This window comes from Acinetobacter sp. 24-47-64, assembly GCF_057737055.1.
On record NZ_CM173215.1, the window covers coordinates 2,824,937 to 2,940,279 of the forward strand.

Annotated in this window: 100 protein-coding genes, 2 tRNA genes, 3 rRNA genes, 2 pseudogenes and 1 riboswitch (2 of these 108 running past the window's edge); of the genes and pseudogenes, 47 read left to right on the forward strand and 60 right to left on the reverse strand. The window is 39.8% G+C overall.

The features are described 5' to 3' along the window. Positions 1-299, forward strand: the 3' portion of a protein-coding gene (locus AC1M85_RS13420) for a hypothetical protein (protein WP_092767300.1). It extends 19 nt beyond the left edge of the window; only the last 299 of its 318 coding nucleotides appear in the window; its start codon lies beyond the left edge, outside the window; it ends in the stop codon at positions 297-299. Between the two features lie 58 nt (positions 300-357). Here the strand turns inward: AC1M85_RS13420 and AC1M85_RS13425 are convergent, their stop codons facing one another. Both AC1M85_RS13425 and AC1M85_RS13430 read right to left on the reverse strand, forming a co-directional pair. Continuing rightward, positions 358-2,553 (reverse strand): bifunctional SulP family inorganic anion transporter/carbonic anhydrase, encoded by a 2,196-nt coding sequence (locus AC1M85_RS13425; protein ID WP_488213230.1) that lies wholly within the window; start codon positions 2,551-2,553, stop codon positions 358-360. Positions 2,554-2,748: 195 nt separating this feature from the next. After that, on the reverse strand, positions 2,749-5,115 hold the full coding sequence (locus tag AC1M85_RS13430; protein WP_481597459.1) for a Tex family protein: 2,367 nt from the start codon (positions 5,113-5,115) through the stop codon (positions 2,749-2,751). A 482-nt stretch (positions 5,116-5,597) separates the two neighbouring features. On the opposite strand from AC1M85_RS13430, the gene ompR reads away from it, so the two are divergent. The 3 genes from ompR (at position 5,598) to scpC (ending at position 9,656) form a co-directional block, all read left to right on the forward strand. Next, positions 5,598-6,362 carry an osmolarity response regulator transcription factor OmpR gene (ompR, locus tag AC1M85_RS13435; RefSeq protein WP_035263934.1) on the forward strand — a complete coding sequence of 255 codons (765 nt, stop codon included), beginning with the start codon at positions 5,598-5,600 and terminating at the stop codon, positions 6,360-6,362. A 107-nt stretch (positions 6,363-6,469) separates the two neighbouring features. Next, positions 6,470-7,930: an ATP-binding protein gene (locus tag AC1M85_RS13440; protein WP_092767308.1), complete on the forward strand. Its 1,461-nt coding sequence runs from the start codon at positions 6,470-6,472 to the stop codon at positions 7,928-7,930. A 208-nt stretch (positions 7,931-8,138) separates the two neighbouring features. Continuing rightward, the gene (scpC, locus tag AC1M85_RS13445; protein ID WP_092767310.1) at positions 8,139-9,656 is read left to right on the forward strand and encodes a succinyl-CoA:acetate CoA-transferase ScpC; all 1,518 of its coding nucleotides are present in this window, start codon (positions 8,139-8,141) and stop codon (positions 9,654-9,656) included. A 398-nt stretch (positions 9,657-10,054) separates the two neighbouring features. On the opposite strand, the gene phoU is transcribed toward scpC, so the two are convergent. Together phoU and abuO are read right to left on the reverse strand one after the other, a co-directional pair. Further along, positions 10,055-10,780, reverse strand: a complete 726-nt coding sequence (gene phoU / locus AC1M85_RS13450; protein ID WP_035263928.1) for a phosphate signaling complex protein PhoU — start codon at positions 10,778-10,780, stop codon at positions 10,055-10,057. A 96-nt stretch (positions 10,781-10,876) separates the two neighbouring features. Then, complete coding sequence (gene abuO / locus AC1M85_RS13455; RefSeq protein ID WP_481593239.1) at positions 10,877-12,217, reverse strand: multidrug efflux outer membrane protein AbuO; 1,341 nt, start codon at positions 12,215-12,217, stop codon at positions 10,877-10,879. 279 nt (positions 12,218-12,496) lie between these two features. Between abuO and AC1M85_RS13460 the strand changes: the two genes are divergently transcribed. From AC1M85_RS13460 to AC1M85_RS13490, 7 genes are all read left to right on the forward strand, one after another. Then, positions 12,497-13,549, forward strand: coding sequence for a hypothetical protein (locus AC1M85_RS13460; RefSeq protein WP_488213231.1), 1,053 nt, complete (start codon positions 12,497-12,499; stop codon positions 13,547-13,549). Positions 13,550-13,589: 40 nt separating this feature from the next. After that, positions 13,590-13,709, forward strand: a riboswitch (TPP riboswitch). Between the two features lie 87 nt (positions 13,710-13,796). Next, positions 13,797-15,692 (forward strand): phosphomethylpyrimidine synthase ThiC, encoded by a 1,896-nt coding sequence (gene thiC, locus AC1M85_RS13465; protein ID WP_481593237.1) that lies wholly within the window; start codon positions 13,797-13,799, stop codon positions 15,690-15,692. A gap of 73 nt (positions 15,693-15,765) precedes the next feature. Further along, positions 15,766-16,392: an NUDIX domain-containing protein gene (locus AC1M85_RS13470; protein WP_481589168.1), complete on the forward strand. Its 627-nt coding sequence runs from the start codon at positions 15,766-15,768 to the stop codon at positions 16,390-16,392. A 3-nt stretch (positions 16,393-16,395) separates the two neighbouring features. Beyond that, complete coding sequence (cpdA, locus tag AC1M85_RS13475) at positions 16,396-17,202, forward strand: 3',5'-cyclic-AMP phosphodiesterase (RefSeq protein WP_488213232.1); 807 nt, start codon at positions 16,396-16,398, stop codon at positions 17,200-17,202. 206 nt (positions 17,203-17,408) lie between these two features. Then, the gene (gene dksA, locus AC1M85_RS13480; RefSeq protein ID WP_035263919.1) at positions 17,409-17,930 is read left to right on the forward strand and encodes an RNA polymerase-binding protein DksA; all 522 of its coding nucleotides are present in this window, start codon (positions 17,409-17,411) and stop codon (positions 17,928-17,930) included. Between the two features lie 59 nt (positions 17,931-17,989). After that, positions 17,990-18,853: a tRNA glutamyl-Q(34) synthetase GluQRS gene (gene gluQRS, locus AC1M85_RS13485; protein WP_265734071.1), complete on the forward strand. Its 864-nt coding sequence runs from the start codon at positions 17,990-17,992 to the stop codon at positions 18,851-18,853. A 79-nt stretch (positions 18,854-18,932) separates the two neighbouring features. Beyond that, positions 18,933-19,187, forward strand: coding sequence for a zinc-ribbon domain-containing protein (locus AC1M85_RS13490; RefSeq protein WP_035263916.1), 255 nt, complete (start codon positions 18,933-18,935; stop codon positions 19,185-19,187). 16 nt (positions 19,188-19,203) lie between these two features. Here AC1M85_RS13490 and ftsW read toward each other — a convergent pair whose 3' ends face one another. The 5 genes from ftsW to AC1M85_RS13515 form a co-directional block, all read right to left on the reverse strand. Beyond that, positions 19,204-20,400 carry a putative lipid II flippase FtsW gene (ftsW, locus tag AC1M85_RS13495; RefSeq protein WP_488213233.1) on the reverse strand — a complete coding sequence of 399 codons (1,197 nt, stop codon included), beginning with the start codon at positions 20,398-20,400 and terminating at the stop codon, positions 19,204-19,206. 10 nt (positions 20,401-20,410) lie between these two features. Beyond that, positions 20,411-21,766 (reverse strand): UDP-N-acetylmuramoyl-L-alanine--D-glutamate ligase, encoded by a 1,356-nt coding sequence (gene murD / locus AC1M85_RS13500; RefSeq protein ID WP_488213234.1) that lies wholly within the window; start codon positions 21,764-21,766, stop codon positions 20,411-20,413. Between the two features lie 150 nt (positions 21,767-21,916). Next, positions 21,917-22,165: a DUF6587 family protein gene (locus AC1M85_RS13505; RefSeq protein WP_488213235.1), complete on the reverse strand. Its 249-nt coding sequence runs from the start codon at positions 22,163-22,165 to the stop codon at positions 21,917-21,919. A gap of 24 nt (positions 22,166-22,189) precedes the next feature. Beyond that, complete coding sequence (gene feoB, locus AC1M85_RS13510) at positions 22,190-24,046, reverse strand: ferrous iron transport protein B (RefSeq protein ID WP_092767324.1); 1,857 nt, start codon at positions 24,044-24,046, stop codon at positions 22,190-22,192. Beyond that, positions 24,043-24,294, reverse strand: a complete 252-nt coding sequence (locus tag AC1M85_RS13515; RefSeq protein ID WP_092767423.1) for a FeoA family protein — start codon at positions 24,292-24,294, stop codon at positions 24,043-24,045. The genes feoB and AC1M85_RS13515 overlap by 4 nt, the downstream gene beginning before the upstream one ends. 170 nt (positions 24,295-24,464) lie before the next feature. On the opposite strand from AC1M85_RS13515, the gene xerD reads away from it, so the two are divergent. From xerD to thrC, 4 genes are all read left to right on the forward strand, one after another. Then, positions 24,465-25,382 (forward strand): site-specific tyrosine recombinase XerD, encoded by a 918-nt coding sequence (gene xerD, locus AC1M85_RS13520; RefSeq protein ID WP_092767326.1) that lies wholly within the window; start codon positions 24,465-24,467, stop codon positions 25,380-25,382. Positions 25,383-25,491: 109 nt separating this feature from the next. Continuing rightward, positions 25,492-26,307, forward strand: a complete 816-nt coding sequence (locus AC1M85_RS13525; RefSeq protein ID WP_179998886.1) for a DsbC family protein — start codon at positions 25,492-25,494, stop codon at positions 26,305-26,307. A 124-nt stretch (positions 26,308-26,431) separates the two neighbouring features. Beyond that, positions 26,432-27,736: a homoserine dehydrogenase gene (locus AC1M85_RS13530; RefSeq protein ID WP_092767329.1), complete on the forward strand. Its 1,305-nt coding sequence runs from the start codon at positions 26,432-26,434 to the stop codon at positions 27,734-27,736. 60 nt (positions 27,737-27,796) lie between these two features. Further along, on the forward strand, positions 27,797-28,936 hold the full coding sequence (thrC, locus tag AC1M85_RS13535; protein ID WP_092767330.1) for a threonine synthase: 1,140 nt from the start codon (positions 27,797-27,799) through the stop codon (positions 28,934-28,936). A 48-nt stretch (positions 28,937-28,984) separates the two neighbouring features. Here the strand turns inward: thrC and AC1M85_RS13540 are convergent, their stop codons facing one another. Continuing rightward, complete coding sequence (locus AC1M85_RS13540; protein ID WP_179998887.1) at positions 28,985-30,046, reverse strand: serine hydrolase; 1,062 nt, start codon at positions 30,044-30,046, stop codon at positions 28,985-28,987. A 217-nt stretch (positions 30,047-30,263) separates the two neighbouring features. On the opposite strand from AC1M85_RS13540, the gene gacA reads away from it, so the two are divergent. The 4 genes and pseudogenes from gacA to AC1M85_RS13560 all read left to right on the forward strand — a co-directional run. Next, positions 30,264-30,899 carry a response regulator transcription factor GacA gene (gacA, locus tag AC1M85_RS13545; protein WP_035263902.1) on the forward strand — a complete coding sequence of 212 codons (636 nt, stop codon included), beginning with the start codon at positions 30,264-30,266 and terminating at the stop codon, positions 30,897-30,899. Positions 30,900-30,917: 18 nt separating this feature from the next. Beyond that, the gene (locus AC1M85_RS13550; protein ID WP_481611907.1) at positions 30,918-32,489 is read left to right on the forward strand and encodes a sensor histidine kinase; all 1,572 of its coding nucleotides are present in this window, start codon (positions 30,918-30,920) and stop codon (positions 32,487-32,489) included. A gap of 17 nt (positions 32,490-32,506) precedes the next feature. Beyond that, a pseudogene (locus AC1M85_RS13555) lies at positions 32,507-33,635 on the forward strand (sigma-54-dependent transcriptional regulator); the annotation flags it as partial. Between the two features lie 107 nt (positions 33,636-33,742). After that, positions 33,743-33,922: pseudogene (locus tag AC1M85_RS13560) on the forward strand (helix-turn-helix domain-containing protein); the annotation flags it as partial. Positions 33,923-33,950: 28 nt separating this feature from the next. Here the strand turns inward: AC1M85_RS13560 and AC1M85_RS13565 are convergent. The 4 genes from AC1M85_RS13565 to lptF all read right to left on the reverse strand — a co-directional run bounded on the left by AC1M85_RS13565 (position 33,951) and on the right by lptF (position 38,984). Then, on the reverse strand, positions 33,951-35,126 hold the full coding sequence (locus AC1M85_RS13565) for a S41 family peptidase (protein ID WP_228143113.1): 1,176 nt from the start codon (positions 35,124-35,126) through the stop codon (positions 33,951-33,953). Between the two features lie 19 nt (positions 35,127-35,145). Next, on the reverse strand, positions 35,146-36,690 hold the full coding sequence (gene gpmI, locus AC1M85_RS13570; RefSeq protein WP_092767340.1) for a 2,3-bisphosphoglycerate-independent phosphoglycerate mutase: 1,545 nt from the start codon (positions 36,688-36,690) through the stop codon (positions 35,146-35,148). A 123-nt stretch (positions 36,691-36,813) separates the two neighbouring features. Then, positions 36,814-37,884 carry an LPS export ABC transporter permease LptG gene (lptG, locus tag AC1M85_RS13575; RefSeq protein WP_035263894.1) on the reverse strand — a complete coding sequence of 357 codons (1,071 nt, stop codon included), beginning with the start codon at positions 37,882-37,884 and terminating at the stop codon, positions 36,814-36,816. After that, a complete protein-coding gene (gene lptF / locus AC1M85_RS13580) occupies positions 37,884-38,984 on the reverse strand; it encodes an LPS export ABC transporter permease LptF (protein ID WP_035263893.1) in 1,101 nt (366 codons plus the stop codon). The genes lptG and lptF overlap by 1 nt, the downstream gene beginning before the upstream one ends. A 143-nt stretch (positions 38,985-39,127) precedes the next feature. On the opposite strand from lptF, the gene AC1M85_RS13585 reads away from it, so the two are divergent. From AC1M85_RS13585 to AC1M85_RS13600, 4 genes are all read left to right on the forward strand, one after another. Next, positions 39,128-40,567, forward strand: a complete 1,440-nt coding sequence (locus AC1M85_RS13585) for a leucyl aminopeptidase (RefSeq protein WP_481589178.1) — start codon at positions 39,128-39,130, stop codon at positions 40,565-40,567. After that, positions 40,567-40,974: a DNA polymerase III subunit chi gene (locus tag AC1M85_RS13590; RefSeq protein ID WP_092767347.1), complete on the forward strand. Its 408-nt coding sequence runs from the start codon at positions 40,567-40,569 to the stop codon at positions 40,972-40,974. Before AC1M85_RS13585 ends, AC1M85_RS13590 begins: the two co-directional genes overlap by 1 nt. 30 nt (positions 40,975-41,004) lie before the next feature. Then, complete coding sequence (gene blhA, locus AC1M85_RS13595) at positions 41,005-41,613, forward strand: cell division protein BlhA (RefSeq protein ID WP_092767349.1); 609 nt, start codon at positions 41,005-41,007, stop codon at positions 41,611-41,613. Between the two features lie 109 nt (positions 41,614-41,722). After that, the gene (locus tag AC1M85_RS13600) at positions 41,723-41,941 is read left to right on the forward strand and encodes a hypothetical protein (RefSeq protein ID WP_035263886.1); all 219 of its coding nucleotides are present in this window, start codon (positions 41,723-41,725) and stop codon (positions 41,939-41,941) included. 44 nt (positions 41,942-41,985) lie between these two features. Here AC1M85_RS13600 and AC1M85_RS13605 read toward each other — a convergent pair whose 3' ends face one another. From AC1M85_RS13605 to glnK, 7 genes are all read right to left on the reverse strand, one after another. After that, complete coding sequence (locus AC1M85_RS13605) at positions 41,986-42,534, reverse strand: VTT domain-containing protein (protein ID WP_092767351.1); 549 nt, start codon at positions 42,532-42,534, stop codon at positions 41,986-41,988. A gap of 111 nt (positions 42,535-42,645) precedes the next feature. Further along, the gene (locus AC1M85_RS13610; RefSeq protein ID WP_488213236.1) at positions 42,646-43,305 is read right to left on the reverse strand and encodes a riboflavin synthase; all 660 of its coding nucleotides are present in this window, start codon (positions 43,303-43,305) and stop codon (positions 42,646-42,648) included. A gap of 28 nt (positions 43,306-43,333) precedes the next feature. After that, positions 43,334-44,626 carry a DNA adenine methylase gene (locus AC1M85_RS13615; protein WP_092767355.1) on the reverse strand — a complete coding sequence of 431 codons (1,293 nt, stop codon included), beginning with the start codon at positions 44,624-44,626 and terminating at the stop codon, positions 43,334-43,336. Continuing rightward, complete coding sequence (ribD, locus tag AC1M85_RS13620; RefSeq protein ID WP_092767357.1) at positions 44,623-45,720, reverse strand: bifunctional diaminohydroxyphosphoribosylaminopyrimidine deaminase/5-amino-6-(5-phosphoribosylamino)uracil reductase RibD; 1,098 nt, start codon at positions 45,718-45,720, stop codon at positions 44,623-44,625. Before ribD ends, AC1M85_RS13615 begins: the two co-directional genes overlap by 4 nt. A 31-nt stretch (positions 45,721-45,751) precedes the next feature. Further along, a complete protein-coding gene (nrdR, locus tag AC1M85_RS13625) occupies positions 45,752-46,216 on the reverse strand; it encodes a transcriptional regulator NrdR (RefSeq protein ID WP_035263879.1) in 465 nt (154 codons plus the stop codon). A 138-nt stretch (positions 46,217-46,354) separates the two neighbouring features. Continuing rightward, positions 46,355-47,749: an ammonium transporter gene (locus tag AC1M85_RS13630; RefSeq protein WP_488213237.1), complete on the reverse strand. Its 1,395-nt coding sequence runs from the start codon at positions 47,747-47,749 to the stop codon at positions 46,355-46,357. 59 nt (positions 47,750-47,808) lie between these two features. Continuing rightward, positions 47,809-48,147, reverse strand: a complete 339-nt coding sequence (gene glnK, locus AC1M85_RS13635) for a P-II family nitrogen regulator (protein WP_004650081.1) — start codon at positions 48,145-48,147, stop codon at positions 47,809-47,811. Positions 48,148-48,419: 272 nt separating this feature from the next. Between glnK and AC1M85_RS13640 the strand changes: the two genes are divergently transcribed. Together AC1M85_RS13640 and AC1M85_RS13645 are read left to right on the forward strand one after the other, a co-directional pair. Continuing rightward, positions 48,420-48,647, forward strand: a complete 228-nt coding sequence (locus tag AC1M85_RS13640; protein WP_092767430.1) for an accessory factor UbiK family protein — start codon at positions 48,420-48,422, stop codon at positions 48,645-48,647. An 89-nt stretch (positions 48,648-48,736) separates the two neighbouring features. Continuing rightward, on the forward strand, positions 48,737-50,221 hold the full coding sequence (locus tag AC1M85_RS13645) for a YifB family Mg chelatase-like AAA ATPase (RefSeq protein ID WP_092767363.1): 1,485 nt from the start codon (positions 48,737-48,739) through the stop codon (positions 50,219-50,221). Positions 50,222-50,264: 43 nt separating this feature from the next. Here AC1M85_RS13645 and AC1M85_RS13650 read toward each other — a convergent pair whose 3' ends face one another. Next, positions 50,265-51,005, reverse strand: coding sequence for a TorF family putative porin (locus AC1M85_RS13650; protein WP_481589179.1), 741 nt, complete (start codon positions 51,003-51,005; stop codon positions 50,265-50,267). Between the two features lie 689 nt (positions 51,006-51,694). On the opposite strand from AC1M85_RS13650, the gene AC1M85_RS13655 reads away from it, so the two are divergent. Further along, positions 51,695-53,008: an OprD family outer membrane porin gene (locus AC1M85_RS13655; protein ID WP_481589180.1), complete on the forward strand. Its 1,314-nt coding sequence runs from the start codon at positions 51,695-51,697 to the stop codon at positions 53,006-53,008. Between the two features lie 101 nt (positions 53,009-53,109). On the opposite strand, the gene ppa is transcribed toward AC1M85_RS13655, so the two are convergent. Together ppa and AC1M85_RS13665 are read right to left on the reverse strand one after the other, a co-directional pair. Continuing rightward, positions 53,110-53,646 carry an inorganic diphosphatase gene (gene ppa, locus AC1M85_RS13660; RefSeq protein WP_005233448.1) on the reverse strand — a complete coding sequence of 179 codons (537 nt, stop codon included), beginning with the start codon at positions 53,644-53,646 and terminating at the stop codon, positions 53,110-53,112. 121 nt (positions 53,647-53,767) lie between these two features. After that, positions 53,768-54,166, reverse strand: coding sequence for an MAPEG family protein (locus AC1M85_RS13665; protein WP_488213238.1), 399 nt, complete (start codon positions 54,164-54,166; stop codon positions 53,768-53,770). A gap of 100 nt (positions 54,167-54,266) precedes the next feature. Here AC1M85_RS13665 and AC1M85_RS13670 point away from each other — a divergent pair, with 100 nt between their 5' ends. Further along, on the forward strand, positions 54,267-54,650 hold the full coding sequence (locus tag AC1M85_RS13670; protein WP_488213239.1) for a hypothetical protein: 384 nt from the start codon (positions 54,267-54,269) through the stop codon (positions 54,648-54,650). A 39-nt stretch (positions 54,651-54,689) separates the two neighbouring features. Here the strand turns inward: AC1M85_RS13670 and AC1M85_RS13675 are convergent, their stop codons facing one another. Beyond that, positions 54,690-56,363, reverse strand: a complete 1,674-nt coding sequence (locus AC1M85_RS13675) for a long-chain-fatty-acid--CoA ligase (RefSeq protein ID WP_179998903.1) — start codon at positions 56,361-56,363, stop codon at positions 54,690-54,692. Between the two features lie 150 nt (positions 56,364-56,513). Further along, entirely contained in the window at positions 56,514-58,730 is a 2,217-nt protein-coding gene (gene parC, locus AC1M85_RS13680) for a DNA topoisomerase IV subunit A (protein ID WP_481590451.1), read from the reverse strand. Between the two features lie 244 nt (positions 58,731-58,974). On the opposite strand from parC, the gene AC1M85_RS13685 reads away from it, so the two are divergent. Continuing rightward, on the forward strand, positions 58,975-60,705 hold the full coding sequence (locus tag AC1M85_RS13685; protein WP_481593219.1) for a hypothetical protein: 1,731 nt from the start codon (positions 58,975-58,977) through the stop codon (positions 60,703-60,705). 34 nt (positions 60,706-60,739) lie between these two features. On the opposite strand, the gene niaP is transcribed toward AC1M85_RS13685, so the two are convergent. The 4 genes from niaP to AC1M85_RS13705 all read right to left on the reverse strand — a co-directional run bounded on the left by niaP (position 60,740) and on the right by AC1M85_RS13705 (position 65,017). Continuing rightward, complete coding sequence (niaP, locus tag AC1M85_RS13690; RefSeq protein WP_481596093.1) at positions 60,740-62,059, reverse strand: niacin transporter NiaP; 1,320 nt, start codon at positions 62,057-62,059, stop codon at positions 60,740-60,742. A gap of 143 nt (positions 62,060-62,202) precedes the next feature. Then, positions 62,203-62,847 carry a trimeric intracellular cation channel family protein gene (locus AC1M85_RS13695; protein ID WP_035268119.1) on the reverse strand — a complete coding sequence of 215 codons (645 nt, stop codon included), beginning with the start codon at positions 62,845-62,847 and terminating at the stop codon, positions 62,203-62,205. A 61-nt stretch (positions 62,848-62,908) separates the two neighbouring features. Continuing rightward, positions 62,909-63,376, reverse strand: a complete 468-nt coding sequence (locus AC1M85_RS13700; protein ID WP_092767377.1) for a YchJ family protein — start codon at positions 63,374-63,376, stop codon at positions 62,909-62,911. A 54-nt stretch (positions 63,377-63,430) separates the two neighbouring features. After that, the gene (locus AC1M85_RS13705) at positions 63,431-65,017 is read right to left on the reverse strand and encodes a TerC family protein (RefSeq protein WP_481586709.1); all 1,587 of its coding nucleotides are present in this window, start codon (positions 65,015-65,017) and stop codon (positions 63,431-63,433) included. Positions 65,018-65,367: 350 nt separating this feature from the next. On the opposite strand from AC1M85_RS13705, the gene AC1M85_RS13710 reads away from it, so the two are divergent. Beyond that, positions 65,368-65,994, forward strand: coding sequence for an LOG family protein (locus AC1M85_RS13710; protein WP_488213240.1), 627 nt, complete (start codon positions 65,368-65,370; stop codon positions 65,992-65,994). A gap of 89 nt (positions 65,995-66,083) precedes the next feature. On the opposite strand, the gene AC1M85_RS13715 is transcribed toward AC1M85_RS13710, so the two are convergent. After that, positions 66,084-67,925, reverse strand: a complete 1,842-nt coding sequence (locus AC1M85_RS13715) for a choice-of-anchor I family protein (protein ID WP_488213241.1) — start codon at positions 67,923-67,925, stop codon at positions 66,084-66,086. A gap of 164 nt (positions 67,926-68,089) precedes the next feature. Between AC1M85_RS13715 and mdtD the strand changes: the two genes are divergently transcribed. The 5 genes from mdtD (at position 68,090) to AC1M85_RS13740 (ending at position 73,266) form a co-directional block, all read left to right on the forward strand. Further along, positions 68,090-69,481 carry a multidrug transporter subunit MdtD gene (mdtD, locus tag AC1M85_RS13720; protein ID WP_488213242.1) on the forward strand — a complete coding sequence of 464 codons (1,392 nt, stop codon included), beginning with the start codon at positions 68,090-68,092 and terminating at the stop codon, positions 69,479-69,481. Positions 69,482-69,569: 88 nt separating this feature from the next. Further along, a complete protein-coding gene (locus tag AC1M85_RS13725) occupies positions 69,570-70,334 on the forward strand; it encodes a glycoside hydrolase family 25 protein (RefSeq protein ID WP_488213243.1) in 765 nt (254 codons plus the stop codon). 99 nt (positions 70,335-70,433) lie between these two features. Continuing rightward, a complete protein-coding gene (locus AC1M85_RS13730) occupies positions 70,434-71,444 on the forward strand; it encodes an MBL fold metallo-hydrolase (RefSeq protein WP_488213244.1) in 1,011 nt (336 codons plus the stop codon). Positions 71,445-71,486: 42 nt separating this feature from the next. Beyond that, on the forward strand, positions 71,487-72,548 hold the full coding sequence (gene dinB / locus AC1M85_RS13735) for a DNA polymerase IV (RefSeq protein ID WP_180028858.1): 1,062 nt from the start codon (positions 71,487-71,489) through the stop codon (positions 72,546-72,548). A 364-nt stretch (positions 72,549-72,912) separates the two neighbouring features. Further along, complete coding sequence (locus AC1M85_RS13740; RefSeq protein ID WP_488213245.1) at positions 72,913-73,266, forward strand: RidA family protein; 354 nt, start codon at positions 72,913-72,915, stop codon at positions 73,264-73,266. Between the two features lie 44 nt (positions 73,267-73,310). Here the strand turns inward: AC1M85_RS13740 and AC1M85_RS13745 are convergent, their stop codons facing one another. Both AC1M85_RS13745 and AC1M85_RS13750 read right to left on the reverse strand, forming a co-directional pair. Further along, positions 73,311-73,856: a DUF2726 domain-containing protein gene (locus AC1M85_RS13745; protein ID WP_481590457.1), complete on the reverse strand. Its 546-nt coding sequence runs from the start codon at positions 73,854-73,856 to the stop codon at positions 73,311-73,313. A 429-nt stretch (positions 73,857-74,285) separates the two neighbouring features. Next, the gene (locus AC1M85_RS13750; RefSeq protein ID WP_035268131.1) at positions 74,286-76,682 is read right to left on the reverse strand and encodes a YgiQ family radical SAM protein; all 2,397 of its coding nucleotides are present in this window, start codon (positions 76,680-76,682) and stop codon (positions 74,286-74,288) included. Positions 76,683-77,008: 326 nt separating this feature from the next. Here AC1M85_RS13750 and AC1M85_RS13755 point away from each other — a divergent pair, with 326 nt between their 5' ends. Further along, positions 77,009-78,034, forward strand: a complete 1,026-nt coding sequence (locus tag AC1M85_RS13755) for an alpha/beta fold hydrolase (protein WP_488213246.1) — start codon at positions 77,009-77,011, stop codon at positions 78,032-78,034. Positions 78,035-78,523: 489 nt separating this feature from the next. Further along, positions 78,524-79,066, forward strand: a complete 543-nt coding sequence (locus AC1M85_RS13760; protein ID WP_488213247.1) for a type 1 glutamine amidotransferase domain-containing protein — start codon at positions 78,524-78,526, stop codon at positions 79,064-79,066. Between the two features lie 41 nt (positions 79,067-79,107). Here AC1M85_RS13760 and AC1M85_RS13765 read toward each other — a convergent pair whose 3' ends face one another. The 10 genes from AC1M85_RS13765 to AC1M85_RS13810 form a co-directional block, all read right to left on the reverse strand. After that, the gene (locus tag AC1M85_RS13765; protein ID WP_488213248.1) at positions 79,108-79,419 is read right to left on the reverse strand and encodes an ankyrin repeat domain-containing protein; all 312 of its coding nucleotides are present in this window, start codon (positions 79,417-79,419) and stop codon (positions 79,108-79,110) included. A 30-nt stretch (positions 79,420-79,449) separates the two neighbouring features. Then, the gene (locus AC1M85_RS13770) at positions 79,450-80,082 is read right to left on the reverse strand and encodes a hypothetical protein (RefSeq protein ID WP_213032612.1); all 633 of its coding nucleotides are present in this window, start codon (positions 80,080-80,082) and stop codon (positions 79,450-79,452) included. A gap of 65 nt (positions 80,083-80,147) precedes the next feature. Continuing rightward, the gene (locus tag AC1M85_RS13775; RefSeq protein ID WP_481597426.1) at positions 80,148-81,497 is read right to left on the reverse strand and encodes an aromatic acid/H+ symport family MFS transporter; all 1,350 of its coding nucleotides are present in this window, start codon (positions 81,495-81,497) and stop codon (positions 80,148-80,150) included. Positions 81,498-81,869: 372 nt separating this feature from the next. Beyond that, complete coding sequence (locus AC1M85_RS13780) at positions 81,870-83,120, reverse strand: esterase-like activity of phytase family protein (RefSeq protein ID WP_488213249.1); 1,251 nt, start codon at positions 83,118-83,120, stop codon at positions 81,870-81,872. Positions 83,121-83,352: 232 nt separating this feature from the next. Then, positions 83,353-83,467, reverse strand: a 5S ribosomal RNA gene (gene rrf, locus AC1M85_RS13785). A 180-nt stretch (positions 83,468-83,647) separates the two neighbouring features. Then, positions 83,648-86,539: ribosomal RNA gene (locus tag AC1M85_RS13790) — 23S ribosomal RNA — on the reverse strand. Between the two features lie 379 nt (positions 86,540-86,918). Next, positions 86,919-86,994, reverse strand: a tRNA-Ala gene (locus tag AC1M85_RS13795). Positions 86,995-87,033: 39 nt separating this feature from the next. After that, positions 87,034-87,110, reverse strand: a tRNA-Ile gene (locus AC1M85_RS13800). Positions 87,111-87,171: 61 nt separating this feature from the next. Further along, a 16S ribosomal RNA gene (locus tag AC1M85_RS13805) occupies positions 87,172-88,709 on the reverse strand. The 16S, 23S and 5S rRNA genes sit together here with 2 tRNA genes alongside, the layout of an rRNA operon. 468 nt (positions 88,710-89,177) lie before the next feature. Beyond that, the gene (locus tag AC1M85_RS13810; RefSeq protein ID WP_035268244.1) at positions 89,178-89,780 is read right to left on the reverse strand and encodes a TetR/AcrR family transcriptional regulator; all 603 of its coding nucleotides are present in this window, start codon (positions 89,778-89,780) and stop codon (positions 89,178-89,180) included. A gap of 84 nt (positions 89,781-89,864) precedes the next feature. Between AC1M85_RS13810 and AC1M85_RS13815 the strand changes: the two genes are divergently transcribed. Then, on the forward strand, positions 89,865-91,073 hold the full coding sequence (locus AC1M85_RS13815) for an oxygenase MpaB family protein (RefSeq protein WP_488213250.1): 1,209 nt from the start codon (positions 89,865-89,867) through the stop codon (positions 91,071-91,073). Between the two features lie 41 nt (positions 91,074-91,114). Here the strand turns inward: AC1M85_RS13815 and AC1M85_RS13820 are convergent, their stop codons facing one another. The 4 genes from AC1M85_RS13820 to def all read right to left on the reverse strand — a co-directional run bounded on the left by AC1M85_RS13820 (position 91,115) and on the right by def (position 95,401). Next, complete coding sequence (locus tag AC1M85_RS13820) at positions 91,115-92,044, reverse strand: metal-dependent hydrolase (RefSeq protein WP_488213251.1); 930 nt, start codon at positions 92,042-92,044, stop codon at positions 91,115-91,117. 168 nt (positions 92,045-92,212) lie between these two features. Beyond that, positions 92,213-94,258, reverse strand: a complete 2,046-nt coding sequence (locus AC1M85_RS13825; protein ID WP_488213252.1) for a TonB-dependent copper receptor — start codon at positions 94,256-94,258, stop codon at positions 92,213-92,215. A gap of 70 nt (positions 94,259-94,328) precedes the next feature. Continuing rightward, positions 94,329-94,799: a DUF2946 domain-containing protein gene (locus tag AC1M85_RS13830; protein ID WP_488213886.1), complete on the reverse strand. Its 471-nt coding sequence runs from the start codon at positions 94,797-94,799 to the stop codon at positions 94,329-94,331. A gap of 71 nt (positions 94,800-94,870) precedes the next feature. Further along, entirely contained in the window at positions 94,871-95,401 is a 531-nt protein-coding gene (gene def, locus AC1M85_RS13835) for a peptide deformylase (RefSeq protein WP_035268228.1), read from the reverse strand. A 122-nt stretch (positions 95,402-95,523) separates the two neighbouring features. On the opposite strand from def, the gene AC1M85_RS13840 reads away from it, so the two are divergent. The 3 genes from AC1M85_RS13840 to tsaC are packed head-to-tail and all read left to right on the forward strand — an operon-like array spanning position 95,524 to position 98,504. Then, positions 95,524-96,675 carry a LysM peptidoglycan-binding domain-containing protein gene (locus tag AC1M85_RS13840; RefSeq protein ID WP_481592439.1) on the forward strand — a complete coding sequence of 384 codons (1,152 nt, stop codon included), beginning with the start codon at positions 95,524-95,526 and terminating at the stop codon, positions 96,673-96,675. Positions 96,676-96,689: 14 nt separating this feature from the next. Beyond that, positions 96,690-97,886 carry a DNA-processing protein DprA gene (dprA, locus tag AC1M85_RS13845; RefSeq protein ID WP_481595184.1) on the forward strand — a complete coding sequence of 399 codons (1,197 nt, stop codon included), beginning with the start codon at positions 96,690-96,692 and terminating at the stop codon, positions 97,884-97,886. A gap of 48 nt (positions 97,887-97,934) precedes the next feature. Continuing rightward, entirely contained in the window at positions 97,935-98,504 is a 570-nt protein-coding gene (gene tsaC, locus AC1M85_RS13850) for an L-threonylcarbamoyladenylate synthase type 1 TsaC (protein ID WP_035268223.1), read from the forward strand. Between the two features lie 385 nt (positions 98,505-98,889). Here the strand turns inward: tsaC and AC1M85_RS13855 are convergent, their stop codons facing one another. Beyond that, a complete protein-coding gene (locus AC1M85_RS13855) occupies positions 98,890-99,798 on the reverse strand; it encodes a DMT family transporter (protein WP_488213253.1) in 909 nt (302 codons plus the stop codon). A 340-nt stretch (positions 99,799-100,138) separates the two neighbouring features. On the opposite strand from AC1M85_RS13855, the gene AC1M85_RS13860 reads away from it, so the two are divergent. From AC1M85_RS13860 to AC1M85_RS13875, 4 genes are all read left to right on the forward strand, one after another. Beyond that, positions 100,139-100,660 carry a hypothetical protein gene (locus tag AC1M85_RS13860; RefSeq protein WP_481610242.1) on the forward strand — a complete coding sequence of 174 codons (522 nt, stop codon included), beginning with the start codon at positions 100,139-100,141 and terminating at the stop codon, positions 100,658-100,660. 116 nt (positions 100,661-100,776) lie between these two features. Further along, complete coding sequence (locus AC1M85_RS13865; RefSeq protein WP_481590704.1) at positions 100,777-101,319, forward strand: glutathione peroxidase; 543 nt, start codon at positions 100,777-100,779, stop codon at positions 101,317-101,319. Between the two features lie 194 nt (positions 101,320-101,513). After that, positions 101,514-102,098: a hypothetical protein gene (locus AC1M85_RS13870; RefSeq protein ID WP_488213254.1), complete on the forward strand. Its 585-nt coding sequence runs from the start codon at positions 101,514-101,516 to the stop codon at positions 102,096-102,098. Positions 102,099-102,187: 89 nt separating this feature from the next. Next, positions 102,188-103,201, forward strand: coding sequence for a pirin family protein (locus AC1M85_RS13875; RefSeq protein ID WP_481593720.1), 1,014 nt, complete (start codon positions 102,188-102,190; stop codon positions 103,199-103,201). A 6-nt stretch (positions 103,202-103,207) separates the two neighbouring features. Here AC1M85_RS13875 and AC1M85_RS13880 read toward each other — a convergent pair whose 3' ends face one another. Beyond that, positions 103,208-103,657, reverse strand: coding sequence for a hypothetical protein (locus tag AC1M85_RS13880; RefSeq protein WP_035268213.1), 450 nt, complete (start codon positions 103,655-103,657; stop codon positions 103,208-103,210). A gap of 93 nt (positions 103,658-103,750) precedes the next feature. Between AC1M85_RS13880 and AC1M85_RS13885 the strand changes: the two genes are divergently transcribed. Further along, positions 103,751-104,197: an AAA family ATPase gene (locus tag AC1M85_RS13885; protein WP_035268211.1), complete on the forward strand. Its 447-nt coding sequence runs from the start codon at positions 103,751-103,753 to the stop codon at positions 104,195-104,197. A gap of 35 nt (positions 104,198-104,232) precedes the next feature. Here the strand turns inward: AC1M85_RS13885 and AC1M85_RS13890 are convergent, their stop codons facing one another. The 11 genes from AC1M85_RS13890 to AC1M85_RS13940 all read right to left on the reverse strand — a co-directional run bounded on the left by AC1M85_RS13890 (position 104,233) and on the right by AC1M85_RS13940 (position 114,448). Beyond that, a complete protein-coding gene (locus AC1M85_RS13890) occupies positions 104,233-105,600 on the reverse strand; it encodes an NAD-dependent succinate-semialdehyde dehydrogenase (protein ID WP_035268208.1) in 1,368 nt (455 codons plus the stop codon). Between the two features lie 646 nt (positions 105,601-106,246). Continuing rightward, positions 106,247-106,666, reverse strand: coding sequence for a F0F1 ATP synthase subunit epsilon (locus tag AC1M85_RS13895; protein WP_035268205.1), 420 nt, complete (start codon positions 106,664-106,666; stop codon positions 106,247-106,249). Between the two features lie 26 nt (positions 106,667-106,692). Beyond that, complete coding sequence (gene atpD / locus AC1M85_RS13900; protein ID WP_035268203.1) at positions 106,693-108,087, reverse strand: F0F1 ATP synthase subunit beta; 1,395 nt, start codon at positions 108,085-108,087, stop codon at positions 106,693-106,695. Between the two features lie 26 nt (positions 108,088-108,113). Next, complete coding sequence (atpG, locus tag AC1M85_RS13905) at positions 108,114-108,983, reverse strand: F0F1 ATP synthase subunit gamma (RefSeq protein WP_035268202.1); 870 nt, start codon at positions 108,981-108,983, stop codon at positions 108,114-108,116. A gap of 89 nt (positions 108,984-109,072) precedes the next feature. After that, the gene (gene atpA, locus AC1M85_RS13910; protein WP_035268197.1) at positions 109,073-110,617 is read right to left on the reverse strand and encodes a F0F1 ATP synthase subunit alpha; all 1,545 of its coding nucleotides are present in this window, start codon (positions 110,615-110,617) and stop codon (positions 109,073-109,075) included. 47 nt (positions 110,618-110,664) lie between these two features. Continuing rightward, positions 110,665-111,201, reverse strand: coding sequence for a F0F1 ATP synthase subunit delta (locus tag AC1M85_RS13915; protein ID WP_035268194.1), 537 nt, complete (start codon positions 111,199-111,201; stop codon positions 110,665-110,667). 11 nt (positions 111,202-111,212) lie between these two features. Further along, positions 111,213-111,683, reverse strand: coding sequence for a F0F1 ATP synthase subunit B (locus tag AC1M85_RS13920; protein WP_035268191.1), 471 nt, complete (start codon positions 111,681-111,683; stop codon positions 111,213-111,215). 38 nt (positions 111,684-111,721) lie between these two features. Further along, positions 111,722-111,976: a F0F1 ATP synthase subunit C gene (atpE, locus tag AC1M85_RS13925; RefSeq protein ID WP_035268188.1), complete on the reverse strand. Its 255-nt coding sequence runs from the start codon at positions 111,974-111,976 to the stop codon at positions 111,722-111,724. Positions 111,977-112,056: 80 nt separating this feature from the next. Next, the gene (gene atpB / locus AC1M85_RS13930; RefSeq protein ID WP_035268181.1) at positions 112,057-112,932 is read right to left on the reverse strand and encodes a F0F1 ATP synthase subunit A; all 876 of its coding nucleotides are present in this window, start codon (positions 112,930-112,932) and stop codon (positions 112,057-112,059) included. A 111-nt stretch (positions 112,933-113,043) separates the two neighbouring features. After that, a complete protein-coding gene (locus AC1M85_RS13935) occupies positions 113,044-113,436 on the reverse strand; it encodes an ATP synthase subunit I (protein WP_035268179.1) in 393 nt (130 codons plus the stop codon). 169 nt (positions 113,437-113,605) lie between these two features. Further along, complete coding sequence (locus tag AC1M85_RS13940) at positions 113,606-114,448, reverse strand: metal ABC transporter solute-binding protein, Zn/Mn family (RefSeq protein ID WP_035268175.1); 843 nt, start codon at positions 114,446-114,448, stop codon at positions 113,606-113,608. Positions 114,449-114,586: 138 nt separating this feature from the next. On the opposite strand from AC1M85_RS13940, the gene AC1M85_RS13945 reads away from it, so the two are divergent. Both AC1M85_RS13945 and znuC read left to right on the forward strand, forming a co-directional pair. Then, a complete protein-coding gene (locus AC1M85_RS13945) occupies positions 114,587-115,078 on the forward strand; it encodes a transcriptional repressor (RefSeq protein ID WP_035268172.1) in 492 nt (163 codons plus the stop codon). Further along, positions 115,057-115,343, forward strand: partial view of a zinc ABC transporter ATP-binding protein ZnuC gene (gene znuC / locus AC1M85_RS13950; protein ID WP_035268168.1) — the beginning only. It continues 502 nt past the right edge of the window; 287 of the gene's 789 nt are visible here — the first part of the coding sequence; the start codon lies at positions 115,057-115,059; its stop codon lies off the right edge, out of view. Before AC1M85_RS13945 ends, znuC begins: the two co-directional genes overlap by 22 nt.

Consider the following 115,343-nt stretch of genomic DNA (forward strand, 5'->3'; position numbering starts at 1 on the left):
TGCTGCAATGTGCAGCCATCGCATTTGCGATATTCCTCATTTATCAAGTTACTCTCGGTTTTTATACTCAAGAATTTAAAGTTTTAGACGTAGTCGCAGATGTAGGAACTATTCTCATCTGTATCGATCTTGCCGTATTCTTGTGGCATAGCCGCCAAACTAAAGCTGCCAACCTACAAGACTATGCACAAAAGATCGAACAATCAGTTCCAAAATTCGTAAAAATTTCACGAAAATTAGGTCATCTCGGGATTTTATTGATCTTAACCAGCTGGATTGTCCCCATGATTAATGGATAAATTAAAAACCTCCCATTTGGGAGGTTTTTAATATCACTTACTGATGAAATGAGATCATTTAAGATAAAAAGTTGACTTGACCAGATTTCACATCATAGATTGCGCCAACAATCCCAATCTCTTTACGCTCAATCATGTCTCTTAACGTGTCACTATTTTTAATAATATAATTAATATTATTTCGCACATTTAACACAGTTACGGCATCAATAAAATTGGTTGTAAGTTGATAATTACTCATATCATTTTTGACTGTTTCCGCCGCCTGCATAATCGGCTTCAAAAAATGCTGAACGTTCGGTGTATCTTTTAGTTGACTCAAATCCACTTTTTGCTCAAATAAATGACAAGCAGATCCTACCGCACCACAGTCCGTATGCCCCAATACCACGATCAGTTTTGAACCTTTGGTTTTACATGCAAACTCTAAAGAGCCCACGACTTTTTGACCAGCAATATTTCCAGCAATACGCAAACTGAATAAATCACCGATTCCTACATCAAAAATGCGCTCTGTCGGTGCTCTAGAATCCATACAACCCAACACTGCAGCAATAGGATGTTGCCCTGCATTTGACGTAACTTGAATTTGGCGAGCAATATTATGGTGTAAACGCTGATGATTAATAAAACGCAAGTTCCCGTCTTTTAGCATCTGTAAAACTTGATCAGGACTGAGCTGTTTTTGGAGTTCTTGCGTACTCACATCAAGATCGAGCTCGTCCTCTTTTATTTCAGGATAATGTGCTTTAAAACCTTGTAAATTAACTTTTATCCCCTGCTTTACCGCCACTTCACTTTGAAAGTCCTTAATAATTTGATAGATATCTGGATCAATATAATAGGTATTGGATGCATCGATTAGCACATTTTCATGCGGTTTAACTTTTTCTAAAGCGGTGACGAGTGCGGCACGATTTAAAAAACTTAAATTCGGTGCTAATTCAATACGGGTAAGTGAACCATGCAAGTGTTTTTCATGGATCACACGTACACCACGGTGTAAATGACTCTGTAAGATAATCAATAAACTGATCACTAGACCAATCATGATGCCTTTCAGTAAATCAGTTGCAATGATTGCAACTACCGTGACAATAAAAGGTAAAAATTGTTTCCAACCTTGCGCATAAATCCGTTTAAATAGGCTTGGTGTTGCCAATTTAAATCCAGTCAAGATTAAGATTGCTGCCAATGAAGATAGCGGTATCGCATTGATTAATGGGGTGAGCGCCACCACTGCAACAATCAGTAAAAAACCATGAAAGATTGCAGAAAATTTGGTTTTAGCTCCACTGGTTGCATTCACTGAACTACGAACAATGACTGAGGTAATCGGCATACCACCGATCAATCCTGACATAGAGTTTCCAACACCCTGTGCAAATAATTCACGATTCGGTGGTGATGAGCGCTTTTGTGGATCCATCTTATCGGCAGCTTCTAAATTCAATAGTGTTTCAAGAGAAGCTACCACCGCTAATGTAATTGCACCCGTATAAATTAAACTATTATTCCAATACGAAAAATCTGGAAACTGGAAAATCGTTTCTGAACCAGAAAAGATATTCGGAAGATTAATCAATTGTTGAGGGTTTACTGCATATGGAGAGCCGATTTTCAACATGATAAAGTTAAGAAGTCCAGCAAATATCACCGCAATCAAGGCTGAAGGCAGCGGCAGTTTTTTTAATTTACTACTATCCCACAGTAGGATTAACGCAATACAACTTAGACCAATTAATCCTGAGCCAATATCAATATGACTCAGTACAGATTGAATTGACCATTGATCAATCAAAACAAAGCCTTTGACATCCAAACCAATCAATTTAGGTAATTGACTGATAATCAGTAGCAGACCAATCGCGGCAAGCAATCCCAAAATCACATTGGTGGGTACGAAATTTGAGAAAACACCTAACCTAAAAATACCAAATAATATTTGTAAAATTCCAGCTAAAAACAATGTGAACAAAAAGGCTTGATAATTACCTTGTAGTAATTCAATTTGGGTCAATACAATCGCCACTAAGCCTGCAGCGGGACCAGATACACTGATATGTGAGCCACTAAAAAAACCAACAACGATTCCACCAATCACGCCAGCAATAATGCCTGAAATGAGTGGTGCACCTGATGCATGAGCTATGCCCAAACAAAGCGGAAGTGCAACAAGGAAAACAACCAGACCTGAGAGCAAATCACGACTATAAAATCGAGGTTTCAGCTCTTTATTTTGAGATATACTCATGTTTAATTTCTCTTAATTATATGACTTATAAAGTTAAAAATAATTTTGAAGTGAATTGATTATTAAGTTTTTCTTGTTGTTTTATACCATCTTAAAGTTTACATTTAAAATAAATCACCTTGATGTTCTTCATTTATTTAAAAACATAAGCATAAAAAAACCTCCCATATGGGAGGTTTTTTACCTGATTAAAGATTACTTCGAACCTTTAACCCCTGCTTGTAATAATAATGCACCTAAACCACCAATCTTCTGTTCTTGTGGTTTCTGCTGCTGAGGTTTTTTCGCATGTTGTGGGCGATCACCCTGTGGACGTGCTTGCTGAGGACGCTTCGCGTGTGGTTTACGCTCACCACGTTGCTCTTGCTGGCCATGAGTTTCACGACGTGGCTGGCGCGGTGCCTTCGCAGGTGCTTCAGATCCTGCAGGGCGCATCGATAAATTAACACGATTACGTTCCACATCAACTTGTAACACACGCACTTGAACAATTTGCCCTGGTTTCACAAACTTATGTGGATCAGAAATAAATTCATTCGCTAGTTCTGAAATATGAACTAAACCATCTTGATGAACACCAACATCAACAAATGCACCAAAGTTCGTTACATTGGTCACTACACCTTCAAGCTCTAAGCCTTCAGTCAGTTGTGAAACCTCAGTAATGTCATCACGGAACTTCGCTGTACGGAACTCTGGACGTGGATCACGACCTGGTTTTTCAAGCTCCGCCAAAACATCTTGGATCGTTGGTAAACCAAATTTGTCATCAACAAACTCTTCAGGTTTAACCTGACGAATGATTTCAGTATTGCCAATAATATCTTTTACAGTGGTCGCTTTCGCTTCAACAATCTTGTTGACTAAACCATAAGACTCAGGATGAACTGCTGAAGCATCCAATGGCTCTGAACCGTCTTGAATACGTAAGAAACCTGCAGCTTGCTCAAAAGTACGCTCACCTAAGCGTGGTACTTTTTTCAAATCTTGACGATTATCAAAACGACCATTCTCTTTACGGTAGTCTACAATTTGCTGTGCTATAGATTTGTTTAATCCTGCGATGTAACCCAAAATCGCTGAAGATGCTGTATTCACATCTACACCAACTGAGTTCACACAGTCTTCCACTACAGCTTCAAGCGTTTTTGCCAAGCCTGTTTGATTCACATCGTGTTGATATTGACCTACACCAATTGATTTAGGATCAATCTTCACAAGTTCAGCCAATGGATCTTGTAAACGACGCGCAATAGATACTGCACCACGAATCGATACGTCTAAATCTGGTAATTCTTGTGAAGCCAATTCAGATGCTGAATATACTGAAGCACCTGCTTCAGATACAGACACGCGCGTTAATTTAAGATCAGCATGAGCAGCCATCATTTCCGCAACAACAGCTTCTGTTTCACGACTCGCGGTACCGTTACCAATAGCAATTAGCTCAACATTGAATTCACGACATAAACGTGCCAATTCATTGATTGAGCCTTCTTTATCTTCTTTAGGTGCGAATGGATAAATCGTGCTGTGTGCCAGTACATCTCCAGATGCATTCACGACAGCCAATTTCACACCTGTACGGATACCAGGATCCACACCTAAAGTAGTACGTGAACCTGCTGGTGCAGATAAAAGTAAATGACGTAAATTTTCTGCAAATACTTGCATTGCTTCTGCTTCAGCAGCCAAACGCTTTTCTGTCAGAAGTGAATGCTCAATTGTAGGCCGGACTTTGCCGAGCCAGAATAATTTTGCAGTTTGCTTCAGAAAATCTTGACGGGCTTGAGGTTGAACTTGATCAAGATTGTATTCAGTTTCAATGCGCGCCAAAGGAGCATCATTTTCACCATCAACTTTTAGACCGAGTACATTCTCTTGACGTCCACGTAACATTGCCAATAAGCGATGTGATGGAACTTTGTTTAAGTTTTCAGAAAAATCGAAGTAGTCACGGAATTTTTTACCAACTTCTTTTTTCTCTTCACTAGCAACTAAGCTTTTTAACACTGCTGTTTTTGCAAACATCGCTTTAAGCTCTGTCGTGAGTGCAATATTTTGTGCCCAGTCATCAATGAGAATATGCTGAACAGCGTCTAATTGACTCTCTAAATCAGGATAATCTTCATGATTAAATCCTTCTAAAGCTTCTGCAGGTTCAACATTTTCATTATAGATTTTTTCAGCGATTGGGCCTAAACCAGCCTCTTTTGCTTTAAATGATTTACTCGTGCGTTTTGGACGATACGGTGCGTAAATTTCTTCTAATGCATTTTTTGTTTCAACGGCATTGACGCGAGCTAACAAATCATCCGTGAGTTTATTTTGTTCTTTCAGTGATTCAATGACCTTTTCACGGCGTTCAAATAAATCACGAAGGTAAGTTAATCGGGTATCCAGTTGACGTAACTGCGTATCGTCTAAGCCTTGAGTTACTTCTTTACGGTAACGTGCAATAAATGGAACACTAGAACCTTCATCAATCAGCTTAATGGCAGCTTCTACTTGGTTTGGACGTACGGCAAGTTCACTTGCCAACTGCTGAACTAAGTCAGTCATCGTGTTAAATTCCACAAGGATAAGGACTAAAAGTTAGTGATTATAAAGACCGAGACTATAAAATCCACAATTGTTTTGAATATTTGCAATGAAATTTTAAATAAAAGTCTCAATTTTTCTAGTTTTATCTCCCAGAGAAAAAGCTTCTGGTGAGATCTCTGATCAATTATTTGAGTGTAATGCGTCATTGTGTCATCACTTTGACAATGAACTAAAACATTTAACTCGTTATAATCACTTTATTTTTCTGATTTTGATGTCAATTTTTTGCTTTCAATACCACTTCAAATTAGCTTCATATTGAATAGCGATTTTATTTTAAATTATTTGCTTAAAAACAGGTCAATACATGTTGTGATTTGGTTTCAGAACACACTTAAAATTGTAATTTTGAGCAATTTGATACATAGTCTTAACAAGAACTTAGGCATTATACTGAGACAAATGACTATTTATAAATACAACTTTTAAGGGAGTGCATCATGAGTTTAGTTGTACCTGCTGAAAATACTGATGTAGTACACAATGACACTGACAGAGTTGAGCGCATTCTGGTCGTCGACGATGATGTGCGTCTTCGTACCCTTTTACAACGGTTTTTAGAAGATAAAGGTTTTGTGGTTAAAACCGCACATGATGCCACGCAAATGGATCGGTTATTACAACGTGAACTTTTCTCGCTCATCGTTTTAGATTTTATGCTTCCTGTAGAAGATGGTTTGAGCATTTGTCGTCGTTTAAGGCAGTCTAACATTGACACGCCTATTATTATGCTCACTGCACGTGGTAGCGACTCTGATCGTATTGCAGGGCTTGAAGCAGGTGCTGATGACTATCTACCAAAACCATTCAACCCAAATGAATTGTTAGCTCGTATCCGAGCTGTACTACGTCGACAAGTGCGTGAGGTTCCTGGGGCACCAAGCCAGAATGTTGAAGTGGTTTCATTTGGTCCTTGGTCACTCGATCTATCGACTCGAACATTGACTCGTGAGGGTCAAGTGGTGACCTTAACTACTGGTGAATTCGCAGTACTCAAAGCATTGGTGCAACATCCTCGTGAACCGTTGACACGTGATAAATTAATGAATTTGGCACGTGGTCGTGAATGGGGAGCAATGGAACGCTCTATTGATGTTCAAGTCTCTCGTTTACGTCGTTTAATCGAGGAAAATCCGGCTCGTGCACGCTATATTCAAACGGTGTGGGGTGTGGGATACGTATTCGTACCAGATGGTGCAGAATAATTTTTTAAACAATGGACTCCGCCATCAATGATGTCGGGGTCTTTATTTTATGTATTAAACAATTACATGCACTTATTCTTTTTAAGCCCAAACTCTCAGGTTAGATCGTGAAACTGGATCCTATTGACCCACAAAAATTTAATGAATTTGTTGCGTATTCAGAGCGAAAACGAACGAAATGGGAACGCTTTCTTGACAAAATCAAGCCGCGCTCCGCTGCAATGCGAACAACAGTTTTGGTTGTTTTTGTGGTGTTCTTTAGTCTGTTTATGTCACTTTGGTTTTTTTGGAAAACCCTCTATTTACCAGAGATTCAACAGCATGCACGCTACCTTGCGGTTGAACTCGAAATTATCAACAACCCCGACCTTCGAATTTTTCATGGTGACACTGAACTTGATGTTGACACATGGTTAAAACAGCGTGTTGGAATTGAATACGTTACAGACCCTGCTGCGTTCCCCAACCAGCGCGATAAAGTCATTGCTGAATTCTTTACGAACCAAGTTGAAAAACGTTTGGCCAAAGAGCTCGACGTGCCTGAGGTCACCGTCTATTTCCAATTTAAACCTAGCCCACGTATTTGGATTCAAACCCCAGAAATGAACGGGAATTGGGTTCAAGAACCGTTAAAAACTTATGCAAATTATAGCCCCGAATTGATTTTGGCATGGTTTCTTGGCGTACCGCTGATTTCAGCCATGATTATCTTAACTTTAGTGAGACAGCTCAATCGCCCACTACGCCGACTGCAAAATGCAGCAAATAGCTACAGTAAAACTGGAAAAGCCCCCTATCTTGAGACGAACCACGGACCTTTGGAAATCCGCCAAGTCAACCAAGCCTTTAATCATATGATTTATACATTGGAGCTCACTGAACGTGATCGTCAAATTATGTTGGCTGGTATTTCACATGATTTAAGAACCCCGCTCACTCGAATTCGACTGAGTGCTGAAATGATGTCAGATGATGACTTCTTGAAAGAAGGCTTAATCTTTGATGTGGATGATATGGATGCCATTCTTAATCAGTTTATTTCTTACATGCGTGATGGTTCAGATGAAGACCTAAAAGAAACCAATATCAATACCCTTTTGCAAGAATTGGTTATTCAGTTTAAACCCCTGGATATTCGCTTTGAACCAGAAGAACTCCCACTGATTACTGCTCGTTCGCTTTCCCTCAAGCGCTTAATTGGTAACTTAATTAATAATTCTAAGCGTTATGGTGCTGAACCCATTGAGCTAAGTGCGAAAGTCGAGGGAGATCATCTAAAAATTTGTGTTGCTGATCACGGTGATGGAATCCCAGAAGATCAAATTGCAGACCTTATGCAACCTTTTGTACGTGGCAATGAAGCACGTACCATCCAAGGGAGTGGTCTTGGTTTAGCCATTGTAAAACGAATTGTCGATATTCATGAAGGTGAATTAAAAATTCATAATCGTCCTGAAGGAGGTCTTGAAGCTATCATTCTACTGCCCCTTTCAACACCTCAAGTTGCTGATATTTCAACCAATAGCACCTTAGATAAAATCAGGCAAACCATCACCGAACGATTTTGATGAATGGTGAATAGTTGAACGGTTGAATTGGTTTAATTATTCACCACAATGAAAATTAAAAATAAAAAACAATATCTTACAAACCATAATATATCTTTATATCCGCATTTTTTGAAAAAATTAGACCTTAGCCTAACAGGTATGCAAAATGGCTCGCTTGATCGGTACAATCGGTGCCAGATCCAGAATATCAAGAGAAGAGTAAACCATGTCTTTAGATCGCATTCGTTTAGAGTCACTTCATGAAAAAGTCATTTCAGCTGAACAAGCTTCAACGTTTATTGAAGATGGCATGACCGTAGGTATGAGTGGTTTCACGCGTGCTGGTGAAGCTAAAGCAGTTCCATTGGCATTGGTAAAACGCGCTCATACAAACCCTTTAAAGATCACTTTAATCACTGGTGCGTCTTTGGGTAATGACTTAGATAAACAGTTAACTGAAGCTGGCGTATTGGCTCGTCGTCTACCTTTCCAAGTCGATAATACTTTGCGTAAGGCGATCAATAAAGGCGAAGTAATGTTTATTGATCAGCATTTGTCAGAAACTGTTGAACAAATGCGTAATAAACAATTGAAAAAGCCTGATATTGCTGTAATCGAAGCTGTAGCAATTACTGAAGATGGTGGCATCATTCCAACGACTTCAGTAGGTAACTCAGCAAGCTTTGCAATCTTTGCAGAAAAAGTAATTGTTGAAATTAACACAAATTTAAGCCCAGCATTCGAAGGCTTGCACGATATTTATATCCCATCTTATCGTCCGACACGCCAGCCGATTCCACTCACTCAAGTCGATGAGCGTATTGGTACACATGCAATTAATATCGATCCTGCTAAAATTGTTGGCATCGTATTTAACAGCGAATTCCATGATTCTCCATCAACAGTCACTGCACCAGATGATGAGACTCAAGCAATTGCAAACCACTTAATCGAATTCTTTGAAAAAGAAGTGGCTGAAGAACGTCTTCCTAAAAATTTAGGTCCATTACAAGCAGGTATTGGTTCAATTGCGAATGCGGTATTAACTGGTCTTAAAGAATCGAATTTTGAAGATCTCATCATGTACTCAGAAGTACTTCAAGACTGTACTTTTGAATTAATTGATGCTGGTAAAATGAAATTCGCTTCTGGCTCATCAATTACACTTTCTGCACGTTATGGTGAAAAAGTATTCAATAATCTTGAGCAATACAAAGACAAACTTGTATTACGCCCTCAAGAAATTTCAAACCACCCAGAATTGGTACGCCGTTTAGGGATTATCGGGATCAATACTGCACTTGAATTTGACATCTACGGCAATGTGAACTCTACGCACGTATGTGGTTCAAAAATGATGAATGGTATTGGTGGTTCAGGTGACTTCGCACGTAATGCGCATATCGCAATCTTCGTGACTAAATCAATCGCTAAAGGCGGTGACATTTCATCTGTAGTGCCGATGGCATCTCACGTAGATCACACAGGTCATGACGTAGACGTTCTTGTTACTGAACAAGGTCTTGCTGATTTACGTGGTCTTGCACCGCGTGAACGTGCACGTGCAATCATCGATAACTGTGTTCACCCATTGTATAAAGATGCATTAAACGACTATTTCGATCGTGCATGTGCTAAAGGTGGACAAACTCCTCACCTACTTACAGAAGCGCTCTCTTGGCATTCTAATTTCGAAGAAACAGGTCATATGTTATCTGCACCTGCAGAAGCAAAATCTGCATAAGTATGACTTAAAAAAGCCCTGAATATCAGGGCTTTTTTTATTTCGAAAGATTCTAAAATTTACTTTTAGATCATCATAATAGTTGACATAAACTAATGAAATAGGCAGGATTGGGTAGGACACTAAATTGTGATAAGGTTTACATTTTACAAATATTAAATTACACAAAATCACACTTTTGCAGCTGAACTTTACACATAATTTGAATATTATTATTTCATAGCAAGATTATGAGTGAACAAATAATAATAACAGCGTACTGTTTCATCAGTTTTCCTTCCTAGATTTCCCCCAAAATCTAGGAATTTTTTTGTCTATATCTTTTACAAAAATCAAGTTTAATATCACATAAAAAAACCTCGATATTCGAGGTTTTTGTGTATTATATGAATTCTATTTTAATGATTACCTTGAACTTTTTCTTCAATCTCTTCCACACTGGTGTGTCGTACGTCATAGCCTTTAGCCATATAAATCACTTGTTCAGAAATATTTCGCGCATGGTCACCAATACGCTCCAAAGAACGCAGCACCCACATGACATTCAGAACACGAGAAATATGACGAGGATCCTCAATCATGTAGGTCATTAATGTACGTGTAGCAGATTGATATTCACGATCGATATCTGCGTCAGCCAACAATACTTTAAGTGCTTGCTCTGCATCAACACGTGCAAATGCATCCAATGCATCATGAATCATTACTCGCACTTGATTACCGATATGACGTGTTTCCATATAACCACGAGGTGATTCACCTTCTTCACATAGATTTTGGGCTATACGTGCAATTTTAGCTGCTTCATCACCAATACGTTCTAAATCGGTATTGGCCTTGCTCATTGCAATCACCATACGCAGATCACTTGCAGCAGGATGGCGACGCACTAAAATCAAAGTCAAACCTTCATCAATTTCACGCTCATAGCGATTTACCGTATTATCCTGAAATTGGACATCTACAGCTAAATTCACATTTGTATCTAAAAGAGCATGAATGGCATTAGCAACTTGTTGCTCAACCAAACCACCCATCGCCATAAATTTGGTATGGACATCTTGCAAATCTTCGTTAAATTGAGAAGAAATATGGTGGCTAAGTACAGGATTATTAGAGCTCAAAGTCTTATTACTCCACACAGCGTGAATGGATTGAAATTTTTGCCATATTAAAGCATATCAATTGTGAATATTTGATGACAAAACAATCAATTTATTCTATTTTTCAACTAACCACGCATTCATTTGACGAAGCTCATTTTCATTCAATTGTCCCACAGAAGCCTTCAACCTCAACACATTCAACACATAATCATATTGAGCATTCACAAAATCTAATCGCGTTGCAAAAGCATTTCTTTGCGCAAGCAACACATCAACCATACTTTTAAGCCCTTCATCATACTGAGCTTGGGAGGCTTTCGCGACTAATGCTGAAGAATCCATGGCAGCTTTGCGCGCTTGCAATGTAGCACTATCCATATCAATTTGTAGGTAAGATTTTTTAGCATCTGTGGTTGCTTTACGTATCGCAGCTTCTAATTGGCGTTCCGACTTTTCAACATTTTTTGTCGCTTTATCAATATTAATTTTAGTTCGCCCACCGGTATAGGCATTCCAGTTCATTTCTACACCCACCTGATCGAACCGTCCATCACTCGATATAGCTGTTTGTGGTGACTGTTCACTATATCCATAAGTGGCTACGGCTTCGACTTGAGGATAAAGCGCCGCTTGCTCTACACGTCGCTGATCATTGGCATATTGACGTTGCAAACGCGCTTGTAGAATTTCAAGATTCTGTTCTTGAGCTAATTTAGTCCATTCACTCATGATATTCGGTACAGGCTTTTGATACTCGAAATCATCACTTAAAACAGCGAGCTTTTCTTGGTAAGGTCCAATCAACTGAGCAAGTTGCTCTTGTGCCAAGATTAATTGAACACCTGTCGCAATTCGATTTGCTCGCGCATTTTGATATTGTGCATTCGCTTCGCTCACATCGCTTTCAGCAACTAAACCTTCTTTGAGTTTGGCATTCATCATATTGAGCTGCTCGAATAATGCTTTTTCTTCTTGAGCGTTAGTGAGCGTTAAAGCCTGTTGACGTAGTACATTAAAATAAGCTTCAGAGACATTTAATATATGTTGTTGCTGTTGCTGTTTTAAAGTGACTTCACTCAGTTGAACTGAGGTTTTTACCTGTTTATATCCCTGCCAAGCATCCATTCTGAAAATGGGTTGTCGTGCAGTAATCGCAATTTGACGAGTGGTCGATGTCGATGCCAACAGGTCAGAACTATTAAAAAAAGGATTCGATTCTGTACTTGAATGATTTACATCTTGGTTTTTACGCGTCACATTTCCTGAAACAGTTACTGTCGGCAGCAAATTACCTTTTGCTAAACCTATATTTAACTGATCAGCCTCATACTGCAAAACGTTGGCTTGCCAATTTGGATCGGTTTGCTTTGCTCGCTCATAGGCTTCAACGAGGTTCAATGCAAAGCTCATCGGGCTAAGCGCAATTAAACTGACTGCAAGTAGAGTTTTTTTCATGATAATGACTTCACAGTACCTTAAGCATTTGAATAACAAGTAATTAGAATAGGATGTTGCAAATATAATCTTTAATCGAACTTTTTACGTATCAATTTTATTATTTTTTCATTTAATCCGGAGAATTATTTTGAATTATGCGAATTGATGTATGTTTTTCATACATTATTTTAACGCTTGATTGCGAAGCAACTACAATAAATTTCACTGTACGGTTTTAAAATAAGTGAAAATCTATTTGCGCCTCATTTCACACTTTAACTGTATTTTGATATCTCAATGAAGTCATTTTTGCACACGTTTAAGCCTATTCGTCAATTATTGACTCTTATAGTCGTAAGTCTTGGCTTAACTGCGTGTCAAAAACCGATTTCCGAAGAAATACCTACTGAATCTCCAAACCCAACCCAAAACCAGAACACCACACCTGATCTCAACCTCATTTGTCAAAAACTCAAAAAAGAAATGCTCGGGATAACTGCTCAACGGACTACATTCGCCATTGAGCAAATCAATCAAGATATTCGACTTTGTCTTCCCTTAATGCCATTTCAGGAACAGAAAGAATTGATTGGTTTGGCAGACATCATGTATAGAAATTTCTTAAGTTTAGATCGATCACCTGAACAGCAGAAAGCTTTTGATTTATATGCTCATGACCAGTCGCAATTTCCGACGATTCAACAATCACAAATTGAAAAATTACATCCACGAGATCAATATTTACTTCGGCATAAGGGTCAAGCGTATATTGATCTCGTCGATATTAACCACCAAGCAACCTATCAAAGAAACCCATATTATTTAGCACGAGTATTTGCCCCCTATTTCCCTGAGGCAGAACAAGCATTTATGCAAGAACTTGCTGAACAAAATCAGCAAGCACAATTTGAAGATCCTCATTTTCATCTTGAAGCACAAGAGATTTCTAGACGTGCCCAGTATTGGGAAAATTATCTAAAAAAATACCCTCAAAGCAGTTTCCGTTTAGATGCAGAGTACCTTTATCATTTTTATTCAAATCTATTATTTAAAGGTCTCAAACATGATCCTGTTTCTCATGATTTTGAAGGCCGTGTTGAAATTGCACCCGATGCTTTAGCTGAAATCGAACAACTCGCAAATATGAAAAATAGTCGTTTAGCAGATCAAGCGAGACTTTTCTTAAAATTTATCGAACTGGATTCACAACAAAAAAGTAAATTAACTTCAAATCAGACTGATCAAAATCCGCAAGTTCTTATACAGCTAAGTCACTATTTAAACTTAAAAACTGTTGATCTTGAAAATCGTCGTAATTGCTTTAAAGACGCAATTTGTTATACATCATAGTCTGATGACTTTAATCTGACTTTATATGTTAATATTTTGGCATCGCTTGACGGAGCGCGAGTAATAACTCGCTGAGATCACCTAAAACATTGTTTTGATGGTGAGTACCGTTGAACCTGATCAGGTTAATACCTGCGTAGGAATCAAGCCATCTAAAAACTTTGTTCTAGGTTATTCATTCAGGATAATTCCGCCACCGTTTTTGGTCGTGCTTGATTCGTTGATGTCATTCATAAGGATCATTGCAATGAACCAATTAACGAATCTTTCAAATACAGATCTCTCTGCTCAACATGAGCAAGATGCTCAAGATCTCACCCGCATTTTACCAGCGTCAAAAAAAGTCTATGTTCAAGGTTCTCGTCCAGATATTCGCGTACCCATGCGTGAAATTGCACTCTCCGATACACCAACGGGCTTAGGCGGTGAGTATAATCCTGCCATTTTGGTGTATGACACTTCAGGTGTTTATACCGACCCTGAGATTCAAATTGATTTAAATCGAGGCCTACCAAACCTCAGAGATACATGGATTGAAGAGCGCGCAGATACAGAACAACTCGCGACATTAAGCTCAAAATTTGGGCGAGAACGTCTTCAAGATATTCGTACAGCTGGCATTCGTTTCGCACATATCCAGAAACCTCGTCGAGCTAAACCAGGACATAACGTCACGCAAATGCATTATGCTAAGCAGGGTATTATCACGCCTGAAATGGAATACATTGCGATTCGAGAAAACCAAAAGCAACGCGAAGGTGTGGATATTCGCCAACATGTTGGTCAAAACTTTGGTGCAAAAAATTTATTAGAAATTACACCTGAATTTGTACGCCAAGAAGTCGCTGCAGGTCGTGCCATTATTCCTGCCAATATCAATCACCCTGAACTCGAACCGATGATTATCGGACGCAATTTCCTAGTGAAAATTAATGCCAATATTGGCAACTCAGCACTGGGTTCATCCATTGATGAAGAAGTGGCAAAAATGACATGGGCAACACGTTGGGGTGCTGACACCATCATGGATTTGTCTACTGGTAAAAATATTCATGAAACACGCGAGTGGATTATTCGTAACTCCCCTGTACCTATTGGAACTGTTCCGATTTATCAAGCATTAGAAAAGGTGGATGGAATAGCAGAAGATCTTACATGGGAAATTTTTAAAGACACTTTAATCGAACAAGCTGAGCAAGGGGTTGATTACTTCACGATTCATGCTGGTGTTTTATTGCGCTATGTTCCTCTCACAGCCAATCGCTTAACGGGCATCGTTTCACGCGGCGGTTCAATCATGGCACAGTGGTGTCTTGCACATCATAAAGAAAATTTCTTATACACCCATTTTGATGAAATCTGCGAGATCATGAAAGCCTATGATGTCTCATTCAGCTTAGGTGATGGTTTACGCCCTGGGTGCATTCAAGATGCCAATGACGAAGCCCAATTTTCCGAACTGCGTACATTAGGAGAATTAACCCATCGAGCTTGGGAACACGATGTGCAAGTCATGATTGAAGGTCCTGGTCATGTTCCTATGCATATGATTAAAGAAAATATGGATTTACAACTTGAGGTTTGCAAAGAAGCACCTTTTTATACATTAGGACCATTAACAACAGATATTGCACCTGGTTATGATCATATTACTTCAGCAATTGGTGCAGCCATGATCGGTTGGTATGGAACAGCGATGCTTTGTTACGTAACACCTAAAGAGCATTTAGGTCTACCCAATAAAAAGGACGTCAAAGATGGCATTATTACCTATAAAATTGCAGCACATGCTGCAGACCTCGCCAAAGGACACCCAGGTGCTCAAGTCCGTGATAATGCGCTTTCAAAAGCACGTTTTGAGTTTCGTTGGGAAGATCAATTTAACTTAAGTTTAGATCCTGATACGGCACGTAGTATGCATGATGAAACTATGCCTAAAGAGGCACATAAATCAGCGCATTTCTGTTCGATGTGTGGGCCTAAATTTTGCTCAATGAAGATTACCCAAAATGTGCGTGAATACGCTCAAAATCAGCAGTCTGATAATCTAGATCTCAAGTTAAATCAAGAGATTGAATCAGGTCTCAACGCGATGAAAAATGAGTATCATAAGCAAGGACAAAAGTTGTATCAGAAGCTGTAAAAATTAAAAAATCTGTTTTTCTTTAATGCAATCTCAGTTAGGATGAAATAAATTTTTGTCCTAACGTATACGAATGAAAATTCTTGAAAAAGCTACTTACAATAATAAAGATTTTAAGGTCCATTCTCGCGAATCCCTTTATCAAGGATTCATTCGTATAGAGAAAGTGAGCATCACACATCGTTTATTTGGTGAGAATACTTATACCCCAACAATTCATCGTGAATTAGTGCATCGAAAAGAAGCTGCTGGTGTACTCATCTACAATGATGCACTCAAGCGCTTTGCACTGATTGAACAATTCCGAATTGGTGCAATCGATGATCCTATCTCCCCATGGCAACTAGAAATCATTGCAGGCGTATTAGATGGCGATGAATCACCTGAAACATGTATTCAGCGTGAGAGTTTAGAAGAATCTGGTTGTGAAATTCGTAATCTGGAACATTTATTTACCTTCTACCCTTCTGCTGGTGCGTGCGATGAAGTTTTTCATTTGTATGTTGCAGAAGCAGATCTTCCTGAGCAAGGCGGTATTCATGGTATGCCAGATGAAGGTGAGAATATCCAACTGCATATCTTAGCTTATTCAGATCTTGAACAATTATTGGCATCCAAACGATTGTGTAATGCACCTGTCATCATGGCTCTGCAATGGCTCAAACAGCACATTGCCACTACCTCTATAGCGCTGAGGTAATTTATGACGCCTTTAATCAAACAGAATAAAAATGATCAGCTCATTATCCAAATTACCGATACTCATCTCATGGATCATCCTGACACGCCGTTTGTTCAGATAAATCCTGAACAAAGTTTTCATGCAGTGATCAATGATATTTTAAATCGCTATCAAGACATTGATGCGATTATTCATACAGGTGACTTGGCACAGGTACCACATGAGGCAACTTATCAGCGATATTTGAGTTTCATGAAAAATTTGAATATTCCGTTTTATCAAATTCCAGGGAATCATGATGATGCCGAATATTTTCCTTTTGCAGCGCCTGATCCTATACCGGCCGTGTTAACTTTCGAAACGTGGAAAATCATCCTATTAAATAGTGCTGTGCCCCACAAAGTAGATGGTTGGATTAAAGCAGAACAATTGAATCATTTATCAATGATTCTTCAGGAAACACAGCAGCACCCTGTCATTTTGGCGTGTCATCATCACCCACTTGAAATGAAGTCCAAGTGGATTGATCGACACATCTTAAAAAATTCAGATCAATTGACACAGATCATGGCAGAGTATCAACACATTCAAGCAGTGATCTTTGGACATGTGCACCAAGATTCGTTGAATGTTTGGAAAAATATTCAATTTTTATCAACGCCCTCCACCTCCGTTCAGTTTAAACCAAAGACTGAAGATTTTGCCTTTGATGACCTTGCACCAGGCTATCGCAGCCTACTACTGAAAACTGACGGTAGCTTTGAAACACGTGTTCATCGCCTACAAAATTTCGCGCAAAATATTAATAAAGAAATTTCAGGTTATTAGCTTTTCTTTTAAAGTGTTTTGGATTAAGTTATCTGTCCGAATGGAATCTGAACAGTCCAAAACAGATATTCATAGCTTTCATCTTTGATAAAAAATCTATATGATGACGCCCCCGATAGCAACAATCTATCGGAAGCGATAAAAACACTTGCATATCACCATATTTTTTGCGTACGCAAACACGCATATGATGAGGAATGCCCTTTATGGCGAATGACAACCAAAATCAAGTCTTGGAAGAAAACAACGTAGTTGCTGAAAAAGTAAAACGCGTGCGTAAGACCAAGCCAAAGACTTCCGAAGGCGGTACTACAGCGAGTCTATTTGGCATCGAGCCTTATCAGCCGAAAAAAAATGAAGAATACATGTCTGAAGGTCAACTTGAGCATTTCCGTCAAATTTTATTGGCATGGAAAGACGAGTTAATGTCAGAAGTGGATCGAACATTAAATACAATGCAAGATGAAAATACTGCATTGCCTGATGTAAATGACCGTGCAACGCAAGAAGAAGAGTTTGCGATTGAGCTTCGTACTCGTGACCGTGAACGCAAGTTAATTCGCAAAATTGAACAATCTATCGAAGCAATCAAAAATGATGACTATGGTTTCTGTGAAACCTGTGGGATCGAAATTGGCTTACGTCGTTTAGAGGCTCGTCCAACAGCGACGCTTTGCATTGATTGCAAAACTTTAGCTGAAATTAAAGAGAAACAAAATAACGGTTAATCATGTTATTTAATAATCCTTCCCTAACCCCTCCTTTGATAAAGGAGGGGGACAACAGGATGGCTTATGTGGGTCGGTTTGCGCCATCGCCAACCGGCCCTCTTCATTTTGGATCACTCATTACAGCTGTTGCAAGCTATTGTGAAGCAAGATCTCATGCAGGCAAATGGGTTGTACGAATTGAAGATACAGACATCCCTCGCATATATCCTGGTAGTGAAGAACATATCTTGTCATGTATTGAAGCTTTCGGTTTCGAGTTTGATGACGAAATTATCTTTCAAAAAGACCGTTTAAACATCTATGAATCGGTCTTAAATGATCTTCAGCAACGTGACCTCACCTATGCCTGCCAATGTACACGCAAAATATTAGGCTCTAATCATATCTATAGCGGTACTTGCCGCGATTTAAAACTACCACACGATCAACAAGCCATTCGGGTTAAAACATCAAACGAGTTGATTTGTTTTGAGGATCTTTTACAAGGTCAGCATTGCTCTAATTTGACCAATGAATTAGGAGATTTTGTTCTTAAACGTCGCGACGGTATTATTAATTATCAGCTCGCCGTGGTTGTGGATGATTATCTACAAGGAATGACTCATGTTGTGCGTGGTGCTGATTTGCTGGATAACACTGAACGACAAATTTGGTTAGGGCGATTATTGGGCTACCCTGAACTTCAGTATATGCATTTGCCCCTAGCAATGAATAAAGATGGTACAAAGCTTTCTAAGCAAAATTTAGCTGTAGCACTTGATCTCACCCAAGCCCCCCAACTCTTGAACAAAGCTATTCACGCATTAGGACAAGATCCAGTTGATCTAGATCAACCAAATCGCATGCTTCTACAGGCAATTCAACAATGGGATCGTAAGAAAATTCCAGTTGGCACCACCATACAAGGTGTTTTTGAATAGTGTCCATACAGAATCATGCTTGTTATTCAGCTGAAAATGTTTTTGAATTCCATTTAGATAGATTAATCAGGAGTTCATTATGTTTTTTATTTTTGGGGTAGGACCTAAAACCATCAAAACGGAAAAGGGGCAATTTCTATGCCCAGTCTGTCGTACATATAGCAATTATGAAATTAAACAACAACGCAATTATTTTTCTTTATTTTTTATTCCATTGATTCCACTATCAAAACCCAAATCTGGTCAAGTCACCTGTTTAAACTGTGGCACACATATGCCAACGATGGTGTTGCAGCAAAATAGTACTCCACCATCATCAGATTTGAATGCTTAAGATACAATCGTGTATTTTAAAAGCTAGATACTTCCTTAGCCTGATTCTTTTCTTGGGTTGTTGCTTCAATTTTCAGCATTAAACTGACCATGACAGCACACATAATCAGAGATGAACCACCATAACTAATAAATGGTAAAGTTAAACCTTTTGTTGGGAGCAGCCCCATATTCATGCCAGCATTTACCATAATTTGCAGAACAAAAATAATGCTAATCCCGTAAGCCAAATAACCCGCTCTCAAGAATTGATGTTGAATGGCACGATGCCCAATTCGAATACACGCACCCACCATAAGAAATGACAGTGCGAGAACAACCGTAATGCCCATGAAACCGAACTCTTCTGCCAAAATAGCCAACATAAAGTCCGTATGCGCCTCAGGGAGATAAGACATTTTTTGAATACTATGGCCTAAGCCTACCCCTAACCATTCACCACGTCCAAAGGCCATAAGCGCATTTGAAAGCTGATAACCAGAACCTAAAGGATCTGCCCATGGATTGGTAAAAGACATTAAACGCTCGAAACGATAAGGCTCGAACACAACCAGCACTACAAATGCCATGATAATGGCACCCAATGCAATACCAAACTGGATTAGTGGCGCACCTGCAAGAAAGAACACCCCTAACATCGTTAAGGCAACCACTACCGTTGCACCTAAGTCAGGTTCAGCAATAATCAAACCAACTGTACATAGCATTACTGTTGCTAATCGTGCCAGCCCTTTCACATTATTCCGCACTTCTTCTGCCCGACGGACAACATAATCTGCAGTAAAAATAGCCATCATCACTTTCGCAGCTTCAGTAGGCTGGAAGGTAAATCCTGCGATTCGAATCCAACGCGTCGAACCGTTCACTTCCGAACCGACTAATAACACCGCGACAAGCAATGCCATACTCATCATCCATAACGGAAATGTGTTATTAAACCAGGTATTTAACGAAACACGATAAACCAAAATTGCTGCGACAAACGCAACCACGATGGATATGGCATGGCGGATGACATAGTGGAATGGATTTTCATGCAATCTTTCTGCGTAAGGCATAGAAGCTGAACCAACCATCACCGTTCCAATACAGAGCAGTGCAATCACACAAAAAATTAGAACATTCCTTGATGTAATTTCACTTGGAATACGTGGTAACCAACGTTGGTAAATTTTATTCACTTTATCAATCGTTGTCTGAGCTGACTCAGCCATATCTTCGTCCTTATTTTTCTTCGTGCAGCGCATTCACACAAGCAACAAATTGATGTCCGCGTTGTGGATAGCCAGTAAACATATCAAAACTTGCACATGCCGGCGAAAGTAATACCACATCATGTTGCTGTGTATTTGCTTGGCATAATTTTACTGCTTCTTCTAATGATGTAGCGTGAAGAATTGTGGTTGTGCCTTGAATTGCTTGTTCAATCACTGGCGCATCTTCACCAATGAGTACCGCGAGTTTTGCAAATTCCGTTAATGATTTTCTTAAAGCAGTAAAATCTTGCCCTTTACCTTGACCACCTAAAATGATGGCAACTTTAGCTTTCTGTACTGCGATCGCCGCACCTAAGCCGTCTAATGCTGCTAAGGTTGCCCCAATATTTGTACCTTTTGAGTCGTTATAATAACGAACACCTTGCACTTCTTTGACAAATTCGCAGCGATGCTCCAACCCCTTGAAGGTTTTCAAAGTTTCCAGCATGACCTCTAATGGTAGACCTATCGCTTCACCTAAAGCTAAACACGCAAGTGCATTTGCGACATTGTGTGTCCCTTGAATATACATCTCAGAACTTTTCAATAAACGTTCACGCCCCCTTGCTAGCCACATCGTGCCATCAGTATCTCTGAGTACGCCATACTGATTCATATCTGGTGCATTGAGCCCAAAACTCTGCATTGGCGTTGCATCAGGTACTAAAGGACGTGTCAAAGAGTCATCCCGATTAAAGACCACTTTCTTGACACCTTGAAAAATACGATGTTTGGCAGTGTGATATCCCATCATATCGCCATGACGATCGAGATGGTCTTCGCTCATATTTAAGACGACAGCAACTTCAGCATTTAAGTTCGATGTAGTTTCTAATTGGAAACTGGATAGTTCTAAGATATATAGCTCTGGATCATCTTTGGTTAAATCTAAGGCTGGACGTCCTAAATTCCCCCCTACAGCAACTTTTTTACCTGCATCTTTCGCCATTAAGCCGATCAAGGTGGTCACTGTACTTTTTGCATTAGAACCTGTTATTGCAACAATAGGCTTTTCAGTCGCACGTCGTAAAATTTGAATTTCACTGACAACAGGAATGCCTTGTGCAAGCGCTGTTTGAATCACTGGCAGTTTAGGATCAAGCCCTGGACTGATAATAATTTCCTCAGCAGACAACAACATTTCTTCGTCAAATTTTCCAAAGCTAGTTTGGACTTCAGGTGGAATTTGATCATGTCCAGGTGGAGAGGTCCTCGAATCTGTTACTGCAACGTGATAGCCTTTTTCATGTAGAAAATTTACCGCAGCAACACCCGAAATTCCGAGTCCTGCGACAACTTTTAATCCACCACGCTGTATTAACATTTCTGCCCCATATTTTAGTCTAATTAGAAACTGCCGAAATGTTAGCACTTTGCTGCTTTGAATGCTTTTTTTGATTTCATAATCTTGACATTATTTTGTGTCCATGCGTAAAAAAACCGCCAATTTAGGCGGTTTTTTTATTGAAGTAAACTACTTCCATTTCACAGCTTGAGGGTTTAACTTGGGTGTTTCCTTGTCTGAAACAGGACAAGCGCAATTTCCGCCACATCCAGTAGTCATTTTGGGTTTAAGCCACTTTGATAGTGCCTTCCACCCTTTTCTTTCCGTGGCATCTGACAGTTTCATAAAGACTGAATTTGACGTCTGTGGAAAAACCTTTTTGAATACGACCAATGCACTCCAAAGGACCAATGCCGTAATAATTAGAATTTCAATCATCTCAGTCTCCTCACCTCTTCAGATTTAAGCTAATACGCTGGTCGCGACTTGATAGGTTAAAAACGACATAAAATACGCTAAACCAAATAAATAGACGGTCATAAAGCCAACTGTCTTCCAAGAACCTGTTTCGCGTTTCACTGTCGCTAATGTCGCCAAACAATGTGGTGCATAAATGAACCAGACCAAAAGTGATAATCCTGTTGCTAAAGACCAGCCCAAATCCCCACCACTACTAATCAGTGATGCCAAGCCTTCCGACATCGCATCCTCATCAACAGCAGACAAAGCATACACGGTGCCTAAAGCAGCAACGACAACTTCACGCGCAGCCATGGCTGGAATTAAAGCAATACAAATCTGCCAATTAAAGCCTAATGGCGCAAAGATTGGTTGCATCAAATGACCTAACATCCCCGCAAATGAATAATCAATCGCAGGTAATGTTGCACCCTCTGGTGGTTGTGGGAATGTGCACAAGAACCATAATAAAATAGAAAGCGCAAAGATGATTCCACCGACTCGCTTCAAAAAGATTTTTGCTCGATCAAGCAAGCCAATCCACACGTTTTTCAAATCTGGAAAACGATAGCTTGGAAGTTCCATCAATAACATATGTTGAGATTTATCTTTTTGGAAAAACTTCAACACAAACGATACGATCAATGCACTCACAATCCCTGCCATATATAGACCGAACAGCACTAAACCTTGAAGGTTAAATAGTCCCCAAACCGTTTGAGAAGGCACAAAAGCTGCAATCAACAACGCATAGACGGGTAAACGAGCTGAACAAGTCATCAATGGCGCAACAAAGATCGTGGTCAAACGGTCTCTTGGATCACTAATAGTCCGTGATGCCATGATTCCAGGAATTGCACACGCAAAACTCGACAGTAATGGAATAAATGCACGTCCCGAAAGACCTGCTTTATACATCAACTTATCAAGTAAGAATGCCGCTCGGGGTAAATAACCTGATTCTTCAAGCACCAAGATAAAGAAGAATAAGATGAGAATCTGAGGCAAAAAGACAACTACACCACCTGCACCCGCGATAATTCCATCAACCACTAAACTATTGAGTAATGGATGGGCAATATTCTCACCAACGACTTCACCCAACCAGCCAAAGAACGTCTCAATACCATCCATGAAGGGTGCCGCCCAAGCAAAAACTGCTTGGAAAATGATGAACATCATCACCGCTAAACTGAATAGACCAAGTACTGGGTGCAGAAAGATTTTATCGAGAAAAACTGAACGTTTATCATCAAATTCAACAAATTGAACGGCATCTTTGACAATCGCTTCAACTTTGTCGTGATCAGATCCTTTCAAACCTGTCAGCTCAGTTTGAGGAACAGCATATTTGCCATGATCTAGCGCATTCATCAGGTTTTCAATACCTGAGCGACGCACAGCAACCGTTTCTACAACTGGAATGCCTAGGCGCTCAGAAAGCTTTTGGGTATTGATTTGCATTCCACGACGACGAGCTTCATCCATCATGTTAAGTACGAGTAGCATTGGACGACCCAATTGGATCAACTCCAAAACTAAACCAAGGTGCAACTTCAAATTGGTTGCATCAACAACGCATAAAAATGCATCTTGATGACCTTCTTCCGCAATTTTCCCATAAACAACATCACGGGTGATTTCTTCATCTGGACTAGTTGCGTCTAAACTATACGTTCCTGGCAAGTCTAAAACACGAACCGCTTTACCTGAGTTTAACGTGAAGTGACCAATTTTTCGCTCAACGGTTACACCTGCATAGTTACCTACTTTTTGGCGTGTTCCAGTCAAATGATTGAATAATGAAGTTTTACCACAGTTAGGATTACCAACAAGGGCAACACGCAACGCATCGCTCATGCCGACACTCCTTCTATTTCAATTTTTTGTGCTTCATTTTTTCTTAAGGCAAAGCGAGTAAAACCCACTTGAATGAGAATTGGATCGCCGCCAAACAGTCCTTTCGTAATGACTTGTACTTTAGTTCCGGAAACAAATCCTAGCGTTTCTAAACGACTTGCCACCATATCTGTAGAAGTACCATCTACAGTGCGATGCACTTGCGTAATGATGGCAGATTGTTTGACTTTCAAATCAGATAAACGCACCGTACCTAACCCTAAAAAATTTTGAACAGTATACATACAAATGAGAATTATTACCGCACTCTCATCAAGAATGATTCGCATCTTCTTATAACACATCGACATGCATAGAAAATTACACTACATTAGATAATCTCAATTAAATCAATCGAATTTCCCAATCGAATATCCCTATGATTAATAAGAAACCTCGAGTTCCTGCACCCATTCAAATTCCAGAACAACTTTCGTTCTTACACGGATTTCGAGATTATTTAATCGCTCAGTCTGTTAGCCCACACACCCGAAATGCCTATCTCACAGATTTAGTCCAATGCAGTACTCTGTTAACCAGCCCCATGACCTTATGGTCACACGATGATATTTCAGATGTACTGATTGAGCTCACCAAACAAGGGAAAAGTCCTCGATCAATTGCTCGCACTTTATCGGCACTTCGGTCTTTCTATAAATTTTTAAGAGAGCAAAATTTAAGAACAGATAATCCTATAGCCGCACATAAAACACCCAAGTTAGGACGAGCGTTACCTAAAGATTTATCTGAGCAAGATGTTGAATCACTCATTCAAGCACCAGATACAAACACAGCGTTAGGCTTGCGTGATCGCACGATGTTTGAAGTCCTGTATGCTTGTGGTTTACGCGTGAGCGAACTGATTAATTTAAGAATAGATCACATCAATCTCAATCAGGGTTTTTTGCGAATCTTGGGCAAGGGAAATAAAGAACGTTTAGTTCCTTTGGGGCAAATTGCTGTGGAATGGATTGAAAAATATTTAGCAGAAGCTCGTCCACAACTCTATAAAAGTGCTACAGATTACTTATTTCTGACCCAACATGGCGGGATTATGAGCCGTCAAAACTTTTGGTATGCCATCAAACGTTATGCCCTCCAAGCAGGTATAGCGACAGAGCTATCCCCCCATACATTAAGACATGCTTTTGCAACTCACCTGCTCAATCACGGTGCAGATCTCCGAGTGGTACAAATGCTCCTCGGGCATAGTGATTTATCGACAACACAAATTTATACGCATGTTGCACAAATTCGCATGCAACAACTTCATGCTCAGCATCATCCCCGTGGCTAAGTCATCGATCTGAATTTTGTAGCACTAAGCTATAATTTACGATTTGAGAATATTTTTTGTTATGCTTAGCGCAGTAAAAATAATGCTGAAAACTTTAAAAGGGTTGTTTATGTTATTTACCCGTTCGAAAATTTTATTCGCTTCTACCCTTGCAACGACGCTTTTTATGAGTGCATGCTCCAAATCTGAAGACACACAAAAATCAGATGGTACTTTAACGGCAACTGCTCCAGCAACCGGCCAAGCATCAAATTTAACTGAGCGAAATGCGCAACAACGCTTGATTCAAAAGTTAGAGAAAAATTTTAAAACCGCAAATATCAATGCCAAAATTATCGACATTAAACCAACCGAAGTACCAAATCTTTACTGGGTCAATTTAGAGGGTATGACTGCGGTATACACTACTGCAGATGGTCAATATATTTTCCAAGGTGATTTACTACGTTTAGGTAATAAAAAAGTTGAAGATATTGGACAATCCTTCCAGTCGGCATTGAGTAAAGGGTTACTAAGCCAGTTAAAAGCTGAAGATCTCATTATTTATCCAGCTAAATCTAAAACCAAACATATCGTTTACGTTTTTACAGATATCAGCTGCCCTTACTGCCATAAATTGCATGAACATATGGATGAAATCAATTCTAAAGGAATTGAAGTTCGTTATATCGCGTGGCCACGTGGAGAACAGTATTTCCCAGCAATGGAAAGTGTCTGGTGTAGTAAAGATCGTAAAACTGCATTTGATCAAGCTATTGCAGGTCAACAATTGGACAATACCAACTGTGAAAATCCTGTTAAAGATCAGTACCAAATGGGTTTAAAAATGGGTGTAAATGGAACGCCTGCAATTTACAGCTCAGAAGGTGTTTATCTTGGTGGATACATGACAGCAGATGAAATACTACGTAGCTTAAATAACTAATATTTATGAGATAAATTACTGCTTTTTATACATCAATATTTAACTCGATTGACCCTAGAGTCTGCCTCTTTTTTTAGCTATGATCTAGGTTCAATAAAATTTTACATATTTTTTGGAGTGTGACGTGAAACCAGTTCGTCTGGCAATACTCGGTCTTGGAACCGTAGGTGGTGGTGCCCTTAAACTATTACAAGAAAACGCTGCTGAAATTAGACGTCGCACCGGTCGTGAAATTCAAATTACTTATGTGGGTACTCGTCGCCCTCGCCCAGATTTAAATCTTCCTGACTCAGTTAAACAAAGTGCCGACCTTCTTGATATCGTTCGTCAACCTGATGTTGATGTTGTTGTTGAAGTCATGGGCGGTATTCACCCTGCTTATGAAGTCATCAAAGAAGCAATTGTTCATGGCAAACAAGTTGTCACTGCAAATAAGGCGCTTTTAGCTGAACATGGTAACGAATTATTTAAACTTGCTGAAGACAATGCTGTGCAGATCGCCTATGAAGCAGCTGTTGCTGGCGGTATTCCAATTATCAAAGTAATTCGTGAAGGCTTAGCTGCCAACAAAATCGATTGGCTTGCAGGCATCATTAATGGTACAGGCAACTTTATCCTAAGTGAAATGCGTGAAAAAGGACGTGCTTTTGCGGACGTTCTGAAAGAAGCGCAAGAACTTGGCTATGCTGAAGCAGATCCAACCTTTGATGTAGAAGGGATTGATGCTGCTCACAAGTTAACCATTCTTGCATCTTGTGCATTTGGTATTCCACTTCAATTTGATAAAGTTTTTACTGAAGGAATTGGTAAAGTTACTGCTCAAGATGTGAAGTATGCTGAAGATCTTGGCTTCCGTATTAAGCATTTAGGTATTGCACGTCGTGCAGAAAAAGGCATTGAACTACGTGTTCACCCAACGCTCATTCCAGATGACCAGTTGATCGCAAATGTAAACGGCGTTAAAAATGCTGTTCTCGTACAAGCGAACGCAGTCGGCCCAACTTTATATTATGGTGCTGGTGCTGGTGCTGGTCCAACTGCTTCTGCCGTAGTCGCTGACGTTGTCGATATCGTTCGTGACATTTCTTATACTGAAGACGGTGCTGGAACTATTCCACAATTAGCATTTGAAGCACTCACAGACTTACCAATTCTAAGTCGTGAAGAAATGACAACGGGTTACTACATCCGTATTAATGCTGAAGATCAAACAGGCGTACTTGCTGAAGTTACTACGATCTTGAGTCGTGCAGGAATCAGTATTGATGCCATTATGCAGCAACCTCGCTTAAAAGACCTTATTCCTATCGTGATTCTGACAGATCCTATTGTTGAATCAAAAATGGATGAAGCGCTTTCACAAATTCAAGCATTACCCGTCATCCATGGCGAAATTGTACGAATTCGTTTAGAATCGCTTGATAATTAATCATCTCGGGTAGAGGGTACTGCTGCCCTCTCCAGCTCTACACACAATTGGAACATCATCATGTCTAATGCCAATCGTTACACTGGTTTAGTTGACCGTTATCGCGACCGTTTACCAGTGTCTGCAACTACTCGTGCAATCTCCCTAGGCGAAGGTAATACACCACTGATTAAGCTTGCGAATATTCCACGTTTAATTGGCAAAAATGTTGAAATTTATGTGAAGTACGAAGGCTTAAACCCGACTGGTTCATTTAAAGACCGTGGTATGACCATGGCAGTCACTAAAGCGGTTGAAGAAGGCTCTAAAGCGATTATCTGTGCATCTACAGGTAATACCTCTGCTGCCGCTGCCGCTTATGCTGCTCGCGCTGGTATTAAAGCATTCGTTTTAATTCCAGAAGGCAAAATTGCAATGGGTAAAATGGCTCAAGCAATGATGTATGGTGCGATCACAATGCAAATTCGTGGTAACTTCGATGACGGTATGCGCCTTGTTAAAGAAGTTGCTGACCAAGCCCCTGTAACTATCGTAAACTCAATCAACCCTTACCGTTTGCAAGGCCAAAAAACGATTGCATACGAAATCGTTGATGAATTAGGTCGTGCACCTGACTATCACTGCTTACCAGTAGGCAACGCAGGTAACATCACTGCACACTGGATGGGTTATACAGAAGCTGTTGCAAACCAACCTGCGGATCAATTTGAGCAAGTAATTTATGATGCTGAAACTGATCAATTCACTGGTCCTAAACCTGAAGGTTTACCGACGATGGTTGGCTATCAAGCTTCTGGCGCAGCACCATTCTTACGTGGTGCACCTGTTCAAAACCCTGAAACTGTTGCAACAGCAATCCGTATTGGTAACCCACAAAGCTGGAACCATGCGAAAGCGGTAGTACGTGACTCTCAAGGTTGGTTTGATGAATTAACAGACGCTGAAATCTTAGAAGCACAACGTTTGCTTTCTATGTATGAAGGTGTATTTGTTGAGCCTGCTTCTGCAGCTTCGATTGGTGGTGCAATCCGCGATATTAAAGCGGGCAAAATTGCTGAAGGTTCAGTCATTGTTTGTACTGTAACAGGTAACGGTCTTAAAGATCCTGATACTGCAATCAAACAGTGTTCTGATGCAGTCATGCTTTCAATTGATGCAACGATGGATCAAGTACGCGATTCAATTTTGTCTAATATGTAAGATTGCATGATAAAAAACCCTGCAGATGCAGGGTTTTTTATTTATGGTCTAGATCGCACGTGGTAACTGACTGGTCCAACGCATTAAGCGAACAGCATCATCATTACGAGCTTGAGTATTGCTTGCTCCTAAAAGCACAACTACAGCTGGACGATTATTCAAAGTCGTATGCATCACCACACAACGCCCAGCCTCATTAATAAATCCCGTCTTTGAAATGTTAATATTCCAGCCACCGTTACGAACGAGAGAGTTCGTGTTGTTCGATTTCAACACACGATAACCGAGGTTAAAGTCATAGGTTGGCGTCGTAGAAAATTGACGAATAAGACCGTACTGTGATGCAGTACTCACCAATATGCCCAAGTCCCGCGCAGAAGCAACATTGCGAGGATCTAGACCTGTAGACTCAGTAAATTTAGATGAATACATCCCTAAGGCACGTGCTTTATTATTCATAGCAGAGACGAAAGCCGCACGACCTCCTGGATATGTTCGAGCCAAAGCCGCAGCTGCAGGATTTTCAGATTTCATTAAAGCGAATAATAAGGCTTCAGCACGATTCATTGTGTCACCTACACGCAATGTCGAGCTTGAGTTTTTACCACCCGCACCTGCAAAATCAATACTTTGCAGCGTAATATTTTCAGACATATTTAATTGTGCATCTGCAATCACTACAGCAGTCATTAACTTTGTAACAGACGCAATCGGTAGAGCAGTATTCGTGTTCTTACTAAATAAGACCTCACCTGTATTTGCATCCATGACCAATGCTGCACGCGCGTTTACTGAAGGTTGGTTGCTATAGCGACTATTATCAAGAATCTGCGTGGTTGGTGATGTTGAAGTCGCAGGGCCTGTAGATTTACGAATTGTTGTTGTAATTGTGGTCGTTGCTTGAGGTGTATACTCTTCTGAAGAGGAAGTAGAAGCCTTGACACTATCATTATTTAAGAATTGGCTTGCATCTTCAGATGACCAACTGATACTCGCTTGCCCCGGTGCAGAATTAGCATGATTAATTAATTCTGCAAAGCTCAATGAGCTCATAGAGAGTAGTACTGATGTAGTCAGTACATGCATTAGCGTTAATTTCTGTTTTTTCACGATAACTTACTCATCTCACGGAGGCATTTTGCATCATTGCTAATCACCTCAAATATGACTTACATTTAGGTACAAACGTGATTAATATTAAACCACGTGATTATGCACAGTATTTTAGTAAAGATTATGAATAGCATTGCTATTTTTGTTAGTCCAATGCAAGCAGTTTTTGCATCATGTAACAAAAAAGTAAGAATAGATTTCAGAGGAGGTGTTTGTGATCACGGTATTAGTGGTAGATGACCATGAGTTAGTTCGTACAGGTATTTGTCGTATGCTTGAAGATCAAGCAGATATTCAAGTCATTGGTCAAGCAGAGTCCGGTGAAGAAGCCATTAGTCTTGTTCGTCAACACCACCCTAATGTCGTCTTGCTCGATGTGAATATGCCTGGTATCGGTGGCGTAGAAACCACTCGACGTTTATTACAAACAGCGCCTGACACCAGAGTTCTCGCCGTCAGTGGTCTAGCGGAAGAACCCTATCCATCACTACTGTTAAAAGCGGGGGCTCGTGGTTATATCACGAAGGGAGCTCCAATCACAGAAATGGTGCGTGCAATCAATAAAGTCATGCAAGGTGGTAAATACTTCAGTGCAGATATTGCTGAACAGCTTGCGAGTTCTTATTTATCTGATACACAAACCTCTCCTTTTGACGCACTTTCTGAACGTGAAATGCAAGTCGCGATGATGGTTGTGAATTGTATTAGTGCCCAAGAAATTTCAGACAAACTCTTTGTTAGCGTAAAAACAGTGAATACCTACCGCTATCGTATATTTGAAAAATTAGGAATCGATAGTGATGTCAAACTGACTCATTTGGCAATTCGTTATGGTTTGATTAAGCCTTAATTTGATCTGAGTATTCCAATGACGTCTGCTGCTTCAATTTCTATTTACCAAACGATCTACCGTCTTGGAACGCTATATTCAAGTTATCGTGTCATTATCGCCCTAAGCTTAACGCTCATATTCCTACTGACTATTGATTCTGAACGTTATTTTTATCAATACGAATCAATCTATTTTTACGCTTTACTCCTTTATGTCGCAAGCAGCATTGTACAAACGATCGTTTTAAAATACTTACCACAAGCCATTTCTAAACAAATTATCACCTTATTTGCAGTTGACCTGCTCTTTCTAAATACCCTTACTTTTGCACTCGGTGGCCCCAATATCGCAATTGGGTTATTGTTTGTTATTTCCGTCTTTGCAGCAAATTTTTTACTCAGTAAAAACCAAGCCTTATTCATCACATTGGTCGCGGTGATTGGGGTCGTATATCAACAGTTTTTTGGTAGTTTGTTCTCCATTGAAAGTCTAAATAATATTGGTGACAGTGCCTTTCTTGCCTTTTTATTTTTTGTGGTTCATGGCATTGGTCAAGTATCAATACAACGGTTTCAAGTACTCGAATCCGTCAATACACATCAAGCCAATGAACTCTTTAAACTACAAAATATTAATCGCTATATTCTTGAGCAAATCGAAGTCGGTTATCTGGTCTTAGATGATCACTGTAAAATTATCGTCTGCAATCCTGCTGCATATTCCTTACTTGGTATTTCGCCCCTGTACGCTCATGAACAATATAATCTTGCCAACTTCCAACCAGATCTCTATGAAATTCTAAAAAACACATTGGTTGCTCATGGAGAGCGCTTTCAGTTTGAATCTCATCAATCATCCTATACAGTTGATATTCGTGTTCAAAAACTGGTTACGCCTCAACAAGCGCTCACGCTATTAATTTTGGAAGATGCGCAAAAACTTAATCAGAAAGTTCAACAAATGAAATTAGCTTCTCTTGGTCAATTATCAGCCAGTATTGCACATGAAATACGTAATCCTTTAGCAGCAATCGTACAAGCCAATGAGCTTAATGATGATTCGGATGAAGAACAAAAACGTATGCTCAATCAAATGATTGCCAAGCAAGCAAAGCGTATTGATAAAATCGTCAAAGACACATTGGATATGGCAAAGAATAAAAAAACTGCTGGTGTACTAATTCATTTTGAACAGTTTATGCATGATCTTATTCACCAAGATTTAGCAGATATCAGTTCTCATATTCAATTACAGCTTGAAGCTAATCTTGAAGTTTATTTTGATGAAATCCAACTGCGACAAGTTCTGATTAATTTAATTCGTAATGCTATTCGTCATAATGATCCGACCGCAGAGTACATTTTTGTCAGAAGCAGTTGTTCAGAAAATCAAATTTTTATTGATGTTATCGATTTTGGCAAAGGCATCCAACAACATGATTTATCTCAATTATTTCAACCATTTTTTAGTACTGAAACCAATGGAACTGGTTTAGGATTATATTTATCACAAAGTATTTGTGAAGCTAACCAAGCAAAATTGAGTTATATCGAACAAGAACAGCAAGGTGCATGTTTTCGTATTACATGCCATAAGACAGACGTTTAGATGGATAAGATCAGGTTATGGTAAAGCAACAACCTTTAGTACTTTTAGTCGATGATGAACCTGATTTATGTATGTTGATGCAAATGACCCTTTCTCGGATGGGCATTAAAACGCATATGGCACATCATTTGAAACAAGCGCTACGTTTTCTAAGCGAATATAAATACGATGCGTGTATCACCGATTTCAATTTACCAGATGGCAATGGCATCGATTTAGTTAAATACGTCACCCAGCACTATCCGAAGACGCCCATCGCGGTACTGACCGCCTATGCCAATATGGAGTTGGCAATCTCTGCTTTAAAAGCAGGCGCTTTCGATTTCGTCAGTAAGCCTATTAATCAACAGCATTTGCATCAATTGCTTAAGAAAGCATTACATACCCCTGCAGTGGATGATGATCTCAATCAGCTTCCGCTTGAGGAACAACTGCTGATTGGTGTCTCAGAACAAACTCAACAGCTTCGTACGGCAATCAAAAAAATAGCTCGATCACAAGCGCCCGTCTTTATTACAGGTGAATCAGGGACTGGTAAGGAAATCGTTGCGAATCTTATTCATCAACTCAGTAATCGTCATGATCATGCCTTTGTCGCGATCAATTGTGGTGCGATGAATGAAGACCTGATGGAAAGTGAATTATTTGGTCATATCAAAGGCAGTTTTGTGGGTGCTGACCAAGACAAACAAGGGTTAATTCAAACAGCTGACGGTGGAACATTATTTTTAGACGAAATTGCAGAGCTTTCACTCGCCATGCAAGCTAAATTGCTGAGAGCAGTTCAAGAAAAGAAAATCCGTCCGATTGGCAGTGATAAAGAGCTTGATGTTGATTTTAGGATTGTCAGTGCAAGCCATCAAAATCTTGAGCAATTGGTTCAACAAGGCAAATTTAGACAAGATCTATTTTTTAGAATTCATGTGATGGATTTACGTCTTACCCCACTCCGCGATAGACCCAAAGATATTCCTGTTCTAGCTCAACATTTTATTGATAAAATCAGTAGTGAATGGCGTATTGAAGCCCCTCAACTGTCTCAAGAGGCGATACAATTCCTTAAACAACAACCATTTACAGGGAATGTACGCGAACTTAAAAATATCATCGAGCGTGCACTTACACTTTGCGATGATAAGCTCATAGCCGTCGAGCATGTTAAAAGCCCTTCATTAGGCTTAACATCCCCACCTTTAGCACAACAACCAAATAGTCACATTGAAGCAACTACTGATTTAACGTCTCAAATACCCAAAGGTTTGCCCGAAGAGGGATTAGAACAATACCTTGAGAAAGTAGAAAAAGAAGTTTTAATTAATGCGTTAAACTCAACGCATTGGAACAGAACCCTAGCCGCCAAAAAATTAGGAATGACATTCCGCTCATTACGATATCGTTTAAAAAAATTTGGTTTAGATACTGAAGATGAATAACTTAGCATCACCCCGATATTGATGATATTTAACGGCTTCTTAACAATAAATCGGCTGCGTGTTGGAGGTAAACCTCCTCCTTCATATCCTGCGGCCAAGGATATTCGATATTAGGGGCTATGCCTTGCCCATCAATCTCGACACCATTCGGTGTTAAGTAATGAGATACTGTCATTTGTAGTGCCGCACCATTTTCAAGTGGAAAGAGTTTTTGCACAACACCTTTACCATAACTCTTTTCACCAATGATTACGGCGCGTTGATGATCTTTCATTGCTGCCGTAAATACTTCTGCTGCAGAAGCCGAACGTTGATTAATCAATACTCCGACTTTAAGCCCTGTAAATTCATGTCCTGGTAAAGCTTGGAATTGTTGATCACCTTCTGAACGGCTACGCGTAGATACAATCAAACCCTGATTTAAAAATAAATCTGCCGTTTCCACAGCAGAAGATAATAATCCACCCGGATTATTTCTTAGATCTATTAAAACAGCTTTGAGTTGTTGGCTATGATGCTCATCGATATAACGTTTTATTTCATTCGCAGTATCTTGCTGAAAAACTTTCACCTTTAATAGTAAAACTTGATTACTCAGCATATGTGCTTGTATATCGGCAACATCTAGTTTTTGATTTCTCACTAAAATAATTGGAGATGAGTTCGGTGATCTTTGTAAACTGATGGTTGATCCAATCGAGCCACTGAGCAAGTCTTTGACTTGATCTTGGTTTAGCAATCTAAGCTCTTGTCCATCAATTTTGTAAAGTGTAACGCCGTTGGCCAATCCTAATTTTGCCGAGTCACTATCGGGATCTAAATTTTCGATCTGCCATAAACCTCGTGAGGTATCAAAGCTAAGATCAAAATCGATACTCGCTAAATCCTCCTCGGTATATTTGAGGAGTTGGCGATAATCTTCTGGAGATAAATAGCGAGAGTAACGATCTAGCCCACTCACCAAACCTTGGATCGCTTGTAAAAATAACTGATCGTCAGTGACTTCAGTGACATAGTTTTCTTTTACTGTACCGTAAATCTGAACAAACTGCTGTATAGATTCAATCGGAACTTCTGAACTGTTTGATGACCAGTCTTCTTCTAAAGGATCAACTGCTGGACCCTTAGATCCAGCAGCGAAAGCATGAACCCCATTCAAACTTAAAGCTAGACCTAACATGAGTTTGAATAACAATGGATTCATACTGAATTCCTTCTTATTTTTAAACTAAAGTCACTAAATTGCGACCTTTCATTTCAGCAGGAACAGGCAACTGCATTAAATTCAATAATGTCGGTGCAACATCTGCAAGCACACCACCCTCTGCAATTTTCGCTTGAGTTGGACCTACATAAATAAATGGCACATGCTCAGTTGTATGTTGAGTATGGACTTGACCACTTTCATAGTCCTGCATTTGTTCAACATTACCGTGATCCGCAGTGATCAACATATGGCCTTTCTTCGCCATCACTGCATCATAGACGCGACCTAAGCTGACATCCACTGCTTCTACTGCTTTAACGGCAGCATCGAATACCCCTGTATGTCCAACCATATCGCCATTTGCATAGTTCACAACGAGTAAGTCAAATTCACCTGAATTAATTGCATTCACTAACTCATCAGTGACTTCATAAGCACTCATTTCTGGTTTTAAATCATAGGTTGCAACATTTGGTGATGGAATCAAAATACGTTTTTCACCTGGATACTCATCTTCACGACCACCACTGAAGAAGAAAGTCACATGGGCATATTTCTCAGTTTCCGCGATACGTAATTGAGTTTTACCTAAATTAGACAGGTATTCACCAATTGAATTGACCAACGGTTCTGGCATATATGCCACCGGCGCATTAATTGTCGCTTGATAGCGCGTTAACATGACAAATTTCGCAAGCTGAGGCACAACTTTACGCTCGAAACCATCGAAGCCTTGTTCAACAAATGCTTTTGTCAATTCGCGAGCACGATCTGCACGGAAATTCATAAAAACAACAGCATCACCATCTTGTACTGCGGCTACATCCCCAATACGTGTTGCTTTCACAAACTCATCTGACTCTTCAGCAGCATACGCTTGTTCGAGACCTTCCACAGCAGATTCAACTACGCGAACAGCCTCACCTTCTGTTAATAAACGATATGCTTGTTCGACACGATCCCAACGATTGTCACGATCCATTGCGAAATAGCGACCGATCATCGTTGCGATTCGACCCTGACCTGGATATTGGGCAAATAGTGCATCTAATTTCTCTAAAGACGGCTGTGCACTTTTTGGCGGAGTATCACGACCATCTAAGAAAGCATGTAAATAGACTTGAGCACCTTTTTTTAGTGCCAACTCTGCCATAGCAACAATGTGGTCTTCATGAGAGTGAACACCACCTTCAGACAACAATCCAAAAATATGTACTGCTTTTTGATTTTCTTTTGCTTTTTCTACAGCATCAACCAATACTTCATGTTTGTAGAAATCACCAGTACGGATATCTTTGGTAATACGAGTGAAATCTTGATACAACACGCGTCCAGCACCAAGATTCATATGACCAACTTCTGAATTCCCCATTTGGCCATCTGGAAGACCAACATCTTCACCTGAACCTGAAATCAGACCATGTGGATGATTCTGTTTCATTGCAGTTAAATTAGGTGTTTTCGCTGCAAGAAAAGCATTATCTTCGACCGCTTCACGATGACCCACACCATCCATAATGACTAAAACGTGAGGGATTTTGCCAGCAGTTGCATCCGTCATGATATACACTCTTTTCTGTTTACAAATTAATCAACGTATCTTAACGAATTTTTCATTAAGACTCTATCTGAACACGATGGCTTTGATTGATCTAGACCATCTATTTTTCAATTTAAAAATTCTCTAGCGCGCTCGATATAGCAAATAGCTACCTACCGCAAAGATAAGCACAATTGGCAGAAAAACAAACCAAGCGGGAGATGGTGAATACACCAAACTCGCGTACCCTAAGAAGTCTTGTAGGTAGTAAAAACCAAGCCCTACAAATAACGCAATTACTAAACGAAATCCCATGGATTGTTGACGTAAAGGGCCAAAAATAAATGAGCAAGCAATCAGTACAAGTGCCAACAATGCAAATGGCGAAGCCACTTTTTGCCAGAATGCAAGTAAATACGTTTTAGGAACTTGACTATATTCATCCATATAGCGCATAAAACTGATCAATTGACTTGGAGCTAAATCTTCAGGATCAATCGTCACCATATGAACATATTTAGGTTGAAGCGCTAAAGCAACATCCTGCTGAGGAGTTTGAATCAGTCTCGAATAGCCTTCAGGAAAAATATCCATCTGACTGGCTTCAATTAAAGACCATTGTCCATTTTGTACAAATTGACCTTGATTCGCAGTCAAGACTGACTTCAGACGATAATCTTGATCAAAGTCCATCATCTCAACTTGACGTAACTGCCCTTGCGCATTTGCATAGTCAATATAAATAAATCGTTGACCTTCTCTAGTCCAATACCCTTTGACTTCGCCAAGCTCAGCAACAGAACGACGGTCTTTAATACTTTCCGCCCGCTCATTGGTGTAAGGAATAACATATTCACTGAGTAAAAATGAAAGCAATACCAAGAGCATTGCTGAGCGCATGACCCAACCCACAATACGCCACAGGCTAATCCCTGAAGCGCGCATGACAATCAGCTCACTATTTGAAGCCATTGAACCCAAACCGAGCACTGCACCAATCAATGCTGAAATAGGTAAAATTTCATATAAATATTGCGGTGAAGCCCATAGAACATGAATAAGCGCTTGCCAAGCTCCATATCCTTCTTTCAGGCTGCCTAATTCACCCATATAGGTAAAAAGAATTTGAAGGGCTGATAAAATCGCTGTAGCACCCAACATCGCCAGCGCTGTGGTTTTCGTCACATGTTTTGCGACAATTCGACGTGCCAACATTATGATTTCACCTGCTCAATTCGTTTTTTTAACTTAGGTGCTAGTTTTTGTTTACGCGAGAAAATCGCCGCACCCACTGCATAAACAATCAAGATAGCGGGATAAGCCCAAATACCAATCTCATCTTTACTAATTCTGGTTTTAATCGCCATTAATGCCACAATCAAACTGGCAAAAATTAAGAGTGCAGGAAATAATTTTAAATATCGTCCTTGGCGTGGAGTAACCTCAGACAATGCCGTTGCTAACATCAATGCCACAATCAATGTAAATGGCACAAATATTCTCCAGCCCAATTCACTGGCTACTACAGGATCTTCACGAGTTTCAATTAACTTCGAAATTGGTAACGCTTCTACATCACCACTTTCAAATTTCGCCTCTTTATCACTTTCAAGACGCAAACGATATGAAGCAAATTCAGTATGACTATATTTCGGACTATCTTGATAAATTTCGTAACGGCGACCTTGGGTTAAATCAACAACACTCGCTGTTTCACCGACCATTTCAACACGTGTCGCTTCTTTCGCTAAAATCATGATGTCAGGTTTTTCAGGCTTATCTGCTCGCTGATAGAAGAAAATTTCTTTTAAGTTTTTACGATCTTCTGAAAGTGCACCAGCATAAATGGTATAAGGACCTGAGGAGATAAACTCTTTTGGACGTACCAAATCAAAGCCTGATCGAACCGCTTGGGTCGTCGTAAGCTTTTCAAATTCACGTATACCCCATGGAGACATCCATACCATTAATACCGTTTGAATGGCCAAATAAATGGCTGTGAGAGGTAACAATAAACGAGCCAATTGATTACGACTAACACCACTGCCATTGAGAACCGCCATTTCATGATCTACATACAGTCGGCCAAACACCAACATGAGACCAATGAAAAAACCTAAAGGTAAGATCAATGTCAAAAATTCTGGAAGACGGTAGCCAATGATGCTAAATAAAATACTTGCATCCATTCGACCCTGAGCTGCCACGCCAAAATACTTGATCAAACGCCCACCCAACATGATGAGTGTAAGCAATGAAATCACAACCACAGAGGTAGATACCACTTGTTTGACGAGGTAACGTCTTATAATCAAAGTAATCTTCCAAAATTAGGTTAAATCGGCTAGCGCTAGTTTACCCGAATGTTAAAAATATAAAACCTCATTGAAATTCTATCATTGGTAGTGTTTCAATGGTTTAATGATTTAAACGGTCTCAATAGGCACACAACAAGCATATGAAACTTTCAATTAATACATCATTAGCACAAATTTCAGAAAGCCAACATTTGGTTATTTTAGTCGACTCTGAAAACACCCATGCAGTTAAAAGCAACTATCAAATCAACAATTTAGACAGCCTAACTGAAGCAGCTCAATTCAAAGCAGGTTTCAATGAGTCTTTATCGTTATTGGGTCAAATTGAAAATCAACCGAATAGCATTTTACTTGGCTTAGGTCATGCACAAGAAGTTAAAGCTGCAAAATTAGCAAAAATTGCACAAACTATTATCAAAGCTTCACAAAAAAAATTCAAACAAATCAGTGTTGATATTTCAGCTTTGCCGAATGAATTGCACTACTTATTTGCACTTAAACTCACTCAATCTGCTTATGCTTTTGACGAGTTTAAGTCGAAAAAAAATGACTTTATACTCGAACAAGTTCATCTAATTGCATCAAACTCTACGCTAACTTCAAATCAACTCAACTTAATTCAAGCAATTGAAAGCGGTCAAAACGTTGCACGTGATTTAGCAAATCGTCCAGGAAATATTTGTTTTCCTGAATATTTAGCGGATCATGCAGTTGCATTAGCAGCAGAATTCCCAGATTTATTGAAAGTAACCGTGCTAGATGAACAGCAAATTGCTGATCTTGGCATGAATGCATTTCTTGCAGTCAGCAAAGGTTCAGATCGCCCTGGACGTATCATTACTCTTGAATATCAAGGTCAACTTGAACAAGCTCCTATCGTCCTCGTGGGTAAAGGGATCACTTTCGATACGGGCGGTATTTCATTAAAACCAGGTTTAGGTATGGATGAAATGAAATACGATATGGGTGGTGCAGCTTCAGTTTTAGGAACCATGCGCTCACTCTGTGAAGCTCGCATTCCGATTCATGTTGTAGGTGCAATTGCGGCGGCTGAGAACATGCCATCAGGTCATGCAACTCGACCAGGTGATATCGTCACCACGATGAGTGGTCAAACTGTTGAAATTCTAAATACAGATGCCGAAGGTCGCTTAGTCCTCTGTGACACGCTGACCTATGTCAAACGCTTTAACCCAGAACTTGTGATTGATATCGCAACATTAACAGGCGCTTGTGTTGTTGCTTTAGGCTCTGTTTTAACAGGTATGTTCACACCAGATGATGAACTGGCACATGAACTTTCTCAAGCTGGTGAACAATCATTTGACCGTGTATGGCGTATGCCTGTCTATGATGACTACCAAGAACAGCTTGACTCTCCATTTGCTGATATTGCCAATATTGGTGGTCCAAAAGCTGGTGCTGTTACAGCTGCTTGTTTCTTGCAACGCTTCACACGTGAATATCGTTGGGCACATTTAGATGTTGCTGGTACAGCTTGGACATCTGGCGCAGCAAAAGGTGCAACTGGTCGCCCAGTTCCATTATTGGTTCAATTTCTCGCAAATCGCGTAAATTAATGTCTAAAATCAGCTTCTACTTATTTGAAAAGAGTCCAGAACGACAGGTCCAAAGTGCCTGTCGTTTATGTCGAAAAATTCTGCGTCACCCTGCAAAAATATGGATTCATTGTCCAGAATTGAGCATTCAAAACGAACTCGATGATTTACTTTGGAGTTTCGATCCACAGAGTTTTTTGACACATGGCATTGATGATCAATCAGCAGCTATTTGTATTTCGTCTAAGCTCCCTGAAACTCAGGAATGGATCGTGTTTAATTTTCACATTCATGCACTTGAAGATCCTTCACGTTTCAGTCACATTATCGAAATTATTGAAAACAACGAAGCTGCCAAAGAAATTGGACGAGAGAAATATAAAACCTATCGAAAATTAGGTATCTCACCTCAAACACATAAACTTTAGCGCATTGTCATTGGAAAAAGGAGAATCACGGTGGCCATTAATGTCGGTCAAGATTTTAAAAAACGTTGGTTGAAAGCGCCAGAAGCGGTTCGCCAAGCTTTTATCGACGACCTTAATCGCATCAGTGATTTACTCGAACCTCAAACTCAACCAGAGCAATGGTTAGACCATGATAATCGTGCCCAGCAAGTGGCTCAGTTAAAGGTTGAACAGGCTTATGCGGATGAAAAAGCACGATTAATTGAAGAAGCTCGTATTCGTAAGCAATTGGCTTTAGAAAAATCATTAGCAGAAAAACGTGCACTGCAAGAGGCTTATAATCAAAAGCTTCTACAAGACGAATATCTAAAATTTCAACAACAAACCGATTCGCTCGTACAGTTACGACAAGTGATTGATGCAGAGATCGGTGAATATACTGAAAAATACCAAAAAGTGACTACACCCCATCGGGACTTTTCAGGAAACTCTTCTGCGCATTTATCAATTCATCAAGATTTAGATACGATTCGTTTACGTCTCGAGCTTGAAGCTGAAACCATGATTGAAGATGCCGTACAAATTTTTAAATCAAAACTCCAAGCAGCAGCAAAAGAAGAGATCGAACTTATTTTAAAAAATATATCTCTACCCTCTTAGAGGCTCAAACGGTGGATGCTTAGTGTCATCAAAATGAAACATATTTGTCACACCATGAATGTGATTTAAATGCACTCTGCGATTTGACGGACATGAGGAAAGTATCACCATGGATCTTTTAAACAACATCTCTGAACGAATCACTCATTTGAAATCTGGCGAGCATGTCACGATAAGTGCTCAAGAACTATTGATTAGTCGAGCAGATTTTCAATCCGTTTTGGTGTATCTAAAACATGAGTCTAAAAAAGGTGACTTTTTAATTCAAGATGAAGCTTTGGTAGAGAATTGGTTTGATCGCACATCACTCACCATTAATAAAATTTAAAAGAGCCCACTGAGGGCTTTTTTTAACAGGTTTGAAGTATCAATTTAAGCAAAAAAATCTAAAACGGCTGAGAATATATTTCCCATGCCATACCCCATACCCAGTAAAAGTGCGATCCAAATCCAAGCACCAATAATATTGTAAAACATGAAACTGCTATAGCTCATATATCCAGAGCCAGCAGCGAATGGAGCAAAAGAACGTACAAAAGGGATAAAGCGCGCAATTAAAATGGTCTTACCACCATGTTTTTCGAAATAAGCATTGGTTTTGGCAATATACTCAGGTTTTAACCAACGTGAGTGCTCGCTAAAATATTTAATACCAAGCCATCGCCCTGTATAGAAATTGAGAATATAACCAAGGACTGAGGCGATAAATAATAACAATCCCATATAGTGCAAATGAATCAACTCAGTGGTCGAGCATAAAGCACCGATGGCGATGAGCAAACTGTCCCCGGGTAAAAAAAACATGAAAACGGAACCATTTTCCGCAAATATCACTAAAAATAAAATTGCGTAAATCCATACGCCATATTGCTCTAATAAACTAGGTAAAAGCTGCTCTAAATGCAGTAAAAAATCAATCATTCTGAAGTTCTCTGAGCATGTTGCTTTCTCCTTTAGATAGATTGTATACCTAATTTATTTAAACAAAAAAACAGCCTAAAAATTTAGGCTGTTTTCTATTTTAATCATTTTTTAACGTAAAAAGCCATTCTGTGCTAAAAATTCCATGCTTAATTTAGACTCAGGTTTATGTTCAGCAGCCTTTTCCCCAAGCAATAAACGTTCAATATATCGTGCAAGTACATCGACTTCTAAGTTTACTTTAGTCCCGACTTTCCACGTACTAATATTGGTCCGCTCTGCAGTATGAGGAATAAGATTTAAACTCAACACATTGCCACGTAGATGATTGATTGTAAGACTAATTCCATCAACTGTGATGGAACCTTTCTCCGCTAAATATTTTGCAATTTCAGGCGGGGCCGTTACCTCAAAATAGAGTGAACGTGCATCTTGACGTTGCACCGTAATTTCACCAACAACATCTACATGTCCACTAACAATATGACCACCAAAGCGAGTTGTTGGTAACATCGCTTTTTCTACATTGACGGTTTGCCCAACCTTCCAACTCGATAAAGTTGTACGATGAATACTTTCAAGTGACACATCTGCTTCGTACCATTGATTGCCCCATGCAATAACAGTTAAGCAGATGCCATTGGTCGCAATAGAATCCCCCAAGTGAACATCAGACATATCAAGATCAGTCTGTATACGCAAGCGGATATCACCACCTACATTTTGTAAACTTTCGACTTTTCCTAAACTTTCAACAATGCCTGTAAACATAATGGGTACTCTTAAATTTGTTCTATTTTTACCATAAATCCAATTGTTCAGCGACGCCTGTAGTGTCAACTCCACCCAATTCAGCATAGTGGTGTAACTGACCAAGTAACTGTCGAATTGGCGGTCCTGATTTTGCGTGCGTGTCTGTAATCACGATAAACTCAAGAACGCGCGCACGCTCAGACTGACGCTGCTTACTCACACGATATCTTGGAACATCTTGAGTCAAAATTGTGACTCGTCCACGCTCTAAATTCGCTTTAAGTAAATCGCCAGCCTCAATATTTCCATCTGTTGAATAGCTGGTCAAAATATAGCGTGCATTAATGGTTTGCAAAAGCTTTTCATACGCTTCTTTGGCATGTTTAGAAGAATTGTATGGGCTTGGTCGTTCTTTACGCCAAGCACGGTCAATTCCACTCTTGAAACCCTTAGTATCTGGACTTGGTAAATCTACCTGATCCCATAAAGTCAAAGCATTCAATACATGATAGTTGCTACTATACGCATGCTGATTATAGGGTGGATCCAAATATGCCACATCGACTTCGAAACCACTCATTTGGTTTGCTAAGTGTTGAGCATCCACACACCACATTTCAGCTGCTGGGCCTGTCAGATTTGAATTTTCACAAAAACGACTGGGGGTCAGCCATAGTAATGATTCAATTCGCTCTAAAGCCGTCTGAGTTTTACCGCCCCAGCCGTGATGGAAACTCTTAAATACGCCTGACGTATTACTCACAAAACTTGCTGAATACAATAAAGGTGCAAGTAAAGCGCTCATTTCCACATCATCAATTGCACCTTGAGCTTGCCAGGTTGCAATTTGTTGACGAATTGCATCAATGCGCATGCCATTTCGACGTTTGAAGAATAAACGGTCTCGTGAAGGATCATAGATCTCATCATTACGAGGACAGAGATTGTGTGTTACCCATCCTTTGACCTCAGGCAAGCGATTAAGATAATCAATTGCTTTCTGATATCCGCCTAATTCTTTAAAAACAGGAGCTTCAGTACATGACAATATGGCATGATTAAGTGCGTGGCTGTAAGGCTCCCAATCGTTCGCTATCACTCGGTAGCCATTTTGACGAGCCAAACGAGAAACCACACCGCTCCCAGCAAAGAAGTCCGCAAAGATAGGCGCTCGACCTGAACTCATATTCAAAGTTCCAGTGCTTTCTAATGCCTCAAGAATCAAATGTAATAAACGACGCTTGTTGCCTAAATAAGGCACAAGTTGATTAAACAAATACTCATCTGTCGTACGTGCTGCATGGCGACGTTTATGATAAACCGTTGACTCTGTACTCATAGCGACTCTTGATCAGGGATTAATTTTAAACGGATGTCATCACCTAACTGAGTTACATCTTGAAGTTTAAAACGGAGTTGTTCTGTCATTAGATTAAATTCAGCATTAAACATTGGACGAGCTGATTGACCTAATAGTGTAGGCGCAATATAACTAATCAATTCGTCTACCAAATTTTCCTGCAAAAATGCAGTAGATAGGGTTGCACCAGCTTCCACCATCACATCATAGATTTGAAAATCTTTTAAGACTTTTAGCAATTCAGCTAAGGACTGAACTTCGAGTTGAATCACGCCAAGTTGTGCAAGCTCTGCTCGAAATGGCCCCATGACCATGACAGTATCAGGATTCTCTAACACTTTAGCATCTAAAGGTAAGCGACCTTGACGATCTAAAATCACGCGTTTAGGCTGCACAACTCGTTCTAATTGAATATTCGGTAAAGTTCGGACATTCAACTGACAATCATCAGCCAACACTGTTTCAATACCCGTGATCACTGCACCAGAAATTGCACGCCAATGTTGAACATCCTGACGTGCCAATTCACCTGTAATCCACTTCGACTCCCCTGAAGCCATTGCTGTACGACCATCGAGACTCGATGCGACCTTTAAACGTACATAAGGTAATCCCTTAGACATAGCTTTAAAGAAGCCTAAGTTCAAAGGACGCGCTTCCAACTCACAGATCCCGACTTCAACGTCTATACCTGCTTGTTGTAGGATAGCCACACCTTTACCAGCAACCAATGGATTAGGGTCTGAACAAGCCACTATCACTTTTGCAATGCCCGCTTCGACCAAACCTTTAGCACAAGGAGGAGTACGACCATAATGCGCACAAGGTTCTAATGTGACATACGCGGTTGCACCCTGTGCTTGCTCCCCTGCTTGACGAAGTGCAAATACTTCGGCATGTGGTTGCCCAGCTTGGGGGTGAAAGCCTTCACCAATAATCTGTCCGTCTTTGACAATGACACAACCTACATTAGGATTTGGTTTTGTCGAATATTGACCTTGCTTCGCCAATACTATTGCACGACGCATCCACATTTGATCTTGATCGATCTTTTGTTGCGAGAACTCAGACATTCATAACCTTGAAGTTGAATTTGGGGCGAGATTAATGTTCTTGATCTCGGTGTTGCATTTGTTCGATTTGACGGCGGAACGCTTCTACATCTTGGAAATCTTGATATACAGAGGCAAAACGTACGTATGCGACATGATCAAGGGCAAATAAAGCCTTCATTACAATTTCGCCTATTGTACGAGAACGAACATCACGTTCACCTAGTCGACGAATTTGAAGTTGAATATCACTGACCACCGTTTCAATTTGTTCTTGTGTCACGGGACGTTTTTGTAAAGCATGCATGAGTGAACGACGAAGTTTCGCTTCATCATAAGGTTCATTTTTGCCATCAGACTTGGTGACACGAGGCATCACCACTTCAAAACTTTCAAAAGTTGTAAAACGCTCATTACAACTAATACATTCACGACGACGGCGAATTTGGCAGCCTTCAGCAGCTAAACGTGAATCAATCACCTTACTATCAGCGGCGTTGCAAAATGGACAATGCATAGCAGTTTAATTGAACAAATTCTATTTGCACCAAGTGTATCAAAAAATTCTGCTCATGTTGAGCTTTCATCAATATATAGAAAAAAAACAGCCCCAAAGGGCTGTTTCACACTATATATTGATTGTTGTGTTTAATCGTTATTCAACACGCTCACCATGTTGACTTAAATCCAGACCCATACGCTCATCGTCTGACTCAACACGAATACCGATGATTAAATCAATGACTTTTAAGATGATGAATGTCAGGATTGCTGAATAAGCGATTGTTGCAAGAACACCTTCAACTTGTACCCATAATTGGCTTAATACGTTTGTAGGTGCTGCATCGCCCATGATGAACTCACTTGCAAAGAATGCGGTTAGAATTGCGCCAACGATACCACCAACACCGTGAAGTCCAAAGGCATCTAATGAGTCATCCGCTTTCAATGCACGTTTTAATGCTGTAATACCCCAGAAGCATACGACACCACCAATTAAGCCCATCGCTAAAGCACCACCTACTGTCACGAATCCAGCAGCTGGCGTAATCACAACCAGGCCAGCTACCGCACCTGATGCGGCACCCAACACAGAAGCTTTGCCACGAACCACTTTTTCAGTGATTAACCATGAGATGGCAGCAGCGGCAGCAGCAACTTGAGTTACCACCAATGCATAACCTGCTGAACCATTTGCACCTAATGCAGAACCACCATTGAAACCAAACCAGCCGACCCAAATTAAACTCGCACCAATGACAGTCAATGTAAGGTTATGTGGTGCCATTGATTCTTTGCCTAGCCCCATACGCTTACCAAGCATATACGCCGCAACTAAACCAGCAACACCTGAGTTAATATGAACAACAGTACCACCAGCAAAATCAAGTGCACCATCGTTACCTAACCAACCACCACCCCATACCCAATGTGTAATAGGAGCATAGACAACCACCACCCAAATTGCGATAAACGCAACAAAAGCACTGAATTTCATACGCTCAGCAATAGAACCACTGATAATGGCAACGGTAATGATTGCAAATGTCATCTGGAAGATGACAAATAAAATTTCTGGAATTGTTCCACTCAATGCTTCTGTAGTGATACCAGACAACATAAATTTATCTAGACTTCCAATAAAGGCATTACCTTCACCAAAAGCAAGTGTGTAGCCAACCACTACCCAAGCGATACTGACCACCGCAGCAGCGACAAAGCTGTGTGCCATGGTACTTAAGACATTTTTTTTACGTACCATACCGCCGTAAAACAGCGCTAAACCAGGAATGGTCATGAGTAAAACGAGTGCAGTTGAAACTAAAATCCAGGCAGTGTCACCCGTATCAAGAACTGCCCCTTCTTCAGCAGGAGCTTCTTCTGGAGCTGCTGGTAATGTTTCAACCAAATTAGAATCTATAGATGAAGCCTCAGTTTCAACAACTGCAACTTCAGTAGAAGTTGGTTCTGACACTGCTTCTTCAGCCCATGCGACAGAACCACCTAAGAGTGCGCCAGACAAGCTCAGCGCCATTAGCATTTTTTTCATTCGTATCCCCCAACCTAGTTTTTGTGAGTTATTCGCTACTCAGCAAACTTCATGCCAAATTAAACTGCGTCAGCACCAGTCTCACCAGTACGGATACGGATAACTTGTTCTAGATTCGTCACGAAAATTTTTCCGTCACCAATTTTGCCAGTACTAGCTACACGTGTAATTGATTCAATCACTGAATCAACCATTTCGTCACTGATTGCGATTTCAATTTTTACTTTAGGTAAAAAATCAACCACATATTCAGCACCACGATAAAGTTCAGTATGACCTTTTTGACGACCAAAACCTTTTACTTCAGTTACGGTGATCCCTTGAACGCCAATTTCAGAGAGTGCTTCACGCACGTCATCTAATTTGAATGGTTTTACAATTGCTGTTACGAGTTTCATGTTGTTTTCCTTCGGCTTTTTTCACCAGTAAGGTTTTATGTTCAAATTTCATGCCAAACTTCATAATGGTTGGGGATATTAATCAGCCAGCATGAACTTATTTATAACCTATTTTATACGCCTACACGGTCTTATGTTCTAAAAATATTGGGAATTTTGATGGATTTTTTTTATGTTCTTATTGGTTTAACCTATGAAATGTAGTTAACACTAGGGTCAATCTAAAACGGATGTTAAACTTCAATGTTGATGACTTATTATTCGGAAGAACTATGATTGAAACTTTATTACAGGCAATCTTAGAACAGGTTGACCAACCCAAGAAAGATTTAGAAAAAAATGTGAGAGCGTTGTTAAACGAAGCGATTAGTAAAATGGATTTGGTTTCTAAAGAAGAAATTGAGCGTCAGAAAACTGCACTAAACAATGCCAATTTGCGTTTAACAGAACTTCAAACGCAATTAAAATCATTAGAAAGCTTAATTTCCGATCAAAAATAAGCAACATTGCACCAATACAGTGCTTAAACACAAAGTTAGCGATTAAAAATAAAGCAATTCGAAAAATAATATAATAATGGTTCAATTTTATGTCATTTGCCAAAATTTATACCCGAGGTCTTCTTGGTTTACATGCACCACTGATTGAAGTCGAGGTTCATGTCAGCCAAGGATTACCTTCACTCACTATTGTAGGTCTTCCAGAAGCTGCTGTTCGAGAAAGTAAGGATCGTGTCCGTTCTGCAATCATTAATAGCGGTTTTCAATTTCCAACCAAACGGCTGACGATCAATCTAGCCCCAGCTGATTTACCCAAAGATAGTTCAAGGCTTGATTTACCTATTGCTTTGGGGATTTTAATCGCTTCAGGGCAACTACATGATCAAAATATTGACCGTTTTGAATTCATAGGTGAATTGGCACTCGATGGTCTGTTAAGACCTGTAACTGGAACTTTGACTATCGCAATGGCATGTCAAACCGCAGGTCATGAGTTAATGATTCCTGTGAGTAATTTGGATGATGCAGCCCTTCTTCCCAATTTTGAGGTGTATACAGCCAAGTCATTAAAAGATGTTTGCCAACACTTTGATCAATCGAGTCCAATTCAACCCATATTAGCGAATAAAACGATCCAACCTCAAATAAATCGATTTGATCTAGCTGATGTCAAAGGTCAATTACGTCCAAGACGCGCCTTAGAAATTGCAGCAGCTGGTGGACATTCGATTTTATTTAAAGGTCCGCCAGGCACTGGTAAAACACTGCTTGCCTCAAGATTGTCTGGCATCTTGCCCCCATTAACCAATCAAGAACACTTAGAGGTCGCAAGTATTTACTCCATTGCAAATACACCTTATCAATTTGGTCATCGCCCCTTTAGAGCGCCACATCATACGGCATCCGCTGTGGCCTTGGTTGGTGGTGGATCACACCCTCGACCAGGTGAGATCACCTTAGCCCATTTAGGTGTACTTTTTCTCGATGAATTACCTGAGTTTGACCGAAAAGTCTTAGAAGTATTGAGGCAGCCTCTTGAGTCGAAAGAAATCGTCATTTCCAGAGCATCAAGACAAATTACTTTCCCGGCTAATTTTCAATTTGTCGCTGCAATGAATCCATGTCCATGTGGATATGCCTTCAATCAAGACAGTCGTTGTCAATGTTCACCTGAATCAATTAAGCGCTATCAAAATCGAATTTCTGGCCCTTTACTAGATCGGATTGACTTACATATTGATGTGCCACCTTTACCTCCCCAAGACATGCAAAGCACTACACCGATGGAGAATTCTGAAACAGTCAGAAAACGGGTGATTCAGGCCTATGAGTTGCAAATTCAACGACAAGGTGTGACAAATCAAAATCTAAGTTCTCAACAGCTTGATCAAGTGGCTCAACTAGATGATTCTGCAAAAAAGATTATCGCTATGGCTCAGCAACGTTTGAATTTATCAGCACGTTCTTACCACCGAATCTTACGTGTCGCTCGTACAATTGCTGACTTAGCGAGTTCTGAACATATACAAACAGCTCACTTAACCGAAGCACTCTCTTATCGTAAACAGGAATAAAAAAAGCGACTCAGTTGAGTCGCTTTTTTTATTTGAGTTGAGTTTAGAAGCTATAACCCAATGCTAATACCATTTTATTCTTTAAATTGTTTCCATAACGATCATCACCACCAATAATATAATTCATGCTTGCTGTGACACCTGTTTCCCCTAAAGCTTTACTTAGACCAATATCAAAGTGACGGAAATTAAAACTTTCTGACTCTGGTGTTTCTGCAACATACTTACCGTTTTTTTCATAAACATATAAACCCAAAGCTGTGTCCAAGCTAAAATCGTTTGGTAGAGGATAACTATATGTAGCTTTTAAATATGTGTCTCCAGCGTTCCCCCAACCTGTATCTTCCAACAAAGTTTGAGCAGTTACTCCAACATCTTTGTAATTCAGACCAAGTAATAATTCAAAGCCATCATAAACTGACGTTTCAACGTCATAATAATAGTAATAAGTTGTACCTACAGTAAAACCAGTGTTTTCATTGATTGAACCGTTGTAACCCACATAAAAATTATTTTCCATTGGATTGGTAGTACCGTAAGCATCTGTACCTAACGTAGATGTCCACCACCCTGCGTACAATCCAGAACTATGGCTATAGTCTAATCCACCTTGTAATGTAGCTTCAGTATTTTCAGGAGCTGCCGTATTACCACGCAATATATAACTTGATAAAACACTGATATTACCCGATACAGAATGCGGTGAAGTTGGTACCTCAGCAAAACTAAATGTTGATGCAGATGCTACAACTGCTAGACCCAATGCTTGAATTGCTAATTTCATATTTATGTTCCCCCACATCATGATTAGATGCTTTTTCGGTTTATTTGTTGAACTCATATGTGAATTAGCAATAGCTATGCCAAAGTTAAAGGTGTTTAGATACAAAGGAATTAAAATAACGAGATAAAATAATTTAAATTAATGATTTTATTATTATATTTGTTTAAATTTCTTATTTTTAAAAATATTCAAAGAAATTTTTTTTGACGATTTACCTGAGTTAAAGACATATCTTTTTAGATCACACATTCATTTACAACTTGCCTCATTTTAAGGCTATTTTTTAATCAACCTTACAGTTGGAGTATCAATTTAGTGCGTCACAAAAAGCAAGTGATCTCTGAAGCACATTACAATTAAATAAAAATGAACTGAATAACTATCATTCTTATTTAAAATCCTTTATTCATCCTTGTCTGCTTCTAGAGTTACAAAAAAAAACGTGCCAGATTGACTAAATTAAATAAAAAAAAGAATATCAGGTTAAAAATAAATATATGTTATTAATAGTTAAATTTAATTTTATAATACTTTTAATCTTTAATAATTCACAACTTAGTTCAATTTATATACTTTTTGCTTATGACTTTAGGTGCGAAATTGTGAATAATAGAGCCAATTTTGTTATACATTACGTATACAAATACTAAACATTTAACCATAATCATTTTGTATGAGGCTCTCTCCCAATGCAAAAATTCCAAAAACTAAGCTTAGCAGTTATTATTCAAGCTGCTTTAATTTCTACTGCATTTGCGAGTGAGCAAAGTGAATCAAAGGGCCTAGTCGCTGACGCGGAAGGATCAGTATTATTCCGTACAGGTTTCTTGCATCGTGATAAAAAGAATGGTGTCGAAGATACCAGCTCAGCAGCTCAAACAGCCATGGTTAAAATTGAGTCTGGTTTCACGAAAGGTATCGTTGGTTTCGGTGTTGGTGTTATTGGTGATGGGTCTTTCAAATTAGGTGATAATGCCCATACCGGTAATGACATGATTCCAGTCGATAATAATGGTCATGCTTATGATCATTGGGCAAGAGGTGGTGCTTTCATCAAAGCTCGTATGTCGAACACCACAGCTACTTATGGGACTCAGATTTTAGATTTACCTGTTCTTGCAAGTAATACAGCTCGTTTGGTACCTGAATATTACACTGGCTTGTTAATCCAAAGTAATGAAATCGATAATTTGACTTTGGTTGCTGGTAAATTTACTGAAAACCAACGTTCTAGTCAAATCAGTACCGATGGAAATGAATTAGATCGCGCGGTTGTTTGGGGCGCTAAATATAACTTTGGTGATGCTCTCAACGCGTCTTATTATGGTACGGATATAAAAGACCGTTTAGATCGTCACTATGTAAATGCCAACTATAGTTATGCCGTGGCCAAAGGTAAGTTGACTCACGATTTCAGTGCATATCGTACTGAATGGGATGCTGCACCAAATAATACGGCATATACTTATTCTCATACTTCAAATGATTTCAATAATTTAAGTAATAATATTTGGGCAATTTCAACAACTTACAATACTGGTCCACACAATGTAATGCTTGCTTACCAACAAAATACAGGTAATACAGGTTATGACTATGGTTTGGGCAAAGGTGTTGGTGATGGCCATCAAACGATTTATATGCCTAACTCATATTTATCTGATTTTATTGGTAATGATGAAAAATCTGTACAGCTGCAATATACCTATGATTTTAGCGCATTAAATGTTCCAGGGCTATCGTGGACTTCAGCATTCGTCTATGGTTGGGATATCGATGTTTCTGCAGGTGATGCTGACCGTTCAATCCTGCTGACCAATGATGCACAGGAACGTGAATTCTTTAACCAAGTGAAATATACAGTTCAATCTGGTTTTGCTAAAGATGCAAGCTTACGTGTTCGTCACTCTTACTACCGTGCAAGTGATGAATATCAAAGCGCTTATATCGGCGACACCAACGAATGGCGTATTTGGTTAGACATTCCCGTGAAATTATTCTAATTTTCAACTAAAAAGATCAATAAAAAAACCTGCACTTTGTGCAGGTTTTTTATAAAAGCTACAAGATCAAAGTTTGTAGCTTTATTTATACATCAGGCAAATTATTTGTTTGCTTCTGCATAAGCAGCAATTGAGCTTAACACTTCTTGTTTAGCAACATCTGCACCTTCCCAACCACTTAACTTGACCCACTTACCTGGCTCTAAGTCTTTGTAGTGTTGGAAGAAATGTTCAATTTGACTAATCAATAAAGGAGGAAGGTCAGTATATTCTTGAACATCTTTATAGATTGGCGTTAATTTATCGTGTGGTACAGCGACAAGTTTCGCATCAACACCACCATCATCTTCCATATTTAATTTACCCACTGGACGGCAACGGATAACCGAACCTGGTTCTACAGGATGTGGAGTAACAACTAATACGTCTAATGGATCGCCATCAAGAGATAATGTATTTGGTACATAACCGTAGTTTGCTGGGTAGAACATTGCAGTACCCATGAAACGATCTACGAAAAGTGCATCTGAATCTTTATCAATTTCATATTTAATTGGTGCTGCATTTGCAGGGATTTCGATAATTACATAGATATCGTTTGGTGCATCTTTACCTGCAGGGATATTACTGTAGCTCATAGCAAACTCTTTACTGTCAGTGTTCATTAAAATGGGGTTGATTATAACGCTTTATTCAGCAATCATCATTCGATTATACAAGCTGAAGATGTATTTTAGGTATGGTGTTAGTCTGTTTTTCTTAGAGCAATCGAATAATTAATAAAAGCAATAAGATCGGACAAAGCATTGATAAGAACCAAACAATTGATCTAAGGGTCGCCCAATTACATAAATAACAAATCCCATAGATGATTCGTAAGACGATATACGCCGAACCTAATAGAATCACCAATTGTTGTTGAACAACCATATACTCAGCCATCAAAACTGCCGCAATAAATAATGGCAAACTTTCAAAGCTATTTTTCTGAGCTGCATTTGCTCGAGCCGCTAAGCCTGTGGTTTTAGACATGAATTCACGCGGATTTTGATTATCCTGCCCTTTGAAACCACCTGCAATCTTAGCAATGACTGTAAATAAATAAGGGAGTAAACAAGCAATTAAAATAAGGTAAATAACACCTTCAATACCGTGCATGGATTTCAGTCCAATGATTTAAGCTGGTTTTATCTTAGCATGATGTTTGTGCGATAATTTTAGTTAAATTATTTTGTTTATTAAAATTCTGAGTAATGGCATGACCAATTCTGACCAAAAAAAGTTATTTGATGTTCTCGAGTTACAAAAGCAACATCAAAAACGTGTCGATCGTGTGCTTTATATCGTTCTTCCGATTATGGCTTTCTTGATCAGCGTAATTTGTGCCAATATGAATTGGCAATCGACTCTCGGCACATTACTGGTTCTCATCATCGCCTTTATCGCGGTAGGGATTAAACGAGCAAATAAATGGATCTGGCTGAGCATTATTTCAGTATATAGCTTAGTTGATATTTACTTCAGTTATTCAGGACAGTTACCGAGTTCTGCTGTAGGGCGTCATTTAGGTACAATGCTGACATTCACATTTATTATTGCAGCAGCGCGACCTTATATCGACCGTTGGCTAATGAAAGAATAAATTAAAAAAAGCGCCTTACGGCGCTTTTCTGAATTTGAATTATTTGCGTAAATCTTTACGAAGGATTTTACCGACATTCGATTTTGGCAATTCATCCATGAATTCAACATAACGAGGACGCTTATATCCTGTTAAGTTTTCTTTCGCAAAAGCTAATACTTCTTCTGTTGTTAATGATGGATCTTTCTTCACAACAAACAGCTTAGGCACTTCACCCGATTTTTCATCAGCTACACCAATCGCTGCAACCTCGAGTACTTTAGGATGTGTTGCAATCACTTCCTCGATTTCAGATGGGTATACGTTAAAGCCTGATACCAAGATCATATCTTTCTTACGATCAACAATCTTGAAGTAACCACGAGCATCCATGATACCGATATCACCAGTACGGAAGAAACCATCTGCGGTCATCACCTTAGCTGTTTCATCTGGTCGGTTCCAATAGCCTTTCATGACTTGAGGACCACGGATTGAAATCTCACCTTGCTCACCTTGTGGAACTTCATTGCCATCGTCATCCAAGACAGCGACATCCGTTAAAGGTAATGGGATACCAATCGTACCGCTAAACTCTTCAGATGCTGGTGGGTTTGCCGTTGCAATAGGTGAAGTCTCAGAAAGACCATAGCCTTCAATAATATTTGTACCTGTGATTTTTTTCCAAGCTGCAGCAGTTGAAGGCAATACAGCCATACCACCACCCATCGCCATTTTTAATTTGCTATGGTCAAGTTGTTTGAATTCTTCATTATGAACGAGTGCGTTGAATAAAGTATTCACTGCTGGGAAGAAACCAGGCTGATATTTGCGTAGCTCTTTAATGACTGCAGGGAGATCACGAGGGTTAGGAATCAATACGTTTGCTTGACCCTTGTACATACCATAAAGTGCACAAACCATGAATGCAAAGATATGATATAGCGGTAATGCACAGAAAATGCGATCGTCGCTCGCACCATCTTGAGCACCAAATTTAGATTGGAAAATACCATCTGCTTGCATTAAGTTTGCAACAAGGTTGCGATGTGTTAATTCCGCACCTTTTGATACGCCTGTTGTACCACCTGTATATTGCAATACAGCAGTGTCGCTCAACGTTGTTGCTGGGCGCTTATAATTTGCAGAACTGCCTTTAGACATCGCAGTCGTGAATTTCACATGTCCTGGGATACTCCAAGCTGGAATTTGCTTACGCACTTTACGTAAAACAAAATTCACGAGTGTACCTTTTAGGGTACCTAACATATCACCTACTGTCGCCACGATCACATGCTTAACTGGCGTTTTACCAAGAATTGATTGATAAACAGAAGCGAAGTTTTCAATAATCACAAGCGCTTCAGTGCCTGAGTCATTCAGTTGATGCTCAAGTTCACGAGCTGTGTAAAGTGGGTTCACGTTGACAAGGACTAAGCCCGCACGGAATACACCAAGTGCCACCACTGGATATTGCAGTACGTTTGGCATCATGACCGCTACGCGAGAACCTTTTGCTAAACCAAGGCTTTGAAGATAGGCTGCAAATTGACGGCTCGCCGTATCAAGTTCATTGAACGTTAATGTTTTATCCATAAAGATAAAAGCATCACGCGAACCAAATTTCTGGAAGTTTCTCTCAAAAATATCAACAAGAGAGGTATTTTCTGGTGGTAATTCTACTGTTTGTGGAATTCCAGTTTTTTGGTATTCAGCGAACCAAATCTTTTCCATAATGCCATATTCTCCAATTAGTAATACTTGGTTTTAAACTCTTATTTTCGATAATGTATTGAGCATCTTATTTAATTTATTGCTCAATAAAGCATCCATAGCCATAAATACATTTCATATATAACGTATTTTGTCGACTAGATGCTAGCTTTATCTTTGAATGAAGAGTTTATTTGCTTTTTGATAACCTCGTGGTAATACCTGCCCTTTTGAAGCACGTTTACCGATGTATTTCAGCAGATCATCACCTTTTAATTTCAATTGTTGTTGTCCAGCAACGACCTGAAGCACATCATCCAAGTTAAGTGTTGTCATAGACACAATGCGTTCCTTTGCATCCAACTGCATCAATTTATTACCTTTTCCTTTATTGAGCATTGGTAATTCTGTCAGCTCTGTCAGTAATAATCGTCCAGAACTGCTGAGTACAGCAATATGTGTACCATCAATTTGTTGCAATGGCATTGCGCTTGCGTCATCTGCAAGCGTTAAAAACGCTTTACCAGCTTTAGCATTGGTGTCCAATTGTTTCGCTTGCGTCTTAAAACCATATCCTTTGGAGCTGATCGCGAGTATTTCCACCTCATCTTCGGCAATCAGAATTTGTTGGAAATTTACTCCATTTGCTGGCGATAATTTCGAGCTTAATGGTTCACCTAAGCCACGTGCTGAAGGTAATCCTGTAATTGGTAATGCGTAACTTCGACCAGATTGATCTAATACATACACTTTTTGATTAGATTTACCTTGTGCATGACTTAAATATTGATCCCCTGCTCGGAAATTGACTTTATCTAGATCGATCTCATGTCCTTTCGCACAACGAATCCAACCCGCTTCAGATAAAATGACAGTGACAGGATCAGCCGGCATCAAATCTTGTTCACTAATCGCGGTCGCTTCTTCACGCTGAACAATTGGAGATCGACGATCATCACCAAACTTTTTCGCATCTTCTTTTAATTCTGAAATAATCAGATTTTTTAAAGATTCAGGATTCGCCAATTGCTCACGAATCACGGCTGCTCGAGCCTCAAGCTCTTCTTGTTCACGGCGAATCTCCATTTCTTCGAGACGCGCCAAATGACGTAATTTAAGCTCTAAAATGGCTTCAGCTTGAATTTCATCAATACAGAAATGTGACATTAAGACTTCTTTCGGATGGTCTTCCTCACGAATAATGCGAATTACCGTATCAATATCTAAATAGGCAATTAAAAGTCCCGCCAGAATATGTAGACGTTTTTCAATTTTATTCAAATGGTATTGCAAACGTCTCGTCACAGTCGTTTTACGAATTTCAATCCATTCCAATAAAATACGACGGATTGATTTTACTTGTGGACGACCATCAGCACCAATCATATTCATATTGACGCGGTAGCTCGACTCAAGATCGGTCGTGGCAAATAAATGGCTCATGACCGCATCTGCATCGATACGATTTGAACGCAAGACAATTACCAAACGTGTTGGACATTGATGATCTGATTCATCTCGTACATCACTTACCAACGGTAATTTTTTTGCCTGCATTTGATCAGCAATTTGGCTGATAATTTTAGAGCCAGAAACCTGATATGGTAATTCACTGATGACAATTTCATTTTTTTCAACCGAATATACCGCACGCATGCGATAACTGCCGCGCCCAGTGCTTTGTAATTTCAGTAATTCATCAGCAGGTGTAATAATTTCTGCTTGAGTCGGTAAGTCTGGACCAGGAATATATTCAGCAACTTTTTCATCAGACAAATTCGGGTTACGAATCAGTGCAATGGTACCCTTAACAACTTCCCGTAAATTGTGTGGTGGAATATCTGTTGCCATTCCCACCGCAATTCCCGTCGTACCATTTAAAAGAATATTCGGTACGCGTGCTGGTAAATTTACAGGCTCTTTTAATGAACCATCAAAGTTATCTTGCCAGTCGACAGTTCCTTGACCTAACTCAGAGAGCAGGACTTCACTATATTGTGATAGTTTGGCCTCGGTATATCGCATTGCAGCAAACGACTTTGGATCATCTGGTGATCCCCAGTTGCCCTGCCCTTCAATAAATGGATAACGATAACTAAATGGCTGTGCCATTAAGACCATTGCTTCGTAACAAGCAGAATCACCATGCGGATGATATTTACCTAAAACATCACCAACTGTACGTGCTGATTTTTTGGGTTTACCACTATGCTTTAGACCAAGCTCGCTCATCGCATATACGATACGGCGTTGTACAGGTTTTAATCCGTCACTAATATGAGGCAATGCACGATCCATAATCACGTACATCGCATAGTTTAGGTAAGCTTGTTCTGTAAATTCTGCTACAGAACGATTCTCTGTCGCTTGGTGCGCAAGGCTTGTCATTGAATCGTGAAATCCTAATGAATGAATAGTTTAAGGGTGTATGCTAGTCTCCCAAACTGCGAAGAACAAGCAAGGTTGGACACTTTGTAAAGATAAAATAACAAAAAAAAGGCCAGTTGGTTTTATTTCATTTTAAATTGCACTTTTTTCTTGTATCCAATTAATTTTATTGAATATACAATAATCAAAACACAACTTTATAACGAATGCTTTTACATACGCTCATCGTATGAACGGAACAAACATGCATAATTACATTCCTTATGATCTTCGCTCAAAATTATTTCAAATTGACCCTAATCTAGATGTTCATTGGCAAACGCGTTTAAAAAATATTTTTAATAGTGTTCCCGCACCAATACAAGGTCTGATCCAGGAACAATTCCTGACTGCGAAGAATATTTACTGGGATCAACATCGACAATCATTCACTTTTAAGGGCATTGTTGGTCTTCAGGATTTAAGCAGTCATTTAATCTCACCGAAAATGCGAACTTTGGCTGAAAAGATCGCAGCCACTTTAGAAACGCTTAAATCATATCAAGACGTAATTAAAATCGCCGATTACTTAGAAACTGTACAAAATCAAATTGATCGTATTGAAACAGAAGAAGATCAAAGTTTTCTTAGAGACAAACAACTCCTACGAAAAACTTTTTTATATGATGCTGCAAATATCATCAAAACACTCGACTTAAATGTTCCTGATAATTGCCGACATTTAACAGCTGAAGAAATTCGTACTTTTATTCTTGAAGTTCATATTAAACATCAAATTTTAGGCTATTGGTTCAAAACCATCCTCCCGAGACAACTGAAGCAAATTAGCCACCCATTATTCCAAGACTTTATTATTCAAGAACAAAAAATTCGTGATTTTGATGTCATTGAAAGCAGTCAGTATTTATATCTGGTCGCGACCATTCATGACTTTAGACAGAACCCATATTCTATCCGCCGCTTTTTAATGGAAGAAAAGCTAGGTCTTGAAGATCGAGTTTACCTAAATGGCGTGGTGTTGGATAAGAAACGTTTAAATGATCCAAGTTATTTAGAACAATTTAAATGGCAAGTCAGTCGAATTATTACGATTCAACGACAGATCACGACTCCTATTTTGGATCTGATGGAAAAATTTCATAACGTCAATTTTGATCTGTTATTACCGTTACTCAAAAAACCGCTCGATGCCTCTGGATTTTCAGTCGAACAAGTCATTAATGAGCGCCTTTTAGATTTCGAAAAAGCTTTAACTCTTGAGATCTTGCAACCTTTTCAATATGCACTGCGTCATTCAATTCGTCACCCTGATGAGTTTGATTATTGTTTTATCAGTATGCATCGTCTGTTCTCTGATATTGCGAGTTTTTATAAAGACTTTTCAAGTGAACCCATTATCGCCTTCAATACTCAAGCTCAAATTTTCGAATATAAAATTTTATCCTATTTAAAATTGATGGAAAAAAGACGACATACTATTTTTGTGAGTTTAGATGCAGAGTCTTATGCGGCAAGTCATAGCAAATCTCAAGCAGCGATTGAGCAAGTTAAAACAATTATTGCCGATGCTCTAGACCAACATAAAGTCAATCAAATTGCTTTCAATCAGAAAAAAAGAGAACTCGAAAGCCAATCAAACAAAGGATTCTTTCAAAAAATGTTTGATAAAACTGAAAAGTTAAAATCGGAGCTTGAAGCGCTTAAATTGGCTGGAATTAATAATCGACGAATTGCATATTTAGATCTCGTGAAAGTGCCCAAAAAACATGATGAAACGACGGTGTACCTTGAGTTTGAAAGTTTGATTTCAATTAATCAGACTGAGCGTCACTATGCTTTTGTCAATGGCGACAATGGGGTATCAGCTTTGCCTATTTTAATTCAACTCCCTGAAGATAAAGAAAAATTCAATCTCCAGCAAGTGTCGAACACATTACATTTTGACTTAACTAAAGCGCGTCAAAAATGGGTCTAAAAAAGAGGAGCTTAGCTCCTCTTTTTTCACAGATTTACATCCCCATAGACTCAAGTGTCTTACCTTTGGTTTCCTCACCGAGCACCAAGATCACGGCTGCAACTGCCAATAATACAGCGGTAAACATCATAAATACTTGGCTAAATCCATTTGAAGCCACCATCATATGGGTAACCACTAAAGGTGCAACAATCCCACCAATACGCCCAATTGCTGCTGCCCATCCTGATCCGAAAGCACGAATATTTGCAGGATATTGTTCAGGCGTGTAGGTATATAAAACGCCCCATGCACCAAGATTAAAGAATGACATCAAGCATCCCCAGAACATGATCATCGCTACGGTATCAGCCTGCCCAAAGAAATATGCTGATACTGCACACATTGCAATAAAGCCTGAAAGCGTCGCTTTACGCCCTAACTTTTCAACGAGCCATGCCGCGACAATATAACCTGGCAATTGTGCTAAAATCATCCCGAGAACATATTCAAAAGACTGCACAATGGTATATCCCTCTTTGACTAAAAGACTTGGTAACCACGTAAAAATACCGTAATACGAATAAACAATCCCAAACCAAATTAACCACAGCATTAAACTGCGCTTAGCGAAACCGCTTGACCATAACTGACCAAAACTGACATTTGAATGTGTTGAAACTGGTTTCACTTCAATTTTTTCGATGACTTCGACACCACACTGTCGCTCGATTTTTTGCACAATCGCGTGCGCTTCATTAATACGACCTCGATTGATCAAGTAAGGAACAGATTCCGGAACTTTTTTTAGAATGACGAAGACATAAAGTGCAGGCAAACCACCCAATAAAAATGCAACATGCCAGTCAAATTTAGGGATGACAAAATAAGAAACCAGTGCAGCACATAACCATCCTAGCCCCCAGAAGCTTTCAAGTAACACAATAAAGCGACCACGAACATGGGCTGGAATGTATTCACTCACTAAAGTCACGGCAACTGGTAACTGTCCACCTAAGCCTAAACCTACAATAAATCTAAAGATTAATAACCATGTTAAATTTGGTGCGAAAGCACAAAGAGCTGTTGCTATACTATAGATGACCAAAGTTGTAGCAAATACTGCTTTACGCCCGATTCGATCTGCCAGTCCACCAGAGAACACTGCACCTATCGCCATCCCCACAAAGCCTATGGATACAACCCAACCTTTTTCAGCAGGCGTCATTTGCCAGTCTTCAGCCATCTTCGCCAAGATAAAGGAAATTAGTCCAGTATCCATTGCATCAAACATCCAGCCTAATCCAATCACCCACAACAAGGTGTAGTGAAATTTACCAATAGGTAAACGCTGTATTCGTGAGATTAAATCCATAGCATGCTCTCTGTGAGGAGTGATTTAAATACAACCAATGACAATCGCTGTTTTCTCAACACTGCTTATTTTTATTTTCTAAAGAACCATATAAAAATGACCGATCACATTATCGGCCATTTTGAAAGATGAGTGTAAAAAGTTTAATTTACATCTTTTGATGACGCCGACTGTTCATCATCATCTTTATAAATAAATTTTGGCATTTCAAGGCCAAAGTAAATTGCGATACAACGCAATGTGAAACCAAAAACAAGAGTAGAAATAATGGTGATATCTTGTGAAAAACCGACTTCGATACAGCCCCAATAGAAAATGACCGCAACAAAAGAAATACTGGCATAAAGTTCGCGACGGAAGACTAAAGGCACATCGTTACATAAGATATCTCGTAAAATACCCCCTGAAACGCCTGTCAATACCCCTGCCACTGCACAAACCACGAAACCCTGTTCCATTTGAATCGCAATTTGACAACCAATAATGGTAAAACCTATCAGACCTAAGGCATCTAGAAGTAAGAATACCGAACGTAGATGTCGCATCCATTTTGCGATAAAAATCGTAAATAATGCTGCACAACATGTAAGTACTAGATATTCAGGATGTTTCACCCAAGTTAAAGGATAGTGCCCTAGCAAAACATCACGAACTGATCCTCCGCCCAAAGCAGTCACACAGGCAATAATAATGACACCAAACCAATCCATACTTCGTCGACCTGCAGACAAGGCGCCTGTCATCGCTTCCGCAGTAATCGCAATAATATAAATAACGGTGAGTAACATTGCCCTACTTCCAAATGAGGGTTTTTAATGCGCAATATTCTAAGTTAATTAAAAATTAATTCTAGAGAAATCGCGCACAACATTGCTTAAATTTTTTTCCTGATCCACAAATACAAGTCTGCTTCATCGTCACAGTTTGATCTGTCGTTGGGTCTAAAAAATACCACTGTCTATTGGTGAATACGAAATTTGAGGTTTCATGATGGACATGTACCTGATCGACATGTTGGTAATGTGCTTTGAATTCAACTTGAGCATGGTTTTTATCCAGACGAGGTAAATGCTGAATAACCTCTAGTTTTAACCACTGATTGCTCATCGCCCAATCCCGAATGGCAGCAATGTCTAAATGACTTTGCTGACCTGATGCTGTGGTACTCACAATATAGTCGATTTCATGTTTAGCGAATGCACTATAGCGAGAACGCATGAGCTGTTCAGCACTTTCTGCAACACGCTGACCACGATGTAAAGGTTCACAACAGTGTGTATAAATTCCATGCCCGCAAGGACAATTGAGTTCGGACATCAATATTCCAAAAAAAATAGCACCTAATGAGATGCTATTTTAACTGAGTTTAAATCATTCTGATGGGTCTTGTTTTACGATGGGTACAATATGTACTTTTTCGATTTTATGACCATCCATTGTAACCACCTCAAATAGATACCCTTCTGCTTCAAAGGTTTCTCCATTTTCAGGTAAATGTCCTAAATGGAATAAGATATAACCAGACAGCGTAGAATACTGTTCTGACTCATCAACTAAATCACGATCAAGCAATAATGAAATATGACGAATATCAGTTGAACCCTCGAGCATGAGTGAACCATCCTCTAAGCTTTCAACTGCAGTTTCTATTTCATTTTCGTTCGGGAATTCACCCGCAATCGCTTCTAAAATATCAATCGGTGTTGCAATACCCTCAATGGAACCATATTCATTGAGCACAATCGCCATTTGTAAGGGTGCCTGACGCAATTGATCCATTACCATTAAGACTTGAGCGCTTTCATGGACAATGACAGGCTCTCGAATGTGTTTTTCGAAATTAAAATCGCCTGATTCAATATAGTCATTCAAAACGTTATGCGTGAGCACCACCCCAGCAATATTGTCCAGCTCGCCATGTGCAACGATCAAACGTGAATGTTTCATAGAAAGCACTTGATGTTTAATACTTTCAGGATCGTCATTTAAATCGATCCATTCGAGTTCTGGACGTGGGGTCATTAATGATTTGACTGGTCGCTCAGATAAACCTAATACTCCTTGCAACATCACGCTCTGGTATACCGCATTCTCATCCGAGAACATTTCCTCTACCAACGCTTGGGTAGCCAAGACATCATCTGTATTTGCCGATTGAGCATCTGCCGTTTTTGACTTACCACCCAGCATACGAATGACGGCAGAAGCTGTTTTAAAACGTAAATCAGTCGTTGTTACCGTTTTTTCTTGGTTACGGCGCATCAATTGATTTAAAAACTCAATCAGGACAGAGAAACCAATTGCAGCGTATAGATAACCCTTCGGAATGTGGAAGCCTAGGCCTTCGACAACCAATGAGAAACCGATCATCATCAAGAAACATAGACACAGAATCACCACAGTTGGATGCTTATTCACAAAGTCCATGAGGGCTTTAGAGGCCCATAGCATGATTCCTATCGCAATAATTACGGCGATCATCATGACCGAAAGATCTTTGACCATACCGACTGCTGTAATCACACTGTCGAGTGAGAACACTGCATCCAATACCACGATCTGTACAATGACCATCCAAAATGCAGCATGAACAGGATTTTCTTCTTTAACATGAACTTTACTTTCTAGACGTTCATGTAGTTCTAAAGTTCCCTTCATTAACAAGAAAATACCGCCAAAAATCAAAATAAGATCTCGGGCTGAAAACGGATGATCAAAGATATGGAATAATGGATTCGTTAACGTGATAATCCAAGCGATTGACGCCAAAAGGATTAGGCGCATGCCAAGCGCGAGCGTTAAGCCTAAAATTCTGGCTTTATTGCGTTGCTCAGGCGGCAGTTTTTCCGCCAAAATCGCGATAAAGACGAGATTATCAATCCCGAGAACAATTTCTAAAATAATTAAAGTTAAGAGTCCCACCCATGCGGAAGGATCAGACATCCATTCAAAAATCATGAGTTACACTCCCACGTTTCAGGAAGATGGGATTCATTTAAACCAAAGTGATGAGGCAAAGTTATAAATGCAGTATTTAAATTTAGAAAATAAATAATATTTTGTTCTATTGAGCGATGTCGATCACTACTCATATTGATGTATTGGTTGCCGAACAGATTTTCAGTATAGAAAAGATTTTAGTGCAATTCACTATTTTTTCGGTGAATCGAGATTGGCTTTATCAATCATTTTGGAATGAAACTACAAAACATTTCAAAAAAAGTCTTATTTATCTATACAGTTGTCACCTTTCTTGCTTAGATTAAACTGCATGATAAAGTTCATTTAAAAAAGGTGAGTAAATAAATATGAATACAAGCGTTCTTAATAACACCTTAGAGACCAATACATCAGTTAAATCAAAAGCAACTCAATGCCTTATTGCACTTTATTGTGGTTCTCGTTTTGGCAATAATCCTATTTACCAAGAAAAAGCCATTGCTTTGGCTGAAAAAATTGCAAGGCAAGGATTTGGCATCGTATATGGTGCTGCAAGTATCGGATTAATGGGACAAGTCGCAGATACAGTCATTGAAAACCATGGTGAAGTTGTTGGTGTTATTCCTGAATTTATGCTTGATTACGAGGTTGCCCATAATCAGTTAACAGAACTTCACGTGGTAAGAACAATGCATGAACGCAAAGCCATGATGGCTGAACGTGCTAGTGCTTTTGTTGCGCTCCCGGGAGGTTTAGGTACATTTGAAGAAATCTTAGAAATCGCAACTTGGGGACAGTTAAATCAACACCAAAAACCAATGATTATTTATAACGTCAATGGATTCTATAATGCCTTGATTGCACAACTCGATCATGCAGTACAAGAAGGTTTTCTACCTGCTCAACATCGTGCAAAAATCATCGTATGCGAGCATTCACATCAAATCATCAATGCCATCGCAAACTTGAAATGCCCTGAACAATTCGTGGTCTAAATTCAACAAGACTTTAAAGCATTACGCATGACGAGTAAAAAATAAAAGAGCCATATGGCTCTTTTATCATACATCTACACGATCAGGCTCTATTTCAACGTGATCTGATACGTTGCTGTAGTACCACTGACTTCATTCCCTACAATCAGTAAAGGCATACCCGTTGGAGATTCTTTTGCTGAAACAAAGGTTAATCCTTCAGGACCTAAGTCTCCTGCCTGACCTGCCTCGATATCGGCAGTGGTTGCATCAAGTTTTCGTGAATGAATATATTGCACAAATTGGGGTTGGGCAGGATTGGAGATGTCATATACCATCACGCCTCCAGCTCGTTCTAAACCAATAAATGCATAAGTTTTCTGACCGATTTGACCTATCACCACGCCTTCTGGCTCTGGGCCTTTATTGTCACTACGATTATCGATCCCTGCTTCTTCATGGTTTGCATTAAAGATCTCAGGATGGTGCTGAGCAATATATTGTTCAAAATCATCACCCGAATCCCAAACCAGCTCTAATCCTGTTTGTGCATCATTTTCTGTCCAAATACTGACAGATCGTGCCCCGAAGCTATATAAATGATCATAAACCAAATTGCCTCGAGCATTGAGTTTAGGTGTGCCATTAGTATTCTTTTGATAACCTTCAGTCCAAGTGATATTCAAACGACCAAGCATCTTGTCTTCACGGCATCCTTTAGCATCTCCATCGATCGCTCCACAATATGCAAAATGCAGAGGATTCAATTCAGCACCTTTCGCCAGTGCTCTTAATTGTGGTGGCAGATCTTCCCCTTGTCGTCTATCGAAACCATCTTTATGGACTAGATGCTTCACACGCCATTCTTCAACAAAACCCTTTTTAATATTACCTTGAGCACTCGGATTATCCTTTAATTTTTCTCCCCAATATTCAGGATCATCTTCACCCCAAGCACGAGCATCCCCTTCATTGGCAGTGACAATATACGTTTTACCATTGACTTCGTAACTTGAGATCGCATCTGGCATATATAAGCCACGAACATGCTGCCAAGTTTGAATATTGATCTTCGCAAGACCATTTTCACCATCGGCATCACTGACATCTAAACCATGACCTTGTAAGCCATGATCTTTAAAACCGAGCGGATAAACAGCCATGACTTTGGCATTTAAAACATCCACCTTAGCTAAGGCATTATTTTCCTGTAATGCGACCCATGCAATTTTGCCATCTGCGCTGAGTGTGATGTATTCAGGTTCAAAATCTTGCGCTACTGTTGCATTTGGACCATAAATTCGCACACCTTGATCACGTAATAGTTGAGCTTGACTATTAAAGGCTTTGAAGTCAGCTGTTTTTGCAACTGGTTTGTTCAAATTTGAGAGATCAATGATTGAAATCGAACCTTCGGGATCAATCGCATAATCATGAGATGGCTCTCCTTCATTCGCCACCAATAAGGTTTTACCATCTGCACTAAAGGTCAGCATATCGGGTAGAGAACCCACTGGAACTTGGGCAATAAAGCTCGAATCATTGGCATTAAAAAGTGCCACGATTCCTGGATCTGTTTTATCTTTGGCTTGTACAGCCAAGGCAACAATTCCATTTTTTACAGCAACACTATTTACTTCTGAGTCTGTTAAATAAGATTTAGCATCTAAAGAGCCAATCCATTTAGGTTGCTGAGGTTGGCGATAATCAAAAATATCAACCACGCCTTCTTTTGCGTTTACAACAAACAATCTTTGGCTTTTTGCATCATAGGCAGGTATCTCTGCTGCGCTGACCGCAAAACCACGACTTTCTGTACGACTGAGATAGTTGAGTTCAATCGATTCAGGCGTAATATTTGGTACTGATGTGATATTGTTAGTGTCATCATTACATGCCCCTAGCCCCAATGCACACATTGCGATCACAAGTGCGTTAGACTTTAGCTTCATTTTTTTAATCTTCTTATGATGTTGTTGGCAACAACTCTATGACCATGCGATGACAATGCTGTGACCATTAGATTGCAATTTTGTTGCAAATCCTTCGTAAATAAACCACAAGTGATACTGAGAAACTGTTTTAAAATATTAACTTACTAATATGATCCTACAAGATGAGCAGCACAGCACACCAACCCTTACAGCCTGAGTTTAGATTATTGGTGTTTTTGGTCTCGATCGGCTTTTTTATGCAAGGTCTAGACACAACTATCATCAATACTGCGATTCCTGCAATCGCTCATCACCTCAATGAAGATCCTCTCCACATGCATAGTGTCGTGGTGGCTTATGTATTGTCAGTCGCAGCCTGTATTCCACTCAGTGGTTGGCTAGCTGACCGATTTGGTGTCCGAAATGTTTATTTTTCTGCAATTATCATTTTCACTTTGGCATCGCTCGGATGTGCATTTTCTTCTAATTTAAATGAGCTTTTATTTTTCCGAGTGATTCAAGGGATTGGAGGTGCTTTACTGCTTCCAGTTGGGCGTCTTGCAATGTTGAAAATCATTCCTAGAACCCAATTCCTTGCAGCCATGTCTCTGATGAGTCTTGCAGGTCTGATTGGCCCCTTAATCGGTCCTACTCTTGGCGGATGGCTAGTGGAGTACGTGACTTGGGAGTGGATTTTCTTAATTAATATTCCTATTGGACTCATTGGAGTTTTTCTCACATTTAAAGCCATGCCAAATGTGACCGAGACCCATGTTGCTAAATTTGATTTTTTTGGCTTCTTGTTATTAGTCATCGCGATGGTTGGCTTAAGTTTAGGGATTGAAAATTTTGCTAGCCCCTATCTTCCACTATGGTGGAGTATTGTTCTTATTGTGTTTGGTTTATCTGCAAGTGCTTGGTACATGGTGCATGCCCATACCCACCAAAATGCTCTATTTCGTGGGAAACTATTCAAAAATCAAATTTTCGCGATTGGTATTGTAGGCAACTTTTTTGCCCGCTTAGGCGGCAATGCGATGCCTTTTCTTATCCCCTTAATGCTACAAGTTGCTTTTGGTTTTGAACCATTTATTACCGGTTTACTTATGATTCCAACGGTATTGGGTTCACTGGCATCAAAACCGATCATTCGCCAAATTATTCAACGATCTGGGTATCGTCGGGTGTTATTAGTCAATACCTGCCTTATTGGCTTATGTATTGCAAGTTTTGCCCTCACCTCAGCCGAAACACCTTTATGGCTAAGAACATTACATTTCTTCATTTTTGGTATGTTGAACTCACTGCAATTTGTTTCTATGAATACGCTAACCTTAAAGGATTTGCCTCAACAAGATGCTAGTAGTGGTAACAGTTTTCTCTCGATGATTATGATGGTATCCATGAGTATTGGTGTAGCGCTTGCAGGTACACTGGTCAATGTATTCACCGCTTATCTTGGTACTGCACAAATGCAACAGGCCTTCCAATGGACATTAATTTTAATGGGCTCAATTAATATTATTACCATGTTTATTTTTTGGAAAATTCCGAAAGAAATGGATGATGACTAATGAATATGGATTCTAGATACTGTCGCTACCATTTACGTTTATTCGCGTTATGATATTAATCATATTTCGCACCAATCTTTAAGTGCTCATGAATTCAAAAAATAAGCAGCATATCTATTCGCAGAAGATTATCTTGTGGACCTCCCTTTTAGGTGCAGCCCTGATCGCACTCATGGTCGGATTATTGAGCTTTTTCTTTTTGCCGTTTCAACCAGCAACAGCTCAAGAGTATCCAATCAAAGGATTTGATGTCTCACATCATCAAAAAGAGATTCGCTGGTCGCAAATTCCAAAAAAGGAATATCAATTTGTCTACCTCAAAGCAACAGAAGGTGGTGACTTTAAAGATCGAAAATTTCAGGATCATTGGCTTAAAGCACGCGAGCATGGTTTTAAAGTCGGAGCGTATCATTTCTATCGACTTTGCCGTGATGGAAAAGTTCAGGCATTAAATTTCATTGATTCTGTGCCACGTAAAGAAGATGCCCTTCCCCCAGTCATTGATTTGGAATACGACAGCAATTGCATCAATACCTATAGCAAAGAACAACTGTTATATGAAATCGATGTTATGCACGATTTGCTGCATCAACATTATGGCAAACAACCTATCTTTTATGTTTCTAAAGCCTTCTATAACATCGTACTTGCGGGTGCTTTTACGAATACCCCACTCTGGGTACGTGAATACACCTCTCAACCTGAATTAAAAGACAATCCAGATTGGATCTTTTGGCAATACACCAATAAAGGTAAAATTAAGGGTATTTCTACACCAGTGGATTTGAATGTATTTAATGGCGATCAAAACGACTGGATAAAATTTCTAAAATTAAATCAAATTGAGCCATAAATCTTAAGGAGTCAGTACGTTACAACTAAAGAGATCTAACAAAAAAATAGAGTGCAACTGGGCTCAAGCAAGCGAGTTACGCTTTATAAGGATGACATGATGTCGCTTAAAAAAGGGATTTTAACAGTGGTTGGTCTTTTGGCTGTCACGCTCATGGCTGCGTTTTTTTATTTATGGCAACCATCAGGAAAGCTCTCCGAATTTAATCAATGGAAGGCTAAAATAGACCAACCCGTCAGTGAACAAAAATTAAATGTTCGCTTTTTTGGCGTTTCCACATTGCTATTTGATGATGGTAATTCACAAATTCTAATTGATGGTTTTTTTAGTCGACCATCTCTCATGAACATTGCTTTACAACGCCTCTCCAGTGATCAAGCACTGCTTCACAATATGATTCAGGACCATGAGCTTAAACGCCTCAAAGCCATATTGGTGACCCACAGTCACTATGATCATGCTTTGGATATCTCAGTGCTCGGAAGTTCACTCCCAAAAACTCACATCATTGGTTCGTTGAGTACAATAAATATAGCACGAGGCGGCAAAGTGCCTGAGCATCAATTGAAACTGGCAGTGCCTTTTCAAGCACTACAATTGGGTGCATTTCGTATTACGCCTATTCCCTCACAACATACGCCACCTACAGCAGTGAACAATGATTTAGGTGAAGAGATTCTGCATCCACTGCCTCAGCCAGCACGTTTTTATGAGTTTAAAGAAGGCGGTAGCTTTGACTACTTGATTGAGCACAATAATCACAAAATTTTAGTTAAAGCCAGCACAGGTGCGCTTCCTAATCAATTTCAAAAGTTAAATGTAGATGTCTTGTTTTTAGGAATTGCTCAGCTTTCAAAACAATCACCTAAGTTTCAACAACAGTATCTCGCTGAAACCATTGATCAGTTACAACCGAAAGAAGTCATTCCAATTCATTGGGACAATTTCTTTAAACCACTTTCACAGCCTTTAGAGTTTCTACCACGAATAGCAGATCATTCTCCGAAAAGCCTACAACTCGTGATTGATCATGCACAGCATCAAGGTCGAAAGGTGACTTTACTGACGGAGCCTTACGCATACCCAATAATCAGCTCAACGATGCCTTAATTATGGGTTAAAATTAAGGCATCTCATGATTGATTGAACATTTTGCGAAAGATAATTCATATCGATATGGATGCTTTCTACGCTTCTGTGGAGCTTAGAGAGCGTCCAGAATTACAACACTTACCTGTGGTCATTGCATCTCATCACCCACGGGCCGTCGTTGCAGCAGCATCATACCCAGCTCGTGAGTATGGCTTACGTTCTGCCATGTCGATGACACAAGCTAGAAAACTTTGCCCACAAGTGATCGTCATTGAGCCAAATTTTTCTAAATACCAACATGTTTCAGCTCAAATTCATAAGATATTTCAAAAATATACCAGCATCATCGAACCCTTATCGTTGGATGAAGCATATTTAGATGTGACTGAAAATTTACAGCAGATCCCAAGTGCCACTGAAGTTGCAATGTATATTCGTGATGAAATATTTCAGCTTACTAGATTGACCGCCTCAGCAGGCGTTGCACCAAATAAGTTTTTAGCCAAAATTGCATCTGATTGGAATAAACCGAATGGCATTTGTGTGATCAAACCCAATCAGGTGCAACAGTTTATCTATGATCTTCCACTCAAAAAAATCCCTGGTGTAGGAAAGGTCACACAGGAAAAATTAAAAGCTTTGCAACTCGAAACACTTGGGGATTTACAGCAGGTGGAAGAAAAATTTCTCACTCATCATTTCGGAAAATATGGCAAACAATTATTTCTCTATGCTCAAGGGATTGATGAGCGACCTGTTCAAAGCGAACGCCAAAGACAGCAAATTTCTAAAGAAACCACGTTTGATGAAGATCTTTTTTTAAACCAATGTGATCAATTTTGGACTTCACTGCTTTCTCGTGTTTGGCAAAATCTTCAAAACAAGGAAATGATCGCTAGAGGTATCAGCGTCAAACTCAAACTTAAAAATTTTCAAGTTTTACAACACTCTAAAAGCTTTAAACAACCTTTCAATCACATAGAGGATTTGCAACTGGCACTCAAATTATTGTTAATGGAAATGAATATTCCTGATGAATATCAGTTTAGGCTCATTGGTGTTGGGGTGTATCAACTTTCAGAAAAACAACAAGACACGCAACTCAATTTATTCGGATTGTAAATTTCGTCTAGTTTTCATGCAAAAGAACAAAATTAAGTCAATTTTTTTCGCCTTTTTTTCCTTTTTAGAGTAATCTAATCGCGCAATACATTTACCCATGTGTCTGCTGAGATGTTGTTAGAAGACCTATATCTAACACATTTGTCCTGTGATTGGCGTGACAATCCATCCGAATATTACAGGGCACTCTAATCTGAATGGGTACAATCTCTTTTTCCTCCAAATATTTCTGATCTCCTCCCATAAAAATAAACTTTCAGAGATACAGCAATTAAACCGAATTCATAGTTCCACTTCCCCTATACTTTCTAAATCCTATACGGCATTTCATAATCTATATTTATATCTATAAGGGATGAGCTTTATGTCTGTTCAACGTTTACACGTTCAAAAACGTTTTTCTGAGGTTGCTATTTTTGGTCACTTCGTTCATCTGGCAGGTCAGTTAGCAGAAGATACGTCTCTCGACATTCGTGGACAGTCACAACAAACCTTTGACATTATTGACCGTTTATTGGCTGAAGCAGGTACAGATAAAAGCCATATCATGTCTGTGACAATTTATCTAAAAGATATTGAAAAAGATTATGCAGCATTCAATGAAGTTTGGGATGCATGGGTTTCTGATATTAAAGCTTTACCGCGTACATGCGTAGAGGCCAGACTGTATCATCCCGATGTTCTTGTTGAGTTAACGGTAATTGCTGCGAAACCTTGATTAAAAAAAGCATGCCTGAGCATGCTTTTTTATTTCAAAGATGATTAGCTAAATGCGCGAATATCTGCCAATCGCCCAGCACTATACTTTTCTAATTTATGCTCAATCACGGATTCGTTTACCCATTCAATTGGCATTTCCTCAGTGTATTCATCCAAAAAATCACGTCTTAACTGCACATATTCTGGGACAGCATGGTAAGAGATCACTTTGTATCCCGCTGTTTCAAGTAATGCATTTTGAAACTGTAAAGTATGTCCACGTTTGAATGAAAATTTATCTTCTAAACTGACAATGGCAAGTACTTTACAATCCTTATTCATCACCACAAAATCAGCAAACATTGACTCATATTTACGACGTGTACGCGGTAACTTTGTGGTCAGTAAGGCGTCAAAAGAGACATGTGCCAAAATATGCGCATTTGGCATGATTTCTTTAAGACGATTGAAAGTTACTTGCTGATAGGGGCTAAACACTGCTCTTTGACGGAGCATGCTATCAGAGGGTTGTTGATGCTTTAATCCTTTATAAGCAATGAACAACACCACAGCGAGTATGATCACACTCGCGATGATCATGATATCCATGACTAGTATCCTTATTTGAATTCTTATCGTTAATTTCTTTTTTAAACTACTTCAAAAAAACACAACTTTTATTATTGTTTCATTATGCTGATGTTAAACATCGCATAGTCCAAGTGAAAAGCGCTTCAGACCAAGCTTATATTAAACATGTTCTGCACTTATTGGCTATAGTTTAAAACATGAACCACATCACACTATTACATAATTGTTGGACAATGATGAAAATCTCATTTGATGATAATACAATATCACCTGAAATGAAAAACTCAAAACCTCACTAAACTACTAATTTAAATGATTATTTTAAAATAAAAAAGAGACTTACCCAAATCAAGCCCAATATTCCGATAAAATGAGCATTATCGAAAATATTGTATAGAAAATGTTCAAAAAAGGACGCCGCAGCGTCCTTTTAAAAGAAATTATCATTTATGCACGAGACTTGGGTTTGGATTTACCCTTAGGTTTCCCCTCGCCAAAAGGTTTTTTGCGATCTCCAGTCTCACGTGGTGGCAAACCAGTGTGCTGTGTCAAGATTTGGCCTTTCTTCGGACGATTATTTTGTCCTTGTGATTGACCACGATTAGCAGTTTGACCCGTACGTTTTTGTGAATCACCTGCAACAGTTGAATTTTTCTTACGTGCAGATTGATATTGACCATCCGTGCCCTGAGGCTGATACGTCGGAATCAAATGTTGCTTAGAATTACCAATTAAGTCCTGACGACCCATTTCTTTCAAAGCTTCACGCAGTAAAGGCCAGTTATTTGGATCATGGTAACGTAAGAAAGCTTTATGTAAACGGCGGCGTTTTTCACCTTTTACAATGTCGACATCTTCAGTATAACGTGCCACTTTCGCAAGCGGATTTTTACCGGTGTAGTACATGGTGGTCGCAGTTGCCATTGGTGATGGATAGAAGGTTTGTACTTGGTCAGCACGGAAACCATTCTTTTTCAACCAAATTGCAAGGTTCATCATGTCGTAATCGGTTGTACCCGGATGCGCCGCAATAAAGTAAGGAATAAGATATTGTTCCTTACCTGCTTCTTTACTGAAACGATCAAACATCTGCTTAAAGCGATCATACGTCCCGATACCCGGCTTCATCATTTTATTGAGCGGGCCTTTTTCGGTATGTTCAGGTGCAATTTTTAAGTAGCCACCGACATGATGCGTGACTAATTCTTTCACATATTCAGGGTTCAAAACTGCAAGGTCATAACGTAGACCCGAACCAATCAAAATCTTTTTAATACCCGGTAAAGCACGAGCTTTACGATATAACTGCGTAAGAGGTGCGTGATCAGTATGCAAGTTTTGACAAACACCTGGGAACACGCACGATGGCTTACGACAGTTCTTTTCAATTTCTGGATCTTTACATGCCAAACGATACATATTGGCTGTCGGACCACCTAAGTCCGAAATAATGCCTGTAAAGCCCGGCGCCGTATCACGAATCTTTTCAACTTCACGTAAGATCGACTCTTCAGAACGGTTTTGAATAATTCGACCTTCATGCTCCGTAATCGAACAGAAGGTACAACCACCGAAACAACCACGCATGATGTTCACAGAGAACTTGATCATGTCAAACGCTGGGAAACGCGCATCGCCATAAGATGGATGTGGTAGACGTGCATAAGGCAAGTCGAACACATAATCCATTTCTTCTGTGGTTAGTGGGATTGGCGGTGGATTAATCCAGACATCACGCTCACCATGCTTCTGCACGAGTGCGCGCGCATTCCCTGGATTGGTTTCTAGATGCAAAATACGGTTTGCATGGGCATAAAGCACTGGATCATTGGCAACTTCTTCAAAAGAAGGTAGACGAATCACAGCCAATTCACGTGGTGGCAACTTATGCTTAATCGCCTTAGATGATGGCTGTAACTGCACGATTTGCGTATCTGCATCCAAATTGTCGCCTTCACGAACAATCGGATTGCTGACCACTTCTTTTTGGAAATTCTGATACTGCGTTAAGCTGTTGCCTTTGTCTTTCTCAATTTCACAGCCATCAATATCTTCGGTCATCACATATGGATTGATGATTGGATCAACACGGCCTATGGTATCGACATCATTTGATGCGATCTCAACAAATTTAGCTTTCGCTGCACGGTTATGCTTATTAATAATAAATGCAGTACCACGAACATCAGTAATGTCTGTAATTTTTTCGCCTTTGGCTAGACGGTGCATCACTTCAATGATTGAGCGTTCACCATTACCATACATCAATAGATCGGCTTTTGAATCCATTAAAATAGAACGACGAACTTTGTCAGACCAATAGTCATAATGCGCGATACGACGTAATGAACCTTCGATACCGCCTAGCAGAACAGGAACATCAGGGAACGCTTCACGACAACGTTGACAATAGACTGTTGCTGCACGGTCAGGACGTTTATTCGGTTGGTTATCTGGAGAATAAGCATCATCTGAACGGATCTTACGGTCAGCCGTATAACGGTTGATCATAGAGTCCATGTTACCTGCCGATACGCCCCAAGCAATATTTGGTTTACCAAGTACACGGAATGCTTCAACATTCGTCCAGTCTGGTTGGGCAATAATACCAACACGGAAACCTTGCGCTTCAAGCACACGGCCAATGATACCGGTTACAAATGATGGATGATCGATATAAGCATCACCACAAACAAAAATAAAGTCACAACTATCCCAACCGAGTTGGTCCATTTCCTCGCGTGACATCGGCAAAAAAGGCGCGGGTTCAAAACAAGACGCCCAATATTTGTCGTAATCAAACAACGCTTTTGGCGCAGTCTGAGCGGTATAAGCAGTAGACATGGCTAGCAATTCTCGGCTGGCAGATGGAAGATCAAAAAATAGATCAAAGATGAAAGCCGATCATTTTACCATGAATTCAACTCAACTTGCTTGATTAAAAAACAATCAAATACAACTGCTTAAATTTTCTATTCATCACTGATGACCTAAGACCTATTTCTGTACATTTAACATACAACCAAATCTAAACAAAAAATAATATGCATTTAATTTCAGTAACTTGAGCTTAGCAATTGACTCGATTCCTTTACGATTGATGATTTGGGTAATAAACAAAGTTGCTTTTCATTTTTATAGTGTTTGAAAAAAACGAAAGGCGTTTAATCGTGCTCAAAATAATACTCACAACCGTTGCCACCATGATGGCTTTATTAATTTCCAATTTGGCTTGGACTCAAACTAAAATTCCACAGTCTTACCAGCAACAAGCAGCTTGGCAACAATTACAACAAAGACTCCCTTCGAAATTTCGACTCAATGACCAAAACAAACCACATGAGTACTACTGGAGTTGGAATGATTACCGTGTACATGTCGATGCTTATCCCAATACTAAAGCGCCAGCCAAAGTCATTTTATTACATGGCGTAGGTACAAATGGTCGTCAGATGAGTTTAATTCTTGGGCGTCCACTTGCCCAAAAAGGGTATGAAACCTTCGCATTGGATTTACCCGGTTATGGTCTGACGCAATACCCTTCAAAAAAAGAAATTCGTTATGATCATTGGGTGAAATTGGTCAATGATTTTGTGAACGAACAAGCGCAAAAAGATGATCGTCCTATTTTCCTTTATGGACTCTCAGCAGGTGGAATGCTCACGCTACATGTGGCCATGCAGAATCAACATGTCGATGGCATCATCGGAATGACCTTTCTCGATCAAGAATTTAAAGACGTTCAAAAAGGAACTATGCGTTTTAGTGCTCTAAGCCCTGTTCTTTTGCCGAGTATGAAAGCAGTAGCACATACCCCTTTGAAGCAAATCGCCTTACCTATGTCCTTGGTATCAAAGATGTCAAAACTCACCAATGACCCTGAAGCCTTACGCATCATGCTGGCTGACAAGACATCCGCAGGTAATAGCATGAGCGTGGAGTTTTTAAACAGCTATATGCATTACCAAAAACCATATCCTTTGACTCAGTTTAATCAAGCACCTGTGTTACTGACTCAACCTGAACAGGATCAATGGACTCCTTTAAAATTGAGCCAACCTGTTTTGACACAGTTGAAAGTACCTTATCGTGTGATGAGTTTACAAAATGGCGGGCACTACCCTGTTGAGCAACCTGCATTAGATCAGCTGGTAAAATACAGTGATCAATTCATTCGTGAAAATATAAAACGCTAAATTGATCTATTGAGCGATAAATGAATCACTTAGACAGTTTTGTAAGCATTTTCCTACAATCATCTCTTCTATTGTCGGCTATGCATATCAACGTCACTGCACTATTCTTAAACCATCAGGAAACAGGAAGTTTCCCAAACAAAAAACAACAATAATAAGTTTGAGCATCAGGACGTGAGGTACGACAGGAGTTATACCTACAAGCAGCCGATACGAAGAAAAGCCCATCAGGAAGATGGGCTTTTCTTTTTCTTACACATAGAATTTTTTAAGCACACTACACGTTGTCACGCTTGTAAAACAATTATTCATCATGCTTTTTCGCTTTCACAACACTTTCATGCATTCCATTTGTTAATTTTAAAGTGTGTCACGCAACAACTCTGACTGTAATTTCCAAAGTGCAAGCGACTTATGCTGTTCCTACAAGACGGAATATCCTAGTGCAAACCGCTTACATACAAAATTTTAAAGATTGAGGATGTGAACATGGCAAAAGCTTTATTTATTACTGCAAATTTTGGTGTTGAAAAAGATGAATTAATCAAACCCTTAGCATTTTTAAAATTAAAAGGGATTGAAACCTATCATGCTGCTGAAGAAAAGAAATCTGTTCAGACTGTGGTTGGGGATCAAGAGCCTTCAGATCAAGTTCAACCTGATTTAAGCTTCGATGAAGTCATCGCAAATGACTATGACATCCTGATTATTCCTGGGGGAACGGTGAATGCGGATAACTTGCGAATTAATCCACAGGTTCAAAAATTGATTCAAATTTTTGCTGACCATCAAAAACCAATCGCAGCTATTTGTCATGCGCCTTGGACATTAATTGATGCGCAACGTATCAAAGATAAAAATCTGACGTCTTATAAGTCAGTAAAAATTGATTTAGAAAATGCAGGCGGTAAATGGGTCGATGAAGAGGTGCATCGTTGTAATACTGGCGGTTGGTCGCTCATTACTTCACGTTGTCCTGATGATATTCCTGCATTTAATGAAGCCATTTATAAAGAATTGACGCAGTCTTAAACGATTAAAACCCCTTTTTTTGGGGTTTTATTTTGCATGTTTTACAGACTTTTTAAGTAATCTACGATTTCTTGCTCGCCTGCCATTTCAGCGAGTTCTAAAGCTGTAAATTGACCTTTGTAAGCAACATTTGCACCTTTTTCGACTAGCAGTTGTACTACATCTAAGTACCCATTCTCTGCGGCTGCTTGAAGTGCGCTATAACCTTCATCATCAATTTGGTTTACATCAGCTCCGTTGTTTAAAGCTGTTTCAACTTCTGTGATTTCGCCTAATGAAGCCCAATAGATGAATTCAGGAAGATGAAGTTCGCTATCATCGTCAGGGATTGGGGAGAATGAGTTAAGTTTCATGTCTTGTTCCATAATGAAAAATTCGTTTTTTCATTTAGTTTGAGTAGATAAATATAAGTCTTTCATTTCTGCTGAATCAGACATAAACCATTCTATCATTTCCCAATTATCTAATTCAGTCGAAGCATTACCCATGCTTTTTCTAATTGCCAATAACATTTCAGATAACAAAGAAATCCAGACTGATGTTTGGACTAACACATGCTCAGGGGAATTATCTTTCATCTTGTTATAAGAATAAGCATGCTGCATCAAGGCATTGTAAGCACGAATTACCGAATCATCAGCAACTAATGAAAGCTTAAAAGCAATTTTACGATAGTCTACACTCAGCATTCTTCCGATACTTAATTGATCCTTAGTCTTTCCCTTATATTTTGGATCTGAATTAAAGATAGCATCACTTGTGAACATAATGATGAACGGCTCTAATAATAAATTATATGTTTCAATTCTATCTACATGTAATTTATCTTCTAACTCTTTAATGCGTTCTAAATTTTTTAATTCTAAATCTGTATTTTTTTCGACATTATTTTTTATATGCCATCCAACGCCAGTTAATGCTAAAACTAGCAAAGGTGTTAATGTATTACTTAAAGCCACAACATAATCTATCCAATCTTTTTCCATATCAATGATAATAATTTTAAATATTATCATTATATTAGCTCCTGCTACTTTAATAAAAAAGCCCCCTTACGGAGGCTTTTAAATCATTCAATTATTTAAGCTTTGGCAATACTTGGCTGACTTGAACCAATCTTTTCAGATTCACTTTCATTCATAATCAGAGCCACTGCAATTGCGGTAATCAACACAGGTAAACCTACTGCCATAAAGTTAAAATGCGCTGGTAAGTTCATCCCTAGTAAGCCACCAATCAAGATCGGACCTACAATTGCTCCCATACGACCAATCGCAGATGACCAGCCAATCCCTGTTGAACGAACTGCCAATGGATAGTACTGAGCTACGTAGCTATATAACAACATCTGTGAACCAATCGATGCAGCACCTGCCAAGAACACCAAGATGTAAAGTAACAGCATATTCGACTGGAAGCCCATTAAGCTCATCACAATCGCACCCATTAAACCTAAGAACATCAATACAGGTTTTAAATGGTAACGGTCTGCCAAGATACCACCGCCAACGATCCCCACTACCGCACCAACATTCATGACCATCATGAACATCAAGCTATTATCCATTGAGTAGCCCGCAGCCATCATCAATTTCGGTAACCAGCTGCTGAGAGCGTACATGGTTAATAAGCATGTAAAGAATGCAACCCAGAACAACAATGTATTTACAGCGCGACCACGACGGAACAAGCTCACAACAGTTGCCGATTCAGGCTCATCTACTTGATCCAGCTCGAAAGTTGTATCTTTCTCAACTTTTATTTTAGGTTCAATCTTCGCCACAATTTGACGAGCTTCTTCCTGACGATTTTCTTTTACGATGAAAGTTAAAGACTCAGGTAAGAATTTCCAAATAATTGGAAGTAAAAGTAATGGAATACCTGCGATAAAGAACATGATTTCCCAACCAAAACTTGGTGTAAACCATGAACCTAATAATGCAGCCATCACACCACCTACCGCATAACCACTAAACATAGTAGTTACCAAGGTGCTACGCATTTTTTGAGGTGCATATTCTGAGGTCAAAGCCACAAGGTTTGGCATAACACCACCAATCCCTAAACCTGCCAAGAAACGCAAAATACCGAACTCAGTTGGATTGGATGCAAAACCACCCGCAAAGGTTAATCCACTGAATAAAATAATACAGATCATAATGACTTTTTTACGGCCAATCTTATCTGCTAAAGAACCAAAAATCATTGCGCCAAACATCATCCCTGCAAGTGCAGTACTTGCGAGCATGCCTGCTTGAACAGCACTTAAACCCCATTCATCCATCAATAATGGTAAAACTACGCCATTAATTGCTAAGTCATAACCATCAAACAGGATAATGAGTAAACACCAAGCGACAACATTGAAGTGAAATGGTGTGAATTTAGCATGGTCAATAATTTTATTGACGTTCATTGCTTGCTGTGACATTCCTCACCTCCTGTGAGAGATCGTATTTCAATAATCTTTAAGCACGATCCAACCAACTTTGAATTTAATTGTTGTGAGCGACGCATCAAAATCGTGTGCTTAAAGTCTGTGAGGTAAATTTCACATAATTCTGTGTTAATAAAAATTGAACGTTAGTCTAAAATCCAATCAAAATTAGGCTTTTTATCTAAATATCGCATTAGACCAAAGTTAGTTTGACTTATGAAAATCAGTGTTTCCATCATTTTATTGGTGAGTAATGATGATATCTCGCTCAAATACGAATTTATTAAAATACTTATTTCATTATGATATTTTTCACTTATTTTAATAAAAAACCTCATAGATCAAAATCCATGAGGTCTCGAACAATTAATATAACTTTTTTTCTAATTTAATCTGAATAATTTCATTATCATCAGCAAGTTTTGCATTACGCCCACTTGAACCTGGAAAATTATTGTCATTCAACACTGTGATTAAATCAGGTCCTTCAATCACAATATCTTCAATGGTAAAGAATGGGAAACCAAAACGTTCACCCGTCATCATATCGCCCTCTCTTGGCGTACCATACAATAGATTTGGATTCGCAATATCCATTAAATTGACCAAGTCCGTCTTATTAACCAACTGCTTCGGTTCATTCAGTTGTATGCGAACTAATTTCTTAAAACCACCAATATTATTTTCAGTATCATCACGCTCAATCACAACACCTTCATTTTGACTAAATAACTGGAAATCACCAATTGCTGTTGCTTTAGGGTCGAGCTCAAAATAGTAATGGTCATTTGTATATGCTTTTTTAGCAATATCAAATTTTGAAATTAATAAATGTCTTTGCACATTCTTGCTTAATGGTTTTTCCAGCATTGGATATAAATATTGACCATCTGGAGAAATAGCCATGCCTTCAAATCCACCACTTCTTTGCACGAGCGCATTTTCTATTTCAGCCGCACTTTGATGAAGTTGATTTTGTGGAGATCGAAGCTCTTCTCCTTCTTTTTCAGGATGAGGCAATGCAATCGGAGCACTCTTTAAAACACCATCAGCACTAAAATGCAGTAAAAATGGACCGAATTCATCTCCGATCCAAATATCGCCATTTTTATCACGCTGTATAGATTCCGGATCAAAATCAGCACCAGTTAAAAGTCGTTCTGGCATACTCTCATTGACAATTTTGAATGGTACTAACTTATTCGGATCACGAAGCTGTATATGAGACAGTACTTTAACGTTATTTGAGTTGGTCTTAGCAGTTCTAAAATCTACTGAAATATTATAAAGACGTAATAGATAGTCTGCTGAGTTATCTTGTGCCCCAAATCCATTATCAGACATTACAAGATACGTTCCATCAGCATTTTTTAATGCCCCAGAAAATCCTTGAACTGGCTGACCTTTAAATGGTGGATAAATACCATTTGCACCATTAACATAAAGTCCCGAATCTGGTCCATCGGCATAGGTAGCCACATCAAGCTTTGCAAATGAAACAAGTGTAGGTTCCTTTATCTGATTTTGTTGATTTGAGGTAATCTTATCATCAGAATCATTACAACCGCTAAGGGCTAAAAATGACAATACCACTGTGCTTAAAAGTGTCTTGTTCATAAATCCATATGTATCACTTAAGTAAGGACTCATGATTAAACGGCATCATGGTGTCAATCGTCTGACAGATCAATGAAGATTTGATGAAGGCTTATATTATTAGTTCCTCACTATATAAAAATCTTTATCAGTAAGTTATATGATCCATTTCCCTTTATTTTTATATCTTTATTTCATTCTTTACTGCATAAAAAAACACCCCCTTGTATTGAAGGGGGTGTTTAGAATAATGAGCTGGCGATGACTTACTCTCACATGGGTAACCCCACACTACCATCAGCGCTAAGAGGTTTCACTTCTGAGTTCGGGAAGGGATCAGGTGGTTCACTCTTGCTATTGTCGCCAGCACAACTGTTGTGACTTTGCTTGGGTCTTATTCGCATGTATTGTTTGCGTGCCTTTGCTTGGTCAAAGAAGTTATTAACAGCTATTTGAGTTGCTTTAATTTGTGCAGTTTAGCGTTTTATCTAACTAAATCAAGTTATTTGTCATGATTTGAACCACAACACCAACTGTTTGGGTGTTGTATAGTCAAGCCTCACGAGTAATTAGTATTGGTCAGCTTCATACGTCACCGTACTTCCACATCCAACCTATCAACGTTGTAGTCTTCAACGGCTCTTTAGAGGACATAAAGTCCTTGGGAAATCTAATCTTGAGGTAGGCTTCCCGCTTAGATGCTTTCAGCGGTTATCCCTTCCGAACATAGCTACCCGGCGATGCGACTGGCGTCACAACCGGTACACCAGAGGTTCGTCCACTCTGGTCCTCTCGTACTAGGAGCAGATCCTCTCAAATTTCCAACGCCCACGGTAGATAGGGACCGAACTGTCTCACGACGTTCTAAACCCAGCTCGCGTACCTCTTTAAATGGCGAACAGCCATACCCTTGGGACCTGCTTCAGCCCCAGGATGAGATGAGCCGACATCGAGGTGCCAAACACCGCCGTCGATATGAACTCTTGGGCGGTATCAGCCTGTTATCCCCAGAGTACCTTTTATCCGTTGAGCGATGGCCCTTCCATACAGAACCACCGGATCACTAAGACCTACTTTCGTACCTGCTCGACTTGTGGGTCTCGCAGTTAAGCGCGCTTTTGCCTTTATACTCTACGCGTGATTTCCGACCACGCTGAGCGCACCTTCGTACTCCTCCGTTACTCTTTAGGAGGAGACCGCCCCAGTCAAACTACCCACCAGACATGGTCCTCGCTCCAGATAATGGAGCAGAGTTAGAACCTCAATATTACCAGGGTGGTATTTCAAGGACGGCTCCATAGAAACTGGCGTTTCTACTTCAAAGCCTCCCACCTATCCTACACAAGTAAGATCAAAGTTCAATGTCAAGCTGCAGTAAAGGTTCACGGGGTCTTTCCGTCTAGCCGCGGGTACACCGCATCTTCACGGCGAATTCGATTTCACTGAGCCTCTGCTGGAGACAGCGCCGCCATCATTATGCCATTCGTGCAGGTCGGAACTTACCCGACAAGGAATTTCGCTACCTTAGGACCGTTATAGTTACGGCCGCCGTTTACTGGGGCTTCGATCAAGAGCTTCGCTTACGCTAACCCCATCAATTAACCTTCCAGCACCGGGCAGGCATCACACCCTATACGTCCACTTTCGTGTTTGCAGAGTGCTATGTTTTTAATAAACAGTTGCAGCGGCCTGGTTTCTGAGGCTGCCAGTAGCTCAAGGAGCAAGTCCTATCACCGCCGGCAGCGTACCTTCTCCCGAAGTTACGGTACCATTTTGCCTAGTTCCTTCAGCAGAGTTCTCTCAAGCGCTTTGGTCTACTCGACCTGACCACCTGTGTCGGTTTCGGGTACGATTCCTGTGTAACTGAAGCTTAGAGACTTTTCCTGGAAGTATGGTATCAGCCACTTCGCTAGTAAACTAGCTTGCTATCGATTCTCAGCATAGAGTACCCCGGATTTGCCTAAGATACATGCCTACAATCTTCCACCTGGACAACCAACGCCAGGCTGACTTAACCTTCTCCGTCCTCTCATCGCATTACACAGAAGTATTGGAATATTAACCAATTTCCCATCGACTACGCCTCTCGGCCTCGCCTTAGGGGTCGACTCACCCAGCCCCGATTAACGTTGGACTGGAACCCTTGGTCTTTCAGCGAACGGGTTTTTCACCCGTTTTATCGTTACTCACGTCAGCATTCGCACTTCTGATACCTCCAGCAGACTTCTCAATCCACCTTCATCGGCTTACAGAACGCTCCCCTACCACTTGCAATAAATTGCAAATCCGCAGCTTCGGTACATAGTTTTAGCCCCGTTACATCTTCCGCGCAGGCCGACTCGACTAGTGAGCTATTACGCTTTCTTTAAAGGGTGGCTGCTTCTAAGCCAACCTCCTAGCTGTCTATGCCTTCCCACATCGTTTCCCACTTAACTATGATTTAGGGACCTTAGCTGGCGGTCTGGATTGTTTTCCTCTTGACTACGGACGTTAGCACCCGCAGTCTGTCTCCCGGATAGTACTCATTGGTATTCGGAGTTTGCATCGGTTTGGTAAGTCGGGATGACCCCCTAGCCGAAACAGTGCTCTACCCCCAATGGTATTCGTCCGAGGCGCTACCTAAATAGCTTTCGGGGAGAACCAGCTATCACCAGGCTTGATTAGCCTTTCACCCCTATCCACAAGTCATCCCCTGGCTTTTCAACGACAGTGGGTTCGGTCCTCCAGTAAGTGTTACCTCACCTTCAACCTGCTCATGGATAGATCGCCTGGTTTCGGGTCTACACCCAGCAACTAAACGCCCTATTAAGACTCGATTTCTCTACGGCTCCCCTATTCGGTTAACCTTGCTACTGAATGTAAGTCGCTGACCCATTATACAAAAGGTACGCAGTCACCACACGAAGTGGCTCCCACTGCTTGTATGCATGCGGTTTCAGGATCTATTTCACTCCCCTCACAGGGGTTCTTTTCGCCTTTCCCTCACGGTACTGGTTCACTATCGGTCAGTCAGGAGTATTTAGCCTTGGAGGATGGTCCCCCCATATTCAGACAAGGTTTCACGTGCCCCGCCCTACTCGACATCATCATGTAAGCCCTTTCGTGTACAGGACTATCACCTACTATGGTTGCACTTCCCAGAGCATTCCACTAAAGCTTACATAACTTAATGGGCTTTTCCCCTTTCGCTCGCCGCTACTGAGGGAATCTCAATTGATTTCTTTTCCTACGGGTACTGAGATGTTTCACTTCCCCGCGTTTGCCTTGCAACACTATGTATTCATGTTGCAATACCTATCTTATGATAGGTGGGTTCCCCCATTCAGAAATCTCCGGATCACAGGATATTTGCCGCCTCCCCGGAGCTTTTCGCAGGCTATCACGTCTTTCATCGCCTCTGACTGCCAAGGCATCCACCACATGCACTTAATTACTTGACTATACAACCCCAAACAGTCGTTCGACCCTACAAGTAGATCGTTCAACATTACAGTTTGAAGTACTGTGTATCTAAACACTGTACAGCTTCAATTCAAATTCATATACCAAAACGCTTGATTCAGTTAATTTCGCTAGTTCTCATTTCAATCACTTCAACTTAATAACTTACGTTATCTCGTTTCCGCTCTTTCTATGAGTATGAACAAATTATTTCAACTCAAATATATGCTGTTAATGATTCACTACGTCTTCGTCAGATCGCAGTCAACTGTGATAAATCACAGAGCTTAATAATCAAGGCGTGCAGTATACACAGCTTTATTACTAAGCTCTATAAGCTATCAACTCGTTTGCTTACTACGTATTCGAATGAATACGTGGTGGAGACTAGGAGAGTCGAACTCCTGACCTCCTGCGTGCAAAGCAGGCGCTCTACCAACTAAGCTAAGTCCCCAGCTTATCATTTAGATCAATGTATCGTATGAGTATGTCATGGTGGGTCTGACAAGACTTGAACTTGTGACCCCACGCTTATCAAGCGTGTGCTCTAACCAACTGAGCTACAGACCCTCAGATACATCGTCATGAAGAACAACTTGTTGTGGATTCTTACCAATCGTCAATCTTTCGTTAAGGAGGTGATCCAGCCGCAGGTTCCCCTACGGCTACCTTGTTACGACTTCACCCCAGTCATCGGCCACACCGTGGTAAGCGTCCTCCTTGCGGTTAGACTACCTACTTCTGGTGCAACAAACTCCCATGGTGTGACGGGCGGTGTGTACAAGGCCCGGGAACGTATTCACCGCGGCATTCTGATCCGCGATTACTAGCGATTCCGACTTCATGGAGTCGAGTTGCAGACTCCAATCCGGACTACGATCGGCTTTTTGAGATTAGCATCCTATCGCTAGGTAGCAACCCTTTGTACCGACCATTGTAGCACGTGTGTAGCCCTGGTCGTAAGGGCCATGATGACTTGACGTCGTCCCCGCCTTCCTCCAGTTTGTCACTGGCAGTATCCTTAAAGTTCCCGGCTTAACCCGCTGGCAAATAAGGAAAAGGGTTGCGCTCGTTGCGGGACTTAACCCAACATCTCACGACACGAGCTGACGACAGCCATGCAGCACCTGTATGTAAGTTCCCGAAGGCACCAATCCATCTCTGGAAAGTTCTTACTATGTCAAGACCAGGTAAGGTTCTTCGCGTTGCATCGAATTAAACCACATGCTCCACCGCTTGTGCGGGCCCCCGTCAATTCATTTGAGTTTTAGTCTTGCGACCGTACTCCCCAGGCGGTCTACTTATCGCGTTAGCTGCGCCACTAAAGCCTCAAAGGCCCCAACGGCTAGTAGACATCGTTTACGGCATGGACTACCAGGGTATCTAATCCTGTTTGCTCCCCATGCTTTCGTACCTCAGCGTCAGTATTAGGCCAGATGGCTGCCTTCGCCATCGGTATTCCTCCAGATCTCTACGCATTTCACCGCTACACCTGGAATTCTACCATCCTCTCCCATACTCTAGCTTCCCAGTATCGAATGCAATTCCCAAGTTAAGCTCGGGGATTTCACATCCGACTTAAAAAGCCGCCTACGCACGCTTTACGCCCAGTAAATCCGATTAACGCTCGCACCCTCTGTATTACCGCGGCTGCTGGCACAGAGTTAGCCGGTGCTTATTCTGCGAGTAACGTCCACTATCCAAGAGTATTAATCTTAGTAGCCTCCTCCTCGCTTAAAGTGCTTTACAACCAAAAGGCCTTCTTCACACACGCGGCATGGCTGGATCAGGCTTCCGCCCATTGTCCAATATTCCCCACTGCTGCCTCCCGTAGGAGTCTGGGCCGTGTCTCAGTCCCAGTGTGGCGGATCATCCTCTCAGACCCGCTACAGATCGTCGCCTTGGTAGGCCTTTACCCCACCAACTAGCTAATCCGACTTAGGCTCATCTATTAGCGCAAGGCCCGAAGGTCCCCTGCTTTCTCCCGTAGGACGTATGCGGTATTAGCATCCCTTTCGAGATGTTGTCCCCCACTAATAGGCAGATTCCTAAGCATTACTCACCCGTCCGCCGCTAGGTCCAGTAGCAAGCTACCTTCCCCCGCTCGACTTGCATGTGTTAAGCCTGCCGCCAGCGTTCAATCTGAGCCATGATCAAACTCTTCAGTTTAAAATCAATAGTACCTAAAGGGCACCAATCTTGGCTCATCAATTACTGACAAAAAATTTGCTCAAATAAACTTCGAGAAATTTCTACCAATTATCAATGATAATATATATCGATCAATCAACCAGTAAAAATCCACACAAGTTGTTCTTCATAATCTCTTAATGATCTTCTTAATGCTTCGTCAGCATCAAGCTAGGTCGGCTATATTACCCTTTCTTTTCAGAAAGTCAACTAGCAATGTTAATTTATTTTCTAACTCATTCTCAAAACTCAGATCCAACCTATTCAGCTAAATCCTTGTTTTTCAACAAGTTTTAATCAACATCACCGCCGATGGATGTGCATTATAGGCTATTTATTTTCTTACGCAACTACTTTTTCAATCTTTTCTATTTGTTTGTATAGTTAATAAACCAAATAAACATTAACTATATGTTTTTTATATATAATTTTTATTTGTATGAGCTTTTAACTCTTATCACTGTCTAAATAAGACAAAATCATTGCACTTAGTTCTCTTTTAAGCTGTTGTTCTGAAATAAGAAAATCATTGTTGCTTACAAACCTCATCATTGTGAACAAGGTACTATTAATAATTACAAAAGATTTATGCTTAAGTGTTTCGAAGTCCCAATGACGATAGAAACGATTAAATACATATAAACCAACTTCAAAAAAATGTTTTTCTAAAACCTTTGCTGCTTCGGAATTGTTGTAGCCATGCCAATGTTTCAGGACTTCAAAGAAGAAACCATTATCTTCTCTCATTACATCAAATCCGAATTGAAGACTAACATCGACTAAGGTTTTTAAATCCATTTCTTCTTGATTCATCGCCAGCGCTTTAAGTGACAAACCTAAGTTTTCACTCTTACGGCGTAACAATTCTAAAATTATCTGATCTTTATTTTCGAAATATTGATAGATAGAGCCTACGCTCACCCCTGATTTTTCAGATATTTTTGGCGTAGTGACTTGATCTAGGCCCATTTCAGAAATGCATATCAGAGTCGCTTCCAAAATACTATCGACTACCAGCTTTGCTCTTTGTTGTTGGGGTCTTTTTCTCATAGCTGCCATTCTAATAATGCGAATTGAATGCGAATAAATATTCATATTAATCTTTGATCAAACAATAACCAGATTAATTACACCATGTCAAATTTTAGCATTCCAAAACGTATGGCTTCATATGAGCGAATGAAGCGCAGCGATCTATTGTCCAAGCTTCTACATAAAATGACTGATCAAAACTTCATTCCAACTTATGCTGAATATTTAGAGTTAAATGAAAGTTTACATACGGGCGATGTGCCGATGGATCGCTTAATGGATTGGGTGATGACCAATCCACGCGAAAATCGAAAGCTTTTTGAAACAGCCTTATATCAAGGCTTAGATGCTCTTCCCAAACCAGTCCCTGAAATCAAAGCATTCTTTGATCTCGTGGAACAACAGCCTGTTTGGTTCGATCAAGAAAAAATTGATCGTGCAATTCAATTCACGCATCGTTTAGGCGCAAATGTCACTTTTATTATGCGTGATCTCGCGCTAATGACTGGATATCAATACCCTGGCTTTAATCAACCTTTGATTTTAACAGGTGCTCTAAGCAAATATGCAGGCAAGCGCTTAGCAGAAACGCATAAATGGTGGCTAGATGTTACTAAGCCGAATGGATTTCAACGCTTTAATGATGGCTTTACTTCAACAATTTTTGTGCGTTTCATCCATTCTTTAGTTCGCTACCATCTAAAAAAATCCAAAGATTGGGACTGGGATATTTGGGGAATGCCGATTAACCAATATGATCAGGCAATGACAAATATTGCTTTCAGCGGTGTGATGCTTTTAGGTATTCGAGCAATCGGTATTTTTCCAACTAAAACTGAAGTCGATGCGATTATGCATTTTTGGAAATATACAGGCTGGTTAATGGGTGTTGACGAACAATGGCTGATTGATAAAGAGTCTGAAGGCTGGAAATTATTGCAATGGATGAATTATGCTCATCCTCAAGTGGATGAAAGTAGTCGTCAGCTTGCAGTAAGCCTATCCAAAGAACCATTTGAACGCGAATATAAACATTTTAAACGTTTCATGCAGAAGAAAGCCTACCAGAATCACTTAGATGTTACCCAAATCTTTATGGGCCGTAAAAAAATGAAAAATTTAGGGCTTAAGCCTCGAATACTGCCGTGGTATCCACTGTATCTACTGACCAAAAATACTGTGATTTATGCTGGCGCAAAAAAAATACCAAAGCTTGATCTTTATTTACAGCGTAAAGGGCGATCACAACAAGAACAAGCTCTCGATTTATATCAAAATGCAGGAAAACAGCTGGCAAGTATGCATCAATAAATAAAAAACCGAGCTAAAGCTCGGTTTTTTCATGTATATTTTTAAGACATTCCTAATGTTGCCTCTTGCTCAGCTCGAAGTGCTGATGGAGAACGTGCTAGATAATCCAAAGCTTGTTGAGTATTACCTTCTTGCACTGGATGAAACTTTGGACTAAACCAACGGATAGTAGCTAAAGTTAAATGACTAAAGGTAGGAATATGATCAGTCTTACGGCTAATTTTTTCCATTTGCATAATGAGTCTTAAAGTACCCATATGTCTAAACTTACCTGCATCTTTATCTTGTTTCAAAATTGTTTTGCCGCCTTCAACCCAAACCGCTGCCATAATAGGGAAGATAAAGGTCATCAAAGCATTTTTTGAAATTTGAAAATTAAACTCTGATTCAAACATATGTTTAAACAAATCATACGCAACCGTACGATGTTCAACTTCTTCAGCAAGATGCCAACGGAACAGATCAGCCATGATTGGATCGGCTTGATCCAATGAAGTATTGTCCAAGCTCCACTGCCCTGCCACACCAGTATAGTGCTCAATGGCTGCAATCACACCCAGTCGGAAGATTAACCAACGTTTTTCACCAACCACTTTTTTCATCATTTTGATACCTACTGGATTTTCTCCCAAAAGGATTTCAAAAAGATAATGCATGCGTTGAATGAACGGCTTTACATCTAATCCATGTTGATCAAAATAAATTTGTGCATGTTGATGAGTACGACCATGAATCGCTTCTTGCTGAATAAAACCTTTCACGTCAGCTTTTAATTGTTCATCTTTGACGAACGGTAAAGCTTTATTAAATACACGGCAAAACCAAAACTCACCCGCAGGTAAAATCATATGTGCTGTATTCAACATATGGGTGGAAACAGGGTCATTTTCAATCCAATGCTTTGGAATATGATTGAAATCAAATTTTACTTTACGACCATGTAGTTGATGAACTTGACTCATTGTTGTCATTTTATTATCCATTACATCTTTTTTATTATTTTTAAAATAATGATAACCTCATCACAATATCATTTAAGGACATTCATATTTTATGTCTGACAATTTTAAAGAAAACACCCATTCAGACGGCGATCTAAATGGGTGTTAGGCTTAATACGTCAAATAAACTGAATATGACTAGAACTTCATACTCACACGCGCCCAATAATTACGTCCTATATTATTAAATTGCTCATTCTGTGCAAAACCAAATCCAGCACTACCTGCTTTATTTAAGTGTTCCGTATAAACTTTATCCAGAACATTATCAATTCCAATACTCAAATCAACACCTTGATGAATTTGATAAGTACCATTTAAAGACAGCGTCGAGAAACCTGAACTCGTTTTAAAGTCCTTACCCACAATATTACCTTGATTAATAGTGACACGATCCTGCCCATCTACCACACGCCACAATAAACCTAAGTTAAAACGCTCTTGCACATATCTTAAATTTAAACGTGCTTCCAGCGGAGATATTTGAGGTAAAGGTTGATGATCAGTTGTGTTTTTTCCCCAAGCATACATCGCACTAAGATCTGCCTGAACAGCATTGGTAAATTGATAACCTACACCAGCTTCTGCCCCTGCGATTGTCGCATCAACATTTCTAGAATCAGCAGCATTTTTACCATGACCAGTCATTTTTGCTGGGTCATAATTCAATAATATGAAATCATTAATCAAACCGGCATAAGCTGATGCCCATGAACTGAATGCCCCGTGATTATGTTGGTATCCAACATCCAACTGTAAGGTTTTTTCTGTTTCTAAATCCTTGAAGGTAGCAACAGCATTGCCTTGATAATCTGTCTTAAACAACTCCCAATAATCTGGTACGCGCTCTACATAGCCTAGACCAATATAGGTTTTAGCATCATGCTCTGGATGCTGATTTTCAAACCGTATAAAACCACTTGGTAATGTTTCCTGACGTTCTTGAACCATTGTTAAGTTTTTAATCTTAACTTGATCAACCCGAACACCTGTGACCAACTTATTATGATCATTCAATGGATATGATAATTCAGTGAACCCGCCATAAGATTGAAACTTCATATCCTCTGTCAGTGGAGTATTCATCATCGGCATGCTTGAATGATACATTCCACCAGCATGTTGATTATTCTGAGTATCAACACCCGTAATGAATATTGCTTTATCCCACTCCATCGTTGTGGCTAAACGTGCATTCAAAGTACGACGTGTCACATTCATAGCGCGATCCGCGCCATCAACATCACGCAAACTAAAATTATCCATCACATGATCATTAAAGTTGTAATTGACTTGCGCCTCAACTTTTTTAACTACCTCTGAGAGATTCTTTTTCTCAAATCTTAATCCCAAGCTCTCGCGGGCAAATTTAGAACCATCCATATCTCGCCCAGCATATACAGCCTCACCATCAGCCTTAGCGCCAGTTAACTCGATCCATGTATCTGCATTAGGTGTCCAGCCCAATGCTAAATCTGCATTCCATCGTTTCCAATCTGATGGTACGGTCGCCCCATTACCATCTTGATAACTATTTGAGACTGACCGGTTGCTATTGATTCGAATATATTTTTGTTCATCTCCTACCGCTGCCTCAATATTTTGGTCTAAACGCCCAAAAGAGCCCATTAATACACTTGCCTGACCTCGATAATTTTTTTCATCATTCAATTGTTCTGGGCGTCGCTCGAAAATCACTGTTGCTGCTGAACCTGTGTTGGCGTACTGGACAGTTTGGGGACCTTTAATCACCGAGATTCGATCATAGCTCTCAGGTGAGATATACGAAGTCGGTGAATCCATACGACTCGGGCATGCGCCTAAATTTTCAGTTCCATCTGTTAGAATTTTGATTCGTGATCCAAACATTCCACGAAAGGTCACATCACCGTTCGTACCTGCACCACTATTTACGCTGCTAAACCCTACAATACTTTGTAAGTAATCTGCGCCATCCGACGCAGGAATAGGCTGAATGGGTTGCTTCGGGTTTGCACGTACAATCAAGCCATTAGCATCATTACCTTGTAGAGCTGTAGCAACAATTGGCGCTAAGTTCGTCGTGTGTGTATCAGGTGTTGGATTTAAAGTTGTAGATTGGACTTCAGCAAATGAAATTTGCGAAATAAAGGCAATGGAAATCGCAGCCGCTAGTGGCTGTAAATAGAATTTTGGCTGAGCCATGATATATTCACTCAAAATTTAAATATGACAATGCTAGAGTCATTCAAGACCCTAAAAATAAAGACAATATTTAAGAAAAGAGTGGCGGTGCCCGACCTTGAGGTAAAAGGAATAAACGCTGTAAGTCGAAATAAATATGTTTGAAAGCTTTTTGGAATGCGATCAAACGTATATTTAAACGTACAAAAACTTCTTTAACATTCAGCTCAGGTGGCAAAATCAAATTACCAAATACAGTACAGTATTGGCATTGATGGTTTGGGTCATGATGATCGCGCCCACTATGCGAGGATTCAACATAGCGCTTAAACTCATGATGTTCATGTAACGCATGTGAAGTGGAAACATGATGAGCGTGATGAACGAGCGTGGTAAGACCAGAATGATTAGGTTGTTCGAATAAGGCACGGGTGATCGTTTCGCAGACCGGCGCAATTTGGTATTGCGCTGGAAGCAAAGGCTGAAGAAAAACAGCGATCTGTAATAATACTGCTGCGAAACTCAGCAGCAACCCATTGCGGAACAAATTGTCATTCCAAATAAAATTTGAGCAATTATAACAAAGCCCAATCGAAATTGGGCTTTATCAACATATTTAAAATTCTTAGAGAATTAACGCTTTACAGCAACTTTTTCTTTTTGACGCTGACGAACGACTTTTTCTACCTTTTCACGCGCTCTTTGGCGTTTTAAAGGAGATAAATAATCAACAAATAATTTTCCGTTCAGATGATCCATTTCGTGCTGGATACATACTGCCAAAAGACCATCAGCTTCTAATTCAAAAGCTTGCCCTTCTAAGTTAATTGCGTCAATTTTGACGCGTGACGGACGCTCAACTTTATCGTATATTTGTGGAACTGATAGACAACCCTCTTCATAAGGTTGGGTATCTTCAGTTAATGGGGTGACTTTAGGATTAATAAAAACCATCGGCTGATTTTTATCTTCAGACAAGTCCATGACGATAAGCTGAATATGATGATCAACTTGGGTTGCAGCTAGACCAATACCTGGTGCTTCATACATGGTTTCAAACATGTCTGCAGCAAGTTGACGAATTTCATCCGTCACTTCCTCTACAGGTTTGGCAATAGTACGCAAACGGGGATCAGGAAAACTTAAAATTGGTAATAAGGCCATGCTGCTCCTCACCGGCTATGCCATTGATCTTAAAAATTAAATGAAGTTAATGCTTCATCAAATAATACGTGTAATATGCGTATTATAGCGCAAATAGATACATAATTTTAGGAATTATGATAATGAAAAAGGTTTTCAATGGCATGGCTTTTTCACATGCTCTGGGGTTAAAGAAACACTGCCTTTCACTTGCAATTTGCATTAGTGCGGGCTTGTTTACCGCGCAAATGACACAAGCCAGTCCAAATGTAAGCCCACCATCGATTAAGGCCGGTGCTCCTCACGTTTATGTGGTCAAAAAAGGCGACACTTTGTGGGACATTTCAGGTAAATTTTTGCGCTCACCTTGGCGTTGGAAAGAAATTTGGGCATCCAATAAACATGTCAAAAATCCACACTGGATCTACCCGGGTGATCGCTTACTACTCTGTACATTAGATGGGCGTCCACTGATTGGTAAAGATGAAGGTGATGGTTGTGAAGGCGTTATTCGTCGTCATCTTGGTGCTATCAATCTAAAACCTCAAGTACGTGTTGAAAGCTTAGGGAATACCATTCCAATTATTCCCTTGGATGATATTCAACCTTGGCTAGAAAGAAGTATTATCGTCGCGCCTGATGCTTTGCAAAGCACACCTTATATTCTCGGTTCGGCAGATCGTCGTATCGTTGCTGGGGAAGGTCAAACAGTTTATGCACGTGGTCAAGGGATTAACCCTGGACAAAGCTACGGTGTTTATCGTGAAGCTGAACCGTATGTTTTCTTAGATGAAAAAGGGAAAAAGTACACAGGTGCACTTGAACTGATTGAGGTAGCTACTGCAGTCGCTGTTGCCAACGAAAATGAAATTTCAACTTTAGAGCTTAAACAAAGTTTTAATGCCGAAGTTCGTCGCGGTGATTACGTTTTACCTAAATTTCAAAATGAATTACCAAGCCTCTTCTATCCAACGGCAACAACGGATATTCAGCCAGGCGGTCAAGTGATTCGTGTTATGGGTTCTATTGGTACAGCAGCTCAACATAGTGTTGTCACCATTAACCGCGGAAGCGTTCACGGTGCAAAAAATGGTCACGTGTTAAGTATTTTCCAACAAGGCGAAGTGGTTAAAGATCCGAAGACCAAAGAAAATATTCAACTGCCTAATCAGCGTGTGGGCAATTTAATGATTTTTAAAACTTTCGATCAATTAAGTTACGCTTACGTGCTAGACAGCGCACTTCCAATTAAAGTAGGTGCTGTATTAGAACCATCACCAATGGTTGAAAATTAAAATTAGGTGCGGATATGTTGAACGAGATTAACGACCATCAGTTGGCTTATATTAAACTCTGGTACCTCGTTCAACATTCACTCAGTGCTTATCAAAAACTTGTTCAGCATTTTGGTTCAGCTCAAGATGCTGTACAGAAAAATCATCTAAATCAATGGCATCAGCTCAACTTACATAAAAACCATATCGAGCGTGCATCTCAATTTTTCTCTGATCAACAGCAACAAGAATTTGAGCGAATTCTGTATCAAATTCATCAACATTCTGATTTTATGCTCACTGAGCAAGATCCAGACTATCCTCAGCAATTGATGCCCTATCATGACCGCCCCCCAATTTTATTTGGGAAAGGTAAAGCACAGCACTTGTCTGAAGCACAAATTGCCATTGTTGGAAGCCGTAAACCAAGTCCACATGGCAAACAAGTCGCATATGATTTTGCGTATTATCTGAGTGATCAAGGTTTTTATATCACGAGTGGATTAGCACAAGGGATTGATGAAGCAGCCCATCAGGGTGCTTTGCAACATGGCAGAACAATCGCCGTTATCGGCACAGGGTTAGATTTAATTTACCCATCACAAAATCGCCCATTACATGATCAAATCTTGAAGCAGAACGGGACCATCATTTCTGAGTTTTTACCCGGGACAAAACCGCTTCAGCATAATTTTCCACGCAGAAATAGAATTGTAAGTGGCTTAAGTTTAGGGATATTGGTAGCGGAAGCTCAATTGGGCAGTGGTTCATTAATTACGGCCCAAGCTGCTGCAAATCAAGGTAAAACGACCTTTGCGATTCCAGGTCATATTTATAGTGAATTTCATCAAGGTTGCCATCAGTTGATTCGTGAAGGTGCCATCTTAGTTGATCATCCTGAGCAGATCCTTGAAGATTTAGCCCTGCCGACTCAATGGCAGCATCAACAAGCATCACTGTCACGAAAAAACAATCCTAATGAGTTCCAAAATGACGAAATAGTTCATTCAGTAGACCATCCAAAGTTAAGTAAGCATGAGGATGATGAACATTCGATTCCTATACATTTGTTAGCTGTATTTCAACAATTAGATTGGGTTGGTCGCGATCTCGATCAAATTGCAGCAACCCTTGATTTAGACACCGCGACACTCACCAGCCACTTGATGGAGTTAGAACTTTTAGGACGCTGTATTCAACAATCTGGGTTATACCTACGTTGCCGTAATTAAAATTAAGGTTCACAATAGTCTTTTCAATCAAGAGAATGGTGAACGCTTATGTTAACAACCTCAGTTGCTGAGGCTGCTCAATGTCTAAAACAAGGTCAAGTTTTGGCTTATCCTACAGAAGCAGTATGGGGCTTAGGTTGCGACCCTTTTAATGAAAATGCTTTTAAAGAAATTTTAAGATTAAAACAACGCCCTATCGAAAAAGGGGTGATCTTACTGGCTGGTCAAGTCAGTCAGGTTGAACATTTATTATCAAAGCTGCCTCAAGACCGCCGCGATGCGGTGATTGAAAGTTGGTCACAAACATCTTATCAAGATCGCGCCACAACATGGCTTCTCCCAGCTGATGAGCAAATACCACTTTGGATTCGAGGCAAACATCCTAAGGTTGCTATCCGAGTCACCAACCATCCTCTTTGCATCGCACTGTGTAACGCATTTGATGGGTTCATTGTTTCAACCAGTGCAAATCCTGCTGGTTTAGACCCCGCTCGCTCATTGCAAGAAGTCAATCAGTACTTTGGTGCTGAATTAAATTATTTAAATGGAGATTTAGGCCTGAGCCAAGAACCTAGCCGAATATTAGATGCAGAAACTGGTGATGTCATTCGTGCTTAAAAAGCATGATATGCTGAGACTTAAAACTTATTATTTAAGACAAAAAAAAGCTCAGTCATAAAGGTATTGACTGAGCATATAAAAGGATGTGCTAATCACATCCAGAGGGTTCAGAAATTCATCTGTACAGAAAAAGAGTGTATTATCGCTTTCTCTGCAGTACGCATATTATGCTACAAAAAAAAATATTACACAATTACTAAGACTTAGAGTTTCAAATCATCATTTTTCTTATAAAGATTAATTATTAGTTCAATTGATATAATTAAGTACCTATTTTTAATTATTAATTTTACTTTTTAAAAAGCCTAATGATAGTTAATTTAGATCAATAAGCTTTTATAGATTTTAAGTATAATAAAAAAATAAATCGATTGTCTGTTTTTTAAACACTCTTAGCCTTTATGAATGAAGTTTTTTTCTGTGCTAAAGCAATACCTATCAAAATCACGATTCCGCCTAAACTGTGATAAATCGTCCATGCTTCTTTTAACCAAACATAAGCAATAATGGCGGTAAAGATTGGCATTAAGTTCATAAAGATGCTGGTTCGATTTGGGCCTAAATGTTGAACAGCCAACATCCATACTAACGGCGCAATAATCGAAGGGAAAATTCCCGCATATAACACACTCAAGCCGTTATCCAGATCAATTGCATCGAGACCCAATACGGCAACGAATGGTAAGTGGTACAACACTGCAAAACCAATCTGAATATAAAGACTAATCATTAAAGGGAGCTCGAGTTGCCACTTTTTGAGAAATACACCATAAAAAGCATAGAAGAATACCGCGACGATCATAATCATGTCGCCCCAATGCCCACCCAGATGCACCAGTGTATCTAGACGCCCCTGACCGATAACATAAATCAGGCCGATAAATGATAAAATACTACCCACCACTGCAAATCGAGTTGGAAACTCTTTTAAAATCATCAGTGAAACAAAAATGGTGAAAATTGGAATAAAGGCATTAATTATGCCCATATTGGTTGCAGTCGTGTAATGTGCTGCGGTGTAAGCTAACCCCTGATAAAGCACCATACCAAATGCACTCAGCACTGCTAATTTCACTATATTTTGTCGTACCAAAGTACGCTGTTTGATGACTTTAGGTAGAATAAAGGGTGTTAAAATCAAAAAGGCAATAATCCAACGATAAAAACTAATACTGACAGGTGAAATATACTCTGCAACATATCGTGTAATAGCTATATTCAACGACCAAATCAATACAGCAATGACTGGCAATGATAAAGCCCAGAGCAAATGCTTTTTTTCAAATGTCATATTTTCATCCTAATTTTTATTTAATCGTTAAGATCAAGTTTTCATCAATTTTTAGACTTTTTCATTCCATGAAACACACTCCCCTTCATTGTTAGTGACTGCAGAACAGCCATCTAAGTCTGAGATTTTTACTTAAAAAATTAAGTAGAGTGCTGTTCTATTTTAAAACACTTTTCACTTTTTTACAGGGATTCCTCTACAAAACAACACTAGAAGCTGTGTGTGAGCTATGAGATCGTAAATGCTTGAATTTTCCCATCAACGGGTTAACTGAATATTTTTTAATGTGCTTCATCGTGAATGTAAGTGCATTGAACCGAGCATATAAAAAGGATAAATTATGAAAAAACTTCTCATTGCATCACTATGCACTACAGCTGTTTTTCTAACCGCTTGTGATAAAAAGTCTAACGATCAATCCTCACCTACTGCCGCTGAAACGGTTCAAAGCAATACATTAAGTACCAATGTAAATGCAGATATTCAACATGACTTAGATTTACTGGATCAAATTTCAAATACAAAAGCTCAAGAGGCTTTGGCATTTCAAAACGAAGTGACACAAGCTGCGCAAAACAATAATAAAGCTGAATTAGACGCAGTGGTTGAGAAGATGGATAACTATGTGGATCAATTTAATGATGATCTAGACAAACTTGCGCTCAAAAGTATTGAAGGTGCATCTCTTCGAGATAAAATGAAAGAATCGAATGAGCTTGGATTGGACCTCGCAGAAGCAGGTGTTAAAGAAAAGCCTGATATGAATGAAATCACTGAACTTCAAAAGAAAGCTGTTGAGTTACAACAAAGCTTGTTACAGGACATGCAGAATCTTAAAAACCAAGTCGGGACAAAATCTTAACTCATAAAGCAGGCCGTCAGGCCTGTTTTTTTTCACTGTAGACACCTTGGTGAGATCTATATGCCATGGTATTTTCAATCTACATATTTTAAGTACTTTATGATTAGGGCATTGAAATGGCTTCAGTTTATAACATTCCAGTAAATACAATTCAGGGGCAGCCTGTTGATTTATCGCAATACGAAGGCAAAGTATTATTGATCGTGAATGTAGCGTCTAAATGTGGCCTTACCCCTCAGTACGAAGGTCTGCAAAAACTCTATAGTGAAAAAAAACAACAAGGATTCGAAATTCTTGGCTTTCCTTCCAATGACTTTCTTGAACAAGAACCAGGAAGCAATGAAGAGATTGAACAATTTTGTTCAGTGAATTATCAAGTGGACTTCCCTCTTTTTGCGAAAATTCCAGTGGTTGGGGAGAATAAACATCCGCTATATGAAACTTTAACAAATGCCATTCCAGAGCGTATTGGTGAGGGGCCTTGGTGGAAAGATCTGGTTGATTATGGTTTAACGCCTAATAATCCCCCTGAAGTATTATGGAATTTTGAGAAATTCTTAGTTTCAAAAACAGGGGAAGTCGTTGCTCGTTTTGCACCAGACATCACTGCAGATGATGCGCGTATTGTTGATGCAATTAATGCTGAACTGGCGAAATAATCTCATCAAGATCAAGTGACGATCTTGTCACTTGATTATTTCTTATTCAATTCAATAAATATCTTCATTAATCTGTCAAAATCATAAGTTACTCTTTCACATCAAAATTTTTGTTATTGCTTTGCAAATATTCAGATTTAACTCATATTTGTATCGTATCTTGGAATGAAGTGATTAACGATTTGGTTTTATTAATGAAAGTATTTCAAAGCATTGTTACCCCTTTTGCATTATTTGGCTTCGGTCTCGTGATGTTAGGTTGTCAGCCGCAATCACAACCCGATCAAGAAAAGGAATCAACAGCAGCTAATATTGAAGAATCTTCTCCTGTCCAAGTCACTGATCCAGCTGACTTAAAGTCAGGCAATATGTTTTATATTGTACGTGATGTGGCAGATGTACAACTGAAAGCAGGTCGATACATTGAGCAAATTCAACAGCTACAATCTGATTTAGAACAAGCTGTAAATAATAAAGATCCACAAAAGTTAGATCAGTCAGTGCAAAGTTTGAAATCTCAATTACTAGGATTTAATGAGGCATTGACAGGACTTGACCTAAAAAGCCAAGAAATTGCCCAGATTCGTTCTAATATTTTAACGGCAAATCAAAATGTATTAGCTTCACCATTACTAAACGGCCAAGTGAATTTAAACAACATCGATTTTGCAGCCTTAGAAAAGCAAATGGGTAATATCCAAGGTGAAATGGTGAAATTAGCCAGTATGCTTTTGACTCAGTCCGGATCATCTACAGAAAATAATCAAGCCGAGGATTGATATACATTATTCTCACAAAATAGAGATGGTGGAGTGAGGGATTTCTCTTTAATTTGGATCTTAAATAATTCAAATATCATGGAGTCGGCATGTCTACCTCACCCATCTATAATATAACTCCTATTACTTTTCGTTTAGATTTAAAAGATCCTTTCATCTTTACTGCTCATCATATTGATCACTACCCTGCCGGGAATGCTGAAATGGGACCAGTTCATCCTGCAATCAATCAAGAATTCAATATGTATTATGGTAGTGTTGTTCCCGGCTTTCCCGAACATCCGCACACGGGTTTTGAAACCATTACTTTGGTGGAACAAGGTTATGTCGACCATTTTGATTCCTTGGGTAATGGTGGACGATATGCTGCAGGCGATGTGCAATGGCTAAGTACGGGAAATGGTGTTGAACACTGTGAAATGTTCCCGTTAATTCATCAGGATCGAGAGAATCCTTTTGAATTATTTCAAATTTGGTTTAACTCATCTCCAGAACAAAAAAAACAACCTGCTGATTATAAAATGTTTTGGCGTGAACAAATTACTCATGTGAAAGTGACTGATCACCAGTCTCGCAGCATTGATGTACGAGTTATTTCAGGACAATATCAAAATCAAAATGCATTAAGTCGCCCACCACACTCTTGGGCAGCTGCAGCAGAAAATAAAGTGAATATATACTTAATTACTTTAGAAGCTGGCGCACACCTTGAAATTCCAGCCACGACCGCAACCTCTACTCGATTTGCTTACTTTTATCAGGGTTCAACTTTAAATATTGCTGATTCACCCATTCAATTTAAACATCTTGTAGAGCTTAAAGCTGACACCGAAATTCAACTTGAAGCAGGTGATCAAGAAGCGAGAATCTTATGGTTAGAAGGTGAACCTATTGGTGCACCAGTTGCAATGCGAGGGCCTTTTGTATTGAACAGCAAAGAAGAACTTGATGTTGCATTCAAACGATATCGTGAGACCCATTTTGGTGACTGGCCTTGGCCAAGCGATGCTCCAACGTTTTCACGTGAAACACCTCGTTTTGCCAGCTATGAAGGTGGTAAACGCAAGGAATATCCTGAACAAATGAGTTCAGATGGGGCTTAACAAGGTTTAAATATTACAGTATTCATCTTTGCCCAATGCTCGTTTAATATCCTGTTCAAAACGTGCATTGGGAAAAGGATAACGTTGAGGCAAATACAAGGTAAATCTTGTCAACGTAGGTGATAGCTTTTCTACAGTTGCCTTATGAACATATTCACCACGTTCTGTTCGAGCAAATAGGGTTGCCATTTCAATATGCTCTTCAAGCTTATTTTCAGTAAAGACTAGATCATCATCACGTGTGAAACCGATACATCGACGATATGCTTGTCTCAGATTTTGAAATACGCTGAGATAATCCAACTCAATTTCAGCACTTAAACCATTTTTATATGAGTTGGCAACCAAGGCCGCTTCAGTAGGTTCATTGGGCTGACTTAAATAATAATTTTGACATGCGGTGAGCTGACTGAAGGTGAATATGCTTAGCGCGATAATTAGACTTTGACCATACATTATTTTATTTGGATTTATTAGACTTATACCTGAATTGTAGCAAAGTCTAAGCCGTGATTTAATTCAGCTTTATACTTTTAATGTAATTGAACCATGCAACTGATCATCTTCACTGGAGTTCAAGCTTCAGGCAAATCAAGCTACTATCTTTTACATTTGGCGCATTCACATTTAAGAATTAACTTAGACATGCTAAAAACTCGCCATCGGGAAAACATGATCTTTGAAACCTGTCTAGCCTCTAAAACCAAAACGGTGATCGACAATACCAACCCAACCAAAGCAGATCGCGCTCGTTATATTCGACGTGCCAAAGCAGCAGGTTTTGAAGTGATTTCATATTACTTTGAAACAGATTTGAAAAGTACGCTAGAACGCAATGGTCAACGAAGCGGTAAAGCCAATATTCCTGAAGTCGGTGTTCGAGCAACATATAAGAAGTTAGAAGTACCTGATTTTGAGGAAGGGTTTGATGAAATACATCATATTAAGATAAAAGGTGCAGGTGAATATCACCATTTAATCTTAGACTCCAAATAATAAAGCGACCCGAAGATCGCTTTATTTCAAAGACTCTATTGTTTCACCACCACTAATTTTTTTTGTACAAATTCATGAAAACCTAAATCTGCCAGTTCATGACCATAACCAGAATTCTTTACGCCACCAAATGGTAATTCTGGAGCTGTATCCGTTAACCAATTGATCCACACCATTCCTGTTTCAATTCTCGAAGCTAATTTTTTTGCACGCTCTATGTCTTGAGAGTGAATGACACCCCCAAGACCATAATTAGAATCATTGGCGATTTCAACGATTTCATCCTCATTTTCCGCAACATAAATCTGAGCAACTGGCCCAAAGAATTCTTCGTACCAAGCCTCATTATCTCGACTAATATTTTCTAAAATTGTCGGCTCATAGAAATAACCATCATGATCAATTGCTTTTCCACCAATAACCAATGATGCACCCTGCTGAACTGCTTTATCCACTTGTTTAATCAAGTTTTTAAGCGCACTTTCCGATGAGAGTGGTCCCAGTGTGGTACTACGGTCTAATGGGTCGCCAATTTTCAGCGCTTTAAATGCTTCAATTAAACCCGTTCTAAACTGATCAGCGATGTCTTTATGCAAAATAAATCGTTTTGCTGCAGTACACACCTGCCCTGTATTATTTACACGTGCTTTACAACCAATCTCAATCGCTTTGTTTAAGTCCGCATCATCCAGCACGATAAAGACATCATTCCCACCCAATTCAAGCGTAGACTTTTTAATGTGTTTGCCTGCTTGCGCAGCGACCGCACTACCCGCTCCTTCTGAACCAGTTAATGCAACACCACGCACACGTTTGTCTGCAATAATATCTGAGACTTGATCGGTATTGATAAATAGATTAGTCCAAACACCTTTAGGCGCTCCTGCTTCTAATACAAGTTTTTCAAATGCTTCAGCACATTGCGGAACGATACCTGCATGTTTGGCCAATACTGGATTTCCAATACCACAGTTTGGTGCAAATACACGGACTAATTGATAAAATGGGAAATTCCATGGTTCGACAGCCATGATAATACCTAATGGATGATGCTCCACCCAAGCTTCACCTAACTCAGTTTTATAAGGGACTGATTTCAGAAATTGTTCAGTATTTTTTGCATAGTACTCAGCAATTTGAGCACAGGATTCGATTTCACCTTCACTTTGCTCAATGAGCTTACCCATATCTAAAGTAATGAGTTTGGCTAATTCACTCTTTTTCTCTCTAAATAATGCTGCCAAACGTTGTAAAACTTTTACGCGATCATCTACATTTTTTACCCAATCTGATTTAAGAATAGATTCGGCTGAATCCAAAGCACGATCAATATCTTGTTGTTGGTGTGATGGATATTCTTTGTATACAGTATTGGTAAATGGGTTAATGGATTGATAACTCATAATTCTTCCCTTCATGCCAATAAATTTATTAATGCTTTGGATCAAAACAATCCTTCATTATCAAACATGAAAATAATTTATTACCCTCATGCTTACTTATCCAAGCTATCATTAAAATCTTTGAAAAAGGATGAATATTACACAATCTCTCAGTCTGTTACTTAACTATTGAATTTCAGATAACATTCATAAAAAAACCACCCTTACAGGTGGTTTTTCAATCTTGAACTGTCTTTTATTGAGCGAGGTTTTTGATTTGATTTACCATTATGAAATTAATTTTTTTTCTCAGAAAACGAATTAGTGATTTTAAATCATGTGTTTTTCTAAAAAAGTTCGGATTTTCAATTAACTGATACATGAAATAAAATGCTAGAAAAAACTTAGAAATATCTGAAATGAAATGTAAATTTCCTTGTGTCAAATTAGATATTGCTAAACACATAAAAAAAACTAACTGTAACATTAGTACAATTATTGAAATTATTTTTATGACAGGATTATCCACAATAGAATCATTGATTGTTTTCATTGTAAAACCCTTAACTTATTATCAGTAAATTATGTTTAGCACAAGTTTTTCAAACTTACAATAACCCATAAAAAAACCACCCTTTCGGGTGGTTTTTCAATCTCGAACCGTCTCTTATTGAGCGCGGTTTTTGATTTTGCGGATGGTTTCCAACTGTGCAGCTGTTTCTGCAAGCGCAGCCAAAGCAGCAGCAGCGTCCAAATCGCTCTTTTGATTTGCTAACAAAGTTTCAGCATTTTTACGTGCTTCAACGATTGCAGCTTCATCTAAGTTTTCTGCACGGACTGCAGTATCTGCAAGAACCGTAACAACATGCGGTTGAACTTCAAGAACACCACCAGATACATAGATTAATTCTTCTGTACCATTCTCCAACTGAACGCGAATCGCGCCCGGTTGAAGTAAAGTTACTAGTGGAGCATGACCAGGCATAATACCTAACTCACCACCAGCACCTTTAGCAATTAGCATAGTTACAGTGCCTGAGTACAAAGACTCTTTAACACTTACAACGTCACATTGCATAGTCGCCATGAGAACCTCCTAAATTAGGTAGCTAATTAAAGTTTCTCGGCTTTAGCAATCACTTCGTCAATACCACCAACCATATAGAACGCTTGTTCTGGGATGTGATCGTATTCACCAGCTAGAAGACCTTTAAAGCCACGAATCGTTTCTTTAAGCGGTACAAGTTTACCAGGAGCACCAGTAAACACTTCTGCTACGTGGAACGGTTGAGAGAAGAAACGTTGAATCTTACGTGCACGGTATACAGTAAGTTTGTCTTCTTCTGACAATTCGTCCATACCAAGAATTGCGATAATGTCTTTCAATTCTTTATAACGTTGAAGAACGTTTTGAACTGAACGAGCGATTTCGTAATGCTCAGTACCAACAACTAATGGATCTAATTGACGTGAAGTAGAGTCAAGTGGATCGATCGCAGGGTAAATACCTTGTGAAGCGATGTCACGGCTCAATACAACTGTCGCATCCAAGTGAGCGAACGTAGTCGCTGGAGATGGATCCGTTAAGTCATCGGCAGGTACGTATACAGCTTGGATAGATGTAATCGAACCAGACTTAGTAGAAGTAATACGTTCTTGAAGAACACCCATCTCTTCTGCAAGTGTCGGTTGGTAACCTACTGCAGATGGCATACGACCTAGAAGTGCTGATACTTCAGTACCTGCTAGTGTATAACGGTAGATGTTGTCTACGAACAATAATACGTCACGGCCTTTACCGTTTTCGTCTTTTTGATCACGGAAGTACTCAGCCATAGTAAGACCAGTTAACGCTACGCGTAAACGGTTACCTGGTGGCTCGTTCATCTGACCGTAAACCATCGCTACTTTGTCAAGAACGTTAGAGTCTTTCATCTCGTGATAGAAGTCGTTACCTTCACGAGTACGCTCACCAACACCAGCGAATACAGATAAACCTGAGTGCGCTTTAGCGATGTTGTTGATCAACTCCATCATGTTTACAGTTTTACCAACACCGGCACCACCGAACAGACCAACTTTACCACCTTTAGCGAACGGGCAAAGTAAGTCAATGACTTTAATACCAGTTTCTAAAAGGTCAGTAGAAGCAGCTTGTTCTGCATAAGAAGGCGCTTGACGGTGAATCGGTAGACGCTCTTCAGTTGCAACAGGACCAGCTTCATCGATCGGGCGACCAAGAACGTCCATGATACGACCAAGCGTCGCTGGACCAACTGGTACAGAGATCGGAGCGTTAGTGTTAGTTACGTTCAAACCACGTTTAAGACCTTCTGTAGATCCCATCGCAATTGTACGTACAACGCCGTCACCAAGTTGTTGCTGAACTTCTAATGTAGTTTCAGTGCCATCAACCTGAAGAGCGTCATAGATCTTAGGAACACTGTTGCGTTCAAACTCGACGTCGATAACCGCGCCGATGATCTGAATGATACGACCGCTACTCATTGCTGTCTCCTCAATTCAAAATAATGTTAAACGGCAGCGGCACCACCAACGATCTCAGAAATTTCCTGAGTAATCGCGGCTTGACGCAGCTTGTTATAAATAAGTTGTAGGTTCTTGATCAATTCACCCGCGTTATCCGTTGCAGCTTTCATTGCAACCATACGAGCAGATTGCTCACACGCGATGTTTTCGATCACACCTTGGTATACCACAGACTCGATATAACGAACCAATAAACCATTTAAAAGCTCTTCAGCTTCTGGTTCATAGATATAATCCCAACCGTATTGGCGGTTAAGAGTCTTGTCATCTTCAGCAGCTGCTAAAGGAACAAGTTGTTCGATTTTTTGATTTTGAGTCATGGCATTCACAAAGCCGTTAGACACCAAATAAATGCGATCTAATTCGCCTTTATCGTATGCATCCAACATGACTTGTACAGAACCAGACAACTGTTCAAGACTTGGAGTGTCACCCACTTGAGTGGTTGCACCAAGTACTTTACCGCCGTAGTTTTTAAAAAACGAAACCGCTTTTTGACCAATCAAAGCAAATTGAACTTCAATTGACTGCTCTTGTTGCTGTTGAACGTGTTTTACCACTTTCTTGAACAAGTTAATGTTCAAACCACCAGCAAGACCGCGATCTGATGACACGATGATATAGCCAACGCGCTTAACTGGGCGTTCAACCATATAACGATGTTTATATTCAGGATTCGCTTGTACTAAATGAGCAATTACACGGTGCATATTTTCGGCATACGGACGGCCCTGAGCCATGCGCTCTTGCGCACGACGCATCTTAGAAGCTGCTACCATCTGCATCGCGCGAGTAATTTTCTGCGTGCTTTTGATACTAGCTACTTTGGCGCGAATTTCTTTTAAATTTGCCATACGCTTAACCTAGTATTCGAAGGCCCTTTCGAGCCCTCGAAGGTTGATTCCGTGAACCAAACCGACACTAAATTTCAACAGTTTGAAAATTAGTAAGTTTGAGTCGCTTTAAAGCTTTCAATACCAGCTTTGAATGCTGCTTCGATGTCTTTGTTCCAATCACCAGTTTCATCGATCTGTTGCATTAACGCAGCATGTTCAGAACGGAAGTAAGAAATTAATGCAGCATCAAAGTCTACAATTTTCTTCACTTCTACGTCAGCCATGTAGCCTTCGTTAGATGCATATACAGAAACAGCTTGGTCAGCAATTGAATATGGAGCATATTGTTTTTGCTTCATTAATTCAGTTACACGTTGACCATGCTCAAGTTGCTTACGAGTTGCTTCATCAAGGTCAGAAGCGAACTGAGCAAACGCAGCCAATTCACGATATTGTGCTAAAGCAGTACGGATACCACCAGACAATTTTTTGATGATCTTAGTTTGAGCAGAACCACCAACACGAGATACAGAGATACCCGCGTTCACAGCAGGACGAATACCTGCGTTGAATAATGATGTTTCTAAGAAGATCTGACCATCAGTAATCGAAATTACGTTCGTTGGTACGAATGCAGATACGTCACCCGCTTGAGTTTCAATAATCGGTAATGCAGTTAATGAACCAGTTTGGCCTTTAACTTCACCGTTAGTGAATTTCTCAACATAGTCAGCAGATACACGAGAAGCACGTTCAAGTAGACGACTATGAAGATAGAATACGTCACCTGGGTAAGCTTCACGACCTGGTGGACGGCGTAAAAGCAATGAAATTTGACGATACGCAACTGCTTGTTTAGACAAGTCATCATAAATGATTAACGCATCTTCACCGCGGTCACGGAAGTATTCGCCCATTGTACAGCCAGAGTACGGAGCAAGGAAAAGCATTGCTGCTGGATCCGCTGCCGCTGCTGCTACAACAGTCGTATACGCCATAGCGCCAGTTTCTTCTAACTTACGTACAACGTTTGCGATAGTTGATTGTTTTTGACCAACTGCAACGTAAATACATTTAATGCCAGAATTCTTCTGTGCGATGATCGCATCGATCGCCATTGCTGTTTTACCAGTTTGACGGTCACCGATGATTAATTCACGTTGGCCACGACCAACTGGAATCATTGTATCAACTGATTTATAACCAGTTTGTACAGGCTCATCTACCGATTGACGCCAAATTACGCCTGGTGCAACTTTTTCAACTGCATCAGATAATTTTGCATCAATTGGGCCTTTACCATCAATTGGGTTACCCAAAGCATCTACTACACGGCCTAAAAGTTCTGGACCAACCGGAACTTCTAATACACGACCTGTGCAACGAGCTTTTTGACCTTCTTGAAGGCTTAAGTAGTTACCTAAAACAACGACGCCCACTGAATCCTGTTCTAGGTTCAGTGCCATACCGTATAAGCCGCCGTCGAATTCGATCATTTCACCGTACATTGCATCAGCAAGGCCGTGAATACGCACAATACCGTCGGAAACCATAACAATGGTTCCTTCGTTCTTAGCGGTCGCGCTGGTGTCCAGATCGCCGATACGCTGTTTAATGAGCGCACTGATCTCGGATGGATTCAGTTGTTGCATTGCGCTATACCTCAATCTTTATTAAGTTCAGTCTTCTTTTTACGCAATTATGCAAGAAGACGAGTCCGCATTTTTTCAAGCTTATTAAGCGCAGAATCATCTATCACTTGGTCGCCTGCACGAATAACAACACCCGCGATTAAAGCTGGGTTAACTTCTACTGAAACATTTACAGCTGCGTTGAAACGTTTCTCTAACGCAGATGCAAGTAATTGCTCTTGTTCAGCAGAAAGTGGTAATGCAGATTCAATCACGACATCTACCACATTGTTATTTTGTGATTTAAGAAGTTCGTACTCTGCTTCAATCTCAGGTAACAAAGTTAAACGATCATTTTCAGCCAAAAGTGTCAAAAAGTTAGACACTTCAGCAGTTTGATCTGCACCTAAAACCTTAGCAAATAAACTTACTTGCTCCACAGGAGTAAGCTCAGGGCGACTCAAGTAAGCGGAAAATGCTTCATCTTGCACCGCAGCACTAAGCACTTGTAACACATTTGACCAATTGTCAGTTGCACCTTGCTCAGAAGCGAAAGCAAATGCTGCTTTAGCGTACGGGCGTGCTAACGTCAAGAGTTCAGCCATAATCGCCTCGCTTAAAGTTTAGCAGCCAGCTGAGTAAGCATGGCATTGTGAGCTGCTTCATCAACTTGTTGGTTCAGAATTTTCTCTGCACCAGCAACAGCAAGAGCTGCAACTTGTTGACGTAATTCTTCACGAGCAGCATTGATCTCTGTGTCAACAGCTTCTTTCGCTTGTTGACGAATACGCTCACCTTCAGCAGATGCTTGAGTACGAGCTTCTTCAACCAATTGAGCCGCACGACGGTTCGCTTGTTCGATCAATTGAGCCGCTTGTGCTTTCGCTGCATCTAATTCAGCTTTAACTTGAGCTTGCGCATCTGCAAGATCAGCTTTCGCCTTTTCAGCTGCATTTAAGCCATCAGCAATTTTACGCTGACGCTCACTAATCGCATTGATTAGTGGAGGCCAAACGAATTTCATACAGAATGCGACAAAGATCGCAAACGCAATCGCTTGACCAAACAGAGTATAGTTAATATTCATTGCTATTCCTCAAATAGTTGATTTCGGAATTTAGCTAATTAACCTACTAGGCCGATGAACGGATTTGCAAAGATAATGAACAAACCAATACCAACACCGATCATAGGCACAGCATCAAGAAGACCCGCGATTAAGAACATACGAGTTTGAAGTTGTGGAGCCAATTCTGGTTGACGAGCAACAGCTTCAAGGAAGCGACCACCTAAAAGACCAAAACCGATCGCAGTACCTAAAGCACCGAACGCGATTAAAAGAGCAGCTGCAACAGCAGATAAGCCAACTACTAAATCCATGAAAAAATCCTCAGAGGTTGAGTTTAAATCAAACAAAAAAACTTTAGCCCAACTACATAGTGTAGTCGAGCAAATATTAATTAATGCTTCTCGCTAGCCATACTCATATACACGATCGTTAACATCATGAAGATGAATGCTTGTAACGTGATAACAAGAATATGGAAGATTGCCCAAGGCACAGACAACGCCCATTGAATCCAGAACGGTAATAATGCGATCAAAATGAAGATCAATTCACCCGCATACATGTTACCGAACAAACGGAGAGCCAATGAAATTGGACGCGCGATAAAAGTTACTAATTCAAGAAGAATATTTACTGGAATTAATAATGCTTTTAAAAATGGGTTACTTGGATTGAATGGGTTAAGCGCAAATTCTGCACCGAAACCGACAAGACCTTTTTCACGGATACTATAGAAAATAGTTAACGCAAATACTGATAACGCCATACCAAGGGTTACGTTAGGGTCAGTAGATGGAACGATCTTGAAGTAAACATGATGCGGGTCGATACCGAATAGCCCACCAATTATGTGTTGAGCTGTATAAGGAATCCAGTCAACAGGGATAAGGTCCATCAAGTTCATGAGGAAAATCCACACGAAGATGGTAAGAGCTAGAGGCGCGATTAAACGTGATTTACCATGAAAGGTATCACGAACACTTGAGTCAACAAACTCAACGATCATTTCAATTGCAGCCTGGAACTTGGTCGGAACACCAGAGTTTGCAGCTTTCGCTACTAACCAGAACAACAAACAGAAAATGACGCCAAGGCCGATTGACCAACCCATAGAATCCAAGTGAATAGCAGTGAACCCCATCTCTTTCGCTTCTTCAGCAGTCTCAGCTAACTTCCACGTACCATCTGGTGCTTTACCATAGGTCATGTTCGTTAAGTGATGCTGAATATACTCAGACGAGGTAAGGGTATGTTCTTCAGCAGCCATAAATCACACCTGGTTAATGTCAAATACAAATTAGAGTTAACGAATATCGCGTGCTGCTTGATATCTCGTTAAACATCTAAAAAACTTTTCAATTTTTCGTTGCAATTCAACTCATTTTGATAGACGCGACGCCCAAAAAGGTGCGACCCACGACATGGTCTGAACGAGTATGAAACCACAAAACAATGCGACCGCTGACAACGGTTTCACATTGATTAAAATCAAAATGAAGCCAACAATCACAATTCCAAACTTACCGAGCAACCCCCGATACATATTCGATAGAACCTGTTTCGAAGCTCTTGCACCTGCAGCTCTGAACGACTGCCATGAAAAATAACAACTGGCTAGCCAACATACGAATGCACCTAATGCTGCACTCAAAGCCGCAGTCGAGTCTTTCAAGACCCACGCTATCAAGGCTGAAACAGGTATCATACATGCTTGCAAGATGACTAAAGCTTTCGCTAATCGTCGGTCAATCAAGCGACTAGTTCGGCTCATTTATTATCCACTCACAGCAATAATGCTTGACAAGTTTAGCTGATGATTATTTTTAATCGCAGGCATTATAGAGTTACACCCCTGAACATGCAATCTTTTCCCGACCTAAGTCTGGTATTTTTAGATCGTTTATTGCTGAGCACTTATACAATTATCGGCTGTTTTTACATCACTTTTGTGCTTTTTCTACACATGCACGTACTTGTATCGCTAGAGTCTGCCATGCTGTTATAAAATTCTGGTGTTTAGCAAAACTCTCATCAACTGCGAGAAAATTCACATGACCTAGAGACTTATATTGATTCTTATTAGCTACAGTTTCAGCCAAAAGACACATCTTTTGCTGAGGGCGATGGTCTTTTAAATATTTGATTTGAGCAATTGTAGGTGCCATATGTGGATCTTCTGTCATCGCACCAGCGAATTTTAGCAACAGCGCACGCTCCAAGTATTGGTATGCATCATGTAATGACCAATACGGCTGAACACCATGATTGAGTTTTACACTTTGTGAGGTTTTCAGCATCTCATGTGCAAAAAGTTTAGCATTACTCCAATACTTGTCTTTAAACTCAGGTTGTTGTTGTGAGCGTAATGCCGCTATAAAAAAGCCAATACGAACTGCATTATTTGGTTCTAACCATACATGAGTATCGACAGTTCCTTTTACTACGTCCCCTCGACTATTTCTAAGCGGCAATGTTTGCAATATTCCTGTATTCAATAAGGCAACTGCTTTAGAGTTTTTCGCCAAAATACTCTCTAATGGCGCTTCATGCGCTTTACCAAGCCAAATAACCAATCCTGCATCTTGAATTAATTTACGGTGCGCAGGGGTCAGATGAACATCATGCCCTGTTTGATTTTCTAGCAACAATTTTGGTTCTTCAATACCTTGAGTGATTTCTTTTGCAATCAAATACACTGGGTGTGTCGAAACCACCAAGGGTGCTTGTGCCCAAGCCAAGGTTGTGAATAATGCTGTAAAGCATAGTGCTAGCAGACGCAACATGAAATTAATTACCACTCGAATTTTGACGTTATAATATAACAAACAGTTAAAAATGCCTATGCTGTTCGTAAGTTGCAAGGTCTCATGATACTATTTATGAGATATCCCCTTCCCTTTTCGAAGTCTTGAGGTCAGTCCATGAGCGCATGTTCACACGAACATCATGATACTTTACACGGTGTGCATGATCACCCGAATGTTGAAGCTCGTTTATTAGAAGCTGAAGCAAGCTGCGCTGCTTCAGGCGCTAAATTGACTCCGCTTCGCAAAGAAGTTTTAGAGTTAATTTTAACGGCCTCAGGGCCTATGGGCGCTTATGACTTGTTGGCGAAATTAAAAGGTAATGCTGAACGTCCAGCAGCACCTCCAACTGTTTACCGCACCCTCGATTTTTTGCTCGAAAAAGGTTTTATTCATCGTTTAACTTCAATTAATGCCTATATTCCATGTTGCCATCCTCGTGCTGGACATCAAGCCGCTTTTCTCATTTGCTCTAAATGCAATACAGTGAAAGAGGCTTCAGCTCTTGGTTTGATTCAACAACTTGATCAATTGGCTTCCTCTGATCATTTTCAGGCTCAACATAGCATTATTGAGATTTCAGGATTATGTCAGCAGTGCTCTCAGTAAGTTCTGCATTGCCATTAATTGAACTGCAGCAAATTAATGTGCGAATTGATGAAAGAGACATTTTAAAGAATGTTGACTTTCAGATTCATGACAAAGAAATTATTACCCTCATTGGTCCCAATGGGGCGGGTAAATCTACGCTTATCAAAGTGATTCTCGGAATTGTGAAGGCCAATTCTGGTCAAATTAAACATCATAAAGCCTTAAAGCTTGCTTACGTCCCTCAAAAATTCAATCCATCCCACAGCTTGCCACTTCGAGTGAA

Bases quoted from the DNA above. Each gene is read 5' to 3' on its own strand.
- AC1M85_RS13425 (WP_488213230.1), bottom strand. From the start codon at position 2,553: ATGAGTATATCTCAAAATAAAGAGCTGAAACCTCGATTTTATAGTCGT.
- AC1M85_RS13430 (WP_481597459.1), bottom strand. From the start codon at position 5,115: ATGACTGACTTAGTTCAGCAGTTGGCAAGTGAACTTGCCGTACGTCCA.
- ompR (WP_035263934.1), top strand. From the start codon at position 5,598: ATGAGTTTAGTTGTACCTGCTGAAAATACTGATGTAGTACACAATGAC.
- scpC (WP_092767310.1), top strand. From the start codon at position 8,139: ATGTCTTTAGATCGCATTCGTTTAGAGTCACTTCATGAAAAAGTCATT.
- abuO (WP_481593239.1), bottom strand. From the start codon at position 12,217: ATGAAAAAAACTCTACTTGCAGTCAGTTTAATTGCGCTTAGCCCGATG.
- AC1M85_RS13460 (WP_488213231.1), top strand. From the start codon at position 12,497: ATGAAGTCATTTTTGCACACGTTTAAGCCTATTCGTCAATTATTGACT.
- thiC (WP_481593237.1), top strand. From the start codon at position 13,797: ATGAACCAATTAACGAATCTTTCAAATACAGATCTCTCTGCTCAACAT.
- AC1M85_RS13470 (WP_481589168.1), top strand. From the start codon at position 15,766: ATGAAAATTCTTGAAAAAGCTACTTACAATAATAAAGATTTTAAGGTC.
- cpdA (WP_488213232.1), top strand. From the start codon at position 16,396: ATGACGCCTTTAATCAAACAGAATAAAAATGATCAGCTCATTATCCAA.
- dksA (WP_035263919.1), top strand. From the start codon at position 17,409: ATGGCGAATGACAACCAAAATCAAGTCTTGGAAGAAAACAACGTAGTT.
- gluQRS (WP_265734071.1), top strand. From the start codon at position 17,990: ATGGCTTATGTGGGTCGGTTTGCGCCATCGCCAACCGGCCCTCTTCAT.
- AC1M85_RS13490 (WP_035263916.1), top strand. From the start codon at position 18,933: ATGTTTTTTATTTTTGGGGTAGGACCTAAAACCATCAAAACGGAAAAG.
- ftsW (WP_488213233.1), bottom strand. From the start codon at position 20,400: ATGGCTGAGTCAGCTCAGACAACGATTGATAAAGTGAATAAAATTTAC.
- murD (WP_488213234.1), bottom strand. From the start codon at position 21,766: ATGTTAATACAGCGTGGTGGATTAAAAGTTGTCGCAGGACTCGGAATT.
- AC1M85_RS13505 (WP_488213235.1), bottom strand. From the start codon at position 22,165: ATGATTGAAATTCTAATTATTACGGCATTGGTCCTTTGGAGTGCATTG.
- feoB (WP_092767324.1), bottom strand. From the start codon at position 24,046: ATGAGCGATGCGTTGCGTGTTGCCCTTGTTGGTAATCCTAACTGTGGT.
- xerD (WP_092767326.1), top strand. From the start codon at position 24,465: ATGATTAATAAGAAACCTCGAGTTCCTGCACCCATTCAAATTCCAGAA.
- AC1M85_RS13525 (WP_179998886.1), top strand. From the start codon at position 25,492: ATGTTATTTACCCGTTCGAAAATTTTATTCGCTTCTACCCTTGCAACG.
- thrC (WP_092767330.1), top strand. From the start codon at position 27,797: ATGTCTAATGCCAATCGTTACACTGGTTTAGTTGACCGTTATCGCGAC.
- AC1M85_RS13550 (WP_481611907.1), top strand. From the start codon at position 30,918: ATGACGTCTGCTGCTTCAATTTCTATTTACCAAACGATCTACCGTCTT.
- AC1M85_RS13565 (WP_228143113.1), bottom strand. From the start codon at position 35,126: ATGAATCCATTGTTATTCAAACTCATGTTAGGTCTAGCTTTAAGTTTG.
- gpmI (WP_092767340.1), bottom strand. From the start codon at position 36,690: ATGACGGATGCAACTGCTGGCAAAATCCCTCACGTTTTAGTCATTATG.
- lptG (WP_035263894.1), bottom strand. From the start codon at position 37,884: ATGTTGGCACGTCGAATTGTCGCAAAACATGTGACGAAAACCACAGCG.
- AC1M85_RS13585 (WP_481589178.1), top strand. From the start codon at position 39,128: ATGAAACTTTCAATTAATACATCATTAGCACAAATTTCAGAAAGCCAA.
- AC1M85_RS13590 (WP_092767347.1), top strand. From the start codon at position 40,567: ATGTCTAAAATCAGCTTCTACTTATTTGAAAAGAGTCCAGAACGACAG.
- AC1M85_RS13600 (WP_035263886.1), top strand. From the start codon at position 41,723: ATGGATCTTTTAAACAACATCTCTGAACGAATCACTCATTTGAAATCT.
- AC1M85_RS13605 (WP_092767351.1), bottom strand. From the start codon at position 42,534: ATGATTGATTTTTTACTGCATTTAGAGCAGCTTTTACCTAGTTTATTA.
- AC1M85_RS13610 (WP_488213236.1), bottom strand. From the start codon at position 43,305: ATGTTTACAGGCATTGTTGAAAGTTTAGGAAAAGTCGAAAGTTTACAA.
- AC1M85_RS13615 (WP_092767355.1), bottom strand. From the start codon at position 44,626: ATGAGTACAGAGTCAACGGTTTATCATAAACGTCGCCATGCAGCACGT.
- ribD (WP_092767357.1), bottom strand. From the start codon at position 45,720: ATGTCTGAGTTCTCGCAACAAAAGATCGATCAAGATCAAATGTGGATG.
- nrdR (WP_035263879.1), bottom strand. From the start codon at position 46,216: ATGCATTGTCCATTTTGCAACGCCGCTGATAGTAAGGTGATTGATTCA.
- AC1M85_RS13630 (WP_488213237.1), bottom strand. From the start codon at position 47,749: ATGAAAAAAATGCTAATGGCGCTGAGCTTGTCTGGCGCACTCTTAGGT.
- glnK (WP_004650081.1), bottom strand. From the start codon at position 48,147: ATGAAACTCGTAACAGCAATTGTAAAACCATTCAAATTAGATGACGTG.
- AC1M85_RS13640 (WP_092767430.1), top strand. From the start codon at position 48,420: ATGATTGAAACTTTATTACAGGCAATCTTAGAACAGGTTGACCAACCC.
- AC1M85_RS13645 (WP_092767363.1), top strand. From the start codon at position 48,737: ATGTCATTTGCCAAAATTTATACCCGAGGTCTTCTTGGTTTACATGCA.
- AC1M85_RS13650 (WP_481589179.1), bottom strand. From the start codon at position 51,005: ATGAAATTAGCAATTCAAGCATTGGGTCTAGCAGTTGTAGCATCTGCA.
- AC1M85_RS13655 (WP_481589180.1), top strand. From the start codon at position 51,695: ATGCAAAAATTCCAAAAACTAAGCTTAGCAGTTATTATTCAAGCTGCT.
- ppa (WP_005233448.1), bottom strand. From the start codon at position 53,646: ATGAGCTACAGTAATATCCCTGCAGGTAAAGATGCACCAAACGATATC.
- AC1M85_RS13665 (WP_488213238.1), bottom strand. From the start codon at position 54,166: ATGCACGGTATTGAAGGTGTTATTTACCTTATTTTAATTGCTTGTTTA.
- AC1M85_RS13670 (WP_488213239.1), top strand. From the start codon at position 54,267: ATGACCAATTCTGACCAAAAAAAGTTATTTGATGTTCTCGAGTTACAA.
- AC1M85_RS13675 (WP_179998903.1), bottom strand. From the start codon at position 56,363: ATGGAAAAGATTTGGTTCGCTGAATACCAAAAAACTGGAATTCCACAA.
- parC (WP_481590451.1), bottom strand. From the start codon at position 58,730: ATGACAAGCCTTGCGCACCAAGCGACAGAGAATCGTTCTGTAGCAGAA.
- AC1M85_RS13685 (WP_481593219.1), top strand. From the start codon at position 58,975: ATGCATAATTACATTCCTTATGATCTTCGCTCAAAATTATTTCAAATT.
- niaP (WP_481596093.1), bottom strand. From the start codon at position 62,059: ATGGATTTAATCTCACGAATACAGCGTTTACCTATTGGTAAATTTCAC.
- AC1M85_RS13695 (WP_035268119.1), bottom strand. From the start codon at position 62,847: ATGTTACTCACCGTTATTTATATTATTGCGATTACTGCGGAAGCGATG.
- AC1M85_RS13700 (WP_092767377.1), bottom strand. From the start codon at position 63,376: ATGTCCGAACTCAATTGTCCTTGCGGGCATGGAATTTATACACACTGT.
- AC1M85_RS13705 (WP_481586709.1), bottom strand. From the start codon at position 65,017: ATGATTTTTGAATGGATGTCTGATCCTTCCGCATGGGTGGGACTCTTA.
- AC1M85_RS13710 (WP_488213240.1), top strand. From the start codon at position 65,368: ATGAATACAAGCGTTCTTAATAACACCTTAGAGACCAATACATCAGTT.
- AC1M85_RS13715 (WP_488213241.1), bottom strand. From the start codon at position 67,925: ATGAAGCTAAAGTCTAACGCACTTGTGATCGCAATGTGTGCATTGGGG.
- mdtD (WP_488213242.1), top strand. From the start codon at position 68,090: ATGAGCAGCACAGCACACCAACCCTTACAGCCTGAGTTTAGATTATTG.
- AC1M85_RS13725 (WP_488213243.1), top strand. From the start codon at position 69,570: ATGAATTCAAAAAATAAGCAGCATATCTATTCGCAGAAGATTATCTTG.
- AC1M85_RS13730 (WP_488213244.1), top strand. From the start codon at position 70,434: ATGTCGCTTAAAAAAGGGATTTTAACAGTGGTTGGTCTTTTGGCTGTC.
- AC1M85_RS13740 (WP_488213245.1), top strand. From the start codon at position 72,913: ATGTCTGTTCAACGTTTACACGTTCAAAAACGTTTTTCTGAGGTTGCT.
- AC1M85_RS13745 (WP_481590457.1), bottom strand. From the start codon at position 73,856: ATGGATATCATGATCATCGCGAGTGTGATCATACTCGCTGTGGTGTTG.
- AC1M85_RS13750 (WP_035268131.1), bottom strand. From the start codon at position 76,682: ATGTCTACTGCTTATACCGCTCAGACTGCGCCAAAAGCGTTGTTTGAT.
- AC1M85_RS13760 (WP_488213247.1), top strand. From the start codon at position 78,524: ATGGCAAAAGCTTTATTTATTACTGCAAATTTTGGTGTTGAAAAAGAT.
- AC1M85_RS13765 (WP_488213248.1), bottom strand. From the start codon at position 79,419: ATGAAACTTAACTCATTCTCCCCAATCCCTGACGATGATAGCGAACTT.
- AC1M85_RS13770 (WP_213032612.1), bottom strand. From the start codon at position 80,082: ATGATAATATTTAAAATTATTATCATTGATATGGAAAAAGATTGGATA.
- AC1M85_RS13775 (WP_481597426.1), bottom strand. From the start codon at position 81,497: ATGTCACAGCAAGCAATGAACGTCAATAAAATTATTGACCATGCTAAA.
- AC1M85_RS13780 (WP_488213249.1), bottom strand. From the start codon at position 83,120: ATGAACAAGACACTTTTAAGCACAGTGGTATTGTCATTTTTAGCCCTT.
- AC1M85_RS13810 (WP_035268244.1), bottom strand. From the start codon at position 89,780: ATGAGAAAAAGACCCCAACAACAAAGAGCAAAGCTGGTAGTCGATAGT.
- AC1M85_RS13815 (WP_488213250.1), top strand. From the start codon at position 89,865: ATGTCAAATTTTAGCATTCCAAAACGTATGGCTTCATATGAGCGAATG.
- AC1M85_RS13820 (WP_488213251.1), bottom strand. From the start codon at position 92,044: ATGACAACAATGAGTCAAGTTCATCAACTACATGGTCGTAAAGTAAAA.
- AC1M85_RS13825 (WP_488213252.1), bottom strand. From the start codon at position 94,258: ATGGCTCAGCCAAAATTCTATTTACAGCCACTAGCGGCTGCGATTTCC.
- def (WP_035268228.1), bottom strand. From the start codon at position 95,401: ATGGCCTTATTACCAATTTTAAGTTTTCCTGATCCCCGTTTGCGTACT.
- AC1M85_RS13840 (WP_481592439.1), top strand. From the start codon at position 95,524: ATGAAAAAGGTTTTCAATGGCATGGCTTTTTCACATGCTCTGGGGTTA.
- dprA (WP_481595184.1), top strand. From the start codon at position 96,690: ATGTTGAACGAGATTAACGACCATCAGTTGGCTTATATTAAACTCTGG.
- tsaC (WP_035268223.1), top strand. From the start codon at position 97,935: ATGTTAACAACCTCAGTTGCTGAGGCTGCTCAATGTCTAAAACAAGGT.
- AC1M85_RS13855 (WP_488213253.1), bottom strand. From the start codon at position 99,798: ATGACATTTGAAAAAAAGCATTTGCTCTGGGCTTTATCATTGCCAGTC.
- AC1M85_RS13860 (WP_481610242.1), top strand. From the start codon at position 100,139: ATGAAAAAACTTCTCATTGCATCACTATGCACTACAGCTGTTTTTCTA.
- AC1M85_RS13865 (WP_481590704.1), top strand. From the start codon at position 100,777: ATGGCTTCAGTTTATAACATTCCAGTAAATACAATTCAGGGGCAGCCT.
- AC1M85_RS13870 (WP_488213254.1), top strand. From the start codon at position 101,514: ATGAAAGTATTTCAAAGCATTGTTACCCCTTTTGCATTATTTGGCTTC.
- AC1M85_RS13875 (WP_481593720.1), top strand. From the start codon at position 102,188: ATGTCTACCTCACCCATCTATAATATAACTCCTATTACTTTTCGTTTA.
- AC1M85_RS13880 (WP_035268213.1), bottom strand. From the start codon at position 103,657: ATGTATGGTCAAAGTCTAATTATCGCGCTAAGCATATTCACCTTCAGT.
- AC1M85_RS13885 (WP_035268211.1), top strand. From the start codon at position 103,751: ATGCAACTGATCATCTTCACTGGAGTTCAAGCTTCAGGCAAATCAAGC.
- AC1M85_RS13890 (WP_035268208.1), bottom strand. From the start codon at position 105,600: ATGAGTTATCAATCCATTAACCCATTTACCAATACTGTATACAAAGAA.
- AC1M85_RS13895 (WP_035268205.1), bottom strand. From the start codon at position 106,666: ATGGCGACTATGCAATGTGACGTTGTAAGTGTTAAAGAGTCTTTGTAC.
- atpD (WP_035268203.1), bottom strand. From the start codon at position 108,087: ATGAGTAGCGGTCGTATCATTCAGATCATCGGCGCGGTTATCGACGTC.
- atpG (WP_035268202.1), bottom strand. From the start codon at position 108,983: ATGGCAAATTTAAAAGAAATTCGCGCCAAAGTAGCTAGTATCAAAAGC.
- atpA (WP_035268197.1), bottom strand. From the start codon at position 110,617: ATGCAACAACTGAATCCATCCGAGATCAGTGCGCTCATTAAACAGCGT.
- AC1M85_RS13915 (WP_035268194.1), bottom strand. From the start codon at position 111,201: ATGGCTGAACTCTTGACGTTAGCACGCCCGTACGCTAAAGCAGCATTT.
- AC1M85_RS13920 (WP_035268191.1), bottom strand. From the start codon at position 111,683: ATGAATATTAACTATACTCTGTTTGGTCAAGCGATTGCGTTTGCGATC.
- atpE (WP_035268188.1), bottom strand. From the start codon at position 111,976: ATGGATTTAGTAGTTGGCTTATCTGCTGTTGCAGCTGCTCTTTTAATC.
- atpB (WP_035268181.1), bottom strand. From the start codon at position 112,932: ATGGCTGCTGAAGAACATACCCTTACCTCGTCTGAGTATATTCAGCAT.
- AC1M85_RS13935 (WP_035268179.1), bottom strand. From the start codon at position 113,436: ATGAGCCGAACTAGTCGCTTGATTGACCGACGATTAGCGAAAGCTTTA.
- AC1M85_RS13940 (WP_035268175.1), bottom strand. From the start codon at position 114,448: ATGTTGCGTCTGCTAGCACTATGCTTTACAGCATTATTCACAACCTTG.
- AC1M85_RS13945 (WP_035268172.1), top strand. From the start codon at position 114,587: ATGAGCGCATGTTCACACGAACATCATGATACTTTACACGGTGTGCAT.